At 45.6% G+C, this 115,343-nt stretch carries 99 protein-coding genes, 1 tRNA gene and 1 pseudogene (2 of these 101 cut by a window edge); 73 read left to right on the top strand and 28 right to left on the bottom strand.

What is annotated here, in order from left to right:
* The 3 genes from CS948_RS16820 to CS948_RS16810 all read right to left on the bottom strand — a co-directional run.
* Positions 1–240, bottom strand: the start of a protein-coding gene (locus CS948_RS16820) for a YIP1 family protein (protein ID WP_099292936.1). It extends 357 nt beyond the left edge of the window; the window shows 240 of its 597 coding nt (coding positions 1–240); its start codon is at positions 238–240; the stop codon falls past the left edge of the window.
* A 2-nt stretch (positions 241–242) separates the two neighbouring features.
* Positions 243–521, bottom strand: coding sequence for a DUF2089 family protein (locus tag CS948_RS16815; protein ID WP_099292934.1), 279 nt, complete (start codon positions 519–521; stop codon positions 243–245).
* A gap of 184 nt (positions 522–705) precedes the next feature.
* Positions 706–2,550: a biotin/lipoyl-containing protein gene (locus tag CS948_RS16810; protein WP_099292932.1), complete on the bottom strand. Its 1,845-nt coding sequence runs from the start codon at positions 2,548–2,550 to the stop codon at positions 706–708.
* A gap of 205 nt (positions 2,551–2,755) precedes the next feature.
* Here CS948_RS16810 and coaD point away from each other — a divergent pair, with 205 nt between their 5' ends.
* Positions 2,756–3,229 carry a pantetheine-phosphate adenylyltransferase gene (gene coaD, locus CS948_RS16805; protein ID WP_099292930.1) on the top strand — a complete coding sequence of 158 codons (474 nt, stop codon included), beginning with the start codon at positions 2,756–2,758 and terminating at the stop codon, positions 3,227–3,229.
* 406 nt (positions 3,230–3,635) lie between these two features.
* Here coaD and CS948_RS16800 read toward each other — a convergent pair whose 3' ends face one another.
* Complete coding sequence (locus tag CS948_RS16800; RefSeq protein WP_099292928.1) at positions 3,636–4,226, bottom strand: DUF4251 domain-containing protein; 591 nt, start codon at positions 4,224–4,226, stop codon at positions 3,636–3,638.
* Between the two features lie 657 nt (positions 4,227–4,883).
* Between CS948_RS16800 and CS948_RS16790 the strand changes: the two genes are divergently transcribed.
* The 23 genes from CS948_RS16790 (at position 4,884) to CS948_RS16680 (ending at position 32,968) form a co-directional block, all read left to right on the top strand.
* A complete protein-coding gene (locus CS948_RS16790; protein ID WP_099292924.1) occupies positions 4,884–5,420 on the top strand; it encodes an RNA polymerase sigma-70 factor in 537 nt (178 codons plus the stop codon).
* A 74-nt stretch (positions 5,421–5,494) separates the two neighbouring features.
* On the top strand, positions 5,495–6,658 hold the full coding sequence (locus tag CS948_RS16785; RefSeq protein WP_099292922.1) for a FecR family protein: 1,164 nt from the start codon (positions 5,495–5,497) through the stop codon (positions 6,656–6,658).
* Between the two features lie 114 nt (positions 6,659–6,772).
* Positions 6,773–10,249: a SusC/RagA family TonB-linked outer membrane protein gene (locus CS948_RS16780; RefSeq protein WP_255302054.1), complete on the top strand. Its 3,477-nt coding sequence runs from the start codon at positions 6,773–6,775 to the stop codon at positions 10,247–10,249.
* 5 nt (positions 10,250–10,254) lie between these two features.
* A complete protein-coding gene (locus CS948_RS16775) occupies positions 10,255–11,835 on the top strand; it encodes a RagB/SusD family nutrient uptake outer membrane protein (protein ID WP_099292920.1) in 1,581 nt (526 codons plus the stop codon).
* A 4-nt stretch (positions 11,836–11,839) separates the two neighbouring features.
* On the top strand, positions 11,840–12,523 hold the full coding sequence (locus tag CS948_RS16770) for a hypothetical protein (protein WP_099294632.1): 684 nt from the start codon (positions 11,840–11,842) through the stop codon (positions 12,521–12,523).
* A gap of 17 nt (positions 12,524–12,540) precedes the next feature.
* Entirely contained in the window at positions 12,541–12,966 is a 426-nt protein-coding gene (locus CS948_RS16765) for a hypothetical protein (protein WP_099292918.1), read from the top strand.
* A gap of 7 nt (positions 12,967–12,973) precedes the next feature.
* Positions 12,974–14,680, top strand: a complete 1,707-nt coding sequence (locus tag CS948_RS16760; protein ID WP_099292916.1) for a metallopeptidase TldD-related protein — start codon at positions 12,974–12,976, stop codon at positions 14,678–14,680.
* Positions 14,681–14,706: 26 nt separating this feature from the next.
* The gene (locus CS948_RS16755) at positions 14,707–16,356 is read left to right on the top strand and encodes a metallopeptidase TldD-related protein (protein ID WP_176555095.1); all 1,650 of its coding nucleotides are present in this window, start codon (positions 14,707–14,709) and stop codon (positions 16,354–16,356) included.
* 243 nt (positions 16,357–16,599) lie between these two features.
* Positions 16,600–17,154, top strand: coding sequence for an RNA polymerase sigma-70 factor (locus tag CS948_RS16750; protein ID WP_099292912.1), 555 nt, complete (start codon positions 16,600–16,602; stop codon positions 17,152–17,154).
* A gap of 69 nt (positions 17,155–17,223) precedes the next feature.
* The gene (locus tag CS948_RS16745) at positions 17,224–18,393 is read left to right on the top strand and encodes a FecR family protein (protein WP_099292910.1); all 1,170 of its coding nucleotides are present in this window, start codon (positions 17,224–17,226) and stop codon (positions 18,391–18,393) included.
* 95 nt (positions 18,394–18,488) lie between these two features.
* Complete coding sequence (locus CS948_RS16740) at positions 18,489–21,974, top strand: SusC/RagA family TonB-linked outer membrane protein (RefSeq protein ID WP_099292908.1); 3,486 nt, start codon at positions 18,489–18,491, stop codon at positions 21,972–21,974.
* Positions 21,975–21,986: 12 nt separating this feature from the next.
* Positions 21,987–23,504 carry a RagB/SusD family nutrient uptake outer membrane protein gene (locus CS948_RS16735; protein WP_099292906.1) on the top strand — a complete coding sequence of 506 codons (1,518 nt, stop codon included), beginning with the start codon at positions 21,987–21,989 and terminating at the stop codon, positions 23,502–23,504.
* Positions 23,505–23,507: 3 nt separating this feature from the next.
* A complete protein-coding gene (locus CS948_RS16730) occupies positions 23,508–24,200 on the top strand; it encodes a hypothetical protein (protein ID WP_099292904.1) in 693 nt (230 codons plus the stop codon).
* A gap of 13 nt (positions 24,201–24,213) precedes the next feature.
* The gene (locus tag CS948_RS16725) at positions 24,214–24,630 is read left to right on the top strand and encodes a hypothetical protein (RefSeq protein WP_255302053.1); all 417 of its coding nucleotides are present in this window, start codon (positions 24,214–24,216) and stop codon (positions 24,628–24,630) included.
* 14 nt (positions 24,631–24,644) lie between these two features.
* A complete protein-coding gene (locus tag CS948_RS16720; RefSeq protein ID WP_099292900.1) occupies positions 24,645–25,919 on the top strand; it encodes a thioredoxin family protein in 1,275 nt (424 codons plus the stop codon).
* A 92-nt stretch (positions 25,920–26,011) separates the two neighbouring features.
* Entirely contained in the window at positions 26,012–27,244 is a 1,233-nt protein-coding gene (locus CS948_RS16715; protein WP_099292898.1) for an IPT/TIG domain-containing protein, read from the top strand.
* A 366-nt stretch (positions 27,245–27,610) separates the two neighbouring features.
* A complete protein-coding gene (locus CS948_RS16710) occupies positions 27,611–28,039 on the top strand; it encodes a hypothetical protein (protein WP_099292896.1) in 429 nt (142 codons plus the stop codon).
* Positions 28,036–28,872, top strand: coding sequence for an IS3 family transposase (locus CS948_RS16705; RefSeq protein ID WP_099292250.1), 837 nt, complete (start codon positions 28,036–28,038; stop codon positions 28,870–28,872). The genes CS948_RS16710 and CS948_RS16705 overlap by 4 nt, the downstream gene beginning before the upstream one ends.
* Before the next feature lie 275 nt (positions 28,873–29,147).
* Positions 29,148–29,723 (top strand): flavin reductase family protein, encoded by a 576-nt coding sequence (locus tag CS948_RS16700; protein WP_099292894.1) that lies wholly within the window; start codon positions 29,148–29,150, stop codon positions 29,721–29,723.
* Between the two features lie 38 nt (positions 29,724–29,761).
* A complete protein-coding gene (locus tag CS948_RS16695; RefSeq protein ID WP_099292892.1) occupies positions 29,762–30,343 on the top strand; it encodes a uracil-DNA glycosylase family protein in 582 nt (193 codons plus the stop codon).
* Positions 30,344–30,347: 4 nt separating this feature from the next.
* Positions 30,348–31,136: an isochorismatase family protein gene (locus tag CS948_RS16690; RefSeq protein WP_099292890.1), complete on the top strand. Its 789-nt coding sequence runs from the start codon at positions 30,348–30,350 to the stop codon at positions 31,134–31,136.
* Between the two features lies 1 nt (position 31,137).
* The gene (gene pncB / locus CS948_RS16685; RefSeq protein WP_099292888.1) at positions 31,138–32,298 is read left to right on the top strand and encodes a nicotinate phosphoribosyltransferase; all 1,161 of its coding nucleotides are present in this window, start codon (positions 31,138–31,140) and stop codon (positions 32,296–32,298) included.
* A gap of 7 nt (positions 32,299–32,305) precedes the next feature.
* Positions 32,306–32,968 (top strand): HD domain-containing protein, encoded by a 663-nt coding sequence (locus CS948_RS16680; RefSeq protein WP_099292887.1) that lies wholly within the window; start codon positions 32,306–32,308, stop codon positions 32,966–32,968.
* A 188-nt stretch (positions 32,969–33,156) separates the two neighbouring features.
* Here CS948_RS16680 and CS948_RS16675 read toward each other — a convergent pair whose 3' ends face one another.
* The 6 genes from CS948_RS16675 to CS948_RS16650 all read right to left on the bottom strand — a co-directional run bounded on the left by CS948_RS16675 (position 33,157) and on the right by CS948_RS16650 (position 38,247).
* The gene (locus tag CS948_RS16675; protein WP_099294630.1) at positions 33,157–33,924 is read right to left on the bottom strand and encodes an exodeoxyribonuclease III; all 768 of its coding nucleotides are present in this window, start codon (positions 33,922–33,924) and stop codon (positions 33,157–33,159) included.
* A gap of 244 nt (positions 33,925–34,168) precedes the next feature.
* Positions 34,169–34,858: a 2,3-diphosphoglycerate-dependent phosphoglycerate mutase gene (gene gpmA, locus CS948_RS16670; protein WP_099292886.1), complete on the bottom strand. Its 690-nt coding sequence runs from the start codon at positions 34,856–34,858 to the stop codon at positions 34,169–34,171.
* A gap of 188 nt (positions 34,859–35,046) precedes the next feature.
* Positions 35,047–35,943: a phospholipase A gene (locus CS948_RS16665; protein ID WP_255302052.1), complete on the bottom strand. Its 897-nt coding sequence runs from the start codon at positions 35,941–35,943 to the stop codon at positions 35,047–35,049.
* Positions 35,940–36,194, bottom strand: a complete 255-nt coding sequence (locus CS948_RS16660; protein ID WP_099292885.1) for a GlsB/YeaQ/YmgE family stress response membrane protein — start codon at positions 36,192–36,194, stop codon at positions 35,940–35,942. Before CS948_RS16660 ends, CS948_RS16665 begins: the two co-directional genes overlap by 4 nt.
* Positions 36,195–36,547: 353 nt before the next feature.
* A complete protein-coding gene (locus CS948_RS16655) occupies positions 36,548–37,660 on the bottom strand; it encodes a DUF3868 domain-containing protein (protein ID WP_099292884.1) in 1,113 nt (370 codons plus the stop codon).
* A 5-nt stretch (positions 37,661–37,665) separates the two neighbouring features.
* The gene (locus tag CS948_RS16650; RefSeq protein ID WP_176555172.1) at positions 37,666–38,247 is read right to left on the bottom strand and encodes a DUF3575 domain-containing protein; all 582 of its coding nucleotides are present in this window, start codon (positions 38,245–38,247) and stop codon (positions 37,666–37,668) included.
* 239 nt (positions 38,248–38,486) lie between these two features.
* Here CS948_RS16650 and CS948_RS16645 point away from each other — a divergent pair, with 239 nt between their 5' ends.
* The 3 genes from CS948_RS16645 to CS948_RS16635 all read left to right on the top strand — a co-directional run bounded on the left by CS948_RS16645 (position 38,487) and on the right by CS948_RS16635 (position 41,195).
* Positions 38,487–39,455, top strand: coding sequence for a hypothetical protein (locus tag CS948_RS16645; RefSeq protein ID WP_099292882.1), 969 nt, complete (start codon positions 38,487–38,489; stop codon positions 39,453–39,455).
* A gap of 457 nt (positions 39,456–39,912) precedes the next feature.
* Positions 39,913–40,221 carry an HU family DNA-binding protein gene (locus tag CS948_RS16640; RefSeq protein WP_255302109.1) on the top strand — a complete coding sequence of 103 codons (309 nt, stop codon included), beginning with the start codon at positions 39,913–39,915 and terminating at the stop codon, positions 40,219–40,221.
* A gap of 14 nt (positions 40,222–40,235) precedes the next feature.
* A complete protein-coding gene (locus tag CS948_RS16635; protein ID WP_176555094.1) occupies positions 40,236–41,195 on the top strand; it encodes a helix-turn-helix domain-containing protein in 960 nt (319 codons plus the stop codon).
* A 90-nt stretch (positions 41,196–41,285) separates the two neighbouring features.
* Here CS948_RS16635 and CS948_RS16630 read toward each other — a convergent pair whose 3' ends face one another.
* Positions 41,286–41,966: a hypothetical protein gene (locus CS948_RS16630; protein WP_141560974.1), complete on the bottom strand. Its 681-nt coding sequence runs from the start codon at positions 41,964–41,966 to the stop codon at positions 41,286–41,288.
* A gap of 365 nt (positions 41,967–42,331) precedes the next feature.
* On the opposite strand from CS948_RS16630, the gene CS948_RS16625 reads away from it, so the two are divergent.
* The 9 genes from CS948_RS16625 (at position 42,332) to CS948_RS16590 (ending at position 55,507) form a co-directional block, all read left to right on the top strand.
* Complete coding sequence (locus CS948_RS16625; RefSeq protein WP_099292879.1) at positions 42,332–43,021, top strand: DUF6266 family protein; 690 nt, start codon at positions 42,332–42,334, stop codon at positions 43,019–43,021.
* A gap of 213 nt (positions 43,022–43,234) precedes the next feature.
* A complete protein-coding gene (locus tag CS948_RS16620) occupies positions 43,235–44,176 on the top strand; it encodes a DUF5106 domain-containing protein (RefSeq protein WP_099294624.1) in 942 nt (313 codons plus the stop codon).
* Positions 44,177–44,289: 113 nt separating this feature from the next.
* Positions 44,290–44,823 (top strand): RNA polymerase sigma factor, encoded by a 534-nt coding sequence (locus CS948_RS16615; protein ID WP_099292878.1) that lies wholly within the window; start codon positions 44,290–44,292, stop codon positions 44,821–44,823.
* A 63-nt stretch (positions 44,824–44,886) separates the two neighbouring features.
* Entirely contained in the window at positions 44,887–46,071 is a 1,185-nt protein-coding gene (locus CS948_RS16610; protein WP_099292877.1) for a FecR domain-containing protein, read from the top strand.
* A 201-nt stretch (positions 46,072–46,272) separates the two neighbouring features.
* On the top strand, positions 46,273–49,920 hold the full coding sequence (locus tag CS948_RS16605) for a SusC/RagA family TonB-linked outer membrane protein (protein ID WP_099292875.1): 3,648 nt from the start codon (positions 46,273–46,275) through the stop codon (positions 49,918–49,920).
* A gap of 22 nt (positions 49,921–49,942) precedes the next feature.
* Complete coding sequence (locus tag CS948_RS16600; RefSeq protein ID WP_099294622.1) at positions 49,943–51,316, top strand: RagB/SusD family nutrient uptake outer membrane protein; 1,374 nt, start codon at positions 49,943–49,945, stop codon at positions 51,314–51,316.
* A gap of 54 nt (positions 51,317–51,370) precedes the next feature.
* Complete coding sequence (locus CS948_RS21730) at positions 51,371–51,538, top strand: hypothetical protein (RefSeq protein WP_176555093.1); 168 nt, start codon at positions 51,371–51,373, stop codon at positions 51,536–51,538.
* A gap of 25 nt (positions 51,539–51,563) precedes the next feature.
* Positions 51,564–52,832, top strand: coding sequence for a Calx-beta domain-containing protein (locus CS948_RS16595; RefSeq protein ID WP_099292873.1), 1,269 nt, complete (start codon positions 51,564–51,566; stop codon positions 52,830–52,832).
* Between the two features lie 41 nt (positions 52,833–52,873).
* The gene (locus CS948_RS16590) at positions 52,874–55,507 is read left to right on the top strand and encodes a zinc-dependent metalloprotease (RefSeq protein ID WP_099294620.1); all 2,634 of its coding nucleotides are present in this window, start codon (positions 52,874–52,876) and stop codon (positions 55,505–55,507) included.
* 71 nt (positions 55,508–55,578) lie between these two features.
* On the opposite strand, the gene CS948_RS16585 is transcribed toward CS948_RS16590, so the two are convergent.
* From CS948_RS16585 to rsfS, 7 genes are all read right to left on the bottom strand, one after another.
* On the bottom strand, positions 55,579–56,265 hold the full coding sequence (locus CS948_RS16585; protein ID WP_099294618.1) for an RluA family pseudouridine synthase: 687 nt from the start codon (positions 56,263–56,265) through the stop codon (positions 55,579–55,581).
* Between the two features lie 99 nt (positions 56,266–56,364).
* Positions 56,365–57,180, bottom strand: coding sequence for a 3-methyl-2-oxobutanoate hydroxymethyltransferase (gene panB / locus CS948_RS16580; protein ID WP_099292871.1), 816 nt, complete (start codon positions 57,178–57,180; stop codon positions 56,365–56,367).
* 31 nt (positions 57,181–57,211) lie between these two features.
* The gene (locus tag CS948_RS16575; protein ID WP_099292869.1) at positions 57,212–57,883 is read right to left on the bottom strand and encodes a phosphatidylserine decarboxylase family protein; all 672 of its coding nucleotides are present in this window, start codon (positions 57,881–57,883) and stop codon (positions 57,212–57,214) included.
* A gap of 36 nt (positions 57,884–57,919) precedes the next feature.
* Positions 57,920–58,738: a phosphatidate cytidylyltransferase gene (locus CS948_RS16570; protein ID WP_099292867.1), complete on the bottom strand. Its 819-nt coding sequence runs from the start codon at positions 58,736–58,738 to the stop codon at positions 57,920–57,922.
* Positions 58,725–58,934, bottom strand: a complete 210-nt coding sequence (locus CS948_RS16565) for a putative signal transducing protein (RefSeq protein ID WP_099292865.1) — start codon at positions 58,932–58,934, stop codon at positions 58,725–58,727. The genes CS948_RS16570 and CS948_RS16565 overlap by 14 nt, the downstream gene beginning before the upstream one ends.
* Before the next feature lie 56 nt (positions 58,935–58,990).
* Complete coding sequence (gene ftsH / locus CS948_RS16560; protein WP_099292864.1) at positions 58,991–60,964, bottom strand: ATP-dependent zinc metalloprotease FtsH; 1,974 nt, start codon at positions 60,962–60,964, stop codon at positions 58,991–58,993.
* A gap of 8 nt (positions 60,965–60,972) precedes the next feature.
* Complete coding sequence (gene rsfS / locus CS948_RS16555; protein WP_099292863.1) at positions 60,973–61,329, bottom strand: ribosome silencing factor; 357 nt, start codon at positions 61,327–61,329, stop codon at positions 60,973–60,975.
* 268 nt (positions 61,330–61,597) lie between these two features.
* Between rsfS and CS948_RS16550 the strand changes: the two genes are divergently transcribed.
* Positions 61,598–64,912 carry a hypothetical protein gene (locus tag CS948_RS16550; protein WP_099292862.1) on the top strand — a complete coding sequence of 1,105 codons (3,315 nt, stop codon included), beginning with the start codon at positions 61,598–61,600 and terminating at the stop codon, positions 64,910–64,912.
* 108 nt (positions 64,913–65,020) lie between these two features.
* Here the strand turns inward: CS948_RS16550 and CS948_RS16545 are convergent, their stop codons facing one another.
* Positions 65,021–65,473, bottom strand: coding sequence for a hypothetical protein (locus CS948_RS16545; protein WP_099292861.1), 453 nt, complete (start codon positions 65,471–65,473; stop codon positions 65,021–65,023).
* Positions 65,474–65,741: 268 nt separating this feature from the next.
* Between CS948_RS16545 and CS948_RS16540 the strand changes: the two genes are divergently transcribed.
* The 5 genes from CS948_RS16540 (at position 65,742) to miaA (ending at position 69,123) form a co-directional block, all read left to right on the top strand.
* The gene (locus CS948_RS16540) at positions 65,742–66,833 is read left to right on the top strand and encodes an alanine--glyoxylate aminotransferase family protein (RefSeq protein ID WP_099292855.1); all 1,092 of its coding nucleotides are present in this window, start codon (positions 65,742–65,744) and stop codon (positions 66,831–66,833) included.
* 14 nt (positions 66,834–66,847) lie between these two features.
* On the top strand, positions 66,848–67,159 hold the full coding sequence (locus tag CS948_RS16535) for a DUF2752 domain-containing protein (protein WP_099292853.1): 312 nt from the start codon (positions 66,848–66,850) through the stop codon (positions 67,157–67,159).
* A 10-nt stretch (positions 67,160–67,169) separates the two neighbouring features.
* On the top strand, positions 67,170–67,496 hold the full coding sequence (locus CS948_RS16530; protein ID WP_099292851.1) for a CCC motif membrane protein: 327 nt from the start codon (positions 67,170–67,172) through the stop codon (positions 67,494–67,496).
* Between the two features lie 13 nt (positions 67,497–67,509).
* Entirely contained in the window at positions 67,510–68,115 is a 606-nt protein-coding gene (locus CS948_RS16525) for a hypothetical protein (protein ID WP_099292849.1), read from the top strand.
* Positions 68,116–68,220: 105 nt separating this feature from the next.
* Positions 68,221–69,123 carry a tRNA (adenosine(37)-N6)-dimethylallyltransferase MiaA gene (gene miaA / locus CS948_RS16520; RefSeq protein WP_099292847.1) on the top strand — a complete coding sequence of 301 codons (903 nt, stop codon included), beginning with the start codon at positions 68,221–68,223 and terminating at the stop codon, positions 69,121–69,123.
* Positions 69,124–69,189: 66 nt separating this feature from the next.
* Here the strand turns inward: miaA and CS948_RS16515 are convergent, their stop codons facing one another.
* Entirely contained in the window at positions 69,190–70,182 is a 993-nt protein-coding gene (locus tag CS948_RS16515) for a DMT family transporter (RefSeq protein WP_099292845.1), read from the bottom strand.
* Between the two features lie 105 nt (positions 70,183–70,287).
* Between CS948_RS16515 and CS948_RS16510 the strand changes: the two genes are divergently transcribed.
* On the top strand, positions 70,288–71,661 hold the full coding sequence (locus CS948_RS16510; RefSeq protein ID WP_099292843.1) for an aldehyde dehydrogenase family protein: 1,374 nt from the start codon (positions 70,288–70,290) through the stop codon (positions 71,659–71,661).
* 49 nt (positions 71,662–71,710) lie between these two features.
* Complete coding sequence (gene rd, locus CS948_RS16505; RefSeq protein ID WP_099292841.1) at positions 71,711–71,875, top strand: rubredoxin; 165 nt, start codon at positions 71,711–71,713, stop codon at positions 71,873–71,875.
* 221 nt (positions 71,876–72,096) lie between these two features.
* Here the strand turns inward: rd and CS948_RS16500 are convergent, their stop codons facing one another.
* Positions 72,097–73,707: a fumarate hydratase gene (locus tag CS948_RS16500; RefSeq protein WP_099292839.1), complete on the bottom strand. Its 1,611-nt coding sequence runs from the start codon at positions 73,705–73,707 to the stop codon at positions 72,097–72,099.
* A gap of 364 nt (positions 73,708–74,071) precedes the next feature.
* Between CS948_RS16500 and CS948_RS16495 the strand changes: the two genes are divergently transcribed.
* Both CS948_RS16495 and CS948_RS16490 read left to right on the top strand, forming a co-directional pair.
* Positions 74,072–75,337 (top strand): M48 family metallopeptidase, encoded by a 1,266-nt coding sequence (locus CS948_RS16495; RefSeq protein ID WP_369689227.1) that lies wholly within the window; start codon positions 74,072–74,074, stop codon positions 75,335–75,337.
* A gap of 12 nt (positions 75,338–75,349) precedes the next feature.
* Positions 75,350–76,588, top strand: coding sequence for a competence/damage-inducible protein A (locus CS948_RS16490; protein WP_099292835.1), 1,239 nt, complete (start codon positions 75,350–75,352; stop codon positions 76,586–76,588).
* Between the two features lie 5 nt (positions 76,589–76,593).
* Here CS948_RS16490 and CS948_RS16485 read toward each other — a convergent pair whose 3' ends face one another.
* On the bottom strand, positions 76,594–77,676 hold the full coding sequence (locus CS948_RS16485; RefSeq protein ID WP_099292831.1) for a hypothetical protein: 1,083 nt from the start codon (positions 77,674–77,676) through the stop codon (positions 76,594–76,596).
* 3 nt (positions 77,677–77,679) lie between these two features.
* Entirely contained in the window at positions 77,680–78,795 is a 1,116-nt protein-coding gene (locus CS948_RS16480) for an SPFH domain-containing protein (RefSeq protein WP_099292828.1), read from the bottom strand.
* 361 nt (positions 78,796–79,156) lie between these two features.
* Here CS948_RS16480 and CS948_RS16475 point away from each other — a divergent pair, with 361 nt between their 5' ends.
* The 6 genes from CS948_RS16475 to CS948_RS16450 all read left to right on the top strand — a co-directional run bounded on the left by CS948_RS16475 (position 79,157) and on the right by CS948_RS16450 (position 88,308).
* Complete coding sequence (locus CS948_RS16475) at positions 79,157–79,738, top strand: RNA polymerase sigma factor (RefSeq protein ID WP_176555091.1); 582 nt, start codon at positions 79,157–79,159, stop codon at positions 79,736–79,738.
* Positions 79,739–79,799: 61 nt separating this feature from the next.
* A complete protein-coding gene (locus tag CS948_RS16470; protein ID WP_255302051.1) occupies positions 79,800–80,912 on the top strand; it encodes a FecR family protein in 1,113 nt (370 codons plus the stop codon).
* A 170-nt stretch (positions 80,913–81,082) separates the two neighbouring features.
* Positions 81,083–84,475: a SusC/RagA family TonB-linked outer membrane protein gene (locus CS948_RS16465; protein WP_099292824.1), complete on the top strand. Its 3,393-nt coding sequence runs from the start codon at positions 81,083–81,085 to the stop codon at positions 84,473–84,475.
* 18 nt (positions 84,476–84,493) lie between these two features.
* Complete coding sequence (locus CS948_RS16460) at positions 84,494–85,990, top strand: RagB/SusD family nutrient uptake outer membrane protein (protein WP_255302050.1); 1,497 nt, start codon at positions 84,494–84,496, stop codon at positions 85,988–85,990.
* A 16-nt stretch (positions 85,991–86,006) separates the two neighbouring features.
* Positions 86,007–86,702: a DUF4843 domain-containing protein gene (locus CS948_RS16455; RefSeq protein ID WP_176555090.1), complete on the top strand. Its 696-nt coding sequence runs from the start codon at positions 86,007–86,009 to the stop codon at positions 86,700–86,702.
* A 16-nt stretch (positions 86,703–86,718) separates the two neighbouring features.
* Positions 86,719–88,308: a PKD-like family lipoprotein gene (locus CS948_RS16450; protein ID WP_176555089.1), complete on the top strand. Its 1,590-nt coding sequence runs from the start codon at positions 86,719–86,721 to the stop codon at positions 88,306–88,308.
* Between the two features lie 29 nt (positions 88,309–88,337).
* On the opposite strand, the gene CS948_RS16445 is transcribed toward CS948_RS16450, so the two are convergent.
* Positions 88,338–88,895, bottom strand: coding sequence for an RNA polymerase sigma-70 factor (locus CS948_RS16445; protein WP_099292818.1), 558 nt, complete (start codon positions 88,893–88,895; stop codon positions 88,338–88,340).
* Positions 88,896–89,240: 345 nt separating this feature from the next.
* On the opposite strand from CS948_RS16445, the gene CS948_RS16440 reads away from it, so the two are divergent.
* The 8 genes and pseudogenes from CS948_RS16440 (at position 89,241) to CS948_RS16405 (ending at position 100,938) form a co-directional block, all read left to right on the top strand.
* Positions 89,241–90,398, top strand: a complete 1,158-nt coding sequence (locus tag CS948_RS16440; RefSeq protein WP_099292816.1) for a FecR family protein — start codon at positions 89,241–89,243, stop codon at positions 90,396–90,398.
* A gap of 78 nt (positions 90,399–90,476) precedes the next feature.
* Positions 90,477–94,136: a SusC/RagA family TonB-linked outer membrane protein gene (locus tag CS948_RS16435; protein ID WP_255302049.1), complete on the top strand. Its 3,660-nt coding sequence runs from the start codon at positions 90,477–90,479 to the stop codon at positions 94,134–94,136.
* A 12-nt stretch (positions 94,137–94,148) separates the two neighbouring features.
* Positions 94,149–95,711: a RagB/SusD family nutrient uptake outer membrane protein gene (locus tag CS948_RS16430; protein ID WP_099292814.1), complete on the top strand. Its 1,563-nt coding sequence runs from the start codon at positions 94,149–94,151 to the stop codon at positions 95,709–95,711.
* Positions 95,712–95,732: 21 nt separating this feature from the next.
* Entirely contained in the window at positions 95,733–96,884 is a 1,152-nt protein-coding gene (locus CS948_RS16425; RefSeq protein ID WP_099292812.1) for a hypothetical protein, read from the top strand.
* A gap of 167 nt (positions 96,885–97,051) precedes the next feature.
* Entirely contained in the window at positions 97,052–98,158 is a 1,107-nt protein-coding gene (locus CS948_RS16420; RefSeq protein WP_099292810.1) for a TlpA disulfide reductase family protein, read from the top strand.
* A gap of 339 nt (positions 98,159–98,497) precedes the next feature.
* Positions 98,498–99,050, top strand: a pseudogene (locus tag CS948_RS16415) (helix-turn-helix domain-containing protein).
* A gap of 94 nt (positions 99,051–99,144) precedes the next feature.
* Positions 99,145–99,561, top strand: coding sequence for a DUF417 family protein (locus tag CS948_RS16410; RefSeq protein ID WP_099292808.1), 417 nt, complete (start codon positions 99,145–99,147; stop codon positions 99,559–99,561).
* A gap of 6 nt (positions 99,562–99,567) precedes the next feature.
* Positions 99,568–100,938 carry an FAD-dependent oxidoreductase gene (locus CS948_RS16405; protein ID WP_099292806.1) on the top strand — a complete coding sequence of 457 codons (1,371 nt, stop codon included), beginning with the start codon at positions 99,568–99,570 and terminating at the stop codon, positions 100,936–100,938.
* 44 nt (positions 100,939–100,982) lie between these two features.
* On the opposite strand, the gene CS948_RS16400 is transcribed toward CS948_RS16405, so the two are convergent.
* Positions 100,983–101,056: transfer RNA gene (locus tag CS948_RS16400), tRNA-Asp, on the bottom strand.
* 357 nt (positions 101,057–101,413) lie between these two features.
* On the opposite strand from CS948_RS16400, the gene CS948_RS16395 reads away from it, so the two are divergent.
* From CS948_RS16395 to CS948_RS16345, 11 genes are all read left to right on the top strand, one after another.
* Complete coding sequence (locus CS948_RS16395) at positions 101,414–102,586, top strand: OmpA family protein (protein WP_227214931.1); 1,173 nt, start codon at positions 101,414–101,416, stop codon at positions 102,584–102,586.
* Between the two features lie 133 nt (positions 102,587–102,719).
* Positions 102,720–103,265: a peptidylprolyl isomerase gene (locus tag CS948_RS16390; RefSeq protein ID WP_099292802.1), complete on the top strand. Its 546-nt coding sequence runs from the start codon at positions 102,720–102,722 to the stop codon at positions 103,263–103,265.
* A gap of 165 nt (positions 103,266–103,430) precedes the next feature.
* Positions 103,431–104,498, top strand: a complete 1,068-nt coding sequence (gene aroC / locus CS948_RS16385; RefSeq protein WP_099292800.1) for a chorismate synthase — start codon at positions 103,431–103,433, stop codon at positions 104,496–104,498.
* 247 nt (positions 104,499–104,745) lie between these two features.
* On the top strand, positions 104,746–105,036 hold the full coding sequence (locus CS948_RS16380; RefSeq protein WP_099292798.1) for a hypothetical protein: 291 nt from the start codon (positions 104,746–104,748) through the stop codon (positions 105,034–105,036).
* A gap of 66 nt (positions 105,037–105,102) precedes the next feature.
* Entirely contained in the window at positions 105,103–105,816 is a 714-nt protein-coding gene (locus CS948_RS16375) for a M48 family metallopeptidase (protein WP_255302048.1), read from the top strand.
* Positions 105,817–105,828: 12 nt separating this feature from the next.
* Positions 105,829–106,365: an NUDIX hydrolase gene (locus CS948_RS16370; RefSeq protein WP_099292796.1), complete on the top strand. Its 537-nt coding sequence runs from the start codon at positions 105,829–105,831 to the stop codon at positions 106,363–106,365.
* Between the two features lie 4 nt (positions 106,366–106,369).
* Positions 106,370–106,885, top strand: a complete 516-nt coding sequence (locus CS948_RS16365; RefSeq protein ID WP_099292794.1) for an O-acetyl-ADP-ribose deacetylase — start codon at positions 106,370–106,372, stop codon at positions 106,883–106,885.
* 26 nt (positions 106,886–106,911) lie between these two features.
* Positions 106,912–107,994: an Mrp/NBP35 family ATP-binding protein gene (locus CS948_RS16360; protein WP_099292792.1), complete on the top strand. Its 1,083-nt coding sequence runs from the start codon at positions 106,912–106,914 to the stop codon at positions 107,992–107,994.
* Positions 107,995–108,099: 105 nt separating this feature from the next.
* Positions 108,100–109,122 carry a hypothetical protein gene (locus tag CS948_RS16355; RefSeq protein ID WP_099292790.1) on the top strand — a complete coding sequence of 341 codons (1,023 nt, stop codon included), beginning with the start codon at positions 108,100–108,102 and terminating at the stop codon, positions 109,120–109,122.
* Between the two features lie 409 nt (positions 109,123–109,531).
* The gene (locus CS948_RS16350) at positions 109,532–110,173 is read left to right on the top strand and encodes a DUF6266 family protein (protein ID WP_099292788.1); all 642 of its coding nucleotides are present in this window, start codon (positions 109,532–109,534) and stop codon (positions 110,171–110,173) included.
* A gap of 12 nt (positions 110,174–110,185) precedes the next feature.
* Positions 110,186–110,812 (top strand): DUF6266 family protein, encoded by a 627-nt coding sequence (locus CS948_RS16345; RefSeq protein WP_099292786.1) that lies wholly within the window; start codon positions 110,186–110,188, stop codon positions 110,810–110,812.
* A 116-nt stretch (positions 110,813–110,928) separates the two neighbouring features.
* Here the strand turns inward: CS948_RS16345 and tpiA are convergent, their stop codons facing one another.
* From tpiA to CS948_RS16330, 3 genes are read right to left on the bottom strand one after another with little or no spacing between them, the layout of a single operon-like run.
* Positions 110,929–111,699 carry a triose-phosphate isomerase gene (gene tpiA / locus CS948_RS16340; protein ID WP_099292784.1) on the bottom strand — a complete coding sequence of 257 codons (771 nt, stop codon included), beginning with the start codon at positions 111,697–111,699 and terminating at the stop codon, positions 110,929–110,931.
* 29 nt (positions 111,700–111,728) lie between these two features.
* Positions 111,729–112,976, bottom strand: a complete 1,248-nt coding sequence (locus tag CS948_RS16335) for a BT_3928 family protein (RefSeq protein WP_255302047.1) — start codon at positions 112,974–112,976, stop codon at positions 111,729–111,731.
* Between the two features lie 24 nt (positions 112,977–113,000).
* Positions 113,001–113,537 carry a DUF1599 domain-containing protein gene (locus CS948_RS16330; protein ID WP_099292782.1) on the bottom strand — a complete coding sequence of 179 codons (537 nt, stop codon included), beginning with the start codon at positions 113,535–113,537 and terminating at the stop codon, positions 113,001–113,003.
* A gap of 102 nt (positions 113,538–113,639) precedes the next feature.
* Between CS948_RS16330 and CS948_RS21900 the strand changes: the two genes are divergently transcribed.
* Together CS948_RS21900 and CS948_RS16325 are read left to right on the top strand one after the other, a co-directional pair.
* The gene (locus CS948_RS21900) at positions 113,640–113,771 is read left to right on the top strand and encodes a hypothetical protein (protein ID WP_255302046.1); all 132 of its coding nucleotides are present in this window, start codon (positions 113,640–113,642) and stop codon (positions 113,769–113,771) included.
* Positions 113,772–114,017: 246 nt separating this feature from the next.
* A protein-coding gene (locus CS948_RS16325) for a hypothetical protein (RefSeq protein ID WP_099292780.1) crosses the window boundary here: on the top strand, positions 114,018–115,343 show its 5' portion. Its footprint extends 63 nt past the window's final position; the window shows 1,326 of its 1,389 coding nt (coding positions 1–1,326); the start codon lies at positions 114,018–114,020; the stop codon falls past the right edge of the window.

The raw sequence follows: 115,343 nt of genomic DNA, 5'->3' as shown, positions 1-115,343 counted from the left end.
TAATCCCTCGAGGTAAAACAGAATGGCAGGAATAAGCCATATCACCAGATGTTCGACGGCGAAACACCACCATGCCGGATTGGGTGCCCAACCAAAGTGTAATAGCCCGTGATAATGTAATCCGGTGGAATAGGAGAGTAAGGTGGCAAGCACAATACCGAGGAAACCCCATCCTAATGCCGAGTAGCCGGCTATTCGTGCGAAAGGATTGAACAATAAATTGAGTCGTTGTTTTTTCATAGCTATTCCATTTTATTTAGTTTGTCAATCAGATCATCCAGTACGTTGCGCACCGTGGGGTAACTGACTCCCATGTTTTTTGCCATGTCTTTCAAGCTGCCGCTGGACTTTATGAAAGCAATGGCAAATTGTTGTTCGTTTTCCGTCAGTCTGGCTAATACCGGTAGCTCGAATGAACCGCACACTTCCGTGTCACATTCTTCACAAAAGAGTCGTCCGACCTTTAGCGTGGAGTCGCATGCCGGACATCTTAGGGGTAATCGTTTCTTTGATGTATTCATAATACGGATTATTATTTGCAACAAAGGTAATTAAATAATCAATATTATGAATGTATAAATGAATAAAATTAATATCTTGTTTTATTTTATTTATTTGAAGTGAGATGAACGTTCTTCAAGGGGGGAGGGTATTAAACAAAAAAAGGAGCTATTGCAGCTCCTTTTCCAGTATTTGAATCTTTAATCAAATTTCGATTTCGATCAATTTAGCTCCGGCGCTAACCGATTTACCTTCTTGGGTAAGAATACGTTTTACTCTACCGTTATAATCGGATGTTATGTTGTTTTCCATCTTCATGGCTTCGAGTACAAGTACGTTCTGACCTTTGGATACGGTATCTCCGGGTTTTACCAGAATCTTGAAAATATTTCCCGGCATAGGTGCTTCTACTACTTTTCCGGTAATAGGCTCGTCTTTTTGAACATCTTCTTTTTGTTGTGCTTGTCCTTCTTTATGGGTTGCTTGGTAGCGGGCTTCTTTCTGTTTCGTCAAGAAGGTTTTAGCTACAGCGGGGAAAAGTTCCAACAAAAGAACTTCTTTCTCGTTCTCGGCAAGTTTTACGCCACCAAATTCTGTCAACACGGGATTTTCCTGCATTTGATATTTGGAAGTGTCATACGGGATTTCCTCGCGAGTTCCGGCAATTTTCAGACGGAATTCCGGATCTACCGGAACGGGAGTTTTTCCGTATTCCCCTTTCACTAACGCGACGAATTGATTAGACGTGTTGGAATACATCGGTTTTCCGTTCTTCACGTCCAAAGCACAGTTCACGGCTTGAGCACCCACGATCTGGCTGGTCGGGGTTACCAGAGGAGGAAGACCTGCTGCTAAACGAACAGTCGGTATCAACTTCATGGCATCCTCGAGGATATCCATAGAATTCAATTGTTTCAATTGGGCTACCATGTTGGTGTACATACCACCGGGAACCTCGGCTTTTTTCACGAGCTCGTTCGGTTTCGGGAAGTTGAAGTATGCCTCGATAGCGTGGCAAGCTTGTAACAATGCTTCTTCGTTGTTGTTCTTGGCAGCGGCGATAGCGTCGTCGAATAGCTTGTCTATGTTAGCAGGAAGCGTGTCCGTGAGCGGGTTGAACGGATTCGGGAATTGTTTAACGGCGTCGAACGCTTCCAACTCTTTCCGGATGTTGTACAACTCTTTATTGATTTTGGCAACGGCTTCCATGTTTACATCCATTTCTATGCCTAATTTCTGGCAGAAGATATAAATCAACTCGATAGCCGGAGCGGCAGGACCACCCGCGAAGTTCCAGATATTGGTATCCACGATATCTACCCCGTGCACGATAGCGGAAAGTACGGCTCCAAGTCCGTAGCCGGGAGTACAGTGGGTATGGAAGTCTACCGGGATTTTCAGGTTTTTCTTGAAAAGCGGAAGTAATTCGGCGATACGTGCCGGGTTAATCAGACCACTCATATCCTTGATCGTGATCATGTCAGCCCCGAGAGCTTCCATTTCTTTTGCTTTATTCAAGAAGTACTCGTCCGTGAACACGGGTTCCGGGTTCTTTTTACCTTTCAACTTATCCATCAGGCTAAGTTTCGGGTATTTCGGGTCAATCGTGTAACAAACCGCGCAATCAGCCATACCACCGTATTTCTTCACGTATTTGATGGTCGATTTCACGTTGTTCACGTCGTTCAAAGCATCGAAAATACGCATGATTCCTAAACCGGACTCGATGGCGTTTTTACAGAAGCCTTCGATAATTTCGTCGGTATAGGGAGCGTAACCGAACAGGTTACGACCTCTTGACAAGGCGGTCAGTTTAGAAACATCACCTACAACGGCTTTGATTTTTTCCAGACGATCCCACGGGTTCTCGTTCAAATAACGCATCACGGAGTCGGGTACTGCACCACCCCATACTTCCATCGCATAGAATTTTGCGTCTTTGTAGAAAGGTAACACGCGGTCTACTTGGTTTTGATTCATTCTAGTCGCGAATGAAGATTGTTGACCGTCTCTCAATGTCAAATCTCTAATGAGTAATTTTCGTGCCATGTTTTATAAGAATTTAATTGTTATGTGTTTATTCTATTTTAATGCTTCAAATCTATTCAAAAAAAAAGAGTTTTCCTAATAATACTCATGAAAAATCAAAGAAAAACTAACAAATTTTTGGATAATTGACAAAGATGATTTTAATTTGTAACTTGAGATCGGATGTTTTACTTCTAAACATCGGAAGAATTATAAATAATACGTCATGGAAAAAATTGCTGTGTTTCCGGGATCCTTTGATCCGTTTACGGTTGGTCACGAGGAGATCGTGAGAAGAGGGTTGAAAATTTTCGATAAAATCATTGTTGCTGTCGGTATTAACGCTGTAAAGCAGGAGTTCTTGGATGTCGATACACGTATCGCTATTATTGAGAAAGTCTTCAAAGACGTGAAAGAAGTAAGCGTGATGAGTTATTCCGGGTTGACTGTTGATTTTTGCGAGCAGCAAAATGCCGGTTTTATCATCCGGGGACTGCGCACGGCTGCCGACTTCGAGTACGAGCGTGCCGTGGGACAGATTAACAAGGCGATGGATTCCAATGTGGAGACCGTATTCTTGCTGACGTCGCCCGAACATACTTTTATCAGTTCCACGATCGTTCGGGATATATTCATGAATGGCGGAGACGCGACTAAATTCCTGCCTTCAAATATTACCACCGAAGATTTACGGCAATAAGGAGGTTGCGGATTTTGGATTTAATGATTTTGGATTTTAGATTGAGTTTCGGGGAGAACTCGATCCGGGGTGTGTTTGGCTGTTGTCGGTTACATATGTTTTAAATTATACATATTGCTAACCTGATTATAGGGTAATGCTCTATCTTCTTCGTGGCTTTGTCAGAGCTCAAACGTAGCAACTATATTCCCCTGTATGGTTGTTATGTTTGTGTTCTGTTTGCGCTCTGGCGGAGGGGTAGTATTACCATTGATTTACCATGGGATTTTGCACGAAAGACTCCGTTACTTTATAAACTTTATGAACCTTACAAACTTTATAAACCAAAGAGGGCGTTCGAAAAACGCCCTCTTCACGTGTGAAATTGAGTAATTGAATATTAAACGAGAGTATTTTATATAGTTGTTTAGAAACTAAATCCGCTCTGGAATATATTCGATTGGCTGTACGGAACCAAGTTACCGGAGAAGGTCAGTTCACGACCGTTCGTGTTCGAGGTTACGGTTGCGGTAGCGTAGTTACTTCCATAACTCATGCGTACGGTTACTTGCGCGAATAAAGCGGCTCCCATGACGTTGAACGTGTAGGTGATGTTACCGTTTTTGTCCACTCTTTGGTTGATGCTGGAAGGCCAGCCGGTCAGCGTGATTCCGCCCAATCCGTTCGGTCCGGGATTAAACCCGTTGAATGCCAACTGTACGGATACCTGATTGTTGTCCATGGCCACGAAGTTCGTGTTGTTGGTAACAGGTATTGCTGCCCCGAAGTTGTTGAATAGGGTATTGGCTTGTAATACCCAACTGTTGTTCTTGAGGGCTTTTACTGCGTCCTGATAAGCGATCATATTTTGTTGTTCGCGTACTATTTTCCGGTGCATACGCATACATGCCCTGTGTGCTTTTCTCTTTTCCCTTATTTCTTTTTTGGTTTGTGCCTGCATGGCAAAGTCACTGAAAAGGAATGTAGTCATTGCCAATAAAAAAATAACTTTTTTCATAGCGTCTCTTTTTTATTTTGTTTAATTAGTTTAGTTTGTGAATTTCTCGTATTCCCAACCCCCTCTTTTCCGCTAGTCTGATGAAAGAATGAGTGATAGAGTATCAAAATTCTATGGCATATACGGCAATAAGAGCGAGAGGGTTCAATTTCTCGCTTTAAAAAAAGTTTAATAATTTATGGATTCTGTGATTTTATGGTTGTCCGTGAACGATATTTCACGTGTGGACGGGGGATATAGATATCGTAAGATAGTAAAAAAAGGTGTGGCAAAAATCTATTCGCCACACCTTTTTTTATGATTCACGCACCTATTTGCTTTTTCTGTTTTTCAGCGGTGTTTCGTGCGTGGCTTCTTCTGCCACGTAAGATGGTACATGTTTTTTGTCTTTGCTTTTTTTCGGTTTTTTGTTACCTGCGGCACCCATAATAAATCCTCCTGATAATTTAATAATTAAAACAATAAATTTATAATGAGTAGAAATCGGTTATTTGAAAATAGCTGTTCTATTCACGGGCAAAGACAGACAAAAGATATGCCAAACAAGGAAGTGGTGTCAAGTTGGTGAATTTATGATGTCAATTTGACAGTGATAAAGAAAAAAGTTTTTTCAGTTTATTTTATATTTATATATTTGTGTCGTATATGTGAGAATGCATGATAAGATCGGTTGATTATAAAGGGATTTTCGAACAGTTATTTCGGGAGAATTATATTCGCCTGTGTTATCATGCCTATAGTTTTTTGAATGATGAGGAGGCTGCAAAAGATGCTGTTAATGATGTGTTTGAAAAAGTGTGGGTTAATTTCGAGAAGATAGAACGTACCCAATCTGTTCTTCCGTTACTATATACATTGGTACGTAATCATTGCGTGAGTTTGCTCCGGCATAAGAAAGTGAGGGAGCGTTTTAATCAAGAGTTGCGATTGAAGGATGAAGCGACGGATGAGGGATATATGGAATATGAACTTCTGATCGAGCGTTTGCGGCAGTCTGTGGAGAAACTACCCGGTCAAACGAAGGTCGTGTTCAGAATGTGTTTCCTTGACGGGAAAAAGTATCAGGAGACAGCAGATGCGTTAGCGATTTCTATTAATACGGTCAAAACACATATAAACAAAGCTTTACGGATTCTTCGAGAAGAGTATTCCGATTATTCTTTGCTGCTGGTTATACTTTCTTCCAAAAAATAAATAAAAAAAGTAGTCATTGACATCACCCGTTTTTAGTCGTTGAGCGTGTTAGTATAAAATAATACACTAGAAGTATGCAGGACGGCTTTAAAGATAAAGATATAGAATTTGCGTTGCACGTGTTACAGCATGTAGAATGTCATGATGATAGGGAGGTAAAAGCTTGGTTGGAGGAGAAAGATCACCGTGAGCTATTAGAAGAATTACGACGTTTTCGGGAAGCGGGTATGCGGGAAGCGGAAAGTCTGAACGTGGACGAGAATTACCAATGGCGGTTGTTGGAGCGGAGAATGGTGGCACGGAAAAGAAAGAATCATATCCGGCATATAGTAACGGGAGTTGCTGCCGCAATAACTATATTGATAGTTGCGAGTGTAATCATTTATTATCAACAAAAGGAAAATACTTCCGGGGAAATACCTCAATTGGCTCTAAGAGCGGGAACAGATGTGGTGAAACTGATTACCGGCAAAGGGGAAGAATATATTTTGGCTTCTTCGACGCTGAACGATAGCGATACTTTGGGGTCCCAAGGTATTGTTATTGATTCCGTGGGAGGATTGAAATACATGAGGATATTACACGATACTATCCGTCCGGAGGAGTTTCACACGATACAGGTTCCCCGCGGCGGAGAGTATATATTGGTACTGGATGACGGTACCCGGGTGTGGATCAATTCCGAATCGGAATTACGGTACCCGGTGGCGTTTCGTGATTCAGTAAGGAAAGTTTATTTGAAGGGAGAGGCTTATTTCGAGGTGAAACGCGATGAAAAACATCCTTTCGTGGTAGAAACAAGCGAGTTGTGTACTCGTGTGTTGGGAACGGAGTTTAACGTGCAGTCTTACGAGAGGCGGGAGGTGAATATTACTTTAGTTGAAGGTCGTGTTGCGGTGAATAAAAACGGGAATGGCGCGGGAGTGATCTTGAAACCGGGTGAAAACGCTTCATACAACGGGGACAGCCTTTACGTGGAAAGCGTGGATGTGTTGAAATACGTGTCGTGGAAAGAGGGTTTTTTCTATTATAATAATGTGCGGTTGGAAGATATTTTGAGTGAGTTGGGACGGTGGTTTGATTTTACCGTTTTCTATCAGAATCCCGAAGTGAAGGATTACCGGTTTAAATTTTGGGCTAATCGGAAAGATACGGTGGAACAGGTACTGGAGCGTCTGAATGAAACGGGGAAATTGCAAATTGAAGTAAGAGGGAAAACGGTAACCGTTTCCTTGTAATAGATAAATAGACGAGGACTGATTCTAATATAAAAGGGATAGTCGTAACCTATCCCCTTTGTAATAATTCAGTTCATCGGAAAGATGAACATGTTTAATTTTAACTACAAATGTATGGAAAAAAAATCGATTTCACCTCATACCAGAGGGCGAAAAACGAGTAATCGGGTGAAACACATGATGTATGTCCACTTGGTTCTTTTTTTAAGTTTGTTTTGCATGACGTCAGTCGTGTTCGGTCAGCAAAAGAAATTGAGTTTTAAATGGAAAGACGTGCCTTTGTCAGATGTATTCAATGCGCTGGAAAAGGCGGATGTCTACAAGTTCGTGTTTAACTACGAGGACACAAAACTTTACAAGGTGACTCTGGACGTGGAAGGGAAGAACGTGTTGGAGATACTGGATTCGGTGTTAAAGGAGAAACCTTTTTCTTACAAGACGGAAGGTATTTATATTATGATCCGGTACAAGGAACCGGAGGGTAAACGATTTATCGTGGAAGGGAGAGTGATTGATGGGAAAGCGAATCCGTTACCCGGGGTTACCGTGTTGCAGGAAGGAACGACGATCGGTACGGCTACCGATTCAGACGGGAAGTTTAAAATTCTTCTGACGAAGGAGAAAGGGACGCTGTTGTTGTCATTCATCGGGTACAAAAACCAGAAAGTGGCTTACGAAGCGGGAAAACCTGTTGTCGTGAAAATGGAAGAAGAGGTGACGGATTTGGACGAGGTGGTGATCCGTGCTTACGGAACCCAGAACAAGAAAGAGGTGGTGAGTTCAATTACTTCTATCAAGGCGGACGAGATGAAGGAACTTCCCTCGCATAGTATATTGAGTATGTTGCAAGGGCGTATGGCAGGTGTGGATATCGTGAACCAGTCGGGAGCTCCGGGTGCGGGAGGTAACCGGGTAGCCGTGCGGGGATATAATTCCCTGATGCAAGAAGGTGCCACGGACGGGCAACCCTTGTACGTGGTGGACGGAGTTCCGATGTTTTCGTTTAATTCCCCGACTACAGGTACAAATACATTATCGGATTTGGATCCCTCGATGATTGCTTCCGTGGAAGTGTTGAAAGATGCGGCAGCAGCGGCAATTTACGGTTCGCGTGCCGGGAACGGGGTGATTTTGATTACGACGAAAAAAGGACAAGCCGGAAAGGCAAAGTTTTCTGTTAACCTTTCTTATACCGCCTCTTTTTTGCCGGTTACGCCCGAGCAGACAGGAGGACGTTTGGAGAGAATGACCAAGATATATAATTTACGGCATAGCCTAGATGCGATATACGATGATTACACGCAGTTGAACAGATATCCCACTTCTTATGAAGATGCTTACAGACAGGGAGATGGCGGATATGATGCTTGGTGGGGAAACGGTTATTCCGGATCGGCAATGGATCATACTATTCTTCAAGATAGCTTGAATCCATTTTATAATAACCAGACGAATTGGTACAAGTATAGTTTCCAGACGGGCAAGGTTCTTAATGCCAATATTCAGGCTTCCGGAGGATCCGATAAGATACAATACATGATAGGAGCAGGGTATTATAATGAAAAAGGTATCATGTTGAGCAGCGATTATTCCCGGGCGAATTTGATGGTGAATTTAAGTGCCAAGCCGGCACCGATTATGACGGCTGCGGCACAAGTTTACATGGCATATATGGATAAAAGCCGGAATTTGAATAGTGGAGGGGGACGGCGTAATATTGAGGGAATGACGGTAGATCCCGCTTCACAGACTACTTTATTTCCCGGGCACGGTAAGATCAACGACGAATTTCTGGCAAAGATCAACCATACGGTGTCCCGCAATGATAATTATCGTTTAATCAGTAGTTTGAACTTGGAATTTCAACTGTGGAAAGGGTTAACACTCTCGGGTGTCGGTGCGATAGATTACGCGCAGTTCAATGTAAATGAATTTAGACCGAGTATTTTGGATGGAGCGCTTCATCGTAATTCTTCGGCGGGACAAATTTCCCGGAGTATTTCATTAATGAATGAAGAATTGTTGAAATATAGGGTAGAGATTGCGCGGAAACACACGGTGGAGGCTTTGTTAGGTTTTAATATTTCTAAAGAACAGAGCTTTGATAACAAAGGCATCGGCTACGAGGGTCCGAATGATAATGTCTATTGGTACTCTGGTCCTGGGGGTGTCGCGAATTATCAGCCTGAGGGCTACGAACCGCGCTGGGAATCCAGAACGGATTATTCTTCCGATTTCCAAGAAAAGACGATGTTGAGTTATTTCGGTCGTTTGAGTTATAATTTCAAGAAGTTGTATATCGCGGAGTTCGCTTTCCGTCGGGACGGGTCGTCTACGTTCGGGGCAAATGTACGTTGGGCAAACTTCCCTTCAATAGCCTTCGGTTGGAATTTCGCGGATGAGGCTTTTTTAAAGGATGTATCATGGTTGAATAGCGGAAAATTACGTTTGAGTTGGGGAAAGTCCGGTCAAATATTTAAAGAAGCCTATATGGCGTACGGGTTGATGTATAAAAACGGATTATTCCAGGGTAAACCGGGAATGACATCGCTACAGGCTATTGCTCCCGATCTTACTTGGGAGAAAACGAAACAATATAATGCCGGTTTGGATCTGGAATTGTTCGAGTATCGGTTGAATGTTAAATTTGATTACTATAACAAATTGACCTACTCGTTGATTTCAGATGTTCCCCCCTTTGGGGATATGAATGTGCTGGATAGTTTCAAGAGAAATTCCGGGGAGATTTCCAACCAAGGAGTAGAATTGGATTTGAAGGCGGATATTTTCCGGCAAAGTGAAGTGAGGTGGAGAACCCGATTGAATATTTCCCGGAACTGGAATAAATTGGTCGACACGTACAACGGTAAGGATATGGTTGATAACGTGTTGAAACGAGGGTTGTTTGGGGTATATGTTTTCAATGATAACGGGTATTTCCAGAATGAAAAAGAAGTCCCGGTTTACTATAATAACGAAGGTTATCCTATTTATTTGAATCGGGTTCAAGGTGAAATCAGTGGTATGGTAGGTGAGAGGAAGATTCAGGATGTAAATGGTGACGGCGTGATAAATGATAATGATATGTTTTATATCGGTAGTGCCTTGCCTAAAGCGTACGGCGGATGGGCAAATGAAATTTCGTGGAAGAATTTTGATTTGAATATTCTTTTCAATTATTCTTTGGGACGGAAGATGATCAACGCGGTAAGTTATTCGTCACCTTTTAGTATTGACGGTCCGATATTTCGTGATTTGCCCAAGACTACGTTTTGGGAAAAGGAGGGTGACGTGACGGATTTGCCGCGTTTGGGAGCCTCTATAACTTACCCGGAGTTGCGTTCCAACGTGGAACGAGTGAATATGCTTCGATTAAAGCAACTTACTTTAGGGTATAATTTACCGGAGAAATGGGCTAAGAGATTCTATTTTAGTGGAATCCGCTTATTTGTTACGGGTGAAAATATTTGGACTTGGTCAAATTATTCCGGCACAGATCCCGAGGTTGTGGATATGGATTACGGGATAGATGGTGGAAAAGCGTATCCTTTACCGGAAAAATGGACGTTTGGGTTAACTCTTAATTTTTAATAATTATGAAACAGTATCTTATATATATTGTTGTGGGATTTCTAGCCATGTCATGTAGTGGCTATCTGGACGTAAGACCGGAAAATTCAACGACTTTTAATAATTATTTCCGTTCCGGGCAAGATGCAGAAGCTCTGCTCAATTCGATGATGAATAACGTGCGTATTGCCGAAAATTCGGATATGTTGCATATTGCTGCCGGTTTGAAGGTGGATAATGTAGTAAGTGATTACCGGGGGACGCCAATCTATCGGGCACGTCAATTAGCACCGGTAAGTTATTTCAAATCAAGTTGGAGGAATTATTACGCTGCCATTAATGATGCGGACGTGATGTTGGACAATGCTTACCGTTTTCCCATGTCGGAGGAGATTGTTGATATTTATCGTTTACAGGCTTATTTCGTGAAAGGATTATGTTATTTCTGGCTTGCCCGGGCGTGGGGGGAGGTGCCTATTGTTCCCGATAGCGAGTCTATTGAGATTAAATTAGCGAAAAACAGCGTGACGGAGGTATTGGAAGAAGCGACAAAATGGGCGTTGAAAGCGATGGATTTGCCGAAGTATGAAGACTTGAAAGATTACGCGGGCAACAAGAGAACCACGAAACAATACGGGAGTAAAGGAGCTGCCGCTGCCTTGTTAGCTAATATTTATGCTTGGCGGGCAGGTCTTGAGAACAAAAAAGAGTATTGGGAAGAAGCCGAGAAATATTGCACGATGATTATTGAAAACAAGGTCGGCGCGTATGGTTTGGGAACCGACCCGGAGGACGTGTGTAACCGGGTATTCAAGGGTGGAAGCGAGGAAAGTATATTGGAAATATACAGGACTTTCACTGCTGCCGGGGAATTCACTGAATTGGCTTATGTCGGGGAGCAATTTGCGGGTTGGCCGGTAAGGACAGACATGGAAGTGAGTTTCTCGTACCCCGATGTATTGGAATTTAACAAAACCACGATTAACGAACTTTATCCCGGTGATGATTTGAGAAGGAAAAGTTATTTCTACGGGATAGATTCCACAGAATTCCATGTAAAGGTTAAGGTATTTAATCCAGAAACGTGGGAAATGGAAGACGTGATAAAAGTTTTCGATAACACGAAAATAGAGAAGGCGTATATAAATGTATTTCGTTTCCCTAGTTACACGTACACGGGTAATGATAAAGAGAAAGTTTTCTTGGGAATGGAGATGTATAAAATAGTCTGGCGTCTGGCGGATATTATGTTGTTGAGGGCTGAATGTCGTTGTCGTGCCGGGTTGCCTGACGCGATGGAGGACGTGATAGCTATTCGGGAGCGTGCCGGGTTGACGGGAGCGGATTTGACGGATGATTTTGGCGGGGATGTACAGTTGGCGATATTCAGGGAACGGGAGCGGGAGTTGTTGTTCGAGGATACCCGGTATTACGACGTGATCCGAAATGGCGTGGAATACGTGCGGCGGGAGCTTTCTGAAACTTTCAGCCGTTTGTCCGACAAGGATATCCAGAATGGGGCATTATATTATCCGGTGGGCTCGTCTGCCATGAATAATAATGATTTGATTTTGCAAAATGTATATTGGAATACAAAAGTACAATAGGGCTATGAAACATATATTGATATTAGGCTTTGTATGTCTGGTTTTAGGCATGGGAGGCTGTGTACAGGATAATTTTATTAAATCCGGGTTGCATAGCGGTCGTTTTGACGGTAGCTTGTTGGAGTATTTAAAAGCCCCGGGGCATTCTTACGACTGGGATTCCACGGCTAGATTGGTGGAACAAGCTGGTCCCGATGTGGTTCGTCTGTTCGAGGGAAAAGACACGGAACATCCGGAGATTACTTTTCTTGGACCGACGAATCACTCTATTCGCAGGTATATGTTGGAAAATGACATAGAGCGAATCTCGGATATGGAGCCGGATGTTTGCAAGGATTTGTTATTACAATGCATCATCGATGGCAAGTTATACCGGGATGATGTTCCGAGAGGAAAATATGATGAAGATGAAGCTATGCCGGGAGAGGGCGGTAAGTATTATCCTACATTGAGTGGAAGTACCGTTTGGTTGTACACGCACCAGCAGACGTTACAGGGAATCCCGGACGTGGGAGCTGTTTCCTTGGGCGTGTATTCACAAAGTGCGTTCCGTGATTTTTCTATCGCCTCTTCCAATATAGAACCGGATCATTGCGTGGTGCATTCCTTGTCATATAACTTCACGTTAGGGGATTTCGGGGAAATGGAAGATTGGGAAGATCCGGAAGATTGGGAAGATTTTGAGTAATAATAAAAGAGAAAGTTATGAAACGGATATTATTTATATTGAGTGTTATATACTGCGGGCTTGTGTCATGTGACGAGAAAGAGGGTTATTTGATAACGGAGAATGCTGTTTACGACCCGGATACGATGATCGTGCGTCTTACGCCGGACCCGGAATTGGATGCGGTACGGATAGAGTATGAATCTCCGTGGCAATCTTTGAAAATGCAAGGATACGAGGGAACCGAACGAATTGATTTTTCCGTGGAGTCTGTCTCTTCAACAGTTGGAGAAGAGGCTGCCGCTACTTTCATGCAGGAACTGACCATATTGGCAGGCGGGGGTGTGATGCGTTATCCGTATAAGGGCAAGTCGCCCGCGGGACGGTATACCGTGTCGGTTCGGTTGACGGGACCCGGGTATAGTCAGGTGGTAAAGGATGCTTTTACATTTATCTTAAAATGAAAGACAGATGAAAGGAATAAAGTTTATTTGTATTTGTTGCATTCTCGGGATGACGGGTATTCATGGTGTGTCTGCGCAATCGGGGGACAATTTGTTGAATATCCTTTCCGGGGAGTTGAATAAACATTACCGGGAATTGCAGGGGGAGAAACTTCCCCCCTATTACATGAATTACAGGATTATCGACACGAGGAGCACGACGATCATTACTTCGTTCGGGACGTTGAGGGATAACCAGAGCCGGCATACCCGCGTCATGATTCCCCATATCCGGTTGGGTGACACGACGTTGGATAATTACAAGTATTACCCGATGGGATCGGAAGTGACCGAGTCGGGTATTTCATCCGCCGTCCTGCCGATTGATGACGGGAACAACGAGGATGCTATCCGTCAGGAAATCTGGATGGAGGCTTCTTCCCGTTACGCTTTTGCCGTGGATATTTACGAGCGTACAAAGGCGCAAACCAAGGTGAATGTCAAGAATGAAGATAAAGCCCCTTATTTTTCTGCCGCGCCGGTGGAATCCTATTACGAGGCTCCTTTTCCAGCCGATCGGTTGAAAGTGGACGCAGAGGCATGGATTGCCCGGTTGAAGAAGATTTCCGCTCTTTTTAACGAGAATATGAATATCATGCAGGGCGATGCCACCTTGACGTATGATGTCGAACGCCGTTATTTCGTGGACACGGAGGGACGGAGTGTCGTGCAGAACCTGCCTTATGCCCGCGTCATGATCCAAGGAAACGTGATGGCTTTGGACGGGATGCGGCTTCCCTTGTACCTGTCCTATTTCGCATATGATCCGGCTGATTTGCCCTCGGACGAGCAGATGATGGCGGATACGCGGGAGATGATCAAGACCTTGGCGGCTTTGCGGGAGGCTCCCGTGGCTGACCCGTATACCGGTCCCGCCTTGTTGTCGGGTGCCGCGAGCGGTGTGTTTTTTCACGAGATATTCGGGCATCGTCTGGAAGGGCAGAGGATGAAGACGGACGAGGACGGACAGACTTTCAAACAGATGGTGGGAGAAAATGTATTGGCTCCTGATTTTCAAGTTTCCGACGATCCGACGTTGACGAGTTACGCGGGAAAGGAGTTGAACGGTCATTACAAGTTTGACGATCAAGGTATTCGTGCCGAACGGGTAAACGTCGTGGTGGACGGTAAGTTACGGGATTTCCTGATGACCCGCGTGCCGATAGACGGCTTCCCGAAGACGAACGGTCATGCCCGGGCAAGCGACGGGTTCGATCCCGTGTCCCGGCAATCCAACCTGTGTATCGAGACGAAAGCTCCCAAAACACAACAGGAGTTGCGGGCGATGTTGATCGAGGAGGCGAAAAAGCAGAACAAGGAATACGGTTATTTCTTTAAAGAAGTGACAAGCGGCTTAACGTACACGGGGACAAGCAGCACGAATTCGTTCAACGTGACCCCACTGGTGGTTTACCGTGTCTACACGGACGGCAGACCGGATGAATTGGTACGGGGAGTTATCCTGATCGGGACTCCGTTGTCTATGTTCTCGAACATCGTGTGCGCGGGGGACGACCCGAGTGTCTTCGTCGGTATTTGTGGGGCGGAATCCGGGGGAGTGCAGGTTACTGCTATTTCGCCGACGATTCTGGTGAACAAGGTGGAAACCCAGCGTACGGCGAAGTCCAGCGTGTTGCCGCCTGTTCTCCCGAGGGTGTATGTACCGCAAAAATGAAGTTATGAATATTAAATAGGAAAATGATGAGATACACGATATTGTTATTTTTAATATTTCTGGTCAGCCTGTCGCGTGCTCAGACGCGAGAGGACGTGACTATTTTCACGGCGATGGGGGACGAACAGGCGAGAACGAAGGAGCAGCTGGCTCTTCCTATGATGAGTAAGCCTTTTTATGTCTCTTACGCTCTTCTACTTTCCCGGCAGTTTTCCGTGGAGGCAACCTTGGGGTCTGTGTTGAATTCGGTTAATCTGCCCCTTCATTTGATGGGTACCTCGCAAGTCTTGATCGGCGACTACAATCGCACGAGCGATCTGCGTCATGTGGGGCAATTCCTGCGGGTGGATGTAGGAGGTGAGATTGATTATAACGCTATTCGCCTTGGCTTCTGGCTGGCTTCTGATCAGGGATACAAGGTGGCTTTGCAGGAGTACTCTGCAAAAAAGGTATACTTGGAGGCAAACCCGTATGAACTTCCCGATAATCTTCCGGATTTGTTACCGACCCCTTCCGTGGAGAAGCTGATACAGGGAAAACAACCTTATATTTCTGGTATTTCCGGGGTAGAGGCGAAGGCACGGGAGTTGTCCGCCGTGTTTAAAGATTACAAGGAGATCATCGGTTCCAAAGTATCATTGCAGGGAAGCGAGATGACGTTTTACAAATTGACCACGGAACAGGTGGCGCTGAAACAGCCGTTGAATTTCGTGGAGTTGTACGTCGAGGGGACGGTAGTCACGAAAGACGGGGAATATATTCGGGATTCGTATATATTGTTAGCCCCTTCGCTGGAGGCATTGCCTTCACAGGAGCATTTGAAACAAGTGGTGGCGGGCTTTGCCCGGCGGCTGATTGACCTGAAAAACGCGGAAGTATTTTCCGAGGAGTATAACGGACCGGTTCTTTTCGAGAACGAGGCGGTGCGTCAAGTGCTCACGGATAATTTGTTGGGGAATAACGGCGGACTGTGTACTTACCGGATGCCGCTTGGCGTGAAGGAAACGACCACTTCCTTTGAGGATAAGATCGGGAAGAAATTACTTGATCCCCGCCTGTCCGTGGTGAATTATAGTTCCATGACGGAATACATGAATATCCCTTTGCTGGGAAGTTACGAGGTGGATGCCGAAGGCGTGGTTCCGGAAAAAGAGTTGGTGCTGGTGGAGAAAGGGGTTCTGAAAAAGGTATTGAACGGGCAGGTTCCCACGAATAAGGTGCGTTACTCGACCGGGAGTTCCCGTTTTATTCCCACCCGTAATGACGTGATTTACGTGACGGCTCCCGGCACGCTTCATGTCAAGGCTGACGGCGGATTAAAGCCGGAGGCGATGAAAAAAGCCTTGTTGAAAGCGGCAAAAGAAGCGAAGTCGGATTACGCTTATATCGTTCGCCGTTTGGCGGGCAACGCTTCACTCCTGTACAAGGTAGACGTGAAGACGGGCGAAGAAACGCAAGTCCGTTTTGGAAAAGTTGCCCCCGTGAATATGTCCAAGTTGAAGAATATACGGGAAATCTGTAATCAGGAAAAGGTACACAATCTTCTACTGGACAAGGGTGCTTTGGTATCCATGATTTATCCTTCATCTATTTTGTTGAATAACATGGATATATCTGTTATGGATGTACCGAAGAGAAAACTGCCGGCATTGAAGAATCCTTTGCAGGAGAGATAGAATTTAGTGATTTTAAATTGAAAAATGTCTGTTATCCCCGGAATGATTGAGGAATGACAGGCATTTTCAGCTCTCTCTCGATAAACAGAGGAGGAGTTGAAATACAGTCCGAAATGCGAGTGAAATAACTTGCCGAAGGCAAATGTAACCTGCAACTTGTAACTCGCCGTAGGCGACTAAAAACACATCCCGTTTGTCATTTTTGTTTTTTAACTCTATATTTGTGGCACTAATGGGGAGCGTATGTTTACATTATTGGAAAAAAAACGCTATTTTGAACAATTGTTCCGGGAGAGTTATTCCCGGCTATATTACTACGCTTTAAGTTTTTTGAATGATGACGAGCGGGCGAAAGATGTGGTGAGTGATGTTTTCGAGATCGTGTGGAAGGGGCGGGACCGCCTTGAATTTTCAACTTCATTAGTTCCTTTTTTATATAAACTTGTCCGTAATGCCTGTCTGGATGAATTGCGGCATGAAAAGACAGCGCAACGTTTTGCTGCGTATATGCGGGAAGAACCCGAGGCGGTGGACGAAAGCAAGCATTTGGAATACGAGTTGTTGATCGACCGGATACACCGTGCCGTGGAGCAGTTGCCGACTCAAACGAGGAACGTGTTCAAAAGATGTTTTCTGGAAGGGAAAAAATATCAGGACGCGGGGGCGGAGTTCGGTATCACGGTGAACACGGTAAAAGCCCATGTTATGAAAGCGTTACGGATACTGCGGGAACAATTCTCCGGGGAAGAGTTTATACTGCTTTTCTTGTGTTTCGGGAAGTCTACCGAAAAAAAATAAAAAAAAGTCGTTTTTGGCATTACCCATTTTGCAGGGGTCTACGTGTATGGGGTAGATGAATATGACAAAATGGATAAAAAGTATAATTATCGGGATATAGAATTTGGCATGGACGTGCTCAATCATCTGGTGAAGGACGATGAATTGGTGCGAGAATGGTTGCGGGACGAGGAGCACGGGCAATTGCTGGAAGAATTGCGCCGTATCCGGGAAGGGAGTTTGGCGGCTGTCGATAAAAAGAAGCCGGATGTCGATGGGGAATGGAAGAAGTTGAACCGGAAGATTTTGCGGAAAAGGATGCTTTGGACTTACAGGGTAGCGTCGGCTGTCGCTTGCATCGGTATCGTGATTTCAATCAGTTGGTTGTGGAGGAGTCCGATGCCCGCGGAGCGAACGCCTTTCGTGATGGTGATGCCTGAGAATGACGATTTTACCCCCCAAGGGGTTACACTTGTATTGAATAACGGGGAGGAGATCGATTTGAACCGGGAGAACCGGAAGGTTTTGGTGCAGCGTTTGCCCCAAGTGATCCGGTCTATCACGGCGGATTCTTTAAAGGGGTTGGTTTATTCTCCCGGGCAACCGCTCCCCGAATTGGAAGGGAATCACACGTTAAAGGTGCCCCGGGGTGGAGAGTATTTCGTGATTTTGGATGACGGGACGAAAGTGTGGTTGAATGCGGAGACGGAATTTCGTTATCCGGTCGTGTTCGGGGAAAAGGAACGCGTGGTGGAGTTGTCGGGAGAGGCTTATTTTCAAGTGCGGCGGGACGAGACGCGACCTTTTATAGTGAAGACGGCAGGGGTTCGTACCCGTGTGTTGGGAACGGAATTTAACGTTCAGGCGTATTCAAGGGAGAAAGAAAATATCACGCTCGTGAATGGAAGTGTAGCGGTCAAGGCTACCGGGAGGAGGAAAGAAGTGGTGTTGAAACCTCACGAAAATGTCCTGTATAGCGAGGGAAAACTGAAAGTGACGAAGGTGGATATACTGAAGTATACCTCGTGGAAAGAAGGGTATTTCTATTATGACGACGAGCGGTTGGAAGATATATTGACGGAACTGGGACGTTGGTATAATTTCAGCGTGGTATACGAGGAACCGGAATTGAAGGAGTTGCGTTTTAAGATTTGGGCAGATCGGAAGGCGACTTTCAGCAAGGTCGTGGAATATTTGAATGAAATGGGAAAATTAAAAATAGAGGTTCGGGATAATTGTATTATAGTTTTTAAGAAGTAGAAATGATGTATTGGAAATCAAGTATTTGAAAGGCGTGAGCCTCTCGAAAAGGGGATTGTTGTGTCTTGAATTTTAGAATGTTAAATAAATGAATTATGGAAAAAAAGCGAAGATCGGTTTATTTAAGGCGGGAACAAGGATGGAGGAAAATGACATTGTGGATGTTTTTTATGCTATGGGGGTTCCTTGGTTTCTCTCAGGAAAATAAGGTTTCTTTTAAATTTGTAGATCAGGAATTATCCTCCGTGTTGAAGGAGCTGGAAAAGGCGGACGTGTATAAATTCATGTTCAATTATGACGACGTGAAGGGGAAAAAGGTCACGTTGGAGGTGAAAGACAAGAAGGTGTTGGAGATATTGGATCTCGTGTTGAAGGATTTGCCGTTCACGTACCGAACGGACGGGGTGATGGTGATTATAAGACCGAAGGTTGCCGACGTGTCCGCCAAAAAGCATATACTCAAAGGTAAAGTTGTGGATACGAAAGGGGAACCGATGGTAGGTGTTACCGTGCGTCTGGATAGTACGACGGTCGGGACGGCAAGTGCCGCGGACGGGACGTTCACGTTGGCGATCGATAAGCCGGTGGGGAATCTGATATTCTCTTTTATCGGTTTTAGTGCGAAGAAGGTGGCGGTGACTTCCGGCAAGGAGGTGGTCGTGAAGATGGAAGAGGAAGTTTCCGACTTGGATCAGGTGACGGTGATCGCCTACGGGTCGAGAAAGAAACGGGAGTTGATCACTTCCGTAGCATCGATCAAGGCGGATGATATAAAAGAGATTCCCGCTGCCAGTCTGGAAACCTTGTTGCAGGGGCGTATGGCGGGTGTTGGGGTGAATATCCAGTCGGGTTCTCCCGGTGGCGGGGGAACGAACGTGGCGGTACGCGGGTACAATTCCTTGTGGCTGGATGAAGCGGGAGGGGGCGACGGTTCGCCGCTGTACGTGATCGACGGGGTGCCCGTGCATTCGTTTACTTCCCCGGTGACGGGAACGAACACGATAGCGGAGATTGATCCCTCGACGATAGAGTCGGTGGAGGTGTTGAAGGATGCCGCCTCTGCCGCTATTTACGGTTCACGTGCTGCGAACGGGGTGATATTGATTACCACGAAAAAGGGACGTGCGGGCGAGGGGAAGTTCTCCGTGAACCTGTCCTATTCGGCTTCCGTGTTGCCGAAAGCCCCGACACAGTTGGGCGGACGGGAGGAACGCCTGTACCATATGGCGGTCATGCGGGCGCAAAGAAATGCCTACGAGGTGAAGGGGAAGGGATATTACAAGTACCCGACTTCATACGAGGAGGCTGCTAATAACGAGGCTATATATGATGCTTTTTGGAATAGTGGTTTAGGGGTGGGAACAAAGAGTATTAGAATGGTTCAGGATTCCTTGAACCCTTTTTTCAACAATTCCACGAACTGGTACAAGTATATCTTTCGGACGGGAAAGATACTGAATGCTAATATCCAGACAAGCGGCGGTACGGAAAAGATGACTTACATGGTTGGTGCGGGGTATTACAAGGAAACGGGGATTATGCCGGGAAGTGACTTTTCCCGTGTGAATTTGTTGACGAATCTTTCCTTCAATCCCGTGAAGAAGTTGACCGTGGACAGCCGTTTTTATCTGGCGTACACGGACAGAAGCCGGGGTGCGACATCGGGGGATGCTTTCAAGTACGAGAGCTTCACGGTCGATCCCAATTATACCTCTTCGTTACTTTTGAAGGGTGGGGCGGTAGAAGAAAAAATGTTGCAGATGCTGAACGGGCAAGTGGAAAATAACACTTCTTACCGTTTAAGGGCTAACTTGCAGTTGAGGTACGAGATATTGAAGGGATTGTCTGTTTCGACTTCTTTGGCGTTGGATTATACCCAAGCGAACCAGAACCAGTTTACTCCCAGTTATCTGGATCCTAACAATAATAATGAAAGTAAATCTTCGGGAGAGATTGCCCGGGATATGTTGTTGTCGAACGAGAATTTGTTGAGTTACGTGTTCACGCTCGACGAGGTGCACAATTTTGATTTGTTGTTCGGGTTGGCGTATGACGGTAGCAAGAAATGGAGTAACAGCGGTCACGGGTTGCGGGGACCGAGTGACCGGATCGAGTATGTCGGGAGTGGTTTTCAGGATTTGATATACGATCCGAGAGTGGACGATTATCGTGCTTTAAAAGATTATGGTTCCGATTTTTCGGAAACAGCGATGGTGAGTTATTTCGGGCGTCTGGCTTACAATTATGACAAAAAATACTTGTTGGAAGCCACGGTGAGGCGGGACGGGTCTTCCGTGTTCGGTGCGGATGTGCGTTGGGCTACGTTCCCGTCCCTGGCGGTCGGGGGGGCTTTTTCTACCGAGCGGTTCATGAAATGGGCGTGGTGGTTGAATTACGGGAAGATACGGGCTAGCTGGGGACGCTCTGGCAGCCAGTTCGCGATCCCGTATCTGGCACAAGGCTTGATGTCCCCGGGGACGATCTTTGACGGGGTACAGGGGATGCAGCCCGAGGGCGTGATAAACCGGAAACTGAAATGGGAAGAATCGGATCAATATGATTTCGGGTTGGATATGGACTTTTTTAATTATCGCTTGAACCTGACCATAGATTATTACTATAAATACACACGTGCCTTGATAAACAAAGAGTCGCTGCCCGGCGATATGTACGGGTTCAACGGGGTACAATGGCGGAACACGATGGCTATTTCCAACGAGGGGTTGGAGTTGGACGCCAAAATCGACATTCTGAGGGACACGGAAGTGAAATGGCGTACGCGTTTCAATATATCCCGGAACTGGAATCGTTTCCGGAAGAGTTACTCGGGGAGAGATTTCTATGACAAGGTGATTGGCAAACCGTTGAGCGGGATTTATCTTTTCAAGGATTTGGGGATGATCGAGAGTGATGCCGATGTCCCGTATATATTCGATCAGTCCGGTAAAAAACAGATGTTGTCACCGGAAGGGGACGAGGAATATTTTTTCACGAAGGGAATGCGCCGTATCGCGGATATTGACGGCGACGGGCAGATCACGGAAGATGATTTGGTTTATTCCGGGACCACTTTGCCACAGGCTTACGGCGGGCTTGTGAACGAGATTAAATGGAAGAATTTTGACGTGAATATTTTGTTGACTTACACGCTCGGGCGTAAGATGGTGAATCAGTTCAAGTATAGTACCCTTCAGGGAAGATTGGGAGTTTATCCCGTTTTCGCGGATGTGTCATTGTCCGATTTTTGGCAGTATGCCGGTGACGGGAGTAAGTACCAGACTCTCGGTTTGTATGGCAATTCCACGTTGATTAATATAACCGGACAAACAACAGCTTCACTGGAAAACGTGCATTATTGCAGGTTAAAACAACTGACGATAGGGTACAATCTTCCGAAGCGTATCATGAAGAAGTTGTGGTTGGACGGTATCCGGATTTTCGTGACGGGAGAAGACCTATTCCTGTTGTCAAATTATTCGGGGCTTGACCCGGAAGTGGCGAATATCGGGACAGGGTTCGACGACGGTCGTACTTATCCCTTGGCGCGGAAATGGACTTTTGGTTTGACTGTAAATTTTTAAACGAGGTAGATTATGAAAAGATTTTTATATAGTGTACTGGTCGTGTTGCTGTGTGCTTCTTGTGATTCGCTTCTTGATTTGGAACCGAAGAACGGGGTGACGTTTGAACACTATTTCACGACGGAACAGGATTTGGAAGCGGTAGTAATACAAATGCACGGGAATTTGAGAACAGCTTTGACCGGGGTGACTCAACATGAATTTATGGGGCTTCGGGTGGATGTCGTGAGGCAGGGATCTGATATAAATAAAATACGCGGGTTGAATACCGACTATTTGTTGAATCATTCTAATCAACAGCAATGGAAAACTTACTACAATACGCTTGCTATCGTGGATTTGTTTTTCGATAATTACAAAAAAGCCAAGGATGTGGCTCCCGAACGGGTACGTTTTTATTGTGGTCAGGGAGAATTCGTGAAAGCCATGTGCTATTTTTACTTGGTACGGATGTGGGGTGATGCTGTTATCACGAAAGGAAGCAATTACATTGATAAATACGCCAAAAGCCCGGCATCCGTCGTTTTGGACACGGCTATTCATGCCGCCTTACGGGCGTATGACATGTTGCCCAAGTTCAGCGGTCTGAAAAACTCGAATAACAAAGCGTTGACCTCGAAGCAATACGGGTGTAAGGGAAGTGTTGCAGCCCTGTTGGCTCACCTGTACGCGTGGAAGGCTCACGTGGTCGGTGGTCAGGAGGATTTGAAGAAGGCGGAGAAATGGGCGAGTAAGTTGATCGAGGAAAAGTATCGCGACGAAGTGGGTGTCTATACTCTTGCGGAGAACCCGGAAGAGGTTTGTGCCGAGGTGATGCACAGGAAAAGTGCGGAGAGTATTTTCGAGTTGGAAATTAATTATCAGGATGCCAGTACTTACTCCGCTTTTTTACCCGCTTATTCCATGATTGGCGCCCCGATCGTGAAGACCGAGGAAAAGATGGATATTAAAGATAAGGATTTTGGAATAACGATAGCAGAAGTAAATTCTTTGTTCCCGGCAGGGGATGCACGTCGGGAGGCTTATTTCTACCATCTGGATGATCCGGAATGGCAGGAAGCGGGATTGGCTTATCTCTATAAGTGGCGGTATGCCCGTTACGGGGCATCGGTTGCCGGGGAAGTCTGGCTTAAAGGGATGGATGTGAACCGGGTTATTTTCCGGTTGGCGGATATGTACCTGTTGCGCGCGGAGTGCCGGGTAAAGATGAATGACCCGGCGGGAGCGAAAGCCGATCTGAACGTAATCCGCGATCGGGCGGAAGCGAAGTTATGGCCTGCCGAAGGTGATAGCGGGGATTTGCAATACGATATTTTCAAGGAGCGGGAGAAGGAGTTGTTGTACGAGGGACACCGTTATTACGACGTGGTTCGTAACGGGTATTGGAAAACGGAGTTGCAGGGAGGTTTTAACGATTTGTCGGTTGAGGACGTGAAAGACGGGGCTCTTTACCTGCCTGTTCCCCAAACTGCATTTTCACAAAATGATTTAATGATCCAGAACACGTTTTGGGCGTCAAAAATGAAATAAGCTATGAAAAAGATACTGTTTATACTGGTCGTGGCGGGTGTATTTACGGCTTGCGGTACAAAATACGACTATATCGATACGGGAGTTTGCGAGGAGGAATTCCGGGGTAATATGTATGAATACTTGCAGAGTAATCACTACGATTGGGATTCTATCGTGAAGATTATTGATCGCGCGGGATTACGAGAGATGTTCGAAAAGGAGGATTTCACTTTTTTGGGACCCACGAATATCACCATTCGCAAGTGGTTTTTCTGGGATAAGATAGGTGGCGTGGGAAACACGGACAAGGAATACGTGATTCACGGTTACAAGAGTATCCAACGGGTACCTGTCGAAATATGCCGGAAAATCGTGTTGAGCCACGTGGTAGAGGGGATTATCGCCCGCGATGATATCGCGAGGGCTACCTATAACGAGGAACAAAAAATGGACGGCGGGGGCAATATTTTTACCACTCGTTGGGGTAACCGGGTGTGGTTGTGGACGATACAGGAACCTTACATGAATATTCCCGAGATGGGACCGGTTATCGTGGAAATGGCATCGGTTGACGGCGAGGGCAAGAAAATCAAGGACATCGGTATGGCTACAATCGGCGTGAAACCGACGAACGGGATGGTACATTCGTTGCCGTACAGTTATAATTTGGGAGAGATGTACACGGATAGATATTGGGCAATAGTTAATCATTAATAGCATGGGAGAGATGAAAAAATATTTGGTTTTGATAGGGGTGATATTAGTTTGGTGGGGATGTCACAACCCCACGCCGGGGTACCTTGAAACGGGTAACGCACAATACGTACCCGACACGATGATTATTCGCAAGGAGTTGGATCCGCTGAAAGATGCTTACCGGAAGATGAACAATGCTCCTTGGGTATCCCCGAAATGTCAGGGAGTTGACGGTACGGCTCCCGTTCTGTTCGAGATCGTAGACGTGACTTCCGAGGACGGCGATGCCGCCATGTTCAAAAGTTTCCTGAATATCCGGGGAGGCGGAAGAATGGAGTTTCCCTTGAAAGTAAGCGTGCCCGTGGGGCATTACGTGGTTTCCGTCAGGGTGTCGAACGAGGGATATTCCGAGGTAATCCCTGACGTGTTTACTTTTATAGTGGAATAATAAAATGAAAGGTTATGAGAAAGAGCGTGTTATTATTAATGATATGTATTTTCGCTGCCGGGGCAAGAGGGGAAGGTATCCGTTTTTTCAAGGGTTCCTTCCAAGATGCCTTGAAGCAGGCGAAAGCAGAGAACAAGAAGGTGTTTGTCGATTTCTACACCACGTGGTGCGGACCTTGTCAACTGATGTCCAAAAATGTATTCCCGGACGACGAGGTCGGGGAGTATTTCAACGAACATTTTATCAATTATCAGATTAATGCCGAGGACAAGGCGTACCTGCCGGAAGTGAAGCGATACGGCGTCACGGCGTACCCGAATATGTTGATTCTGGACACGGAGGGCAACGTGCTGGGGCGGCAACTGGGGGCTACCGACAAGAACGGTTTTCTCCGTTTTGCCCGGTTGGCATTGAAGGAAGTGTTGCCCGTGGACCAGCTTTACGAGAAACTGAAGAAGGACAGGAAGAATCAAACACTGATGCAGGAGATTCTGTTGGAAGCCCCGGGGTATATCGCCCGCTTGTCCGGTCAGGATCATGACAAATGGGAATACCGGATCGAGAAGTTATACGCCGATTACCGGAAGCAAAGACCGTTGGAAGATTGTATCACGGCGAATGACTTGAAGATTTTCTCTATATACCACACGGGGATGGGGAAGAAAGACGAGGTGTTTGAATTTGTGTTGTTGCACTTTGATGATTACGCGCGAGTGATTGATCGGAACGAGGTTTCCAATTTCCTGTTCATGTTGAGTTATCCTTGGATGGAAGAGTTGGCGAAAAAAGGTGATATGAGCTACCGGGAGGAGTTGGAGCGCGTGCGGGGAGATTTGAAGGTCGTGTATGATTCTATCATGAATTTCGGGGGGATGGACACGTATTCCGGTTTAAAGCTACTGTTTGATGCGGAGTATTACCTGTACAACAAGAAGGATGTCGAAAAGTACCGTTCGTACATGGAGAAATATTTCGCGGGCTTGGGTAAAGGTATTCGTCCTCAGGATTATATCGGGGCGTTGGAGTCGCTGTATGAAGTACTGGGGGAAAAGATCACGCCGGAAGTGGCACGTCAGGGAATCAGTTGGTTGAACGAAGCTCTGAAAAGCAAGTTGCAGCCGGAGATGCAGATGCGTTGTTTGCTGATGCTGGGCGATTGTTACAAGGCTTCGGGAAGCAAGGAGGATGCGAAGAAGTGTTATGATCAGGCTTACGTGATTTCCCTGCAATTCAATAATCCCGGTTTGTCGGCGGCGGTACAGGAATATGTAAAGAAATTAGAAGAATAATTACAGGAAGAGGTTTATTCATACCCTACCTCTTCGTCCATATTAACACTAACAGAACCTTTTGGGGTACAAGGTGAAAAAAAAGAAAGACCATGAAAAGATTAATGTTATTATTTTGCTTGTTGGCAAGTTTTATTGCCTGTTCCGATGATAAGGATAATCTGGAGGAACCCAAAATGCCTATTACTGATTTGCAACTGCCGACGGTAAATCCCGTTGTCGGGGACAATGTAACGATTGCGGGTAAGGGATTCGCACAGGATTGCAAGATACAAGTAAAACCGGAAGGGGCTGCCGAGGCTATCGATGCCGCGATTGTCGAAGTTACCGATGCCGGAATAACCTTTAAGGCTCCGGCAGAAGTGACCGGTAAATGTAAAGTGATTTTGCTACAAGGCGGGAAATCATACGAGTTGGGTGATCTGACTTTTGAAGAGGCTCCGGATATTGAAGCTACTTTGTATGGCGTGTTTGCCGATGAAACGACAAATTCCGTGTGTCCGATCGACGTTGCCACCCAAAGGAGAGGCAAGGCGTTGTTTACACTGGATAGTGACATCGAGGGTATTGTTGCGGACAATCATGGCGTGGTGTATTATAAAGCCATCACATTCGTGGATAACAAGAGTACTTATGAATTGCGTTATTACGATATCAAAGCGGGTAAAGGCGGAAAGATCGATTGGGCAGATGCCGGTCGTTGTTTCTCTATCAGCACGGATGGTGAAAAATTATACGCTTTGACTTATGATACTGATAGCTATGATATTTGCTTGTATTCTGTTGAATGCGATGGAAATGTCACTCTTTTACAAACTTACACCGATCAATTGGAAGCGCCTTACAGACGTCTTTATTCCACGGGTGGTACATTCTTATATGGAGAAAGCTATATATTTGCCGGTTTGCGTCTTGATATGGGGGATGTTGCGTATCATATATCCATCGTTGCAGATTTGACTGATGATTATTATGATTATCCTGCAGCAGAGGATATGATGAAATCTTTCCGTTTTGTGAAAACAGGTGATAATCATTATGTATTCAAGAACAATGAAGGAGAGGACGCTACAGCTAAAACAACCGTACATGAATTTGGTGAAGAATACGAGTGGTATGGCGATGACTATAACAATCCGGTTATTGCAACCATTGATAATTATTTTGTCGATCAGGTGTACGACCCGACGACCGGGCTGATATACGGAATGTTTGGGGATGAGAGCGATGGTATTCTGCCTTTCGATCCGAAAACGAATAAGGCTCTTGATCCTTGGATAGGAAGTGGTTGCGTGGCATTAGTATATATCAAAGATGTCGAGTGATAACAAAAAACGTGTATTGGAGTTGTGATATCGTTCATGACTAAGTTGTGTTGTAAAGATCGGGTTTGAATAGAACCCGGTCTTTTTTCATACAATATCCATGTATTTCCCGTGATGCCGATAGAACTCGGTAGTCCTATTTTTGTCGGAGTGTTGATGAAGAGAACCCCATGAAATAACGGAGAGATAAGGGAGTAATAAGGGAACAAAGACGTTTCACCTTCGATACAAAGACGTTTCAAAGACGTTCACGGACGTTTTTGAATTGAAAGTGATTTGAGAATAAAATGGAACTATGTCTTGTCCTCTACCTCTTCTCTCCCTGTATTACCCTGAAAAAAGTTTACTGTAAACCATAGTAAACCAATGTCAGAATTAGCAAAAATTATCAAACATCGTCATTTCCCCGTTCGGGTAAAATTGTCGGCAGTTCGTGATCGTTTGATCGAGGAACTAGATTACGCGGAGGTTTTAAGCAAGTATGATGTCAGTTCTTCTACCTTCCATGGATGGTTGACTAAATATAAACCCCGAGTGATGTCGGAAGCAAGTTATAAACGCTTATCTTTACCAGTGCATGATCCTAAAACTTTATTATCAATGACAGACAAGGAAGTTCAAGAACTGGAACACTTACGCGAGGAGTTAGAGAAACAAAAGGTACTTGTAGAAGCTTACGAGCTGATGCTTGAGTTAGCTAAAGACCGTCTTCACGTGGATGTAAAAAAAAACCACGAGGAGATGTTATTAGCGGGATTAGTGACCGCCAAAAAGCTCGGGAGGGCAAAGCGATGACAGCATACCTGTGCAACTCGCTAGGTTACAGCAAGCAGGCTTATTACAAGAGCCTTCGCTCGAGTAACGACGAGGAAGAACGTGAACGTTACGTTCTTTCCATTGTTGAAGAGATCCGTCGTGATTTGCCTCGTTTGGGGGTTCTGAAGTTGTGGCGGATGCTAACGGGTAACGGTTTGATGGTTGGTCGTGATTGGCTTTCCCGTTTGCTTCACCGGCATGACTTGATGGTAAAAATGAAGAAGTATCGCGTCATTACCACGGATTCCCGCGCGTGGCGTCACCAGTACCCGAACCTGGTGAAAGGCTCTCGAGTCGAGCGCTCTAACCAAGTATGGGTTAGCGATATCACTTACCTGTCGACGGGCAAAGGTTTTGTTTACCTTTCCCTGGTGACGGACGCTTACTCGAGGCGGATCATGGGCTGGGATGTACACCCGACTCTGGATTCGTCTGGTCCGGTCAAAGCCTTGTACCATGCCCTAGAGACCGGAGAACACGGCTCTTTCAAGGACTTGATCCATCATTCTGACAGGGGCGGTCAATATTGTTCGGCCTTGTACACGGGGATATTGAAATTGCACGGGATACGTGTCAGCGTCACCCAGGACGGCTCTCCATACGATAACGCTATCGCCGAGAGGGTGAACGGGATTTTAAAGAGAGAATGGTTGAACGATATCCCGTTGAAGGATATTCATGACGCCAGGAAACACGTCAAGAGGGTGATTGAAATATACAACAAGAAAAGACCACACCTGGCCGTTTGTTGTCAAGTGCCGGAGCAAGCCTACAAGGACAAAATGAAAAAATTTGCCAGGGTAATGTTTTGAGCCGGGCGATTTTTCCTTCTCCCGGGGAATTCCCCGGGAGAAGGAAAAGAAAGTAAACCTTTGATAGGAAGTATCATTTATTTAAAGTAAACTTGTAACAGTAGATTACAACAATACTACATTTTTTAATTTATTGAATATCAAATCGAGTAAACCAATTTCAGGAAACTACACCCTTATTTCTGTTTCACTTCTTCCTGTCGGGGAAATAAACGGATGTCGGGTAGTTTGACCGTTTCGTGTTTTAGCTTATCTTTGGCGATAAAATAACTGGAATGAAACACAATTGGAAACCGGGAAACATGATTTATCCCTTGCCGGCGGTGCTGGTGACTTGCGGGAGCGAACCGGAGGAATACGCAGTCTTGACCGTGGCATGGACGGGAACGATATGTACCAACCCGCCGATGTGCTATATCTCCGTGCGACCGGAACGAAATTCTTACCCGATCATCAAAAAAAACATGGAGTTCGTGATTAACCTCACGACGAAAGATATGGCGTATGCTATCGATTGGTGCGGGGTGCGTTCCGGCAGGGAGTACAATAAATTCGAGGAGATGAAACTCACGCCCGTGCCGGGAGAGGTCGTGAAGGCTCCTATCATAGAGGAATCGCCCGTGTCTATCGAGTGTCGGGTGAAAGAAATTGTGCCGCTGGGGTCACATCATATGTTTATCGCCGATGTCGTGAACGTGCAAGCGGATGACCGTTACTTGAGCGGGGAAACGGGCAAATTCGAGTTGGCGGACGCCGAACCTCTGGTGTATTTACACGGCGGATATTTTGAATTGGGCAAGAAAATCGGTAAATTTGGTTGGTCTGTGGAGAAGAAAAAGAGAAGACGATAGTATAACTAAAGATTTGAAGTAAACGATATAATAGTAATATGAATGATCTGATAGAAAAGCATCCGTTGCAACCATTCCTGCCGGGTAATGCCCGGTTGCTCATGCTGGGGAGTTTTCCCCCGCCGCGGGCACGTTGGTCGATGGATTTTTACTACCCCAATTTGCAGAACGATATGTGGCGGCTTTACGGGGTATTATTCTTCGGTGATAAGGACTATTTTTTAGAGAAGGGAAAGAAAAGTTTTGATAAGAAGCGGATTATCGCCTTCCTCAACGAGAAGGGAATAGCGTTATTCGATACCGCCATGGAGATCATCCGGCACAAGGGAAACGCATCTGACCAGTTTCTGGAAGTGGTTACCCCGGTCAATTTGAAACGGGTCTTGGCGCGGATTCCCGCGTGTCGCGCTATCGTGACCACGGGACAGAAGGCGACCGATACCTTGTTGGAACAAATCGATGCCGCGTCCCCCCGGGTAGGCGGGTATAGCGAGTTTGTGCACGAGGGACGCCCAATGCGGCTTTACCGTATGCCGTCGTCATCAAGGGCTTATCCGAAACCGTTGGAGGAAAAAGCGGCTGATTACCGCGTAATGTTTCATGATTTAGATATGTTGTAGGGATATGAAGACACTGTTGTTTATTGTGGATATGCAGAACGACTTTTGTTCGCCCCGCGGTTCTCTATATGTACCGGGAGCGGAAAAAGACGCCGAGCGGTTGGGGAGATTGATAGATCGGAAGAAGGAAGAGATAGACAAAATTATCCTTACGCTCGATCAACATCACGTGATGGACATCGCGCATCCTTTCTATTGGCGGAATGCCAAGGGCGAAAACCCGAAACCTTTCACCACCATATCTTGGTGGGAAGTCGTGTCCGGGGAGTGGATACCGTTCGGCGACAAAGCGGAAGTCGTCGAGTACCTGCGTCAACTCAAGGAGACGGGGGAGTACCAGCACGTGATCTGGCCGGAGCACTGTATCAAGGGAAGCGAGGGGGCTGCCATTATTCCGGTCTTGTTCGATGCTGTTATCCGCTGGGCACGTCAGGGGCGTTATTGCGGGATTGTCGAGAAAGGACTACATCCCGGCACGGAGTTTTTCGGGGCTTTCCGGGCAAACGTGCCTATCGCTTCGGCTCCCGAAACAGCCTTTAACGTGAAGTTGAAAGAAGAGTTTGAACAATACGATACGATATGGTTGGCGGGAGAGGCTAGAACCCATTGCGTGGCAAACACGTTAAAACAGTTATTCGACTTCCCGGAGATTGTCCGCAAGCTCGTGATCATCGAGGATTGTATGAGCGATATACCGGGATGCGAGGGATTGGCTGTATCGATCTACGACAAGGCGGCACGCCTTGGGGCGCGTTTCGTCAAATCCGATTCAATATTGTTGGATAAAGATTAAGATGATAATACATGATTTTTTAGATAACGACCTCTACAAGTTCACGACGATGAACGCTATCCAGAAAAAGTTTCCGGATGCCGAGGTTGTCTATCGCTTCGTGAACAGGGGAAACACTCTCTTTCCCCCCGGTTTTGCCGAGGCGGTAAGGAAGGAAGTGGACGAGATGGCAACCTTGGTGCTATCGCCCGAGAACGAACGCTTTTTGCGTGCCCGGTGTTATTACTTCGACTCTGTTTTCTTTGACTTGTTAAAGGGATTCCGTTTCAATCCCGACGAGGTCAAGGTGAGTCAAGCGGGAGGCCGGTTGGATGTCGAGGTGCGGGGATTATGGTACCGGACGGTATTGTGGGAAGTGCCTTTGCTGGCAATTATTTCGGAATTGTATTTCCGGATGACGGGGCAGGAGGCACGCGACACGGAAGAAAGGGCTATGGCCAAGGCGAAGGCTTTCGCGGAAATGCACGCGGAGATTTCCGAGTTCGGCACTCGTCGCCGCTTCTCGTTCGAGGTGCAGGATCGGGTGATCGGCATATTGCGGGAAAACATGAAGGGATTGCTCAACGGCACGAGTAACGTTTACTTTGCCATGAAATATAACCTCACGCCCATGGGGACGCATCCTCACGAGTGGTTCATGTATCACGGTGCGCATTTCGGCTATCGCTCGGCAAATGCCATGGCGCTGGCAAACTGGGTGGATGTCTACGACGGTTATTTGGGGATAGCCTTGTCGGATACCTATACTTCGGATAATTTCTTCAATAGTTTTGACACGAAGTATGCCAAGCTCTTTGATGGCTTGCGGTGGGATAGCGGCGATCCTTTCGAGTTCACGGAGAAAGCCTTGCGTCATTACCGTCGGCATCGGGTTGACCCGGCGAGCAAGACGATCGTGTACAGCGATGCTCTTGACCTCGACGGGGTAAAGAGAATCAAAGAGTACGTTGCCGGGCGCCTGCACGATGTTTACGGTATCGGCACGTATATCACGAACGACGTCGGCGTGACACCGCTGAACATCGTGATTAAACTTTTCGAGTGCCGTCCCAAGGGAAGTGATATATTTCTCCCTACTGTCAAATTGTCTGACGTGGCGGGCAAGCACACGGGGGATCCCGAAGAAATTGATTTATGTTTGAGAATGTTGAGAATAAAATAAAGAAAAGATGTTAGTTACATACGAGGATATCCGAAACGACGAGAGTATAAAAACGTATATTAACGAGGCGGATAAGGTGCTGCTTGCTTTGGGGTACACGGAACACTCGTTCCCCCACGTGGTAAAAACGGCGAAAATGGCAGAAATGATTCTGTTGACGTTGAATTACCCGAAACGCACGGCGGAGTTGGCCAAGATCGCGGGATACATGCACGATATCGGGAATATCGTCAACCGTATCGACCACGCTCAAAGCGGAGCCGTCATGGCGTTCCGTCTGCTCGACCGCATGGGAATGGACCCGGATGAGATAGCCCAAGTCATCAGTGCCATCGGCAACCATGACGAGGGGACAGCCGCGGCAGTCAACCCGATCGCCGCAGCCTTGATTCTCGCGGATAAAACCGATGTACGTCGTTCCCGCGTACGCAATCAAGATTTCTCTAACTTTGACATACATGACCGTGTAAACTATGCTGTCGAAGAATCCCGTATCTACTTCAACGAGGACAACACGGCTATTATTCTTGACTTGAAAATCGACACGTCAATCTCCGCTGTCATGGATTACTTTGAAATTTTCCTCGGTCGTATGCTTCTGAGCCGCAAAGCTGCAGAGTACTTGGATATTCATTTCGAACTGATCGTCAACGGACAAAGACTGCTGTAACAATTGAAAGTTGAAAATTGAAAATTGAAAATGAAAAGAACTCCCTCCCCCCTTCGGGGTACTCCCTCTATAAACAGAGGGAGAGCTGGATTACTCACTATCTTTGGTAAAAGTCACCAGCTCCTCCTCTGTTTATAGAGGAGGTGGCTGCGAAGCAGACGGAGGAATTCATTTTCAATTTTCAACTTTCAATTTTCAATTATTAAAACGTTCGGGCAATGGTCTGAATGATAGACTTCCGGTTCGATATACGCGTCTTTCAGGCGGGGTTTCAAGTTTTCGGTTGCCATGCAGTAGTCGATGCGCCAACCTTTGTTGTTGGCTCTGGCGTTGAAGCGATAGCTCCACCACGTGTATTTTTCTGCCTCTTCCGGGTGGAAGTAACGGAAGGTATCTATAAAGCCGGAGTCGATAAACCCACCAATCCATTCCCGTTCCTCGGGCAGGAAACCGCTGTTCTTGGCATTGCGTACCGGATCGTGAATATCTATCGGGCGGTGACAAATATTATAGTCCCCGCAAAGGATCAGGTTCGGGCGGGTTTTCTTCAGTTCTTCCACGTAATTCTGGAAGTCTTCCAACCATTTCATCTTGAATGCCTGCCGTTCATCTCCTGTCGTTCCGGAAGGATGATATACACTTACGATAGACAAGTCGCCGTAGTCGGCACGAATGAAACGTCCCTCGTCGTCGTACGCGGGGAGCCCCATCCCGTATTCCACGTGATCCGGCTCCGTTTTCGAGAGTATCGCAACCCCGCTATATCCTTTTTTCTTGGCTGAAAAGAAGTAAGAACGGTAGCCTAAAGCCTCGAATTCCAGTGTCGGTATCTGGTCCGGTTGTGCTTTTGTTTCTTGCAGGCATACGACATCAGGCTGTTCGTCTTCCAACCATTTCGTGAAATCTTTCGATAAGGCAGCCCGTAGGCCATTGACATTATAAGTAACTATTTTCATGGTTCGTTTTTTTGCATTATGCCTCAAACTTACAAAAAAAGTTTTACTAATGTCGAGCCGAAGGTTCTTAAGGTTCATAAAGTTTATAAAGTTCATAAGGTTTATAAGGTTCTTAGACCCCTGCGGGGCGCTTTGTCTACGGCAGCTCTAGCTGCCGTTAAACACAGTCCGAAGGACACCCGTCACTTTATAAACTTTATGAACTTTATAAACCTTATAAACTTTACTGCTTTGCCCCGGTGGCTTATTTCAAATAATACCGTTTCTTCGGGCGCAATTGTGCATCCAATTCATATACCTGCGGTACTCCTGTCGGGATTTCCAAACCGACAATATCTTCGTCACTGATCCCGTCCAAGTATTTAATCAATGCCCGCAGGCTATTGCCGTGTGCCACGACCAGCACCGTGTTTCCCGAGATCAGGCAGGGCGCAATATAATCCTGCCAGAAAGGAATGACCCTCGTGATCGTCAGTGCCAGCGACTCGCCCAAGGGAAGCACGGCGGGGTCCATGTTCTTGTACTTGTCCTCGTAGACGGCTCCGCGAGGATCGTCAGGCTCCAGTAAAGGAGGTGTAACATCAAAACTCCTTCGCCAGATATGTACCTGCTCTTCCCCGTACTTCTTTGCCGTTTCCGCTTTGTTCAATCCCTGTAATGCCCCGTAATGCCGCTCGTTCAAACGCCAGTTATGAATTTCCGGTACCCACATCCGGTCTGCCGATTCTTCCAGTAAATGCAACGTGCGGATAGCCCGTTTCAGCACGGAAGAAAAAGCTACATCAAATAACAAATCGTGTTTCCGAATTAACTCACCGGCACGGCGAGCTTCCTGTTCCCCCTTTTCACTCAAATCGACATCCGTCCATCCGGTGAACCTGTTTTCCTTGTTCCAGACACTCTCCCCGTGCCGGACTAATATTAATTTACACATAATACCTTGTTTAATTATAGGGGGTATACGTGTAAGGGTTTATAAAGTTTATAAGGTTCATAAAGTTTATAAAGTGACGGGAGTCCTTCGGACAGTTGTTTAACGGCAGCTCAAGCTGCCGTGGACAAAGCGCCCTGCAGGGGTCTAAGAACCTTATAAACCTTATGAACTTTATAAACTTTACAAACCTAATAGTAATTGCGTAAAGCCGGTTTGATGCAGATCCCGAATCTCACCATGGACACGTAGCGGTCGTATTCCAGCAAGTTCTCCGCGTAACCGTTGTAATACTGTATAAACAAATATTCGTTTGCTTTCAAGCTGGGTTTGAAGTTTATCTCCAACGTGGTATTCATGTTGATAAACTGTCGGCGGGGATTGATGACGGCAGAGCACCACAGTCGTTCGTTAGCACTTTGGTAGTTGAAAGCGACAAAGCCGTATCCTTTGTATTTCAGTAAATCCGGGTTTCCTTCTTTGTCCACCCAGCCGCCCCATACTTTCATCTGCACGGAGAAGCGGTAATCGATAAACCATGAGCCGGACAACGAGATATAGTTCCAACTCCGGGAAGCCAGAGAATCACGCCCGTTTGACTCGTGCTCGAATGAAAGTACCGCCATTCCCATCAATTGATCGCGATAGATCAATGCTTTGCTCAGGCTTATTCCCGGGTTGAAATTATTATCCAGAAAAGGGCTCGATTTGGCGTAAATATCCCAGAAAGACTTTTGCGTGTAGGTCAGGTACAGGAAGGTTTTGAACGGGAGAATACTTTTTGTCAGGCGTTGGCGTATACTGATCTGGAATTTGGCATCCGCCGTGTGCTTGTCGATCTTGTGGTTGGTGGGAATGCCCGAGACGAAGTAATTATCCCGGAATATGCCGAAACTGGGAGTGTTGTCGAACAACTCCAACGCGCTCTTCTCGCTGACAACTACCGTACCCCCGGTTTTATTCTTGGCAAGTTCCTCCCGTTCCCGCAATATCTTTTTTTCCTCGTCCGTTTGCGCTTGCAGCACTGCCGGGCAAAGCAAGCAAAAGAAGAAGACCGGAACAATAATACGCCGCCGCCTTTTCATCATCTTTTGCTTTTTTTATTGCTGAACAATGATACCACTGCCAGCAACACGATAGCTCCCACGGTTGCCGTTATCAGGCTTCCGATGATACCCGTCGTCCAGATGCCCATCACCCCGAAGAGCCAGCCGCCCAGCACTCCGCCGATAATCCCGACGATCAGGTTTAAAAACAATCCCAGTCCACCTCCGCGGACGAGTTTCCCGGCGATAAATCCTGCCGCGATACCGATTAAAATATACCAAATAAACATCATAACTTATAAGATTTAGATTCATTTGTATATTTAAACTTAAACAGCCATGAAAAAGTTCCAATTTCTGGACACTTTATTAGTGTCAAAGAAAGTGACAAAGAGTCATTCGGCATGACAAAAAGTAACAGGACACTGTCATGACAAAAGAAAAGAGCCGATCAGAAATCGGCTCTTGGAAAAGAATGCCCCCGGTCAAGAAGGTGTATGTGAGGATCGGCGTTTGTTACAACCGGGAGGCATTCGAGGATAGCTCTTGATAATGTTTTTGAAGAATGCCCCCGGTAAGAGGTGTATGTGGGGATCGGCGTTTGTTATACCGGGGGGCATTCAGGAATATCTTATTCTCTAGTGCTTTATTTGATTACTCGATACGTGATTTTGTAATCAACTCGTCGTAATCGGGGGAAAAATTCTTTCAACATGTACCTGTAAGGCACTCCTTGATCCAGATCCATGAGTTGTTTTTCTCTTCCCTCGAAAATATCGACGTTATTAATAATGTAAAGAACTCTATCTTTATCGGGCATCCCGAATTGTGTTATCAATTTTTTCAGTCCTGTCCAGTCTTCCGCCACCCAATCCGCGTGGTAGAGGTTTCTTGGCATCGGGTACCTGTCAAGCAGGTAGTCGCGCAATTCCAGCGTGCGTTCCCGTGACAGTTGCTCGTTTCGCGCGTACGTTCCCTCCGGGGAAGCGTATCCCGTGAGATAAATTCCCGTTATCTCGTGATCCGGGTTGCTCGTGATCTCGTCAATCATAGCCTTGATCTTGGCAAGCTCCTCGCGATTATCCTTGTAATCCGGGATAATATTTGTCCGGTTCCTCGGGTAATCAAGATAGGCGGAGCCTTCAACAACCCTCGCTGGCGACGCGGTATTCTCTTTCACGACCGGGGTCGTTCGCGTTACCGGTTCGGGCGCAAGGGGAGTGGGAGCGACAATCTGCACCTTCCCTTTCAGGGCAGCGTCCGGCTTGAGTGCCTTCGCCAACAAGTTTACCGATATCAAGCGTTGATCTATTCCATCATAAAAACTCTCGTGCAAATTTAATGCCGCGTCCTGCATCCACGCTTGATAAAGAACACTTATTTTATAATTTACTTTCTCCCGCGTGCGCTTGTTAGCCGCCACTACCGAGTACGTGGGGAAAGGTTTCGCCCCGCGATTGAAGTAGAGTGACCGTTGATACGCCTTAGACCTACGCTTCCCGTTCACGATTACCGATGGTAATTCTTCTACTTCAGTCCCTTTCTCGATCACGGGGGTTAGCGTGAAGGCTTCGTTGTTGCCCACGGGTAACCCGTTCATGTCGATTGTCATTTCGATGAAAACACTGTCACCCCGCTGTTCGAAACGATTCTGCGTGACGCGTATCTCGCCCACGTAGACGTTGCTCTGTGCCTCCACTCTCGTTGAAAACAGACCCGCGGTCAGTAAAATTATACTATATATGATCGTTTTTCTCATCACTCTTATTTTATAATGTACACCAGACTAATTCCAGCTTTCGTCGGGCCTATATAATCTTTTTCACCCTTTTTTATAAATTTGCCCCCGGTCTGGTACTCGTGTTTGTCGTACTCGAATCTCGCGTACCCGATCCCGAGCGTGGCTTCCAAGTTCAGGCGTTTCCCGAGTATCCATTGATAACCGTATGAAATCCCTCCACCGTGAAACGAGCCCTCGTAACGGTATTTGTCCAATCCCAACATCTTGATTCCTCCCGCGTTGAACTTGCCGTAGAGCCCGTGAACCCCGAAGAAGTGCCCGTTAAAACGTTCGCCTCCCCAGTACCGGAACTCCGGTTGTACCAGCCAGTGTTTAATCTTTTTGTTATCACCAAAACTCCACGGGTTATACGTACCGGACAGGTCCAAAGTTGTCTTTTTCCCCAGCGCGACTTCCAATCCCATGTTGGGCGTGGTTGTCAACCAGTACAAGGCATTCGTTTTCACGCTGAAAAGCGGGGCGTTGTAGAAATCTCTCTCTTGTCCGCTAACCTTGCTTGTCGAAACAAGCGCGATCATACCCAGCACGAAAATCATTTTCCTCATCATAACCCTTTCACTTTGTTTTTGATATTACAAAAGTATCTCGCTCGCGTCAAGAATTAGTGACCTTTAACGTGTATTTGTTATTTAACGCGTTTCTATTGAAGCACTCTTGTTCATTTTTTGATTTGTATTCCGATATTTTTATTAAATTGCCGGGCAAATAATTTCACTTTTCGGAACTATTGAAACGACAGACTCGTATAACGAGTAATATAGTTGTATTAATAAATACTCAAATCATGACAACTTTTGATTACAATGAAGAATTAATTAAAGCCATGAAAGAAAAACTCCCGCGTGGGGTTAATCTGGCAAATACATTAATAGATAAATTATACCTCGGTAAAGAAGCCGTTTACCGCAGGTTGCGGGGTGAAGTCCCCTTCACCTTGTCAGAGGCTGCTATCATATCCCGCGAGATGGGCGTGTCGTTGGACAAGCTGGTCGGTTCCAAGAAAGGAATGAGCGCGATATTCGACTTGAACGTCATACATTATACCGATCCGTTGGAAACTTATTATTCCATCGTGGACAATTACGTGAAGGTTTTTCAAGAGATAAAGCATGACCCGACCTCGGTGCTTTGCACCGCGTCGAATATTATCCCGCAGACGTTCTACTTGAAATACGAGTTGCTGTCGAAATTCCGCATGTTCAAATGGTTGTACCAGTTCGAGAAGATTGATATCGAACATCATTTCGAGGAACTGAAGCTGGTGGACAAACTGCTCGACCGCCAGCGCGATTTCGTGAGAGAGTCGCAGGAGTTCAATCATACCGAGTATATATGGGATTGCAAAATCTTTTTCTACCTCGTGAACGATATCAAGTATTTCGCCCGCGCGAACTTGATTTCACCGGAGTACGTGCGGAAATTGAAAAAAGAGTTGCTCGAGTTGCTCGACGAGCTGGAAGAGATAGCCGTTCGAGGGGCGTTCAAGAGCGGGAAAGAGGTATCTATATATATAGCCAACATTAACTTCGAGGCGACATATAGTTATATAGCGACTTCCTCCTACAAGTTGAGCCTCATCCGGCTGTTCGCCATCAACTCCATCACTTCACACGACGAGAACGTGTTCCGTAACGTGAAAGAGTGGGTTGATTCCTTGCGGAAATACTCTGTGCTGATCTCTCAAAGCGGGGAAATCCAACGGAGTAAATTCTTTAAAGACCAGCGGGAAATCGTCAATGGGTTGTGCGAATAGAGTTTATAAAGTTCGTAAAGTTTATAAGGTTTATAAAGTTATGGCCTCCAGTGGGGTACTATATTAACGGCAGCGTAAGCTGCCGTTTTGATTTTGTCCGAAGGACGTTTTATACACCTTATGAACTTTATGAACCTTAAAAACTTTATAAACCCAACGCGGGAATCTTCCCGTGTTGTAGTTACGAATAACGGAATGTTTAACAATAAATAGAGAATCTGTTTCATTATTCAAGTCTGTTTTTGATAATCCATACAGAAATAGAAAAAACGCATATGGCTGATACACTGTAATAAGCACTGATTGTTGAATAAAATCTTTCATCTTTGTACTGCTAAGTGGGCAGAACGTCATCTTGGCAAAATTCATTTAAAAGCGTGTGTATCGATGAAACAGAATTATAGATAATACCCGGAATCGTGCTTGACGCCCCGCGCGTCGGGTGCGGTTTCGTGTAATACACGCCGGTAAACTCTATTTATTAATATTAAAACTATTGACAATGAACAAACGTGAATTAATCGAGAAGGTCGCGGAGAAAAACGGGACAAGCAAAGTGGAAGCCGCTAAGGCTGTAAACGCGGTAATCGGGACAATGGCGGAATCTTTGAAGAACGGGGAGAAGATTTCCTTGTTGGAACTGGGTTCTTTCTCTATCAGGGAACGCAAAGCCCGTAACGGTTACAACCCGAACAGCAAGCAAAACATGACCATTCCCGCGAAAAAAGTGGTTAAATTCTCCATCGGTAAATACTTTTTTGACTAAGGAGCGGCACCCCGATGAAAAATGCCGTGGTAGATGAACTGATCAGCACGATGCGCGAGATTACCCCGAAAGAGAATAATCTCGCCAACATCCTCATGGAGGTATTGTGCATGAGTAAGGAGGCAATTTACCGGAGATTAAGGGGGGAGGTTGCTTTCACGTTCAGCGAAGTGGCGATCATCGCCAGCCAGATGGGCATATCGTTAGACAAGATTGTCGGTAACAGTATGTCCAGTGGGGCGATGTTCGACCTGAACGTGTTGCACTCCGTGGAGCCGATGGAAAATTATCACGAGATACTTGCCCGTTACCATAAATTATTCAGGTACGTCAAGGCGGATCCAACGACAGAGGTGATAACCGCGTCGAATACCATTCCTTATACATTTTACGCCCCTTACGAGAATTTGTCCAAATTCCGGATTAGCAGGTGGCTGTACCAGAACGAGAAACTGAGAACGCCCGCCTCGCTGTCCGACGTGGTGATTTCGGAGAAATTGGCGAAAACGCGGAAAGAACTCATGGAAAGTTTAAGACAGGTGCACAAGACTTGTTTTATCCTCGACGAGAGTGTATTCAATTCCTTCGTGAAGGAAATAAAGTATTTCGCCGAGCTGAATCTCGTGTCTGCGACCGATGTCGCGAACATGAAGAAAGAGTTGCATCAACTTCTGCGCGAGCTGGAATTATTGTCGGAAAAAGGAGCCTTCCATAACGGTAACCTTCTGTCAATTTACCTCTCGAACGTTGATTTTGAAGCCACGTACAGTTACGTCGAGAAAACCGGTTTCCAGATTTGTTTCCTGCGAGTGTATTCCATCAACTCGATGGACTCGCGCGACGGGAAGGTATGTAATTACCAGAAAAAATGGATTCATTCGTTGAAAAGACATTCGACTCTCGTTTCACAAAGCGGTGAGATACAGCGAATGAATTTCTTTAACGACCAAAGGAAAATTATAGATACATTATAAGTGCGCGTGTGATTTCTTAAAGGTTGAGGCCGTTCCGGGAAGACGCGGGGCGGCCTCTTTTATTCACGATATCCCTCGCGGGGAACGGCACTAGCATCTCATGTAATAACTGCCCGCGTACGCGCTCTTGTCCGCCCGCCCGAAGAAGGGGTAGAGATGGAGCACGCCGCCGTCGGGCTGGTCGAGGGGCGGGATGTCGAACTCCGCGCGTTGCTTGCCGCGGGTGGCGCCTGTCACCGGGACGAGAAGCGGGGAGCGGGGATATCCCTCGTGGAAATATCCCACGAACAGTAGGTCCCCGGCGGCAGCGGCGGGTTGGTTGCGGTCGTCCTCCCACTCGAGGGTAATGTGCCAGCCTTCACGCCGGACGGTGAAATTATCCGGAAGCTCGAGAATCCCGTGGCTGAAACGGTAAGAGTTGAAATAGCGCACGCCCTCGTCGGGGACGTACGCCGCCTTGTTCAGGTGGCGGTGTAGCCCCCATGACGATTGCCCGGGTTTCGTCTTCGGTGCCACCACCCAGATTTGCAAGTGCCCGTGCGCGAGGAAATAAGCCTTCGTCATCGAGAAAGATTCCGAGAATACCTCGCTTGACTTTTCTTGGGCGGGACTGCGGAGGGGCAGTTCTTCGCCGTTCTCGTCCTTCCGGGGAGTTCGTTTCTCGTTCTTCGACGTGCGGCAGATAAGTTGCCCGTTGCGCCAGTAGTAAGTTATCCCGTTCACGCGCCAGCATTTACGGGAACCGTCCATTGGTGGAAAATTCAAGTCCATAACCTTCGATTTTAATTCAACTACATTCTGATTCGGTTGTAAGCGTCTACCAATCTTCGTGTAAAACTACTAATTTTTTTTTAATTAAACAATAGTTCTCCTGCAGTTATTCTAACCTCGTTAGAATAACTGCAGGAGAACTTCAGGAGAAGTTCAGAATAACTCCGCCGTTTCCTCGCCGACTGCTCCCCGTTTCCCGTGGGCTTGTTGCCCTGTTCGCGTATCCCTCGTGCTGTATTGTTAAAATAAATTAAAATAAAATTCGTTTTTTCTTGATTTTCTTTTTCTTATACCGTAACTTTGTTGACGATAATGATACCGTGTGGCGGCATCTTGAAACATTAACCTTTAAAAACGTACAAACTATGGCAGACGCTAAAATGAATCTATGCAAGAGTATTTCCGGGCAAGTGGGACCCAACCTGTTCTCGAAGAAACCTAACGGCGGCGTGACCGTGAAATCGATGCCCGCGTGGAACGGGTCGTTAAAAGAAGACGTGATGAAGCAGGACGCGTGTTTCGGCGCGCTGGGGCGCTTGGCATCACCGCTGAAACGGGTGTTGCGCGTGAGTTGCCCGCCGGACAACAAGGGAGTGAAGTGCAACGCGAAATTCTTGAAAATCAACAAGTCGGATGTCGTGACGGCGACGCGGAGGTATCCCGAACGGGATTTCAACCCGAAGGCGAAACCCGAGGAGATGTTCGAAACGGTGGTCGATTTCTCCCGCCTGCTCGTGTCCAAAGGCAGGCTGTTGAAGGGAAAGGTGAGGGTAACGCTCGTCAGGGAGTCGCGGAAATTGCAATTCTTCCAAACGGCAAACGTGGTTGACGGGGCGGATTGTTACGCGGACGACAAGGGGTACGCGGTCGTCTTCGACAAGACGAACGAGCATTGCCTGCTCGTGACGCTACGCTCGCGTAACGAGAACAGTAGCACCTCGGCGGGACTGGACGAGGAGTACGACCTCGACAATCTCGCCATTTACACCTTCATGACCACCCGTTCCGGGAAACAAACCTCAACGTCACAGTACTTGACCCCGGGTGAGGAGTGAGAGAGGAGGGGCGCATGCGCGCCCCCCTAGTTCATAAAGTTTGTAAAGTTCATAAAGTTTATAAGGTTTACAAGGCGTCCTTCGGACAGTGTCTAACGGCAGCCCGGGCTGCCGTGGATAAAGTTCCTCGCGTCCGTGCAACTTTATAAACTTTATGAACCTTATGAACTTTATAAACTAAATCGTATCTTCGCGTATCAATCGATCGAAACCATGAAAAGTTATACACGGAATATTGTCATCGGGTTATGCGTCGCCTTGGCGGCGTGTTCTTTTTCACGCGGGAAAAAAGCGGAACAAGGTGCGGCGCGTGTGCAGGCATTCCGGCTGCCGGAGATACCTTCTATATACACGGACGAGAGGGAACAGGTGAAATACCTCGTTGCACGTTACTGGGAGCATTTCGATTTCGCCGACACCTCGTTGATCCGTCGTCCGGAAATAACGGAACAGGCGTTCGCCAATTACTTGCAACTCTTCCCCCGGGTGCCTTACGCGGACGTGGAACGGGCGATAACGTCGATGCTCGACCGGGCGATGGATGCCGATTCGGTGATGTTCGCTCATTTCACTTCCCTGTACGAGAAATACTTGTATGACCCCAATTCGCCCATGTTGAGCGAGGAATTTTATATTCCCGTGTTGCGGTATATCGTCGCGTCGCCGCGGGTGGGGGAGGTTGACAAGCTGCGACCGGCGTTCCGGCTTGAAATGGCGTTGAAGAACCGACCGGGAACCGCGGCTACCGATTTCGTTTACACCTTGCCGTCGGGCAAGAGAGAAAAGTTGTCGGACGTCCGAGCCGATTACACGATTCTATTCTTCAACAATCCCGATTGCGACGCTTGCCGGGCGATCAAAGCGGAGTTCGAGGCCGCCGATTTCGTGAATTTCCTGTTGAGAGAGAAACGGGGGGAATCGCGGCGGCTGGTATTTCTTTCCGTGTACCCCGACCCCGACGTTGAAGCGTGGCGTCGGCACCTGAAAGAGCAACCGGAGTCATGGGTGTGCGCTTACGACGACGGGCAGGTGATCAAGGAACAACGCTTGTACGACCTGCGGGCAATCCCGACATTCTACCTGCTGGACAGGGATAAAAAGATTATTTTTAAAGATGTCCCGTTCCGGGTAATCGCGTCCTTTCTGGAACAGTGATTCGCCTTCGGCGAGTTGCAGGTTATTTTTCCCGCGTATTATTTATGGTTTTTTGTAGAAAAACTTGTAACTTGCCGAAGGCAAACGCGACCTGTAACTTGTAACTGTAACTTATGGCGATAGTATCACATAAAGAGTTTAAAGCATTTTTCGAAACATTCTTTCTACCGGTATATACCTTGATGCAGCGATACACGGGGGAAACGGAATTATCCCGCGATTTCACGCAGGAGGCGTTCACGCGGGTGTTCGAGCACCGGGAGGAATTCGCGACGGATGAAAACGCCAAGGCTTTCGTGTACACGGTTGCCCGCCGTATCTACCTCGATCATTGCAAGCACCGGAAGATCGAGGAACAATACTCCGCCCGCCTGAACGAGAACGAGGCGGAGGATTATGATTTCCTGAAAGAGGTTACCCGGCAGGAAACGTACCGGGTATTGTACGAGGCGATAGACAAGTTGCCGGCACAATCCCGCGCGGTGATCTTGTTGAACTTGAAAGGGAATAATAACACGGAAGTCGCGGCGGAGTTGCGTGTATCCGTGAACACGGTGAAGTCATTGAAAAAGAGTGCTTACGTGAAGTTGCGTGAATTACTTTCCAAGGATATTTTAATGATTCTTTTCATCCTGCTCGAAAAATAGTCATCTCCACTCACCCACTTTTTTCTCTCGATCGTCTTCTATATAAACCGTAAACCTGAATAGATGACAGATTTATTGAAAAAACGTTTTGATGTAGCCCGTTGGATAGCCAAGGAGATCGCCGGGACGCTGGAAGGGGAGGAACGTGCTTCGCTGGAACGATGGCGGGGAGAATCACCCTTGCACGAGAGCGAGTACGGGGAAATGAGGGCGTATCTCTTGTCACGGGAAGCGCCGACGCGGGCGGAACGGCAAATGGTGAAAGACGAGTGGCGGAAGTTTGAACGGGCACGTCACGGGAAGCGTTTTATCTGGCGCGCGGTGGCGAGATACGCGGCGTTGTTCATGTTGCCCTTGTGCGTGGCGGGGTACTTGTGGTACGCCGCACCCGGGAGAAACGGGCTTCCGGTGGCGGACGGCACGGGGATCGTCCCGGGTGGGGGAAAAGCCGTGCTGATACTTGCCAACGGGCAAGCCGTGGAGTTGAAAGATGAAAAAGGGCTTCTGGTAGACACAACGGGGCGCGTGGTGGTACCCGCCGGGGAGCGGGGCGTGTACCGGCAAATCGCCGCGCGCGCGGATTCCTTGGCGGAAGAGAAGTACAACACGCTGGTCGTTCCCCGCGGCGGGGAGTTTTTCATGGAATTGCCGGACGGTACGCGGGTTTGGCTGAACTCGGAATCCAAATTATATTTCCCTTTACGTTTCAAGGGCACGCGGCGGGACGTGAGGCTCGAGGGGGAGGGCTATTTCGAGGTCATGCCCGACTCGACAGCCCCGTTCCACGTGTTCGCCAACGGCGCGGACTTGCGCGTGCTGGGAACGAGTTTCAACGTGACCGCTTACCGGGGACGGACGATAGCCACACTGGTGGAAGGACGGGTGTGCCTGACCCACGGCGGGGAATCCGTGTTGATGCTGCCCGGCGTGCAGGCGGAAGTGCTCCCGGGAAGCGGCGGGATACGGACACGGGAAGTGAACGTGAAGGAGTTCGTCCTGTGGAAAGACGGTATATTCTATTTCGAGGGGGCGGATCTGGCGACAATCATGGAACGTTTGGCGCGGTGGTATGACGTGAACGTGAACTTTGACGACGAAGAACTCGGGAAATTACGGTTCTCGGTCGAGATGAAACGGTATGAACATATTCAGGATTTATTGACGAAAATTGAAAAGACACGGAAAGTAAGGTTCCGGATCGAGGGACGAGAAATTCGCGTGGGGGAGTACCGGGAACCGGGTAGCTGAAACACGTGATTCCAGCAAGGTAATTTCACTATAAATGGTGATTTGCGCGTATCGGGAGAGAGAGTACTTTTGCCGGAAACATGAAAGTGAAAAAATAGTAAATCAAGTTAGCTTATTGAAAAAGTAAGCAGGCAATGTTTGCCCCATTGCCCGCTCGCTAAGCTCATCATTGAATTTAATGTGAAACCTAAAAACAAAAGTATGAAAAAAAATGACACGCGAAGCAGTTCCAGTAGGGAAAAGCTGTGGAGGAAGTTATTACTTGTTAAGTTTTTATGCCTGTGTATGCTGGTGCAGAACCTCGCGTTCTCGGCGGTGTACTCGCAGGAGGTGAAACTGACATTGAAGGCCGAGAACAAGAATCTCACGGATATCTTGACGGAGATTCGGGAGAATAGCCGCTACACGTTCGTGTACAACTTGGATGATTTGCAGGGTGTCCGCGTGAAATCGCTGGACGTGAAAGACGCCACGCTCGAGGAGGTACTGGACAAATGCTTGAAAGGCACCGGGTTCTCCTACGAGATAGAAGACGACGTCGTGATCATACGTCCCGAACGTCCTGCGCGGGACGAGGTGAGAAAAGTGGTATTGAAAGGGGTGGTGATGACGACGGATTCCGTGCCTATCCCCGGTGCTACCGTGATTTTGCGGGGGACTTACGCGGGTGTGATATCAGACGTCAACGGGAAGTTCGAGATGGCGATCCCGGTGCAGAAAGATATCGTGCTGCTCGTTTCCTTCGTGGGTATGGAAACGCGGGAGGTGAAAGTGTCCGACGTGACGAAGACGCTCACGGTCGTGATGAAAGAAAAGGTCGACCAGCTGGACGAAGTCGTGGTCACGGGTTACGGGCAGACGACGAAACGCAATTCCCCGGGTTCTTTCGGTACGGTAGCCGCCGAAGTTTTCGAGAATAAAGCCATTCCCACGGTGGATATGCTTTTGCAGGGGCAGATAGCCGGGGTGAGTGTTGTCGCTGTTTCCGGAAGACCGGGTGAAGCGGCGAAAATACGGATCCGGGGAACGAACACGATCAGCGGGGACGCCGAGCCCTTGTGGGTCGTGGACGGTGTGCCTCTTCAGCAGGATATCCCGGAAATATCGACGGGGCAGATCAAGTCGGGGAATCTGAACGAGATTTTCGTGACGGGGGTAGCGGGGATTAACCCGAACGATATAGAGAGCGTGACGATATTGAAAGATGCTTCCGCCGCCGCCATTTACGGGTCGAGAGCCGCGGGCGGTGTTATAGTGGTCACGACTAAAAAAGGGAAGGCGGGAAAAATGAAAGTGAATTATAGTGCCACGTTTTCCGTGGGGTTGAAACCGCAACGTGATCCGAAGTTGATGAATTCACGGGAGAAACTGGCGTGGGAGCAGGAGTTGTGGGACGAGTTTTCGGCCGCTCCTTTCGAGCATAATAAGACGGAAAAGCCGTTGAAGCATTACCCGGTAGTGGGAATTGTCGGTATGCTCCGGGCGGAAAAACTCGGGCGGGATGATAAGTTGTGGCTGGAAGACGGGTTCGAACCCATGAGTACCGCGGAACAGGATGCCTATATCGAGGAATTGGGCAAACGCACCACGAATTGGTTTGACGTGATATTCCGAAATTCCTTCTCGATGAATCATAATCTCTCTTTTTCAGGGGGATCGGACCGGAACACGTATTACGTGTCACTGGGTGTCGCTGACCAGAACGGGTTGGTGAAGGAAACGGATTACGAGAGGTATAACGTTAATGCCAAGATTAACACGAACGCGACGGAACGCTTGAACATGATGTTCGGGATTGATCTCTCGAAACAGAAGTCAAAGAGTTACTCGACCGTTATAAACCCGTTCGAGTACGCTTATTTCGCGAATCCTTACGAGAAGGTGTATAACGAGGACGGGAGTTATCGTCCCGACCGCACGTATTTCAACTTGCAATCGATTAACGAGGGAAATGCCAATATCGTGATATTGCCTACCAACGGTTTCAATATCATGCGGGAGCTGAAAGAAACATCAAGTACGGCGGATAATGCGAACGCGCGGGTGCAGATGAACCTGACTTACGATTTGTTGAGTTATTTGAGGTTTTCCGGGTTGGCTTCCTATACCTATTTTCACAATAAAGTGGAGGACACGAGGGGGCGGGACACGTACGCGGCATTTTTAGACCGCTTGTATTTTGATGAATATAATAACGAGTGGACGCCTTACGGGACAATCACGCAGACATCCACGAACGGTTCCAGCTATAACGTGCGGGGACAGTTGGAATACAAGAATACGTTTGCCTTGGAGCATTATTTGAGTCTGGTAGGGGGAGCGGAATTGCGGGGGGATAAAAATCAACGGACTTACTTTAAGCGTTTCGGGTATGACGAGGTGACAGGTTACTCGGCGATGCCGCTTCCACCCGAGCCATCCGTCACGGACGTGGGGAAGTACGCCGACTTGTTTGACCAGTTGGCGGGGGAAACCACGACTGAAAACAGGTTCGCTTCATTTTACGCCTCGCTGGATTATAATTATTTACAACGTTATTTGTTCAGTTTTACATTCCGGACGGACGGTTCCAACAATTTTGGTAGCGACGAGCAATTTAACCCCACGTGGTCGTTAGGTTTGGGGTGGCATCTGGATCAGGAACGCTTCATGAGTTCGTTGTTGCCGGTCGTGAACCGGTTGAGCCTGCGGGCTTCCATGGGGTACACCGGGAATATCGTGAAATCGGTGAACAAGGAGCTGGTGTTGAGATATACCACGACTTACTGGAACGGGTTGCGGACGGGGTCGGTGAGTTCGGCTCCTAACCCGAACGTGCGTTGGGAGAAAACGAAAGACATGAAAGTCGCGTTGGATTTCGGTTTGTTCGACGAGCGGGTAAGCGGGTTGGTCGAAGCGTATTACCGCGTGAGTTCGGATGTGGTGTCAACGGTGGACGTGTTGTCGAGCACGGGGTTTTCCGGGCAGCCCTATAATACTTCCGAGATAAAGAATAAAGGCGTGGAGGGAACCTTGAACGTGAAGGTTTTGAACGGTAAGGATTTTAAACTTGACGTGGGGGGAAATATCGCTTGGAACCGGAACATATTGTCGAAATACAGCCGGAAACGGGTGATTAGTAACGGTAGGTACGAGGGATTCCCGCTGGAATCCGTTTTCGCGGGACGTTATATAAAGATAGACGAGAGGGACGGGGTTTATACCTTCGAGTTAAGACCTGACGCGCAAATTTACACGGGTACGGATTTGCAGTCGAAGGATAATTATCGTTTCTATCTCGGGACCTCGGTGGCGCCTGTCACCGGTGGATTCAACGTGAATTTCTCGTATCGCGGTTTGAGATTGAACGTGGGAGGGGTGGTTTCTTCCGGCGCGAAGATATTGAACACGGTTACTTCGCCCGCCGGTTACAGGAGCGTGACTTCTTTAGCCACGGGCGAGAAACCGCAGACCGCGTACAGCGATTTGTATCGCAATCACTTGAACGTGGAGAAGTCCGTGACCAACCGCTGGACGGAAGAGAGGCGCACCGGCGTGAAGTATCCCAGAATTATTGATTATCTGGCGGAGGAGCGGTTGTTGTTGGACCAGTATAATGTGCACGACACGGAAATCACGCAAGGGGCGTACCTTGAAAACGTGTCTTTCCTGCGGGTAAAGAATATATCGTTGTATTATAATTTGCCGGAGCGGTTGTTGCATCCGCTTGGGTTGAAATCGATAGTCTTTTCCTTCACGATGAATAATTTTATCACGTTCACGAATTATTCGGGTATTGACCCGGAAACGCCGGGAACAACTTACCCCTTGACGCGTTCGGTTACCTTCGGGCTGAATGTAGGATTCTAGTAATGTATTAAATTGAATGAATATGAGAAGATTTGGTTTATATATCATGGTTTTGCTCTTGATTGGACAAACGTCCTGCTCGCGTTATCTGGACGTGAAAGACAAGAGTGAAGTAGTACCGAAAACTGCCGAGGAGTTTTCCGCTATATTGCACACGCGTTTGAATAATATCGAGCAGGCGAGCGAGTATGCTTTCTTCGGGGCGTACCTGAACACGTTGCCTTTCGAGTTCTACACGGATAATATGGACGCGAACCTGACGATTTCGGAGAGGGATATTCCCGAGTACGTGGGAAGTGACATCAATAGTCTTTCCGGTAAGTTCGGCTCGTTGTACGAGGTGATAAAGGATTGTAATATCGTGCTGCACGAGTTGAAAGAACGGGACACGGAGTTCGGGAAAAAACTTTTGGCCACGGCTTACACGATGCGTGCCGTTTGTTATTATAACCTGATGCGTAATTTCTGTGAACCGTATGATAAAACAAGGGCAGGGGAGCAATTGGGGGTGCCTCTGGTGGAGAAATTTGACATGGAGGGGAAGCCTGACCGTGCAAGTTTGAAAGCGACAGCGGATTTTATTATTCATGATTTGAAAGAAGCCTTGAAACTCAACCAGACGGACAAACAGTATCTTTTCTACGCCGATGTCACTAACGCGTATCTGGCGAGGACGTATTTTTGGACGCAGGAGTGGGACTTGGCGGCAAGCACGGCAAAAGAGGTGTTGGATGCCTACCCGCTGATTCGCGGGGATGCTTATAGAGAGATGCTCCAGAGTGAAGTGGAACGGAAAGGGAATGAATTGATCCGTAGCGGAACAAAACAGAGTGAAGCGTACACCCGTTTGTACATGCAACGGTCGAAACAACGTCCGGTTTCGTTGGACTTGGTGAAGTTGTTCACGGAGAAAGAGCGGGATATTCGTTATACTTTCTTTTTTGACGAGCAATTCTTGAATACCAAGATGTTGAAGACTTCCGTGCGGGCTGCCGAGATGTGTCTGATTATGGCAGAGAGTTACGCGCACGCCGGGGACGAAACGAACGCCTTGCGGTACCTGAATCATTTGCGGGAGAATCGGATCAGTGAGTATGTTCCGTACACGGCACAGAATCTTCCTGAAGTGAATACTGACGCTTTAGTCAAGGTCGATGCCACGGGCAAAGCGTTGACTCCCTTGATGTCCGCGATATTGAACGAACGGCGCAAGGAATTGTACTTGGAATTTGATCGCTGGTACGAGTTGAAGCGTAACGGAAGTCCTGTCATGTGGTGGGGACTTAGTGGGGTGAAGTACGAAACGGCAAAGTTTATGTATTTGTTCCCGATCCCGAAAACCGATATCGCTTTGAACTCGGGATTAATCCAGAATCCCGGGTACGAGGGACTGTAATAATAACATTTAATATAGAATGACATGAAAGCGTTAAAATATATCATAGGAATAATGGTTCTAGTATTATCGGGATGTGACGATGTGGATGATATGCCGCCCCGTCTGGCGGACATTTCCACCACGTTTATTATGCCTGCCTTGCCTCGTTTGACAAACGCGGAAAGGGCTGTTATTCAAGAGAGAAGAGATGCTTATAATGAAGCGTTGGAAGAAAATTGAAGTTCCACGAATAAAGAATAGAGTTATGCGAAAGATTTTATTTGTTTTTTCGTTACTGGTGAGTTTGAGCCTCCTGTGGGCTTGCTCGGATGATGATGATAAGGGACCCACGTTGAGTTTCGGGCGTCCCATATATATACTGAAAGCTGTTGATTCTTTGGCAGTGGAGGTAATGGTATCGGAACCGGTAACGGAAGTGGTGAGAGTTCCTTTCACGGTAGAAGGATCTGCCGTGGAAGGTGAAGATTACACGTTGTCGGCAAGGGAATTTACAATCCAACCGGGTCAGATGATTGATACGATTCACGTGAAACCGAAAGATAACGTGATAGGACGGCGTGAAATTCGCTTGAGTTTACAGGAAGTGCCGGGATATCGCTTGTGGAACAATCGTTGGGCGATGATTCCCGTGGAAACGAAGGATTTGTTCACCGGCTCATTTACCCAGACTTCCATGGATTTGAAGAATGAGATCGTCGTGTCCGCCGGAATGAAAGTGGCAGGGGAAGATTACATGTACAAGCGGGAAGAGTTGCGCGTACCTTTCGAGATAGATCCTGAATCCACGGCAGTGGAAGGAGAGCATTACGAGATCGTGGGCGGCGGACGTGAGTTGTACATGGGAGTAATGAAGGCCACGGCTGACGTGACCGTGCGTTTCCTCAAGAAAGAGGAGGGGAAAGATAAAGTGATCCTTCGGTTAGTGGAAGAAGGTCGTTTCGAGGCGGGTACGAACGGTTTCGTGGTCATAAACGTGAACGGACCGACGCGTTACGAGGAATTTGTAGGGACATGGATTTCTCCTAATTTGATAAGTGTTGACTTTATCAAGAGTATGGTTTGGGGACACCCGAACGATTGCGATAATCTGCCATTGAATAATCCCGCCACGGACAAGATCGTGTTTGGTGCGGCGAATACCTTAAACGTGGATGGCGTGTATGGTGATTTGGCAAAATACTTGCGGAATTGTGACGTAATCTATAAGGGGGAAGAGCCCGAGCAGCTATGGGATCAGGATGCTTACGGGATAAAACGGGATGTCGTGACGCTGGAGTTAAGTAAAGTGAACGTGAACTATTCCGCCGCTAACGTGACGGAACGCCCGGCGATTATTTTGGTGCGTTTGTTGAGCAAAGGGAAAGTCTTGGAATTTCGGGTTGTGGATTACGAACCGACTGATTTCTTGACGGGAACTTATAAAGACCAGATGAACCCGGGATGGGGCGATCCGCCACAGTACCCGATGAGGGAATTGTACCCGCTGGTATTCCGTTTCACGAAGGTGGAATAAAAGAGAAGATTTTTCAATGTCTTACTATAAAAATGAAAAGTATGAAAAAATGGATGTTAGTATTGCTGGTAGGGCTTCTGGTGTTACCATGCACGCGGGAAACGTACGCTTCCGGTCGTAAGAAAAAAGGTAAAACGACGGAGGTCAAAGCACCGGAGAAAAAGAGTGCTTATGACAAATTGTTTAAAAAGAAGTCGTGTGAAACCGTGAAGAGTAATTTTATCACGCTTCACAAGGTGGACGGCAAATTGTATTTCGAGATTCCGACGAAGTATCTCGGGCGGGAAATGTTGCTGGCTTCCACGTTGACATCGACGTCCAGTAACGATTTCTGTGACGTGGGATACAAACAGAATGATCCGCTGCATATCAAGTTCACGAAGATCGACAGCACGATCTACCTCAACGAGGTGAATGCTTACGTGACGTCGAACCCGAATGAGCCGTCTTTGCGCAAGGCGATAGATAAGAATTTCATGGATGCAATTCTCTATTCTTACAAGATAGCAGCCTATAATGGTGACAGTACGGCAGTCGTGATTGACGTGACCCCGATGTTTACCACGGATATGAAGGAGTTTGCTTTCCTGCCGACTTCTATCATGGGATTGATTCAAGTGGTGACCAGTTTCAATAAAGACGGGTCAGCCTTGGGAGAAATCAAGGCGTTTGATGATAACCTGACGGTGAAGTCCATGCTGTCCTATAAAATGTCGTTGAAGTTCATGGCTTTCTCGATATTGGACAATATGCCATTGACGGCAACCGTAACCCGTTCGTTACTTTTATTGCCGGAGGAGAAAATGCGTCCTCGTATTTCTGACTCCCGCGTGGGGATATTCGTGACGAGTAAACAACACGTTTCCACGGAGAAAGACGGTATACAAAACTACACGCTTGCCAATCGTTGGCGTTTGGAACCGAAAGATGTTGCCGCTTACAGAAGGGGGGAACTGGTGGAACCGGTGAAACCTATCGTGTTCTATATTGATGATGCTTTCCCGGAATTGTGGAAACAGCCGATCAAGGAAGGTACTTTGCGTTGGAATGCTGCTTTCGAGAAGATCGGTTTCAAGAATGCCGTGCAGGTACGTGATTTCCCGGCTGATGATCCGGAGTTCGATCCGGATAACCTGAAGTACTCCTGTATCCGCTATTTGCCTTCCTCGACCGCTAACGCGATGGGTCCCTCTTGGGTAGACCCGACAACCGGGGAGATTATCAACGCTTCCGTGTTGGTTTACAATGACGTGATTCGTCTGATTAATAACTGGCGTTTCGTGCAGACGGCACAAATCGACCCTTCGGTACGGGCAAAGAAGATGCCGGATAATATCGTGAAGGAGTCTATCGCTTACGTGGTGGCTCACGAGGTGGGACACTGTCTGGGGTTCATGCACAATATGGCGGCATCGGCTTCTTACGCGGTGGATTCTTTGCGTTCCGCTTCTTTCACGAATACTTACGGGACTACGCCTTGTATTATGGATTACGCCCGTTTCAATTACGTGGCGCAACCGGGTGACAAGGGAGTGCGTCTGACTCCGCCCGACTTGGGAATTTACGATTATTTCCTCGTGAAGTGGAGTTATCAGCCTTTATTGGATGCCGGGAACGAGTGGGACGAGCAAGAAATCTTGGAAGGTTGGGTGGACGAGAAAGCAGGAGATCCCCGTTATCGTTACGGTAGGCAGCAGATCTATTCCCGCTATGACCCGAGTGCCATTGAGGAAGATTTGGGTGACGACCCGATGAAAGCCGGAGAATACGGTATCAAGAACTTGAAATATATTCTTGCCAACATGAATGATTGGGTAACCGACGATACCGATTTCACTCATCGCGAACAATTGTACAAGCAAATCGCGAATCAATATTACCGTTATCTTATGAACGTGATGTACAACGTGGGAGGGATTTACTTGACGGAAGTGAAAGACGGTACGCGAGGACAACGTCACGTGTCCGTGCCGAAGAACGTGCAAAAGGCTTCGCTGGCATGGATATTGAAGGAGTTCAAATCTGCCGATTGGCTAAATAACAAGGAGTTGACGAAGAATTTCAGCATGGCTGTCGATATGACGCCCGTGTTGCAAAAGAGGCTTCTGGATCAGTTGGAACGCCTGACCGGAAATATACTTTTGTCCGCTCATTTGTCATCGAATCCTTACACGGTGCAGGAATACTTGACAGATTTGTATAACGAGGCTTTCGACAGCACGATCAAGGGACGGAAATTGACGGAAGGTGACAAGATGTTGCAACGTTTTATCGTGGATGTATCCAGCAGTGCGTTTAAAGATGCCGGAGGCGGTGCATTACGGATGTTGACGGATGCGGCTTATGTGCCTTCGGTGGAGGAGATTGCCGCTTACGGGTTGGATGAAAGCGGGTTTATTCACAAGTATATAGATCAATTCCGTCAGTTGGAAGAAGAACACGGGGTTGGCTACGTGGCACGGCAAATGACTCTGAACGAGTTCGGCTACGGTTATGGTTTCCAAAGGCGGGTTACGGTCGGTGAGATTGATAATTCACAGACCTACATACAGGATATGGCGTTGAAAGCACAGCGTTTGTTGTCTTCTAAAGTTGCCGGGGCAACGGGCGACACGAAAGTGCATTATCAATCCATGTTGATGAAGTTGAATAAAGCATTGAAGGATAGTAAATAACCCTAAGTTTGTACTACTGGATGATGGAGCGAGGCTGTCTGGAATTACCCGGCAGCCTTGTCTTTTTTTAATTACTTCAAGTTCTCGTAAAAGAAGCGCCACAACGTGTCGTTCAATGGCGGGGGAGCGGTGACGGTCACCATCTCCTGCTTCACCGGGTGCATGAACGTGATGGAACGGGCATGAAGGCTGATACCTCCTCCCTCGTTGGAACGGGGGAAACCGTATTTCAAGTCGCCTTTGATGGGGCATCCGATCTTTGCCAATTGGCAACGGATCTGGTGATGACGTCCCGTGCACAGCTTCACTTCCAACAGGTAATAACGTTGTCCGGCTCCCAGCAGGGTATATTCCAGAATAGCTTCTTTCGCTCCACTCTTGGGTTTGTTGTAAGCGTATGATTTATTCTTCTCGGGATCACGCGTCAGGTAGTGAGTCAATCGGGCATGGTCTTCGTCGGGAAGATTCCCCACGATAGCCCAATAGATTTTGGTGATTTCCTGATCGTGTTCTTGAAACATCTTGTTCAGACGAACCAATGCTTTGCTGGTTTTGGCGAATAATACGACACCGCTCACCGGGCGATCCACGCGGTGGGGAATACCCAAGTACACATCACCGGGCTTGTTGTATTTCTCCTTGATGTAGGCTTTTACCCGTTCGCTTAGCGGCTCATCACCCGTTTTATCTTCCTGCACGATATCCGATACCCGCTTGTTCACGGCTATGATGTGATTGTCTTCGTATAAAATCTCCAAATCCCTCATGTTTATTTATGATTTACGATTTATGATTTATGATTCACGGTTTGTGATTGATGATTTCAATCTAAAATCGTCAATCATAAATCTAAAATTCTAATATTGTTCTCTCTCGTTCGGGAAGTTGCGGCTCTTCACGTCGTTGATGTAGTTGCTGACAGCTCCCGTCATTTCCGCGTACAAGTTGTGATAGCGGCGCAGGAACCGGGGTGAAAATTCCTGATTGATTCCCAGCATGTCGTGAATCACGAGTACCTGACCGTCCACGCCGCCGCCGGCACCGATACCGATAATGGGTATGCTTACTTCTTGTGCCACTTGTGCGGCTAGTTTTGCCGGAATCTTCTCCAGAACGATGCCGAAGCAACCGGCTTCTTCCAAAGCGTGGGCGTCTTCGATTAGTTTCTTGGCTTCTTCCTCTTCCTGTGCTCGTACAACGTAAGTACCGAATTTATGGATACTCTGCGGGGTAAGCCCGAGGTGTCCCATGACAGGGATTCCGGCAGAGAGAATGCGTGAAACCGATTCGAGGATTTCTTTTCCACCTTCCAGTTTCACGGCGTCGGCGCTTGTTTCTTTCATGATGCGGATAGCCGAGCAAAGGGCTTCCTTGCTGTTCCCTTGGTAACTGCCGAAAGGCAAATCCACGACAACCAAGGCGCGTTCCACGCCCCGAACCACGGAAGCACCGTGATATATCATCTGGTCGAGCGTGATCGGCAGGGTGGTTTCGTGTCCTGCCATAACGTTGGACGCGGAGTCACCCACGAGTATAACATCTATTCCGGCATTGTCGATAATCTTTGCCATGGAATAGTCATAAGCGGTAAGCATACTTATTTTTTCACCCTTTAGTTTCATTTCCGACAACACGTGGGTGGTTACTCTTTTTACTTTCTTTTGAACAGACATAGTACTGATTTTTTACGAGCCGGTGAACGGATCACTTGGACTCAGGTTCTTTAAATGTTCCGATAAGTGTTTGTGAACCGGTCACTTTTTGTCCCAGCTTCACGTCTATTTTAGTCCCTAGCGGCAAGTATAGGTCAACACGGGAACCGAATTTGATGAATCCGGCGTGTTCGTCTTGACGTGCTTCTCCGCCCACGGGAGCGTAAGATACGATACGTTTTGCCATAGCCCCGGCGATTTGGCGCATGACGATGTCCCGCCCGTCACGGGCTTCTATGGCGATAGTGGTTCTTTCATTCTCCGTGGAGGACTTGGGCAGGTAGGCTGCCATGTATCTTCCTTGATGGTATTTGAAATATTTGATGATTCCGTTGATAGGGAACCAATTGATGTGTACGTTAAAGATATTCATGAATATGGATACCTGTATACATTGTTTTTTCAAGTACTCCGGTTCGTATGTTTCCTCTATAACCACGATTTTCCCGTCAGCAGGGGCGAGGATAGTGATATCGTCCGGCGCGATGTGCCTGTTCGGGAAACGGAAAAAGTTTACCATCAGGAGGTAGCAGATAGCACTGACAACGAGCACAGCCCTGAAAACAATGATACCGGGAGAGAAAACGTAGACAAGTACGTTGATAATGGCGATAATTACAAATGCTTTAATTAACAGTGAATGACCTGCTTTATGTATCTTCATATTCTTTTCGTTACGTTATTAAAACAGCGGGCAAAGTTAATACATGAATTCCATATATACAAAAATAGCGGGGATTGTAAATATGACAGCGTCGAATCTGTCGAGGATTCCCCCGTGCCCGGGCAGAATATTGCCGGAGTCCTTGATTTCAATACTACGTTTGAACATGGATTCCAGTAAGTCGCCGTAAATGGCGAATACCACCACGATGCAGGAGATGACTGCCGTGTCGAAAACGCGGTATCCCTCGATATACGGAGCCACGCACAGCCCGACAATAATGGTCATCAGCCCGCCGCCGATGGCTCCTTCCCAAGATTTCTTCGGGGATATCCGGGGAAAAAGTTTATGCTTGCCGAGTAAAGAACCGGAAAGGTAGGCAAACGTGTCGTTTACCCACACGAGCAGGAAGGGGAAAAAGATGATTTCCGGCATCCATTGTCCCGAGTTTGACATGTAAGGCAAGTATATCAATAAGGTAAAAGGCAGGCTGATGTACAGGAGGGCATAATAGGAGAACGCGATGTTCTGGAATCCGTTTCCCTTTTTGCGATAGAGCTCGCGGATAGCCATAATAAATGTCAGTATGAAGAAATAGAGGTAACCGTCTTTGTAACCGATGTAGTTATGCAGGAATCCCGCGGTGAATAGCACGCTTCCGCACACGATACAGAAAAAGAGGTTGACGTGGATGTTCATGTGTCGTGCCATACGGCCGAACTCAAGAAGTCCCAGAATGTTGATGATAAAGAACAGTACGTAAAAACAAATGGGGTGTATGAAAATACACCCTGTTAGTACCACGACAAACAGCAATCCGCTGATTGCCCTTTTTAAGAAATTACTCACGATCATTGTATGCTTTTATAACTTGCTCGGCTTTTTCCCGGTCTTCTTTGTTTACCATGACGTTGATATCGCCGAATGTTTTGTAAGAAGAATCCCGTTGATTCAGAACTACGGCAGGGATTCCCGAGTCGGTTAACACTTCCTTGATTCGTTCAGCGACGAATTCTTCGGTTGTCGAGAAAACAGATACCCAATTTTCCATAACTTTCGTTTTTTAGTTTATACTGTTTTTATCCTGTCGGGAATAGCCCTTCGTTCTTATAATTCTTCGGGTTGAATGGTTTCCCCGTCTTCTGTCCAAGGACGTTTCCCGAGTATTCTTTCCAGATCATCGCTGAAGATTACCTCTCTCTCGATCAAGAGTTCGGCAACTTGGCGGTGCTGGTCTCTATGTTCACTCAATAGTTGTTTTGCCCGTTCGTATGCGGCTGAAACCATCGCTTTCACTTCTTCGTCGATAATCTCCGCCGTTTTTTCCGAGTAAGGTTTCGTGAAGTTGAAATCACTTTGTCCGGTGGAATCGTAATAACTCAACATTCCCACTTTATCGCTCATACCGTAGATGGATACCATGGCATAGGCCTGTTTCGTGGCACGTTCCAAGTCGTTCTGCGCACCCGTGGATATTTCGCCGAAGACAATTTCTTCCGCGGCACGTCCGCCCAACACGGAAACCATTTGGTCGAGTAATTGGTCTTTCGTGGTGATCTGGCGTTCTTGCGGCAGATACCACGCCGCACCCAAGGCTTTGCCTCGCGGTACGATAGTCACTTTCAACAGCGGGTGAGCGTGTCGGAGCAACCACGATACGGTAGCGTGTCCCGCCTCGTGATAAGCGATGGTTTTTCTCTCGCCCGGTTTGATTACCTTGCTCCGGTTCTCGAGTCCTCCCACGATACGGTCGATGGCATCGAGAAAGTCTTGTTTTTCCACTGCCGATTTGTTTTTACGGGCGGCGATCAGTGCTGCCTCGTTCGCCACGTTGGCAATATCCGCACCCGAGAACCCGGGTGTTTGTTTCGCGAGGAAGCTGTAATCGATATCCTCTGCAAGTTTCAACGGTTTCAAGTGTACCTTGAAAATATCTTCCCGGTCTTTCAATTCGGGGAGATCCACGTATATCTGACGGTCGAAACGTCCGGCACGCAATAACGCGCTGTCCAGAATATCCGCCCGGTTGGTGGCAGCCAGAATGATAACGCCCGAATTGGTTTCGAAGCCGTCCATTTCAGTCAACAACTGGTTCAACGTGTTCTCGCGTTCGTCGTTGGAACCCATGTTCGGGTTTTTGCCCCGGGCGCGACCGATGGCGTCGATCTCGTCGATGAATATGATACACGGGGCTTTCGATTTCGCTTGCTTGAACAAGTCGCGTACGCGGGATGCCCCGACCCCGACGAACATTTCCACGAAGTCCGATCCCGACATGGAGAAGAACGGTACGTTGGCTTCTCCCGCCATCGCCTTTGCCATTAAGGTTTTTCCCGTTCCCGGGGGACCCACGAGTAAGGCTCCCTTGGGTATTTTACCTCCCAGCTTCGTGTATTTATCCGGTGATTTGAGGAATGACACGATTTCTTCCACCTCTTGTTTCGCCTCGGCTAATCCTGCCACGTCTTTGAACGTGATCTTGATATTGGATTCCTTGTCAAACAGTTTGGCGTTGGATTTTCCCACGTTGAAGATACCGCCGCCACCGCCGCCGCCGGCGTTTTTACTCATCCGGCGCATGAAGAATACCCAAATACCTACAAATAGAGCCAAGGGCAGGATGATGGATATGATGTCTGCCCACCAGTTGTACTCGTCGCCGTAATCGACATGTATGTCTGCGGTTTCCGGGTATTCCTTTTGTGCTTCTTCCAGATTCTTTTCGAATTGCTCCAATGTCCCGAAAGGTACGTAGTATTGTGGTCCCGTACTTTTTTGATTAAATCCCTTGGAAACTAATTTATCGTGAGTTTCTATCTTCTCCGGTTTCAGGAAGATATTTGCCTTTCCCCCGTTGCGGACGATAAGAATTTCTTTCACCTCGTCCTTGGCGAGAATATTGGTTTTAAATTCCTGCCACGAGATACGTTCCGGGTTTGTCGGCATACTGAAAAATTGGTAGCCTATAAGAATGGCGGCAATAATAATATAGGTCCAGTAGCCGCCGAATCTCTGGTTCCTGTTGTTCTTCCTCCCGACCGGGGGAAAATCAAAGTTATCGTGTTTGTTGTTTTCTGCCATATCGTGTATTAATTTTCTTCTATTCTGGTTATTTCTGCATCCACCCAAAAGTCTTCGAGTTGATAATAATCTCTTTGTTCTTTTTGAAATATATGTACGACCACGTTTCCATAGTCCAGAACTACCCATTGTGCTTGTTGCTCCCCTTCCACGTGTAACGGTTTTTCCCCCGTGTATTCGTTGACTTCATCGTGAACGTAATCCGACAAGCTCGCCACGTGCGTGTTGGAAGTTCCGTGACATATTACGAAAAAACTACAGAAACAGTTTTCGATTCTTCTTAAATCAATCTTTACTATATCGACACCCTTGTTCTTATTTAATGTTTCAATTACTTGTTCAACTATTTTCTCTGCTCCACTCATTCTCTATAACTAATTTCTAATTTAAAGTACAAATATACATTTAATATTTAATCCCTTTACAAAAAGCGTACCTATTTTCCCGTTGTTTGTTATTATGACGAATTGTCAGTGGAATAGGTTTGGATTTTTAGAGACAATTCTTACAAATTCGATAATTGTTGATTTTTTTATTTTTCAAGCTATATTATTTTAAGAGAAATTTTTGAATATGAATTATTTGTTTAAATTTGCAAAAGAGGTTTTATCGTTTATTTAAATATCAATGACCATGAACTTCCAGAATATAAGAATCATTACTTCTCATACTTTTAAGATTTTGATGAGAAATCGGTTGTTGCAATTTCTTTTCCTTTTTATATGGATTTGCATCGTGTATGTACAGGTTTTGAATCAAAGTATGGATACTTATAACGCGAGGTATCTAGATTCTTTTTATCCTTATATGAATGCTTTCCTGTTCACGCTTTTTCAAACTTTGCCACTTGTTGTGGTTGCAAGTGTTTTTTTGAATAGAAAACAGAGAATTGATACGATAGAGACCACGTATTATCATTCGGAAAGCAACGCGGAATACGTGTGGAGTTCTTTTTTGGGCTTCCTGTCCTTTTTTGGATTGGCTGCAGTAATATCTTTATTGCTAGGAGTACTCGTCCGTACTTCCAGTAGTCATTTTTTCTTTAGTTTGTTGCTGAACTGCTTTTATTTGTTGACATTGGTCGTACCTTCTGCTGTTTTTATGATAGGTTTTTCTTTTTTTATTAGTAGTTGGGTGAAAAATCAATTATTATGCAAATCAATACTTCTAGGTTACGTGTGTCTGACGTTTTATGTCGGGGACGTGTATAAAGGAATTTTTGATTTCTGGGGGGTGACTTTACCGGGTGCTTTCTCTGATTTTGTAGGGCATCCGGATCCGGGAAGATATTTATTGCAACGAGCAGGATGGTTGTGCTTGGGATTAGCTTTCGTGCAGTTAGCGGTGTTCCGTTTTGAACGTATCCCGAATAACCCCAAGAGGTTTAGAGCGAGAAATATCGCGTGTGTTTTTTTTATATTAGGAGTGATATTCATGCTTTCTTTTTTGAGAGCTAATTATATTGACCATGTTTCCCGGCAGAAATATATTGAAACCTATGGCAGGTACGCGGCTTCTCTTAAAGGAACTCTCGTGTCACAAATTATCCGGTACGCTCAACAGGGCGGTAAAATGAGCGTGAATAGTGAATTTCTGGTACGCAATCAATCCGATTCGGACATTCCGGAGTTGCTTCTTTATTTGAATCCGGGGTTACATGTGACTTCATTGACAAGTGGTAATGAAGTATTATCGTTTGAACGAGAAAACCAAGTGGTTCGGGTAAAACATTCTTTGCTTCAAGGAGATTCGTTGCGGGTTTATATGACGTATGAGGGGCAAATAGACGAGAATGTGTGTTATCCGGATATTTCTTTTCATGAAATTACCGAAACGGGCAAAAAGGCTCATTTAGCCTGTCGTTACGGTAAACGATATGCTTTTTTAGAGAAAGATTTTACTTTGTTAATTCCGGAAGTCTTATGGTATCCTGTGACTGTTCCTTCTGTAAATCCTCACTCGCGATTTGAGGTTTCTAAGAATTTCTCGCGTTATACTTTGCGGGTCGAGAATCCGGGGGAAAAGACAGTGATCTCGCAAGGAGAAAGAAGTGGCGTGGGAAAAGATATTATTTTTAAAAACGAGATCCCTTTACCGGGAATTTCTTTATGCATGGGAAATTACATGACTAAACGAGTGGAGATTGATTCAACGGTCTATGAATTAAATATTTTGCAGTCACATAAATCGTTGCTTTACTCTCTATGGAATCGTAAAAAGGTTTCACCTTTTGATATGATCTCTTGGGTGAGAAACAAGGCAGAACTTACCATGGGGAAAAGTTACCCGTACTTGCGTTTCATGCTGGTGGAAACACCTATCAGTTTTACTTCCTATTTCCGGAACGAACGGGGAGGAAGTGGTTTCGTTCAGCCGGAATTATTGTTTTTCCCGGAAAATGGGATCGGGCGAAACGGGTCGTTGGAATCAATGTTTGATATGAAGGGCTTTTTTAATTCTCTTTTTTTCAAGGAAGAGGATTACGTGGCATTGTTTTCTTGGAATCAATTATTCGGGTTGGATCGTTTGAGGGGGGGGCTTCGTGAGCTTCCGATGGAAGATGTATCTAATAATTATTATATCGGATCCTTGTTTTATAACCAGTTGGGTTCGATAATCTCGTCTGATTATGCCTGTATGGATGCAGTGATAAATTTGATTTTGCAAGATAATAGTCCAACAAGGAAGGACGGATGGAAAAAATTCAATTCTAAAGTAGAAGAAGAGGCTATTTATTACTTGAAGGAGCATAGCCTGAAAGATGCGTTCGAGGATGAATCTTTACGTTTTGAGGCGTTGAACGTGTTGATGGCACTAAAGGGACGGGAACTTATAGGATTACTTGATGCCAGGGGGGCTGTCGTGGATAGTGTTGTTGCTTTTCTCGTGGGTTTTCAAGATAAGTATAAATTTAAAGAGGTCGATTTTAACGTGCTGGAGCATGAGTTTAAGGAGCGATTTGGGGTGAGCTGGAACAGTTTATTGAAACCGTGGTACGAGAAAAAAGGGGTACCCAGATATTACATAAGAAGTTGGGAAAGTTTGCGTGTAGAAACTTCCGATGGGGATAAATGGCGGAGAAAGTTTGCAATCTTTAATGATAGTGATGTCGATGGTGTCGTGTATGTAAAGACTTTACGGTCGGTAATTGGAAATGCTGCTTTTTTTGGACCAGTAGATGATAGGTCTGGAGCGAAAGATAAAATCACGTATAAATCTTATGAGGTGAAGGCAAATTCTGGCATTGAAGTCGTGGCGCATGAAGAGGATAATATAAATCTTAAGATACTCTTGCTTGTGAACATTGCTTCTAATTTACCAAGAGAAGTTTCTTTGGGTGTTTATAACGTTTACTGTGCAGATACTTTGCAATATGTTTATGCTATCGGGAAAGATTATTTCATGCCGGATTCCAATGAAATAATTGTGGATAACGAGGATGCTGGTTTCAAGATCGTGCAGTCTGCTTCTCGGGTACGATTAGGGGATTATCTTCACGAGAAGTCGTTGAAACCATGGGAAAAGTATGCGAATTTCGAGGGCTTTTTTGGGATAAATGTTACAGATAAGTGGAAATCGTTTTTTACGTATAACGGTTATGGTGATGTTGTTAAAAGTTATTTATTTAAACGTGCGGGAGGAGGGAAGAGTTGTTTGGAATGGAGTGTTAGACTCCATAAGGAAGGAAAATATGAGATATTTGTTTATATAACTCCTGATGTTATTCGTGATTTGAGTGAACCTCAGAATCAATATTATACGTTGGTAAATGAAGAGAATGAATATTCATTACAACTAATAAATATGCGAAGGAATGGTGGATGGTATTCTTTGGGAGTTTTTCATTTAGAGTCAGGAATAAGTAAAGTAATCCTTTCAGACAAAGGAATTAAGGAACAAACAATTGTTGGGGATGCCGTGAAATGGGTTTTTAAAGGGGAAAAATGAAAGATTAAGCTTTCGGGGAAAGAAGGTATGAAAAAGTCGCTCTGGAAATATAAAAAAGAAACTGAATTATTCCAGTTTCTTTTTTATGTTGAAAGGTATAAATCTAAATTATTCATAGATGTTAAATGAGCAACTACCTCCTGCTATATACGTATAATTTTCATTCATAAATTTAACTGTAAATGTACCAGAGATAAAGGGAGCTGAAGGTAAAATTTCAATAGGTAATTGTACATAAAGGACATCTCCTGATTCAAGGGGTAGTTCACAGTTGTGCAAGTAATATTTTCCCTCATAAGGGAGTGGAACTTCTACTGTAACTCCCATAATGGTTGTTTCAATTATTATTTTAAATGTTGAAATGTTACACGGTGCTGTTGCACAAAAATACATAAGTGTTGTTTCGCCTTTGGTGAAGTTGATCGGTTGTGTTTCATTTCCCTCTACAACCCATGAAACAAACGGGGGATAATCAAATATGGAATTAAAATTGATTGCGAACGAAATACTGCACGTCATAATAATAATAACAGCCACGATTAATTGTTTTACTCTTTTCATGATGATTTTGTTTTAAGTTAGTTATACCTTGTAAAGGTATGAATAAAATTGATAAGTGTTATTTATGTCTTTGTTTATCTAGTTATTTTATATTGATGTCTGTAAGAAGAATGATAAGTTGTTAATTTTTTTATTCACGGGTAGTGTTTTTAACAATTCTTATTTGTAGTTTTGCAAACCAGTGCGCCGATTTTGTCGTTTACCGAACCATGAAATAAGGGGGCGGGATTGGATTGTAACGTGAAACATTATAAACTTGTAGAAAAGAATGGAAAAGTATCTGATACCGTTAGTTCCGGGGCCTGTAGCTGTCCCGCAAGAGATTTTGAAAGTTGCTGCCCGGAACTTCGGGTCCGCGGATTGTGAGCCGGAATACGCGGCTTTATACCGGGAAACGGAGGGTTTGTTGCAGAAGATGATGAAAACCCGCGAACGGGTAGTGATTCAGACGGGCGAGGGGATGTTGGTTTTGTGGACGGCTTTGAAAAGTACGTTAAAGCCGGGAGATAGGGTGTTGGTGCTTTCTACCGGATTGTTTGGCGAAGGGTTCGGTGATATGGCAAAAGCGATCGGGTGCGAGGTAATGACGTTGGATTTCGGGTATGACCGGACCTTCCATGATTTTGATGCTATAGAAAAGGCTATCGTGGAGTTCAAGCCGAAAATGATCACGATGGTACAGAATGAAACCCCGAGCGGGACGACAAATCCCGTTCAGGAGATTGGGGATTTGAAAGTGAAACACGGGGTACCGTTGTTATGCGTGGATATTGTTTCCGGCTTGGGTGGTACTCCTGTCGATGTAGATGCTTGGCACGTGGATCTGGCTTTGGGCGGTTCGCAGAAATGTTTGTCTGCCCCGGCAAATATGTCTTTCCTTTCCGTGAGCGAGGATGCGTGGAACATCGTGAAAGAGGTGAATTACGCGGGTTACGAGGCTTTGTTGCCTTTCCTGACTGCCCCGGAAACGGGATATTTCCCTTACACTCCTTACTGGCAGGGGACGGCTCAGTTGCATAAGGCTTGTGAATTGATATTCGAGGAGGGCTTGGATAGTTGCATTGCCCGTCACGAGAAAGTCGCCGCTTATTGCCGGGAACGGATTAAGGATATGGGGTTAAAGCTGTATCCTGCCGAAGATGCCGTGTGTTCCCCGACCGTGACGGCTGTTTACGTGCCCGAACACATGACTTGGGAACGTTTGGATTCCGAGTTGAGAGTACAAGGTATGGTTGTCGGCGGAAATTACGGTAAATTGGCGGGGAAGGTATTCCGTATCGGTCACATGGGATCGCAGGCGAATATCAACCTGATCAAGGAAGCGATGGATATTTTGGAAACCGTGGTTCACGATATTTAATTCCGGCGGGATGAATGGTGATATTCACGCGAGAGCTCATTAATTGGCTGGAAGCGCACCAGTTGCCTTGTCTGGTGAAGGAATCTATCGGTATCGAATGTCCCGGTTGCGGGTTTCAGACAGCGGTTTTTATGTTGTTAAGGGGAGAGATTGTCAATTCCGTGAAAACTTACCCGGGATTAATCCCCTTGATCGTGTTTCTGGTCCTTGTGGCAGGGCGTATCGCGGGAATAAAAAAAATATCGCCCGGCATATTAAAAATTACGGGTTTTGTTTGTTTGATAATAATTTTAATTTCATATTTGCTTAAATTAATAACCCACTAAAACGACAACGATGGAGATTATTGAAACGAAGAAAAAAGACCTCCCGAATGCAACGGCAGTGTTGGTATTGGGAATATTGTCACTGGTATTTTGCTGGTGCTACGGTTTCGTTGGATTGGTGTTGGGGATTCTCGCCGTGGCGATGGCTTCGTCGCCTCGCAAGGCTTATTTGGAGAACCCGGACGAGTACACGGAGGCATCTTATAAAAACGTGAGTGCCGGGCGTGTTTGCGGGATCATCGGGATTTGTGTCGCGTTGGCGGTAGTCGCTTTCGTTATCCTCGTTATACTGGGTGTTACGGCACTGGGTGTCGGTTCGGCGTTGATGCTAGGTTAAAATTAAATAACATATGGATTACAGATTTGAAATCAGTTTACCGACTAGTTCGGATTTTAGGTGTGAAATCGCGGTTGGAGGAGAACAGACATTCCAACAGTTTCACGATAAAATTGTTGAGACGTTAAATTACGACAGTTCTCAAATGGCTTCTTTCTTCACGTTAGACCGGATGGGGAACCGGGTGAAAGAAATCGCTTTGATGGATATGGCCGTGGATGACGAGGAGAGTGAAAACCTCGTTATGGACAGCACGAAGATCAGCGATATCATTAAGCCGGGATGCCTCGAACTGGAATACGTGTACGATTTCTTTTCCAACAAGTATTATAAGGTGGAATATGCCGGGGAATATATCCGCGATTCGTCGGACGTGATGCCGGTTTGTATTGCTTGCGAGGGAGATATCCCGGAACAATTCTCGTATGACGAGAGCAATGCTAACTGGGAATTTGACAAGCCCGAGGAAGAATATGACGGCGATTACGACGACAGTTTCATGGAGGAATTCGGGAATGACAGTTATGACGACGACGATCGTCAGGATCGTGACGGTGATGATGATTACTATAGGGATTCCCGTTACGAGAGTTTGGATGATTATATTGATAGACTTTAGTAATTTTAGATTTAAAGATTTTAGATTTAAGATTGATTTTCTAAAATCATAAATTTGAAATTATAATCGTAAATCATAAATCGTAAATCTAAAATCATTAAATGGATGAAGACATTGCTGGTATTGTTAGGACCGACGGGGGTGGGGAAGACAGACTTGAGTATAGAGTTGGCGAGGCATTACCGGACGTCGGTGATTTCTTGTGATTCCCGACAGATTTATAAAGAAATGAATATAGGAACTGCCGTACCGGAGCGAGAGCAACTGGCGGCAGTTCCTCATTTTTTTATTCAGACCGTATCCGTGCGGGATTATTTTAATTGTTGGGAATTTGAGCAGCAGGCTTTACGTAAGATACGGGAGCTTTTCGAGGAGAGGGATGTCGTGGTTATGGCGGGCGGGTCGGTGATGTATATTGATGCGGTGTGCAAAGGGGTTGACGAGATGCCTACTATTGACGACGAGGTGCGGGCGTCGGTGAAAGAGATGTTCGAACGGGACGGGATAGAAGCCTCGCGTCTGTTACTAAAGAAGTTGGACCCGGAGTGGTACGCGCGAGTGGATCTGAAGAACGGTAAACGGGTTATGCACGCGTTGGAAGTTTGCCTGATGACGGGAAAGCCGTATTCTTCTTTTTTGATGCGCACCGTGAAAGAGCGGGAATTTAATATCGTGAAGATCGGACTGAACCGGGAACGGGAAGAATTGTTCGACCGTATCAACCGACGCGTGGATATCATGGTTGAATCGGGTATGGAGGAAGAAGCGCGAGCCCTTTACCCGTTGCGGCATTTGAATGCGTTGAACACCGTGGGATACAAGGAATGGTTTGATTATTTTGACGGGAAGTTTGACCGGGAAGAGGCTATCCGTCTGATAAAGCGTAATACCCGCCGTTACGCCAAAAAGCAACTTACATGGTATCGTAATGACTCGGACATCCATTGGTTCCATCCCTCCCAAAAAGAGGAAATCCGCTCCATTTTAAATTCCTTAATTTTAGATTAAGTGATTGAATTACCCTTTCTTGTAAGGGAATCCATTTTCAATTTTCCATTTTCAATTTTCAATTATTTAGTCCGTCATGTATTGTTTCGGCTCCAGTTGCTTGGTGCGTCGGGGCGGCATGAGTAGGATAAGGAACGAACCTAAAATGATAACGCACCCGAGAATATAATCCTTTATATCCAAATCGGGTTTTAAATTGATAGCGTAAACCGCGACAAGCGATTCGAGCCCGTAGGTCAACATGGGTTGGAATGCCCGGAAAGTCATAAAGGTTTCTGCCGTGGCGGTTTGCAGGGTGGCGTAATACAGGTAGGTTGACAGGGAAGTTAGCATGAATCCCGTGAGGCACGCCGACACGATGGTCGTGGGGTGAAGGATATCTTCAATTCGGGGCAAATAGAACCACGAGGGATGGCTGTCGAAGAATCCCGGGGCGAAAATATGTTCCCCGATGGCGATGACGGTAAGTGCCGACATCACGATAATACCACCCCAGAACATGGTGAACCCGGAAATACCGCATTTCTGGCGGGTGGTTGTGTTGGGACTCGCGATAGTTGTTTTCTCGACCACGATAGCGCGGGTGCAACTGGCTATAATAACCGCGGACATGAGTACGCTGACTCGTAATTGTATGGCTTCCGGTAGCGATTGTATGAATAACACGATGCCCACCATGATGACGATCATACCGAAAATATTACTCGCGTGGGGGCGGCGTTTAAAGAAAATGTAAGCGAAAATCGTGGTCACCACTATTTCCCCGTTTATCAATAAACTCGTTTCCGTGCTGGTGATATACAGGTAAACGGCGGCAAGGAAAAAGTTACGGCATATTTGAAGTATCGTGTACAGCCACGAGTATTTTACACCCGAACGCCAACCTTCACGGGTGACGGGTTTTCGGATGAGCAACAGTGCCACTCCTGCCGAGAATATCTGTAACGTGGCGAACACGAGGATGTTCGCTTCCAAGTACACGATGCAGAAGCGGGTAATAACGCTGATTATTGCCCATGTGATAATAGATAACAACGCGTATAGGGCACCTATTTTCATGCTTGGTTATTTTAATTTGGTTCGGATATAACGATATGTTCGGGTGAAAAGTTTTTTATTAAAATAAAATATATCTTTGTTTTGCTAAATATAACAGAACCGGTAATGACAGAATCGAATACGCGGCACGGGTACGCGGAATCCCTCCAAGTGTTTTACAGGCAGGGAATTACTCGTGATATTTCATGGCGATTGGCGAAATTGAGAGAATTGAAAAAAGCTATTCTTTCACGAGTGGAGAGTATAAACAAGGCTTTGTGGGAGGATCTGAGGAAGTCCGAGGGCGAGGCATACCTGACAGAGATCGGGGTGGTCATCGGCGAGATAGATTATCACGTGAAGCATTTGAGGCGCTGGGCGAGAGGAAAGCGGGTGCCCACCTCGTTACCTTTTTTGCCTTCTCGTAGTCGGATCGTGTACGAACCTTACGGGGTGGTGCTTATTATAGCTCCTTGGAATTACCCGTTCCAGTTAATTATGGCACCTTTGATCGGGGCTATTTCGGCGGGGAATTGTGCCGTGTTGAAGCCTTCTCCTTTTGCCCCGGCGACGACAAAGGTGCTCGGGGAGATTGTTGCTGCGGTGTTTGATCCCGGTCATGTGGCTATGTTCGAGGGGGACGGGGAAATGGTCAATCGCTTGCTGGAGAAGCGGTTCGATTATATCTTTTTCACGGGAGGACCTCGTTTCGGGAGGCAGGTCATGGAGGCGGCTTCCCGGCATCTGACGCCCGTGACGCTGGAATTGGGGGGTAAAAGTCCCTGTATCGTGGATCGGGACGCGAATCTGGAGATCGCGGCTCGGCGTGTTGCTTGGGGGAAGTTCCTGAACGCGGGACAGACTTGCGTGGCTCCGGATTATGTTCTTATTCCGGCAGAGCATGAAGCGGCTTTCGTGGAGGCTGTGAAACGCGCGATACAACTTTTCTACGGGGAGAATCCCGCGGAGAGCCCGAATTACACGAGAATTATTCATCAGGAAGGAACGAAACGTCTGATGAAGTTGATGCATTCCTCCGGGCAAGTGGTTGTGGGGGGAGAGGTCGATGTTGAAGATAAATATATCGCGCCGACCGTGTTGACGGGTGTGGAGCCGGATAGTCCGATCATGCGGGAAGAGATTTTCGGACCGGTTTTGCCGATTTTGAATTACAAGGAGTTGGATGAGGCGATAGATTTCGTGAATAAACGAGAAAAGCCTTTGGCGTTGTATTATTTCGGACCTTCGGCGTCGGCAGAAAAAGTGTTGAAACACACTACTTCTGGCGGAGCTTGTATCAACGATACAATTATTCATGTGGGTAATTTTCATTTACCTTTCGGGGGTGTCGGAACGAGCGGGATGGGCAAGTATCACGGGAAGGCAAGTTTTGAATTGTTCAGTAATTTGAAATCTGTTGTAATTTCTCCCACCTTTATTGATAACCATTTTCGTTATGCCCCGTATAAGCATTTGAAATTGATTAAAAAATTTATGTGATGTCTGATAAGAATTATTATATTTGTTGAAATTTAAAAACAATAGCGCTATGAAAAAGTACATTTGCACAGTTTGCAGTTATATTTATGATCCCGCGGAGGGTGATCCGGACGGGGGTATTGCACCCGGAACCGCTTTTGAAGATATTCCGGAAGATTGGGTTTGCCCGCTTTGCGGCGTCGGTAAAGAAGACTTCGAACCGGTAGAGGAATAAAAATTAAAAAGAAGACCGGCTAACTTTTGAGAAACATCTCATTTCAGTTAGCCGGTCTTTTTTTATGTATGCGCTATCTTTATTTCACCCTTATCCCATCTTAAAAATACTGCTTTTACATACCATTGACATAGCATGGACGCTCGTGTACGTCCATGCTACGTTCATGCTACGTCTATGCTACGTTCATGAGGTAGTGTATAGGTAGCCTAAGGGTAATTTTAATGTGCCCACTCGGCGAAGAAGTCGTTTCCTTTGTCATCGACGATGATGAAGGCGGGGAAGTTTTCAACCCGGATTTTCCGGATAGCTTCCATTCCTAATTCTTCGAAAGCGACGATTTCAACCGATTTGATACTTTCCTTGGCAAGGATCGCGGCAGGTCCGCCGATGGAACCGAGATAGAATCCGCCATGTTTCTTGCAGGCGTCGGTAACGGCTTGTGAACGGTTACCTTTGGCAACCATAATCATGGAGCCGCCGTGGTCTTGGAACAAGTCAACGTACGGGTCCATACGTCCGGCTGTCGTGGGACCGAAGCTCCCGGATGCCATACCTTTGGGTGTCTTGGCGGGACCGGCGTAATAGATCGGGTGTTTCTTGAAATATTCCGGCATGGGTTTGCCCGCGTCGAGCATCGCTTTGATTTGGGCGTGCGCGATATCGCGTGCCACGATCAGGGTTCCCGACAGGTTCAAACGAGTTTTTACCGGGTATTGGCTTAATATCTTCAGTACTTCCTCCATGGGTTGATCCAAATCTATATCCACGGCAGGGGCTAGAGCCGGATTCTCGGCGGGCAGGAAACGCGCGGGATTCTTCTCGAGTTGTTCGAGGAAGATTCCGTCTTCGGTGATCTTCGCCTTGATGTTGCGGTCGGCACTACAACTGACACCGATTCCCACGGGGCAGGATGCGGCATGACGCGGCATACGGATTACCCGTACATCATGTACCCAGTATTTGCCGCCGAATTGTGCCCCGATACCCATATCTTGGCAAATTTTCTGTATTTTGGCTTCCCATTCCAGATCGCGGAATGCCTGACCGCCCTCGTTTCCCTCGGTAGGCAGGTTGTCGTAATATCCCGCGGATGCTTTCTTCACGGTCGCCAAGCAGGTTTCGGCAGAAGTTCCGCCGATGACCACGGCCAGGTGGTAAGGAGGACAAGCGGAAGTACCCAAGTCTTTCACCTTTTCCTTGATGAACTTAGTCAACGCTTCCTCGGTCAGAAGGGCTTTGGTCTGTTGATAGAGGAAAGTCTTGTTGGCAGAACCGCCTCCTTTGGTGATAAACAGGAACTCGTATTTATTGCCTTGTGTGGCGTACAGGTCGATTTGCGCAGGAAGGTTCGTTCCGCTGTTTTTCTCGTTGAACATGGTGTAAGGTACTACCTGTGAGTAACGCAGGTTGCGATCGCGGTAGGTTTCATACACCCCTTTGCTGATTGCCTCGGCGTCGTTGAATCCGGTCCACACGTTTTCACCTTTCTTGCCGATAGCGATGGCGGTACCCGTGTCCTGACAGGTGGGGAGTTCTCCCTCGGCGGACACGACTTGATTCATTAACATGGTGTGGGCGACAAATTTATCGTTGTCACTGGCTTCCGGGTCTTGCAGGATATTGGCTAATTTCTGCAAGTGAGAAGCGCGAAGATAGAAAGATACGTCGGCGTACGCTTCCCGGGCAAGTAATTCAAGCCCCTCTTTTTCAATCTTCAGTATTTTACGTCCTTCGACTTCTATTGTCTTCACGTAATCCTTTGTTAATAAACGATATTCCGTGTCATCTTTCTGTATCGGAAATGGTTCTTGATACTTGAATTCTGCCATAATCTGTATTGTTTTTGTGTTTATATTCTATTGTTCCATAACGGAAAAATTTCTTTAATTTGTCGCAACGAAATTAGAATTAATAAATGAGAAACGCAAATTATATTTACACGGGGCAAAAGCGTCAAAACGCTTTTGCCCGGTTCATAAAGTTGAGCTTTCAGCTCCTAAAGTTTATAAAGTTCATAAAGTAACGGGCGTCCTTCGGACAAGGTTTACCGGCAGCTATGCTGCCGTGGACAAAGCGCCCGCTAGGGTCCATAAACCTTATAAACTTTATAAACTTTTGACTAAAAGGGCAAGTTGCAGGTTATGAAATTTGTTGTATCTTTGTTCAAGAATTTAAACTTGTAACTTGCCGCTTGTGGCAAATGTAACCTGTAACTTTACCGGAGGTAAAATGATATTTATTGTTATTGTTGTTTTCCTGTGTCTGGATTTTATCCTTGAACGGGTGCTGGAACATTTGAATTTTAAGCATATGTCGCCCGTGTTACCCGAGAGTCTGAAGGGTATCTATGACGAGAGGGAATACGGGCGTTTCCAGTCGTACAAGCGGGAAAACGGACGGTTGGACAGTTGGAGTTCCGGGTTCGGCTTTGCCGTGATGATGATTTTTCTTCTGGCGGGCGGTTTCGGGTGGTACAATGATTGGGTGGTGTCCGTGACCGATAGTGCCGTGTGGCAGACGCTTCTTTTCGTGGTCGGGTTGTCTTTGGCTTCATCCGTGCTGGATATCCCTTTCGACTATTACGCTACCTTTCATATTGAAGAAAAATACGGGTTCAATAAAACCACGAGGAAGATTTTCTGGCTCGATGCCGTGAAGGAATTACTGGTTTCTCTTGTCATGGGAGGCGTGTTGCTGGCGCTTGTCGTGTGGTTCTACACGTGGGCGGGCGCTTCTTTCTGGTTGTACGCGTGGGGAGTCGTGATCGTGTTTTCGCTTTTCATGGGGATGTTTTATTCCCAGTTGATAGTGCCTCTGTTTAATAAACAGACTCCTTTGCCAGAGGGGTGTTTGCGGGATAAGATTCAGGCGTTTGCCGGGAAGGTGGGATTCAAGTTGGATAATATATACGTGATCGACGGCTCGAAACGTTCGACAAAGGCTAACGCTTATTTCACGGGACTGGGACCCAAGAAACGGGTGGTGTTGTACGACACGTTGATTGACGATTTGACGGAAGAGGAGATCGTTGCCGTGCTGGCGCACGAGATCGGGCATTACAAGAAACGGCACACGTTACAGTCCATGGGACTTTCGATAGTGCAAACGGGTATTATACTCTGGCTGTTTTCCCTGTGTGTCAACAATGCGGCATTGTCCGGGGCGTTAGGAGGCGATAAGGCATATTTCCAGTTGGGATTGATGGCTTTCGCTATACTTTATTCTCCGGTTAACTTGATTTTGAGTATCGGCATGAACGTGTGGTCACGGAAGAACGAGTACGAGGCGGATGCTTTCGCCGGGACTCATTACGAGGGGGAGTATCTCGTGTCGGGATTGAAGAAAATATCGGTGAAGTCTTTGAGCAATCTGACGCCTCACCCGCTGTACGAGTATATTCATTATTCTCATCCTTCTTTATTGAAACGGATTAAGGCAATTAAACGTATTCACGAATAAAAATGTAAATCCATGAAAGCGATCATTATTACAATCGGTGATGAAATCCTGTTAGGACAGATACTGGATACCAATTCACAATATATTTCGAAACAATTGACTCGCCTCGGGGCGGAAGTGATTGATATTTTATCTATTGCCGACGATCGGGAGGAGATATGCCATTGGGTGGATTACGCCATGAAGCGGGCGGAGCTGGTTATCGTGACCGGTGGGCTCGGACCGACGAAAGATGACGTGACGAAGAAGGTGTTGGCGGATTATTTCAATACCCGCTTGGTGATGAACGAGGAGGTGTTGAAGTGGATCGAGAAGTTGTTGGAGAACGGGGGAATGAGTATGAATGAGGCGAATCGCGGTCAGGCTCTTCAACCCGAATCGGCAAAGATTCTGTTCAATCGCAAGGGGACGGCTTCCGGCATGTGGTTCGAACGGGACGGGAAAGTATTGGTTTCTTTGCCGGGCGTGCCTTTCGAGATGGAGGATTTGATGATGCAAAGTGTGGTTCCGGGATTGCAACACTTGTTCCCGCACCTGCAACTGGATTACAGGATGCTGAAGGTGTACGATATCCCGGAGTCGGAATTGGCTATCCGATTGAGTCAATGGGAAGAAACGCTTCCCGAGGGATTCAGTCTGGCTTATCTGCCTTCCCCGGGATTTGTTATGTTGCGATTGACGGCGAAAGGAAAGCAGGTGTATAATTTGGATACCCGTTTCGACGGGTTGAAAGAAACACTGGAGGGATTGCATTACACGGAAGGAGAGAACGGGGGGACGGAGCGGGAATTGGGAGAGTTACTGTTGATGAAAGGAAGGACGATCGCTACCGCCGAGAGTTGCACGGGTGGGAATATTGCCGCCCAATTGACTTCCATTGCCGGGGCTTCGGCTTATTTCAGGGGAAGCGTGGTCGCTTATGCTAATGACGTGAAGGAACGGGTGCTTGGTGTGAGCCGGGAGGATCTGGAACAATTCGGTGCCGTTAGCGAACCCGTGGTGCGACAAATGGCAGAAGGTGTACGCCGCCTGATTGGAACCGACTACGGGGTGTCCACGTCCGGCATTGCGGGACCCACGGGTGGTACGCCGGAGAAACCGATCGGTACGGTCTGGATCGGTGTTGCCGGACCGGGAAGGACGGTCGCCCGTAAGTTCACCTTTTCTTTTACGCGGGAAAGGAATATCGGCAAAGCTACCGTGAAAGCGATAGAGTTGGTTATTGAAGAAATTCGCGGTGGAAATAGATAATTTGCTTACCGGTTGTAGTATATTATTCCCCCGATTAGCAAAAGTCCCAAGAGGATTGTGAACACGATTTTCAGGGTACTGTAGGGGCGATCCCCCGTGACTTCTCCCGTTCTTCCGTTCACGAAGAAGTGGTATACTTTTTTGCCATACAAGTAAGACGACATGTAAACAGGCAGTAATATCAATTTGAATTTGATGTTGTCGTACCGTGTGTTTTTTGATAAAATCCGCTGTTTGTCGCCACCGATGTCCCGTCGGATGGCAGAGTCTATTTGTGTTGCCATTTTGCCTTGGGCAATCTCGAATCCTTGGGTGAGGTTGATGATGTATTTTTCCGTGATGAACCCGCTTAGGAAACGGTTGTCCATTTCCACGAGGTTTTCCGTGTCCCAGTCTTCGATTTTTGCCACGGTTCCCGAGGCGATTAATTTGGACGCCGGAACCATTACATCGTCGAAAAAGAGGGATATGTTTCCGTCGCGGTAACTCCACGCCGTGCGGATTACCGTGCGTCGGTTTTTGCCTGTTCCTACCGAGGTCGTGTAGGTAACACCCCGTTGTCCCGTGTATTGGGTTTCCGTTTGCGCGTCGTATGTCCAACAAGGGATATACACGCCTTGCATTTTTTCGGAGCAACGGGCTTGTTGTTTCAAGTTACCGGGTGCGAACCATAATTTCCGTAACCATTTGTGGAGGCAGTCGTCAATTTCTTTACCGGAGATTTGGAATGGTAGCAGGTAGGATGGTTTGAACAGTCGTTCATAATGTGCGTCGGCTTCAATCAAGGGAGTACCGCAGTAGGGGCACTCCATGGATTTCATGTTTTCGTCGAATGTCGATTCGGCGCCACATTTCCGGCATTTGATGATGTTTGTGTTGTGCGTGTTGAGTTCTTCAACGTGTCGGATGTGTTGCATGTAGTCCAGTTCGTTGATATTGACCACCACTTTCGTTTGGATTGGGGTGTCCGACCCGCAATATTCACAATGCAGGAATGTTGTTCCCGGTTTGTATTTTAGCACGGCTCCGCAACATTCACACGGGAATGTGTCACCGATCGTCCGGTTGTCCTCGGTTTCTTCCGTCATACTTTATTTCTGTTTTGGAAGCGGCGGGGGTGTTGTTGTCCATAAACTTTGTAAGTCAGCTTGCTCTCCGGCCGGAACCCACTCCGGTAATCCGTTTTTCCATACCAGAGAATCCCGGTTCAGAACTTGTTGCTTTACCAGTTCGAGTAATTGCGCGAGGTTATAGGGACCGGACTGTTGACCGTTGATGGCGACGTAGTACAGTGTTTCTCCCGGTAATGGCGGGGGAGTGGCAGGGGTATTCTGCCCGTTTTGTCTGTCCGACGGGTTCATCATGTTTTGAGTCATCTGTTGAGCCATTGCTATACCCGCTCCCAGACCGACGCCCATTCCGGCTGTGCCCGACGGATTCTCCGCGGCAGCTTCCATGGCTTTGGCGGCTTTTAGTTTAGTCAATTTATCCAAGTCGATTTTTTCCAGACGGCTGAGTTCGAATATCTCTTTTTTCACATCTTCGGGCATGGAGATGTTTTCAATCAGGAATTTTGTTACTTCCATGCCGTAGGCGGCAAAGTCACTTTGCATGTAACCGAAGATGGCTTCCGATAATTCGTTCAAGTTGGAAGCGTAATTCTCGATCGGTAAATTTGACTCTCCCGTGGCATCGGAGAAACGGGTGACGATGATACTCTTCAATTGTTCGCTGATATGCCGGGTGGTAAACGATTGGTTTGTGCCCACGATCTCCCGGATAAAAACGGGAGCATCGGTAATCTTGAACGAGTATATTCCGAATGCCCGTATTTCAACCATCCCGAATCGATTATCGCTTAGGATAATGGCGTTTTTTGTTCCCCATTTCTGGTCCAAGAAGTTTTTCGTGCTCACGAAGTAAACTTCAGCCTTGAACGGACTGTTGAAACCGTATTTCCAGCCCTTCAACGTGCTTAATATCGGGAGGTTCTCGGTGTTAAGGGTATAAGTTCCCGGGGTGAATATATCCGCTACTTGTCCCTCGTTGACAAAAACAGCCGTTTGTCCTTCCCGGACGATAAGTTTAGCGTTGTTTTTTATCTCGTTGCCATGTCTTTCGAAACGGTACACGATGGTGTCTTGGGTGTTGTCCAAGAATTCGATGATGTCAATAAACTCGCCTCTAAGTTTACTAAATAGCCCCATGTGTTTTATCTTTAGTGTTATTTTAATTTCACGTCAAAAGTATATTTTTTTGTGCAATGTTGTCGATTTGCTTTCTGTAAATTTATCTTTTTTCACGGAAATTCTCTCGTTATCCTAAGGTAATACTACCTCAACTTGCTTATCAGCCGGATGTAAGGCGGTTATCGCGTCCTTTGCCAACGGGGAGATAAGAGGGGTAGAAGTATTTTGTGACGGAGTAGGGGTTGTATTACGGTAGGATTACCTTGGAAATTCAACAGGTAGATTTATTGAATGTAGACAAGAATTTTCTGTTTAACAGATGTTGGTTATTGATATTTAAAATTTAATTTTATCTTTGCTTTTCCAAAGGATGTTGGATATGACAGATGAACAAAATACGGTGCAGCGACTGATTGCCGGGGATGTGAAGGCTTTTGAAAAAGTGTTTCGTGATTATTCCCGGGAGTTGTATTTTGTCGCGTTGGGATTAAGTCGTGATCAAGCGGTGGCGGAAGATGCCGTGCAGGAGAGTTTTGTTTATTTGTGGAGTCACCGGGAACAGATAAACGTGAAACATTCGCTCGTGAATTACTTGCGGAAAATGGTTAGGAATTACGTGTTGAATTATATGCGTCACCAGAAGGTGCGGGCGGAAAAGGAAGCGGATATTATTCGGGAACAAGTGTTCCTGAACGAAGAGGAGGAGGATATAACGCCAAAGATCGAGGCTATTCGCTCGGTGGTTGATTCTTTGCCGGAGGGATGCCGCAAGATATTCGTGATGGCGGTAATCGAGGGAGTGAGTTATGCCGAAACGGCGGAATCCATGGGAGTTGCCGTGAATACAGTGAAATCTCAGGTCAGGATAGCCTATAAGAAAATAAAGGAGTCGGTGCAGAATAATCCCGACAATATGGCGCTTACTATGTTATTTTTACTTTCCTTGAAAAAAATGTTATAATCTTTTCACCCTTTCGGGCAGTTCGAGTGCATTTATTATGCAACGAAAAATGAATGTATTCATGAAAACAAAGGATGAATTGTTCGAGAGATTATGGAATGTATTGTATCCCAATGAGTATTCCCCGGAAAAGAAGATAGATCCGGATGTGCGGGAGGCGATAGAGAAGCTGTATGACTTGACGTCTATGCCGGAACCCGATTATGACGGGATATGGAATCGGGTAGTGAAAGACCCGGTTATCGTGCGGCGTCACAAGATACGGCGGGTATTAAGGTATGCTGCCGTGATTATTTTGCCGTTTATATTACTTTTAAGCGGGGTGTTCCTGTTAAATCGGGATAAGCCGTCCGGTGAAATGCCCGTGTCGTTTGAGCGTCCCAAGAATGCTATTCTTCTGACATTGTCCGACGGTTCGGAGTTGAATCTGAGGGAAATGCAACAGAAGTATCTGACGAGAGAGAGTATGGTGGAGATACGGCAGGATAGTACGAAGGGATTGGTTTATGAAACAAAAGCCGAGGATGACACGGTTCGGCGATATCATACTCTTGAAATTCCGGTAGCTGCCGATTTCCGTTTGCAGCTTTCCGACGGGAGCGTGGTGTATTTGAATTCCGGTAGTAAGTTGAGGTACCCGGTAACTTTCGGGGGAGCGGAACGGAAAGTGTACTTGGAGGGAGAAGGTTACTTTGAAGTGGTCAGAGATGAGGAGCATCCTTTTAAGGTGGAAGTCCGGAATATGGAAGTGGAGGTGTTGGGGACGAGTTTCAATATAAATGCTTACCCGGAAAAACCGGATATACAAACCACGTTGGCGAGCGGTAAGGTACAAGTGACGAGCGGGACGAAACGGGTGGTATTGTCGCCCGGGGAACAGGCCGCGTGCGTGAATGGTGATATTCACGTGAGGGAAGTCGACGTGCGGGAGTATACCAGTTGGAAAGACGGTATGTTTATTTTCAACAAAATGTCACTACGGGATATTATGATTCAAATGGAGCGTTGGTATGGTTTAAAGGTTACTTTTTTCGGTAGTGGAATCGAGGAGTACACTTTTACGGGGATGATTGATAAGAATCTGCCGGCAGCGGAAACGTTCAAGGTGATCGAAAAGGTGGTAGATGTCCGTTTTTCTCTGAAAGACAGGAATGTAGTCGTCACCAGACTGTAATATAAAAAATTACCGATAGTTGTTGGTAGCGTCTATCGGTAAGTTTCATGTTCCGGTAATTTGTTGGTAGCAAACCCGGATATTGTCTAACTTTAAAGTTCAAATTTATGAAAAAAAAGCAATTACACGTTGCTAGGTCAAGTTTTTTATTAAAAAAAATGCTTCGTGTTATGAAATTAACATTTTTTATTCTGTGCGTGTGTTTTATACACGTGAGTGCGGCAACTTACTCTCAACAGCAGAAAGTGTCGCTAAAATGCGAGAACGAGGTACTTTCGAAAGTACTGAAAGAATTGGAGAAGCAGACGAGTTTGTATTTCTTTTTCAATGACAAGGCGTTGGACGTGGAACGTAAGGTTTCGCTTTCCGTGGAGGACAAGGAGTTGGGAGAAGTTTTGGGAAAGTTACTGGGAAAAGATTACCGGTGGGAGATCATGAATAATTTGATCGTGGTGACTTTCAAACCGATAACGGACGAGAAGAAGGAGATAAGGATCGTGGGGAAGGTGACCGACGAGAAGAAACTGCCACTGGCGGGCGTGACCGTTTTGGTGAAAGGATTAACCGTGGGTACCGCCACGGATATGGATGGTAAATACGCTTTGACGTTACCCCGGATGGAGGGTTTTTCTTTACTTTTCTCGTTTTTGGGTATGGAGACTCAAGAGGTGAAATACTCGGGAAAAGACACGATCAACGTGGTGATGCGGGAGGATGTGAAAAGCGTGGAAGAGGTGGTCGTGACGGGATATGCCAATATCAAGAAATCCAGTTTCACGGGTTCTGCCACGCAAGTGAGCCGGGAGGAGATATTGAAAGTGTCCTCTTTTAATTTGATAAGTGCCTTGGCGGTATTCGATCCTTCGTTGCGGTTGGTCAAAAATAACGAGATGGGTTCCGACCCGAATACCTTGCCGGAGTTTTACGTGCGGGGGCGTTCGGGAATAGCCAGCGTGAAGGAGTTGGATGAGATGGGAAGTTCTTCCAGTGTTGCGAAATTCGCTTTGACGAGCAATCCGAATATTCCTATTTTTATTTTGGATGGTTTCGAGGTGAGTGTTGAGAAGGTGTATGATTTTGATATTAACAGGATTGCCAATATTACGATTCTGAAAGATGCGGCGGCAACAGCCATGTATGGTTCCCGGGCTTCTAACGGGGTGATCGTGATTGAATCGGTGGCTCCTGCCCCGGGAGAGTTACGGATTAGTTATAGCGGGAATTTGAGTATTACCGCCCCGGATTTGTCGTCTTACAATATGATGAATGCCAAGGAAGCCTTGGAAACCGAGGTGGCAGCCGGGTTGTTTGATTATGATCCGGGAGATGCTTCTCAGACACCGATAGCGCAGATAAGAATTAAGAATCAATATTATATAGAGAAACTCAATAAGGTTTCCAAGGGGGTGGATAATTATTGGTTGTCGCAACCTTTGCGGACGGAGGTTAATGCTAACCATAGTGTTTATGTGGAGGGTGGAAGCGAGAGCGTGCGTTTTGGTATAGATTTGCGTTATAATAATCAAAACGGTGTGATGAAGGATTCCTACCGGAATCGGTTGGGTGCCGGGTTCGCGTTGGATTACCGGTATAAGGGATTGCAGGTGAGGAATCAAACGACTTTCGATATCACGCGTACGAAGGATTCTCCTTATGGTACTTTTGCCGATTATACCCGGCGTCATCCCTATGACGAGTGGGTGGATAAGGACGGGAATTATGTACAAACGTTGCCTAGCTATGGTTTGACCGGAACGATAGAGAAAAATCCTTTGTACGAGGCAAGGTTGGGAAATTATTCCAAGGCAGGGTATAAGGATTGGACGAATAATTTGACGATAAACTGGTATATCAATAATTATTGGCAGATTAAGGGGCAGTTGGCTTTGAATTATAATATTTCGGATACGGATAAGTTCACGGATCCGGCTTCTTCCTCTTATAGCGTGACGGCTTCCGCTTTTACCAAGGGAGAGCGGAATCTGACCGAAACGAAGAGTTTTGGATGGAACGTGAATTTATTTACATCGTACAACCGAAGTTTGGGAAAGCACAATGTCAATCTGTCGGTGGGTATCAACGTGAAGGAGGATCAGAGAGAATTCGAGGAGTCCGCGTACAAAGGTTTTCCCAATGCCAAACGTCACGCGATTTCTTATGCCTACGAGATCGTGAAGAAACCCACGGTAACGGATAATAAAACCCGTTTGTTTGGTTTCTTTACCACGTTGAATTATAGTTATGATGATATTTATTTGTTTGATTTTTCTTTCCGGGGTGACGGTTCGTCCGAATTCGGGAGCGATAAGAAATGGGGACCTTTCTGGTCTTCCGGTGCCGGGGTGAATATCCACAAGTATGCGTTCGCCGAACAATGGAGTTTCTTGGATCAATTGAAGGTAAAAGCTACTTACGGGCAGACGGGTAAGTTGAACTTCCCGCCTTATGCCGCCCGACATTCTTTCGAAACCAAGCTGGATCAATGGTATCCTACCGGAATCGGGGCAACTTTGATTGCCATGGGAAATGATAAGTTGACGTGGGAGAAAACGCTTTCTTGGGATCTGGGGATGGAAGTCGGTGTTTTTCATGGAATTTTGTTCGGTCGGTTTAACTGGTATAACCGGAAGACGATTGACGGTATCACGGATGTTTCTTTACCGGCTTCCGCAGGTTTTTCCAGTTACAAGAGTAATGCCGGAGAGATCCAGAACAGGGGTATGGAGTTCTATCTGAACGTGAAACCTTATACTTCCAAGAAGTTGGATATCGTGATATACGGTTCTCTGTCACATAATGAAAATAAGATTCTAAAGTTGTCTAAGGCTCTGGAGGAATATAATGACCGGGTAGACGAGCATTTTAAGAAATATGCCAATGCCGATGCCAATTCCCCGTTGACTTCTATTCTGTGGACAGCGGATGATAACCGGGTGTACTCGAAGCCGGTGATGAAGTATGAGGCGGGTAATTCAACGACGTCGATTTACGGGATGAAGTCAAAAGGGATAAATCCGGCTGACGGGCAGGAAATCTATCTCAAGCGTGACGGAACTATCAGTTACGAGTGGTCAACTTATGAACAACAGAAGATAGGGGATACCGAACCTTGGGGAAATGGTTCGCTGGGTATTAATGTACGGTTTATGAACTTTACTTTCTATACCACATTTATGTTTGAATTCGGGGGTGACAAGTATAACCAGACGTTGGTGGATAACGTGGAAAATGTCAATTTGTGGCGGAATAACGCAGATCGCCGGGTGCTTTCCCAACGTTGGCAGAAGCCGGGGGACGTGACTTCTTTGAAGTCTTTGAAGGATCGTTATTATATTACCCGTCCGACTTCCCGGTTCGTGCAAAAAGACCGTACTTTGACGTTCAATTCGTTGAACGTGGGATATGATTTCAATCGTGGTTTAATTCAACGTATCGGTCTGGATATGTTAAGGCTTCAGTTTAGCATGAATGATATAGCCACGGTTTCTTCTATCAAGCGGGAGATGGGGTTAAGTTATCCTTTTGCCAGAACCTTTACTTTTACTTTAAATGCAAGTTTCTAATCTAAAAAATAGAGTGAAATGAAAATGAAGAGATTGATGCAGTGGTTGTTGGCGGCGATGGTGTTGACATCGTGCAATGATTGGCTGGATATAAAGTCCGACAGTGTGTTACTGGAAGAGGAGATTTTCGGCGATTATACCGGGGTGCAAATGGCAGTGAACGGTGTGTACCGGGAAATTAGTGTCACGAATTTGTACGGGAAGAACTTGAGCTGGGGATTTACCAGTGCTTTAGCCCGGAATTACCTTACTTCGGGGTTGCCCACGGAGTTGGTGGAGGCTTCTAATTATAATTGGAAAAATTCGAGTGTACAGGAGGTGACGGAAAGTACATGGGCGAAAGCCTATAATGTGATAGCCAGTTGTAATAATATCATACAGCAGGTGGAGAAGAAGGATAGTTCTTTTTTTAATAACAAGGATATAGAGAAACAGTTGATTCTTGCCGAGATGCGCGGCTTGCGGGCGTTGTTGCATTTTGATATGTTACGCTTGTTTTGCCCGGTGCCCTCGGGAACGAATCAAGGCAGTCCGGCAATTCCTTACGTGACGAGGTATCCGGAGCATCAGCCGGAGCGAATGACCATGGAGCAAGTGCTTGAGAATATTGTTTCGGATATGGAGTTCGCGCAGGAGAAGTTGGGACCTTTGGATACCTTGAAATTCGTGGCATGGACGAAAGGAAGGCAACATCGTTTTACGTCGGGAGCTCATGCAACCCCGTTAGGAGGAGATGATTTCTTGAATTACCGGGGATTGCGAATGAATTATTGGGGGGCTACCGCTTTGTTGGCACGGATATACATGTGGATGGGTAACGAGGAGATGGCTTATAAAAATGCGGAGGCTATCAAACGATTCGTGGATACGGGATGGTTTAAGTGGACACCTGCCAATAATCACGGGAATTATGATGCGTATCCGGAAATGTCCGATCCCAAACGCTGGGAAGAGCTTCTGTTGGGATTCTATAATAAAGATAATCTGGAGAATTTCGAGAAGGCAGCTTCGTATGATCATTATTTTAGAATGAATGAAATGGAGAAACTTTTCGGGTTGGAAACGGATGATTATCGTTATAAATTTTATAACCGGTATAATGATAATCACCGCTATCTGGTGTGGGAACGTCCTATCGCATCTATAACTAATATGAGTGGTACCGTAACCACGAATATTACCCATCAGTGTCCGCTTATTCCCGTGGTCCGTTTTCCGGAGATGTACCACATCATGATCGAGTGTCTGATTAACAAGGGACAGATCGTGGAGGCGAAAGCGTTGTTCTCCACGTTGAGAATCCAGCGGGGCGTGAAGGAGTATGCTTTGCCGGATGATCCGGATGACTTGAAGGAAAAGTTGGTGTACGATATGATTCGCGAAGGGTTGACAGAGGGGCAAACGTTTTTCATGTACAAGCGATTGAATCATGATATTTTTAACGGGGATAGGGATATTCCGATGACAGCGGATAAGTTTATTGCCGAATATCCTAATAATGAAACGTCTTATTAATTTAATGGAAGAATTTATGAAACGAATACTATTGATATTAGGAATGTTGTATCTCTTCTCGGGTTGCGAGCGGGAACATATCATGACTTATGGTAATGATGCCTACATTCAGTTCACGGGTAAGATGGCGGATTCTTTAGAGTTTTCTTTTACTTTTTACCCGAACCGGGATACGATAGATTACGGTTTAGGCGTGAAACTGGTCGGGCTTCCGGAGGACAGGGAGAGAGAGTACAAGGTTGTTGTCGTGGATGATTACACGACTGCCGCCTCGGGAAATTATATACTGCCGGAACGTTGTGTGCTGGGAAAAAACGAGGAACAATGCGAGTTGGTTGTGAAACTTGTTAAAACTCCGGATTTACAAACGACACCGGTAAGACTGACCGTGCGTCTGGAACCGACTCGGGATTTTATGCTTGGGGAAACATCCCATATCGCTCGCATTATCTGGATAAATGATAAGATTTCTAAACCGGATTGGTGGAATAGTGTAATCGTGAATAGTTATTTGGGTACCTATTCAGATGAAAAGTATCGTTTGTTTATTGAAATTACCGGGGTCGGGTATTTGAATCCGGAGGATGCCGTGGACTGCCGTTTCAACGCGTTGCTTTTGAAAAAACATTTGAATGAAAAAGAGGCAAACGATGAAACCGTGTACGAGAAGGACGGGCACACGAAAATGACTGTTACAGTAATTGGAAGTTGATTAAATGGAATATATGATGAGAATAGCGATTATATTTTGGGGAATAGTGTTTTCGTGGTTATTAAGCGGATGCTACGAGGACAAGGGAAACTATGATTACGCGGAAGTTAACGAAGTGATTGTTAATTTGAAACCGGCGAACACGTACACGATTTACGGTTATCTTGGTGAAGAGCTTGTGATTGTTCCTGAATTGACATTCCAAAACCCGTCGGATACGTTAGAGTTTGATTACACTTGGAAAATCGATACGATGGTTATTTCGCGTGAGCGTGTGTTGAGATACACGCATCAAGGGAAATGTGAAATTTATTCACTAAATCTGTTCGTGACAGACCGGAAGTCCGGGCAGGTGTATTATGATCGTAACGGGGTGGCCTTGCAGATAGACTCCCCGTATAAGTATGGCTTTGTTCTTTTGGCGGAAAAGAGCGACGGGGCGACTGAGCTTCATTATTTGCGATTGGAAAAGCCCACGGATGAGCCTTTTTACTATCTTCCTTTTTATAATCTTTACAGTTCCTTGCATCCGGGCGATCCTTTAGGACGGAAACCGTATTATATCACGGAGAATTTTACAACTCCTAATAATGGAGGGGACGAGTTGACGATACTTCAAGAGGGAGGTGGATGTGTTTCTTTGAACGGTACGTTGTGGAATAAAGAGGTTGCTTTGGAAGAGGAATTTTATGGAGGTTATCCGGAGGGTGTGTATCCGAAACTTTTGTTATTCGGTAATGTTGTCGATTTAATGATAGGTGATAACGGGAAGGCTTATTCCCGGTATATTTATCCACAATCAAGTCAGCCGACAGGTTTTCATCTGACTCGTTTTATGAATATTCCTTTTGATTTCGATAAGCCCAATACTTATATTGACAGGATAATACCCGCTACTTATTTTTGGGTGGGTTTGCAGTTGATGCACGATAAAGCGAATAACAGATTCGTGGCTATCGCTGCCAATGGAGATCCGTCTGCGGGGTTACAGGGGGTCATTCGGGATAATTCGACAGATCCTGATGAGTTCGTGAATTTGACGGATTTTGGTGATTATTCCTTGGTTTGGGCGACATGCGAGAGAGGTGATTACGGTACCGGGCATTACCGGTGTATATTCAAAAAAGACGGTGAGTATTATGTCCAAAAGTTCTCGTTGTCCAAGGACTATTATTACGCGACGATGAACGTGTCGAATAGAGGTAAGTGGCTGTTTGCCGGTTCTGATATTGTATCCGATCAAGCGGTGTATGCTATGTTGAGAAGTGGAAATTACATGTACTTCGCGGAAGGGAAGTCGCTGTACTATTGTGAATTTCGTAATGAAGCAGGGGGAATACGACAAATCGTGAAGAAAATTCATGATTTTGATAAGAATATTACACATTTAACCCCGGATTACAATGGCGATCGGTTGTTGATAGCGTTGGAGGGAGGAAAAATCTTTATTTTCTACACGATTGATCAAGTGTTGGGTTCACCGGATCCGTGGGCAGCGGGAAATATGTACGAATCACCCGATAATGTTGATTTGGGAGAGATTAAACAGGTGATATTCAAGTACGGTAATTTTATGAGTAGTAGTGGCGGAAGTGCCCCATGGTAGCAAGGATGAGGGGGGAATACCCCCTCATTTTATAATAATGTTTCCAGATATAGTATCACGGCTATGGATGATAGGTTCCCCAGTTCATCTTGTAAACGTTTTAAGGCTATCGTTTTTTGTTTTTTCACGGTGTCCACGGCAAGGTCTAATTCTTGGGCGATTTCGGAAGTTTTTTTCCCATCGAGTGTCATGAGGCAGATTTTTTTGCATTGCGGGGGGAGATGGTCAATTGAATTTAATAGCTGACGATATACTTCTTCGCGAATGAGAACGTGTAACACGGAAGGATTTTCTTGCTCTTCTATTTCATCGGATATTTTTTTCTCGTGTTGTTGTTGTATCTTTTGCTTTCGGATGTGGTTTATACATTTGTGTTGTACGGAGCGATATAAATAGGTACGGAGAACTAATTCATTTGTGAATTTGAGTTCCTTTTCCCAAAGTTGCACGAATAAATCTTGAACTATATCCTTTGCAGCCTCGTTGTCGTTGATTATTTGAAAGGCGAATTGCACTAAAGGGGTATAAAATTCTTTAAATAGAATTTCATATTCGGACTCGTCGTATATGTTGCGGAAGTTTTTCATTATCAGTTTAATCCACCTCTGAAGTGTAATATGAATAAATGTTCATTTAATAATACTCTTTTCGTGCTTGAAAATCATTAGTTGAATTTTGATATCAAGTAAATGAAAGACTTTGATTATGAAATAGATCGAAAATACATTCATACTCTTGTTTAGAAATAAAAAAACACTAATTTTGAATTTTATTAAATGAACGTTTTTATATATTATCTGTATGGTTTCTAGCTTATTTTATTAGAAATCCGATCTATTGGAGTGATGTATCGCTATAATCTATGAATTTTTTGAGTTTCTTTTACCACTTTTTATCTCTTGATGTGTTTGTATTATAAACAGAGATAAGAAATGGATAAGAATTTTGAGATTGCAGATATAATAGTTGCTTTTATCAAGAATGAGGCGACTCCTCGACAGATAAGCGTGTTAGATGATTGGATAAATGAATCGGAGGCTAATAAACGCTTGTTTATTTCATTATTGGATGAGGTGGCATTTGAACAAAGATTGGATAGATCGAGAGTGTTGGAATTGGAAGATGCGTTTGGAAAGGTGCGTGCAAGAGTAAGAAAATCCAAACGCGGCTATTGGCGATATGTTGCTGTAGCGGCTTCTGTTGCAGTGGTTGTTGCTATCGGTGGCATCATGGCATATTGGGTAGGAATACCGGAGAAACAGGGTATTGTCACTCGGCAACAATCTATATCCGTGGGGAAGAGTCGGGCATTTTTAACTTTGGGTACGGGTGAAAAAGTGGCTTTGGAAAGTCAGGATACATTGTTGAGGGGAAAAGCAATGAATATCCGGATACAGGAAAACGGGGAAGTCTTTTACGAGATGGCGGATTCCATTGCACCCGCGGAGGTTGAATACAATATAATGGAAACACCGCGGGGGGCGGAATTTCAATTGGTGTTGTCCGACGGGACAAAAGTGTGGTTAAATGCCGGGACAAAATTACGTTATCCCGTGAAATTCATTGGAAAAGAGCGAAGAGTGGAGTTGACGGGAGAGGCTTATTTTGACGTGACTCGTGACGAGGATGTGCCTTTTGTCGTGGAGACTTCCCGCTCTGCTGTGACTGTTTTGGGGACGGAGTTCTGCGTAAGGGATTACGCGGGTGAGGCAAATCTGACTACTTTGGTGCAAGGGAGCGTTTCTGTCGAAGATCAGCGGGGCAATGCTTATCTGATACGTCCGGGGCAACAAGTGAATATCGGCAAGGAGGATTCCCGGGTATTGGACGTGGAAACTATTTATTTTACTTCATGGAAAGACGGGTATTTTATATTTAACGAGGCGACATTGAGCGAAATTATGAGCGAGTTGTCTAAATGGTATGATTTCGATTGTTTCTTCCTCAACCCGGATGCCGGTAATGAAAGACTAACTGCAAGACTGAAAAAATATGATGATATAAGCGTTATTCTGGATATTTTATCTCGGACAGGTAATATACAATTTACCCAAAAGGGAAGAGCTATTACGGTAAGAAGCGCTTGCTAAGAAAAACTTCGGGGAACAGGCACCACCCAAATTCCCCGTAAGTAATTATTAATTAACGTACAATTAATACGCAAATTTATGAAAAAAACGGAGAATGCGGGTAAATGCCCGCGAGAAAAATTGAAACATCTGATGAGGCTCTTGAATGTCTTGTTGCTGATGACTTTATTATGTATGCCTTCGCGAGGATTCTCGCAAGAAAAAAGGTTCACGTTTGAATTTAAACATGTGCCGGTGAGTACGGTTTATCTTCACATCGAGAAGAATAGTGATTATTCGTTCGTGTATAATACACAGGAAATTCAACGAATTGGTCTGAAGGATTATAAGTTTCAGAATGCGACGATTCAGGAAATTCTAGATTATTGTTTGAAGGGAACCGGGTTGAAGTATGAAATTCGGGATAAACACGTGATAATCCGTCGTGTTCAAGAGATTCGAAGTCAACAGGATATGCGACAAATCCGTGGACTGGTTGTCGGGGTGGATAGTATTGAGTTGCCCGGGGTAACCGTTCTTTTGAAAGGAACTTCTATGGGGGTCACCACAGATGCAAAGGGATATTATTCTGTTTGGATCCCGAAGCAGGAGGATGCCGTGTTAATATTTTCTTTCGTGGGAATGAAAACTCAGGAAATCCCGTGTAAAGAGAAAAGCGTGATAAATCTCGTGATGGAAGAAGATGTGACTGCCGTGGAGGAAGTAGTCGTGACCGGGTATCAAACGATGCGAAAAAGTGATGTCGTGGGATCCGTTACTACCGTGAAAGCTTCTGATATAATGATGCCTTCCTATACTTCGATCGATCAGATGTTACAAGGACGTGTGGCGGGAATGATGGTGACGAACACGAGTTCCCGCGTAGGGACATCGCCTAAGATTCGTGTTCGCGGCACGTCCACATTATTGGGTAACCAAGATCCCTTGTGGGTAGTAGACGGAATTATTCAACCGGACCCGATTTCGATTAATACCAGTGATGCGATGGTAGACGATTTGAAAAATATTCTGGGAAATCAGATTTCGTGGTTGAATCCTGCCGATATTGAAACTATTACCGTGCTGAAAGATGCTGCTGCTACGGCTATTTATGGTTCTAAAGCTGCCAATGGGGTAATTGTGATCACGACCAAAAAGGGAGAGAAAGGGCGTTTGACCGTGAACTACGGTTGTACGTTCACTTTTAGGGCTCAACCTAATTACGCGCAATTTAATCTGATGAATTCGGAGGAACGAATACAGTTTAGTAAAGAAGCTTTTGATCAAGGAGCTCTTTATACGCAAGTACCACCTGCTTCTATAAATACTTATGAAGGTATTATGCGAATGCTCTATGATAAACAAATTACGACGGTAGATGCGGAGGTCGCGGTAAAGAAGTTGGCATCCCTGAACACGAATTGGTTTGAAATATTAACCCGAAATTCATTTAGTCACAACCATAACCTAAGTATGTCGGGAGGAACGGAAAAGGTTACTTACAATGTTTCTTTAGGATACAATGACCAAGCGGGGGTGGAAGTAAAGAATGATGTGAAAAATCTTTCCGGACGGATGAATCTGGGAGTTCAGCTACATCCGAAGTTACGTGTTGACGTGATACTCTCCGGGGTAATAAACAAGAATCTCGGTTACGCGGCAGAGGTGAATCCGATAGGTTACGCGCAATCAACGAGTCGGGCTGTGCCTGCTTATGATGATAATGGCGATTTGTATTATCAAGATAAGGGGGCAAGCTATAAATTGAATAATAGAGATGCTCTTTATTTGAAATATAATATATTGAATGAGATAGACCACAGTTATTCCAAAAATAGGACATCTTCAATAAACGGTTCTTTGAATTTTTCTTGGGATATTTTCCCTTGGTTGAAATACGAATTTGTGGGAGGTATTAATAATTCAAACAAGAATGCGGAATCATATGCGGGAGCTCAAACCTATTATATCGCTAAAGAATATAGGGGATATGACTATGGAACGGAAGAATACGGTTCGGAGAAATACAATGCTGCCATGTTGCCGTATGGGGGAGAGTTGTATAACAAGAATGATGAAATCACTGGGTGGAATATTCAAAATAAAGTGACTGTTCAAAAAACTTTTGCAGAGAAGCATCGAATAAATATTTTGTTAGGAACGGAATCTTCTTCATCGTTAACAAAAAACAGGTCATACAAGACATTCGGTTACTCTGCAGAGCGAGGTGAATCCGTGACTCAACCGACTCCTATTGAAAAATTGGAAGCTATCGGGTATAATCCTACAAGGGATTGGGGTATTTTGAATGTATTATACAATGGCAGAGGATGGGGACGTGTATCTCAAATGAGCAATCAATTTTCTGTGTTTGCTACATTGGCTTATTCTTTTATGAATCGTTACGTGTTCAATTTCAGCATGCGTAATGATGCATCCAATCGTTTCGGTCAAGACCAGAATAAACGTTTTGATCCGACTTATTCATTTGGTTTGTCTTGGAATGTTGCTCGGGAATCGTGGTTGGAGAGTATTTCTTCTGTGTTGAATCAGTTTTTGTTGCGTGTTTCTTATGGTATACAAGGAAATGCAGTAAATTCTGTAAGTCCTGAACTGATTCTGAAGATGGGAGAGACGAAAGAGTATTATGGTAGTTTTACGTCAACGGTTTCTCGGTTGCCTAATCCGGATTTGAGTTGGGAACGCACGAAAACATGGAATCTGGGGGTAGACGTCCAGTTGTTGCAATGGATTACGATGACGTTGGAGTATTATCGGAAAAGGTCGAATAATATCGTGAGCCAGGATATTGCACTGGAATACGGTAGATCGTCAATGGAGATAAATGGCGGGAGAATGACGAATTCGGGAGTTGAGTATACTTTAAATGTTACGCCTGTACGTACGAAAGATTGGGCATGGACAATCGGGTTAAATTCTTCGAAGAATTGGAATAAGGCCAAGACACAATCTATAGATGTATTTAGTTATCATGATTATTTGCAAGGAAGTAGTACGAAGGTATTGAAAAAAGGATATGCGCTATCGAGTATCTGGTCCTTCTCGTACAAAGGATTGAATCATGACACGGGAATGCCGGAATTTAACTTGATTTACGAACAAGATGGGAACGGGGAATATATAAAAGATGATGATGGTAATCTTATTTTAAGAACGGTTTCTGAAATAACGGATTTTCTTGTGTATTCAGGAAAAACTGAACCAGATTTCACTGGAGGGTTAACTACTCGTTTGAGATGGAAAGGCTTGACATTCGGGGCAAATTTCTCTCTAATTTTAGGTGCGAAAAAACGTTTGCCTAATCCCTTCCCGGCAGGACAACGCATTCCGACTTCTGACGTGAACTTGGACAAAGAGTTACTGAAACGCTGGAAACATCCGGGAGATGAGTTAACGACCAGTATACCGAGTGTATACACGGGTAAGACAGAAGAATACATAACATTACCGGATAAGGGAAGTGCGGGATTCGGGACTCCGGTAGATCCTTATAGTATGTGGCAAAATTCGGATTTACGGGTTGTTCGTGCAGATTTTTTGCGTTGCCAACAAATGTCTTTGTCATGGAATATAGATGGAACGTGGTGTGCCCGCTGGGGAATAAAAAGTATGTCATTGAACGCCACGATGAATAATCTGTTCGTGCTTGCAAGTAAAAAATTCCATGGTTTCGACCCTGAATTGGGGAATAGTATTCAACCCAAGACTTATTCTTTGGGTGTAAATATCGGTTTTTAAATTTAATGCTCTATGAATAGAAAAATGAAATATAGTCTGTTGGTATCGGTGGTGTTATTCTTGGGTTGCAAGGATTTTTTGGAACCGAAATCACAAAGCGAATATGTGCCCAGGGTGGTTCAGTCATTGGATGAATTGTTGTTGGGAGATGCTTACCATAGTCCTGTACAGATTACATCCAATATGTTATACAGTACATTAGGATTATTTGACGATGACGTTGCAGCCCGTCCGGATATGACTATTGTGGACGAGAGTGAGAATGATTTTAATAAAGCACTATTGGCTTTCTCGTGGTCGAAAGATATGTTCACGAAACTATCGGGTTTTGGGAATGCATATGCGAGTTCATATCGTTTGATAATGGGATGTAACGCCGTGTTGGATTATCTTGATGATGTTGCAGGCACAATAGAAGAAAAAAATGATGTGAAGGCTCAAGCTTTAGCTTTACGTTCTTTCTATTATTTCCATTTGGTTAATTTGTACGGGAAGCCTTATTCTGTTGATAAAAAAGCACCGGGAGTTCCTTTGAAATTGACATCGAGATTATCCACGGATGCGATGCCGCGCAGTACAGTGGAAAGAATATATGACCAGATCACGGGAGATTTGCGGGAAGCGGAAAGACTGATAAAAACTTTACCGGATGAAAAGCAGCTACGTAAAAACAAACGGGTTAATTTGCCTTTTATCCAATTGCTTTTGTCCCGGGTATATTTGTATATGGAAAATTGGGAAGATGCGATGCGATATGCGGAAACCGTGATTAATAACTACGATTACATGATAAAGGATTTGAACACGGTAAAAGAACCGGATCGGAATAGTAATCTTTCTTACCCGAATTATTATGATTGGAATAATTCGGAGGTCATTTTTATGCTTGGTGATCTGAATGATATTATCAGTTTGGCGATAACTTCGGTAACAGTAGTTGTTACGGAGGGAACTGAAACTTTTAAGAAATCGACAGTTGTGTGTGTGGCTTCGGATGATTTGATTAATAGTTATGATCCGAACGATTTAAGAAAGACTCGTTATCTGGTATGGGAATCTATTACTTCCAAACAGAGTGGACCGAAATACAGAATTCCCGTGAGCAAACTAAAAGTAGGGACGGATTATAATTTCAACACCGGATGGGGAAATGATTGGGGAATAGCCTTCAAAATAACGGAAGCATACCTGAATGCGGCGGAAGCGGCGGCAATGGTATATAAGACGGAAGGTGATGCAGTTTGTCAGACAAAAGCATTGCAATGGTTGGATAAATTGCGGGAGAAAAGGTATCCCACGGGTACATACATAGAGTTGACGGTAGCAAAGGTAGGGGATTTGGTGGAATTTGTGCGGGCGGAACGTCGTCGGGAACTTTGTTTCGAGCATCATCGTTGGTTTGATTTACGGCGTTACGGAATGGAAAAATTGAAACATGTTTGGTACGATCGTAACCACAATCCAATCGAGTATGTTCTTGAGAAGAATGATCCCGGTTTTACTTTAATGCTTCCGGCGTCAGCTTTCGAGAATAATCCGGCTTTGGAGCAAAATGATATTCAGGGAGAATTGTAAATAATTTAATAGAAACAGAATATGATTAAAAATCAGATATATTGGATTATGTTATTTCTGCTAGGGTGTATATCTTGTGCAGATGATGATAACGTGGGAAATATTGATTCGTTTGGTATGTTACGTTTTGAATTTCCACAAGGGAGTAACTCGTGGGATAAAGAAATAGAGCAGATTGCCAAAGACTGGGGAATGTATATTATTTATAAAGATGTCGATAGTACAGATTTGAATCGTACATGGACTGAAAGTTTCGGAACAACGAATCCCAGATATGTGTGTAATGAACCCAGTAATGAAGATATTCAAGTTTATCTTGGTTTGGTAAAAGAATGGTTATTGGGGTCTTTGGACAAAACGAATAAAGAGCATTTGAAACAATTGCCGCTTTATTTGTATCTGGTAAATGATTATAGAGATAATAATCCGGTTTCTCCTACATATAAGAAGCATGTACAATTGAATACGGCCGGTTTTGATTACTGGAGTTTAAGTTTTACTAGCGAAGAGTTGGAAGCAGAATTAACGCCTAAAATGATTCATTCGCTGGCTTGTACATTTAGTTATCCCGGAATAAAAACCGGTTTCACGAGTGGGGAATATAAAGTAGCACCGGGGTTTGAAGATATGTCGAATTATGAAGATAAAATAGGCATACGGTATGTTTCGTTAGAAGAGTTTTGGGCACAGTATCCTTATTGGAATGAAGTCACAGCAAGAGAGAATTATGACATGGGATTAAGGCCGGGAAGTATGACTCCTGAAAAAGATCCTGAAAATGCTTTTTTGCGCAGAGGGTTTGCTCCACAAGTTTCTGAAAGTTTTACTTTGGTTACAACTAATTATGGGACTCCGACATGGATGCCGTGGATTGTTAAAGAAATTCGTTTCCCCGGGAGTCCGGTAATAACACAAGAAATGAATCCAGATTATGCTTCTATTCCGGAGAGAATAAGCGAAAGGGTTTTATTGGATTTTTTGAATATGATTCGTTTGGCCATGCTTTACTCGAAAGAGAAGATTCGAGAAATGTTTCCTTTGGATGCGGAGGAGTCTTTAGAGCGGAAGGGGTATCAGATTATAAATGACAAGTATGATTTGGTTGTGGAATATATGAAAATGACTTATGATATAGATGTGACTAGGTATGCTGCGATTTTGGATAGTAAATAAAAGTGACATAGGTCGGGATCAAAAGTTTGTTTTACAGCTTATGTTTTATTGAACGGAATGAAGGATCTCCTAAAAGTCTCGCTTGGCAGGAGAGCCTTCACGATACACAGAAAGGCAAACGAGATTTTTGAGATATATTTATTGTATAATGGTTTGGAAACTGAAATATGAAAATAAAAGGAATTATTTATTGTTGTTGTTTACTCGGATTTGTGTTGATTGCTTGTAGTTTACAGGCTCAATATACAATTAACGGGAGTGTGGAGGGTATGAGTACAGGCAGAGCGTTGTTGGTCGGGGATATTTATGAGGGAAGGGATACCTTAACTAAAGTGGAAATAAAGGATGGAAAGTTTACTATGAACGGGCGTGTAGACGAAGTCTCCTGCGCATTTTTAGTTGTTGAAGGGAGGATGGGGGTACGCCTCTTTTTAGAGAATAATGAGGTTTTTGACGTGAGATTCAAGCTGAAGGAAGCACCGGAGGTTCGTGGTGGAGGACGGAATCAACAGTTGAATCGGGAATTCATGCAAATAGAAGAAAAAAAGATGCTTAAATTACATGATACGGGACGGGAATTTGCAGAAGCGTCAAAGAATCGTGATACCGTGGCAATTCGAGAAATTCGGGAAAAACAAGCAAGGATATTGGAAGAGTTGGAACAAGAGAAGAGTATTTTCTTGAAAAGGCATGGAAATACATTTTTTGTTTTACACGATTTGGCTCGTAGGGCTTTGGGGATGAGTGCAGGTGACGTACAAGAGGCATTTGATCTTTGTTGTGATGAATTGAAAACAACACTTCCCGGAAAGTATATAACGGCATTATTGCCTAAACTGGCAAAAATTGCTGTCGGGGCTACAGTTCCGGATTTCGTTTCGATTACCCCCGAAGGAAAAGAGGTATCGTTATATGGAATCCGCTCAAGAATTAAATTAATAGACTTTTGGTCTTCTAATTGCGGACGTTGTCGAGAGGAAAATCGTGCGACTAGACCTATTTATGAACGATACCATGCCCGAGGATTTGAGGTGATCAGCTATTCGTTAGATACAAAAAGAGAATTATGGTTAAAAGCAATAGCTGATGATAAACTTCCGTGGATACAGGTTTCCGATCTTGGAGGACAAAAAATGAAGATCATGATTGAGAATTATGGCATTTGGTCGTTACCGGCTAATCTGATGGTAGATGAAAATAATAGAGTCATTGCCCGAAATATCACGAGTGAAGAATTAGAAAAAGTATTACCAAAATTTCTAGGTATAGAATAATGTATATTTTCAATTATTTTGATAATAGGAATAATCGTAGTATTTTTGCAAAACGGCTGTGATAGCCTTTTTTGAGTGTTTTGAAAGCAGTTGGTTTCGTTTATCAGTGCACACATTTTATTCCATAGACATACACCTCGCCAACTGCTTTCTTTCTTTTCTTTGAAAATGTAGTTCATATCCATGTAATTCTCGTGGGAGTATTCGTGTCGGTTGTATCTAGTATCGCGTGGTAATTCTTGATTTACGCTTTTTCTCCGGTTGATTTCCCCGGAATGTGGTGGGGGGGGTACAAATAAATGATTTTATTCTGTATTTTTGTTTCAAAATAGGATCGGGATGGAATATTGTCTTAATACACGATTGAACGGAAATGTCGCTATGACTTCCAATTTTCACGAGAATGAATCTTTAAAGCGAAATAAGAGCCTGTACAAGTTGATATGGGTGCAGAAAGGGTCGTTGGTGATAGAAATAGATCATGTTGCGGTGCGAATCGACGAGAATGAACTCATATCGCTGACGCCTTTGCATCATATCGAGGTGAAGGAGGTGGACGGGGAATACTTGAGCTTACTCTTTAACAGTAATTTTTATTGCATATTCGGGCATGATAGTGAAGTGTCATGTAACGGGTTCTTGTTTAACGGTTCGTCCAATGTCTTGAAATTGAAGTTGACACCGAAGCAAGTTATCATGCTGAAGGATATTTCGGGTAATCCATGAACGTGTGGAGGCGGAGGCAAAACGGCTATTGCTATACACGAGTAAAAGTGCGAAAGAAATCGGTAATATTCTGGGATTTGAAGATTTGGCTGCTTTCAGTCGCTTTTTCAAGAAAATGACTCAAGAAAGCATATCCGAGTACCGGAATAGGGAAAAACAGGAATAATCGCCAACTAATACGGAAAAATCGCCATTTTTTGAAAGGGAAAAACGAACGAATTTTGTGTCATACGTATAACCCTTAAATTTAGATTAAAATAATGGCGAAATTATCTTCTTTGTTTGTTACGTTTTCGCGTGTTGCTGCTTCAAGTCAGAAATTAGGTATTAACCTGATACGGGTAGCTATTCTTGTGATTTTCGTGTGGATTGGCGGACTGAAATTCTGGAATTACGAGGCGGAGGGAATAGTGCCTTTCGTGGCTAATAGTCCTTTTATGAGTTTCTTTTACACGAAGAGCGCCCCGGAATATAAAGATTATAAGTTGAAAGAGGGAGAGTACAAGTTTCTCGTGACCACTCCCGAAGTATGGGTTCCCGATTGGGGAAGTGGTGAACACGGTTTCCCGTTGTTGACGGGGGCGGGACGACTGGTTATAAAAGATACGGCTATTTTGGCGGGAGCGCTTGTCGTGCTCTCTGATAGCGCGAAAAGAGTTTTGAATCAATTAAAATAGAAGGTTATGAAAGAATTTGACGCGATTATTATCGGCTTCGGCAAAGGCGGAAAGACGCTTGCCGCTGATCTGGCAAAACGAGGATGGACTGTTGCCATGATTGAACGTTCGGATAAAATGTATGGAGGTACATGTATCAATATCGGATGCATTCCCACGAAGGCATTGGTATATCAAGCGAAATTCGCTACCCGGTTAAAGGACTCGTCTTTCGAGGAAAAAGCAGAATTTTATCGACAAGCAATCTCGATAAAAGAAGATGTTACCGGTACTCTTAGAGATAAAAATTTCCATAACTTGGCGGATGATCCGAATATCACCGTGTATACCGGAACGGGATCATTTGTATCACCCGAGATTGTTGTCGTGCAGATGAAAGAGGAAAGAGTGGAATTGAAATCAAAGCATATATTTATCAATACCGGGGCGGAAACAGTTATTCCGGCGATAGAAGGAATCGAGAACAACCCGTTCGTGTATACCAGTACCTCGATAATGGAAGTTACCGGGCTTCCCCGCGAGTTGGTTATCGTCGGTGGCGGGTACGTCGGGTTGGAATTTGCATCGATCTATGCGTCTTTCGGTTCACGGGTGACTGTGCTGGAAGGCTTTCCCGAACTTATACCTCGTGAAGACAGGGATATCGCGGAAGAAGTGAAAAAAGCCTTGGAGAAGAAAGGGATTGTATTCCGCGTGGGTGCGAAGGTGCAGTCTATCGTGAACACGGGGAATAAAGCATCTGTTAAATTCATGGATATGCAAGCGAATGTGGCGTTTAGTCTGGAGGCTGATGCGGTATTATTGGCCACGGGACGCAGACCTTACACGACAGGGCTTAATTTAGAGGCAGCCGGGGTAAAGATTGATGATCGGGGCGCTATTATTGTAGATGAACATTTACGGACTACACAACCTGCCATTCGTGCCATTGGTGACGTGAAAGGCGGATTACAATTCACGTATATATCATTGGATGACTATCGAATTATCCGTGAGGATCTATTCGGTAACAAGGAGCGTGACCAAAATGACCGTTTACCCGTGAGCTATTCCGTGTTCATTGATCCACCTTTGGCTCGTATCGGGATAAATGAAGACGATGCCCGTAAACAAAACCTTGACATTATCATTAAGAAATTACCCGTGGCAGCTATCCCGAGAGTGAAAATATTAGGAGAAACCAACGGTTTATTCAAAGTCATTATTGACAAGAAAACCAATAAAATTCTTGGGTGTACTTTATTCGGTCCGGAAGCAAGCGAAGTGATTAATCTGGTCGCTTTGGCGATGAAAGCGGATTTGGATTACACGTTTTTGCGGGATTTCATTTACACTCACCCCAGTATGAGCGAGTCGATGAATCAGTTACTTTCGTGAAAAGGCATAAAAAAACTTCGGAATTAATTTCCGAAGTTTTTTTGCGGTCTGGACGGGACTCGAACCCGCGACCCCATGCGTGACAGGCATGTATTCTAACCAGCTGAACTACCAGACCTAATTTTGAACGCATGAAAACAACCTCTGTTATTTTCTTTTGCGGTTGCAAATATAATGCATGTTTTTGAATTCTGCAATGGTGAGTAGCAAAAAAATGAAGATCGTGTGACTCGTGAAGTTTTCGGAAATAGAGAGGAAATATCAAGTGTTATTATATGATTAATAAGTTGTTGGATTGTTTATTTTTGTTTTTGGCTTTAGGAGGTAAAGGGCATGAATATGTTAAAATATACTTTAACACAATTTTTGTTTGTGTTTTGTGTAACGTTTTTACAGGAGTTACCGTATTTTGAGGTATGATAAACAAGCTATATATTAGCAAATAATCGACAAAATTATAAATAATGTAGAGAGTATGAAAAAGACATTTTTTATGCTGCTGGTAGTGGTTTTGCCTTTAATCGCTTCAGCACAACAAGTGAAAGAGACTGTTATAGTAGAAGAAGAAGCCGGTTCATGGCGAGGATTCGTTACTAATCGCTTCTGGGATAATTGGTTTATTTCGGCAGGTGCCGGGGGACAGGTTTACTTTGGGGAACGTGATCACCATAGCCGTTTTGGAAGACGTATCACTCCGGCGTTTAATATAGCCGTGGGGAAATGGTTCATGCCAACTTTCGGTGTGAGATTGCAAGCCGGGGGATTTACTTTAAAGGGATTAACGGATGATCCCAATAATATTTATGCCAAAGGTGCGCCGGATAATCGCGGGTTGTACAAACAGGAATGGGATCAATTTAACATACATGTTGACGGTATGGTGAATTTAGCCAACTGGATAGGCGGTTATCGTACGGATCGTTTTTATGAAACTGTATTTTTGGCCGGTTTTGGTATGGCGCACGCTTACACGGGAGGCGGTAGTACCAAATTTATGTTCGTGAGTGGCATTAATAATAAATTCCGTATTTCGGATGCTTTCGATTTTAACTTGGATATCAACGGGCATCTGGTGCCGCAGGAGTTTGATGGTCAGGTGGATAATCATCGGGCTGAGGGATTCGTGAGTGTGACCGTCGGGTTTACTTATAAATTCAAGGATCGTTTCTTCAGAAAAGAAAGAAAGGAAATCGTTAACACGGGTGTTTCTCCCGCGATGTTGACCGCGGCTGAATCTCGTTTGGCTGATGCTATCAGTAGAATAGGACAATTGGAGGATGAATTGGCACAAGCTCGCCGGAAAGAACAGACCCCCGTGGTAAAACAAGAGGTGGAAGCCCCCGCTTTGTATGTATTCTTTGCTATCAATAAAGCAAATATCGACAAACGTCAAATGGAGAATTTGAAATCTTACGCCGAGATCATCAAGAAATCTCCGGACAAGAAATACAAAGTATTCGGTTACGCGGATAAAGCCACGGGTTCGGCTGCATTCAATCAGGCATTGAGTGAAAAACGGGCTCGTAACGTTGCCGATATTCTCGTCAAGAAATTTGGAGTGAATGCAAACCAACTTCAGGTTGTCGGCAAAGGCGGAGTCAGCGATTTCTCGGACAAAGCAATGAACCGAGTTGTAATAGTGGATTAGTAGGGTATCGGGTAAAAACGGGCAAAAATATCGGGGTGTCTTGACATCCCGATATTTTTTTACCTGTTTTTTAACTTTCCGCTTTCGGCTTTTAATTGTATCTTTGCAACTTGAATAATTAAATAACTGAGAAATGATAACAAAAAATAAGCATGTGACCGTGAGCTATGAGTTGAGAACGGCAGCGGATGCAGAACCAATCGAGATCGCGGATGCAAGTACTCCGTTGGAATTTATTTGCGGACAAGGACAGACTCTCGAATATTTCGAGATGAACCTGTTGAACTTGAATACCGGAAATTCTTTTGATTTCAAGATTCCGGCGGCTAACGGGTACGGGGAGGTAAACGAGGACATGATTGTAGAATTGCCTAAAGATATATTTGCCGAGGTAGAGGCTGACGAATTGCAACCCGGTAACACGTTACCGATGCAGGATAGTCTGGGACGTCACTTGAACGGTACGATTGCCGAGGTGGGCGATGATTTCGTGAAAATGGACTTCAACCACCCGATGGCAGGTAAAGATTTATATTTCAAGGGTAAAGTATTAGCGGTAAGAGATGCGACCGACGAGGAACTGGAAGCCTTGCATTCACACAAATGCGGCGGGTGTCACGGTTGTGGCTCTGACGACGGCGGATGCGGTTCAGGTTGCAGTGACGGTTGCTGCCACTGATGCAATTGAAAATGGAAAATTGAAAATGGAAAATTAAGATTCACGTGATCTTGATTTTCCATTTTTTTTCATACATTTGATTCCCTTATTAACCCTTGGAGATTGTATTATTGACAGTGATTCGTTCATTTTCAATTTTCAATTTTCAATTTTCAATTGCATTCAATGAACACGATCGGGAAGTTATACACGCTGACATCATTCGGGGAATCGCACGGGGAGGCGATGGGAGGTATCGTTGACGGTTGTCCGGCAGGGTATATCCTGTCGCCGGAGGAAGTGCAGCGAGAACTGGACAGGCGCAGACCCGGACAATCGGATTTGACAACGGCACGGGCGGAGCAGGACCGTGTAGAGTTTCTCTCCGGCATATTCGAGGGCAAGAGCACGGGGATGCCGATAGGGTTTATCGTGCGCAATCAAGACCAAAGAAGCCGGGATTACGAGGCGCTGAAAGAGGTGTATCGCCCTTCTCACGCGGACTATACCGTGGAGGCAAAATACGGGATTCGGGATTACCGGGGAGGAGGACGTTCTTCTGCCCGTGAACACGTGGCTCGTGTCGTGGCTGGTGCCATAGCGAAACAGGTACTGCGGACTCGCGGTATTTCGATTCAGGCTTACACCTCTCGAATCGGTAGCGTGGAAGTGAATAAACCGTACACGGAATTGGAACTGAACCGGATAGACGAGAGCGTGGTACGTTGCCCCGACGAGCGGATTGCCCGGGAGATGGAAACTTTAATACGGGAAGTGAAGGCGGACGGGGATAGCGTCGGGGGCGTGGTGAGTTGCGTGATCCGGGGACTTCCGGCGGGAGTCGGTGAACCCGTGTTTGATCGTTTTCAAGCTCGTCTGGGGTATTACATGATGGGAATAAATGCCGCTAAAGGATTCGAGTACGGGGAAGGTTTTCATGCCGCCGCGATGCGGGGAAGCGAGCATAATGACGTGTTCGTGACCGAGAACGGGCAGATTAAACCGCTGACCAATCATGCCGGGGGAATATTAGGCGGTATCACCAGCGGGGCGGACGTCTATTTCCGGGTAGCTTTCAAACCAGTAGCGACGATCGGGAAGGAACAGCAAACCGTGAACCGTTCGGGCGAGGAAATCCGGTTTTCCGCTCACGGGCGGCATGATCCTTGCGTTGTGCCTCGTGCGGTTCCGGTGGTCGAATCCATGGCGGCTATGGTGGTACTGGATATGTTGCTGGAGGCGGGGCGGTTTTAGTCAGTTCATAAGGTTCATAAAGTTTATAAAGTTCATAAGGTTTATAGACCCTGCGGGCGCTTGGTCTACGGCAGCAAAGCTGCCGATAAATATTGTCCGAAGGACACCCGTTACTTTATAAACTTTATGAACTTTATAAACCGTGGCAAAAGCATTTTGACGCTTTTGCCACGTAATTTTTAGTCGTCCGTTTGTTTGATTTGGATATAATCTTTATTACTTTTGTAGAAATTAAATATCATTTGTTATGGCAAGTATAAGAAGATTGAAGAAAGATGTTGATTACTTGACTTTCGCGGTAATCGCTGATTGTATGAACTACAATTCTACCACGGAGAAGAATGACCCTGAGGTTGTCAATATCGTGAAGGACATGGTTGAATATAGAAATGAAGTGAGAAGCAAGATTTCCGGTCGTAAGTCTTTTAACGACAAGAAAGAAGCGAAAGCATACTATAAAGGGATTTCTATCGATTTGTTGAAAACGATAGATGGTGAATTTACTCGTTTGAGCGAGCTTATCAAGAAGAATGCTTAACTAATCGGGAAGACCTTATAGACTTTAAGGACTGAAAAGAGGCTTTTAAACGGCCTCTTTTTTTAAATGATGCAGGACGAGATTATTTTACCGGGAATAGCGAAAGTGAAAGTGAGGCGGGGTATGAATATCCGTTTCCTCTCGGTGCGTATGGCACCAGGCAGAGGCGTGTGGGTGAATGTTCCTTACGGGGTGAGCGGGCGGAAAGTGGAAGAATTTGTCTTTTCGCAACAGGAATGGATCAAGACCAATCTCGCGAAGATCAAAACTTACGAGAAAGACACGGGGGTGGGACTGGGAATGGATTCCGAGGTGAAGACTAAATTCCACGTTTTGAAGGTACTCGCTTGTGACGAGCCGCGTCCCCGCTACAAGATAGAAGGCACGGAAATTCGGTTGTATATTCCCCGCGATACCGATTACGCGAAAATAGCCCCTTACGTGGAGAGTTTCCTCGTGGAGGTATACCGCATGGAAAGCAAACGATATTTGCCGGGCAGGGTGAAGGAATTGGCGGAGCGCTTCGGTTTCCGGTACAGGGATTTATCTTTCCGGAACAATATATCGAACTGGGGAAGCTGTTCTGCCGAGGATAACATCAGTCTGAACGTGAAACTCATGAAGTTACCCGACGAGATTATCGATTATGTCATTCTGCACGAGCTTTGCCACACGGTGGAGAAGAATCATTCCGCCGACTTTTGGGCGTTAATGAAGAAAGTTTGTCCCGATTGCATGAAACTTCGCGGGCGGTTGAGGGAGTATAATACACGGGTATAAATGAATTTGATTATGGAAGAAAAATATTGTTATCAATATCCTCGTCCGGCGGTGACCACCGATTGCGTTATTTTCGGTTTTGACGGGCAAAAGTTGCAGGTGTTGCTTATCGAACGGGGAGGCGAACCGTTCAAGGGAAGGTGGGCTTTCCCGGGAGGCTTCCTGAACATGGACGAAACGGTTGAAGAGTGTGCTGCCCGCGAACTGAAAGAGGAAACTGGGATGAAAGATGTTTTCGCGGATCAGTTCCATGCTTTTTCGGCGATAGACAGGGATCCCCGGGGAAGAACGATCACGGTCGCTTTTTACGCTTTGGTGGATCCCCGCGGTATGAAAGTTTCGGGACAGGATGACGCGGCGGATGCCCGCTGGTATGATATCCTCGAGATGCCTTCTTTGGCTTTTGATCACGAGGATATGTTCCGGAAAGCGCTGCAACAATTGAAAGTGAAAGTTTATTTGCAATTAAGTGGTTTTGAACAACCGGACAAGCGTTTCGCCGCGTTCGATTTGAAACGGGTACAAACGTTGATTCCTGATAAAATATAATCCTATGGAGAGATTGAAAATTATAGAAGCGGATATTACCGTGTTAGACACGGACGCTATCGTGAACGCTGCCAATTCTTCGTTGTTAGGCGGTGGAGGTGTCGATGGAGCCATTCATCGGGCGGCGGGAAAAGAGTTGCTGGCTGAATGCCGGACTTTAGGCGGGTGCAAGACCGGGGAGGCGAAAATCACGAAAGGGTATAATTTGAAAGCCCGGCACGTGATTCATACCGTGGGACCGGTTTATTCGGACGGGCAACACGGGGAACCGCAACTTCTGGCTGCTTGTTATCGCAACAGTCTTGAGTTGGCGGCGAAGAACGGGTTGAAAACGATAGCATTCCCCTTGATTAGCACGGGTGTTTACGGTTACCCGATGGAGGATGCCGCCCGGATAGCACTTCGGGAAATAATGACTTTCCTGATAGCACATCCCGATTTTGAACAGGTCGTCGTGGCTTGTTACAATCATCGGGCACGTGAAATCGTGGAAAGCGCGAAAATGAACATGCAAATTTAAAATCTTACAATAACATACTGGATATTATGCAAGAACTTGTAAAAGAGATACGTGACGTGTTGGCGGAGGTGAAATACCCCGGAACGTCGAAAAGTATCGTGGCACTGGATATGGTGCAGAATATTAAGGTAGAAGACGGGCAAGTGAGCTTCCGTCTGGTATTCCAGAAAGCGAACGACCCGTTCGTGGGTGCGGTAAGCAAGAAATGCGAGGCTTTGCTGAAGGAAAAATTGAATTACACGGGGGTACGGGTTGAAACGGTTTTCGTGCATGACTTGGAGAAACCTTTAGCGTTGGAAAAAGTGAAACATATCTTGGCCGTTTCTTCCGGCAAAGGGGGAGTCGGTAAATCTACCGTCGCTTCCAATCTGGCGGTTGCTCTGGCTAAATTGGGTTATAAAGTGGGACTGGTGGACGCGGATATCTTCGGTCCTTCCATCCCGAAGATGTTCGATTGTGAAGATGCCAGTCCTTATATGGTTGAAGTCGGCGGGAAAGAGTTGATTGATCCCGTGGTTAAATACGGGGTGAAATTACTTTCTATCGGTTTCTTCGTTGACCCTAATTCCGCTACCGTGTGGAGAGGTCCGATGGCTTCCAATGCCTTGAAACAGATGGTTGAGGGTGGTTTCTGGGATGAATTGGACTTCATGTTGATAGACCTTCCCCCGGGAACGAGCGATATTCACTTGACGCTGGTACAGACGGTAGCCTTGAGCGGGGCGATCGTGGTGAGTACCCCGCAGCAAGTGGCACTGGCGGATGCCGTAAAAGGTATTAATATGTTCGAATCCCCCGGGATACAAGTTCCCGTGTTGGGAGTGGTTGAAAATATGTCGTGGTTTACTCCTGCCGAATTGCCGGATAATAAATACTATATTTTCGGTAAAGAGGGCGCGAAGAAACTGGCTGACGAGAAAGGATTGCGTCTGTTGGGACAAATTCCTATCGTGCAGAGTATCATGGAAGGGGGAGAGGCAGGTACACCCGTCGCCTTGGACGAGAACACGGTTACCGGCGAGGCATTCCGGGATTTAGCCCGCAATGTCGTGGCGGCGGTAGAGGAAACCGGGGAAACCGCTCACCGGGTTAGAGTAACTAAAGGATAAAGAATAAGAGGAGTAAGGTTTATAAAGTCCCGATACCTGTATTCAGGATGTTTGGTAACTTTATAAACCTTATAAACTTTATGAACTTTATAAACTATTTCATTCATGGTAATTAGAAGTGCTGCCGGAAAACCTTTGTTTGGAGATGTTATACAGCGTAAGCGTTATTTTTATGCTATGTTGATGATATTGCTGATGATCGGTGTGGCAGAATGGTTGGGAGAGAAGGAAATTATATTTCCGGAAATGGCGGCACTGACAATCGGTATGTGGATCGTGGATAAGCGGGTATGGCAGGTGCGTCGTTTGCTTGTTGTCGTGTTAATGACGCTTGGTGCCGCGGCCGGAGTTTGTATCGTGCGTTATTCGCCGTTGCCGTTGATCGGAAACCTTGCTTTAGCGTTTTCTTGCGCGGCAATCGGGTTGACTTTGACCCGTTCCACGCTTGTCCCTTTGGTGTCTGCCTGTATGTTGCCCGTGTTGTTGGGAACGGAGAGTTGGGTGTATCCATTGGCGGTACTCGTGATGTCTTTGATCGTGATTTGCGGGCAATGGTGGATGGAAAGAAAAGAATTGAGGACAATGGTAGAGTTTGTTCCCGCGGAGAGGGGGCGGGGGGAGCGGTTGCAACGTTGGTCGCTTTTGCTTGTCAGCATGCTCGCCGTTGCTTGGTTAGCGATTTACACGACGAATCTTTACTTTATTCTTCCACCGTTGATTGTTGCCTACGTGGAATTTGCCAATTCTAAAGCGGGATTTCGTGACAGACCGGTGCAAGTGTTATTAGTTCTGTTTGTGGCGGCAATACTCGGCGTGACATTCCAGTTTATCGGGCATTATTATTTCGGTATCCCGGAATTTATAGTTGCTTTTATGATATTTGTTTGCCTGTTCACGCTTTTCGAGTTCCTTGGAAAGTTCTTTGCTCCCGCCGGAGCGGTGGCTCTGATTCCGATGATCATTCCCCGGGAGGGGCTGTTGTGGTTGCCTTTGCAGGTACTTGTAGGGGCTGCAATGTTTATCGGGTTGGCGATGATATGTTTCCAAAGATGTCTGGCTTGGCCTAGGGCACAGTTGATAGTCTGTCTGATTCCCCCGTTTATTCGGGATCTTCGGAAAAGAATATGATGATTTTATAGGTTTTATGGACTTTTGTACCGGAGAGTTTCATTGCAAACACGGGTGATATCTTTGTTTTCCCGTGCAAATTTTTAAGATGCAAAACTTTTTTTTGAAACACAACAAAGAGAAATTTCACGCTCGATTCCTAAATAGTTTCTGTTAAAATAAGCTATATGATATAAATTATATATTATTCATATTTATAGTTTCTTTATAGCATCTCCCATTCAACTCCCATTCAACTCCTATTCAACTCCTATTACAATTATAAAAATATAGTATTTTATTAGGAATTGAATAAAATTTGTTATATATTTGTTACCTGTTATTTTAAACTAGGATAATAGTATAATTGCCGTGTATCGCAGGAATACTTGAGGTGTACGGCAGCATGTTTAACGAAATAAAAGAAAGAATGGCGACATTGGACGGCTCTATTTTAGATGGTGCTTCAGGTAAACTTGATGGTTACGTGATTTACAAGGTCGGGAAGAAAACGCACGCGCGCAAGGCACCCAAGACCATAGCGAATCCCCGGACAGAGGGGCAGACAGCGCAACGCTCCAAGTTACCGGGAGCGCAGACGATGCACCGGGCGACGAAGGGAAGCGTGCTGGAACGGGTGTACACGATCGTGGCACGGGAAGAGGAACGGCGTTCGGGCTACCATTGGTTTCTGCACGCGAACATGAAAGTGTTCGGGGTGAATGATTACGTCGATTACCCCCGTCTGGTTCTGGCGGACGGTAGTTTACAATTGCCGTTCGGGATGCGAATGGTGAAAGGGGATGCGGGGAAGGTGGAGATGGAGTGGCTGGATAATACCTCGACTGTCACGGCACAATCGACAGACCGGTTGATGGTGGTAGCTATTTTTGACAACGAGCCGTACCAACCGGTGGTGCTGGAGGACGTGACGGGATGTCGCGCTGACGGGCGGGGTGTTGCGAGTATCCCGGGAGGGGAATGGAACGAGGTTCACCTGTACTGTTTCTTCGGGGCGGCTGACGGACGGCGTTATTCCCCGTGCATGTATTTCTCTGTTTGTAAATCTTAAATCATCACGGTTATGGCTACATTCAATCCTACTATATTTCAAGATATCTCGGGTTCCGTGGGGAACGTGACGACGTACAAGTTGGGCGACAAGCACGTGGCGCGGGCAAAGGCGTTCGAGGTGAAGGATGCGAAGACGCCGGCGCAGTTGAAACAGCGTACTCGGGTGAGCGTGATCACGAAACTGCGGCGTAGTTTTAACGCCGCTTTGGAGACAGGGTATTGTTCTTCCTCGAAGAAGGTTTGCCTGAATTGTTTCATGAAGGATAATGTCGGGAAAGTCAAGGTGGACGATGATATGAACGTGACCTTGGATTTGTTATCGCTTTCCCTGTCGGGTGGAGAACTCGACATTCCCCGGGTCGGGGCAGAAATAGAAGCGAACGAACGGCAAGTGCTGTTCCGGTGGGAACGGCAACCGTTGATGCCTCGTGCCGCGAAAGACGATCGTTTGTTCGGCGTGGTGTACGAGCGGGTGTTGCAACGAAGTCGGCTCGTGGAGTTGGGAACGAGGGGAGAGAGTGGCGAATTGGCATGGATGCTGCCCGAGGAGTGGGACGCAGGGCAACTGGTCGTTTACGGGTTTGCCGCCAGCGCCAACGGGCGAAAGGCATCGGGGACGCTGGGAATATTGGGGTAATATATAAATAAGGCTTTATCAGTTGAATTTCAGTGATAAAGCCTTATTTTGGGATATCCTTATCAGGGGTTGTCAATTACTTTTTTGACAACCCCTGATTGTTTATTTAGAGGTTATTAGTGTCTTGCCCGTGCTTTGATGATTTCGAAGAAATCGGCTGCTTTCAGTGAAGCACCCCCGATTAATCCGCCGTCCACGTCAGGGTTGGAGAATATCGCATCGGCGTTTCCGGCATTGCAGCTCCCCCCGTAAAGGATAGAGGTATCGTCGGCAACGGTTTGCCCGTATTTCTCGGCTACCACGGAACGGATGAAAGCGTGCATTTCTTGTGCTTGGTCGGGAGTGGCGGTTTTGCCGGTTCCGATAGCCCAAACAGGTTCATAAGCGATAACCACGTGAGCGAATTGCTCCGGGGTTAAGTTGAAAAGACCGTCAACGAGTTGTTGTTTTACCACTTCAAAATGTTTACCCGCTTCTCTCTCTTCCAGTACTTCACCCACGCAGAAGATGATTTCCAGTTTGCTGTCCAATGCTTGTGCTACTTTCTTCACGAGAACAGGGCTTGTTTCCCCGTAATAACTTCTTCTCTCGGAGTGTCCTAGAATCACGCATTTTGCCCCGGTGGAAGCAACCATTTCGGCTGATACTTCACCCGTGTAAGCCCCGGATTTTTCGGTTGCGCAATTTTGCGAGGAAACCATGATCGAGGGTTCCGTGATATTGTGAGCCACCTTTGCCAAATGGATGAAAGGGGTTCCAAGAACAACCAACACGCCTTCTGCACCTTCCTTGTATCTCACGTAGTCGTTCACTTCTCTTGCCAATTCGACACCTTCAGCGAAGGTTTTGTTCATTTTCCAGTTACCTGCTACAATCTTTTTTCTCATGTCTATAGATTTAAATCGTTGTGTTTTATTTAGTTTCTTCTTTTCTTTATACGGGGAAAAAGTAAATATGCTACAAAGAAAAGAAGGATAAAGGAGTAAACCAAATAATTCCGTTGCATTTCTTGTTGACTCTGCAAGCAATAGGCTGCCAAGTCCGTGTCTTTTAAATCTTTGATATCCGGGATATCTTTCCCCGCGCGTTTGTCCAGAATGGTTCCCTGCCGTAAAATAATCACGCCGGGATTGGAACGGAGCATGGTTTTCAACTGTATCTCGTCTGCCGCGCAGAACTCGTACGGCACGTGATGGCGGGTTCGGTAGGCTTGGATATCCTTTCGCGAGGAAGAAGTTAAACCGTAGAACCTGTATCCTTTTTCCCGCGCCAGATTTGCCAATCGGTTCAAAGTGGGTTGTGCATCGGCGTCGCTTTTGTTGATATTATAGGCAACTGCAAGTATCGTGTAATTGTCATCTTCAAGTATTTCTTCCGTGATGTTGCCCAATTCCGGGTGTTCGATCACGAGATCGTGTATCGGGGTGATGTATCCTTTCTTTACCAAGCGTTCCGAACTACTCTCGTATTCCCAGTTCACGGTATCCTGCCAAGGGTAGTTCTCCTCGGTGAATGATTGTATTTCTCCGGTCTGCCTGTTCTTGTATTTTAGAGTCACCTCGTACTGGTCGGGTTCGGCTCCCTCCGGTAGCCGCATACCCTCGGCAATATTTTTACCGATCGCGTAGGGGCGGAAGTCTATCACGGGTAAATGACGGTAACAATAGACGGACAGACACAACATTCCGGCTCCCGCGAGCACGAGCATCGAGAATTGCCCCAGCGGGGTAAGTTGGGGTTTGTACTTTTCGCGATAAACAAAGACCACGATGGCAAATAATAACAAGACGATATTCTTCCAGAACGTTTGCCAATTGGTCAGTACGAGGGCATCCCCGAAGCACCCGCAATCACTGACAGGATTCGTCAAGGCGAGCGCTAATGTCAACGGCGTGAAAAATGCCATGAATAGTAAAGCTCCCCAAGCGAGGCGGGATACCCACAGGTTGAACAGTAACGCTATCCCGATCAGGAATTCTGCCAACGAGAGGGCAAAGGAGAAAAATAGTGTCGTGGCATTCATCCAACTCATGCCGAACGCGTTGAAGTAGTCGGTGAATTTATAATCCGACCCTAGCGGATCTATCCCTTTCACGAAGCCGGAGTAGATAAATACGATACCGACGACGATCCTGCAAAGATTTTGAATGAATTTGCTTATCATGTTTACTTTTCTAGTTTTCAGTCTTTAATTCTCCACGACTAGGCGAATTAACCCGAACACGGCGTAATTCACCATGTCGAAGTAGTTCGCATCAATACCTTCCGATATGATTGTCGCTCCTTGATGATCTTCGATCTGTTTGGTCCGGTTGATTTTCATCAGGATTAAGTCCGTGTACGAGCTGACGCGCATTTCCCGCCACGCCTCGTCGTAATCGTGGTTTTTGGCGAGCATGAGTTCTTTCGCTTGCAGGAAATAGTTCTGGTAGAGATGCAATATTTCCTCTCGCGGGGTGTCGTTGCCCGGACCGAGTTGCAATTGAATCAATCCCATGATGGAGTAGTTGATGATGCCGATAAATTCGGGAACGATACCTTCTCCTACTTTCGTGACTCCTTTCTCTTCGATACTCCGGATTCGGTTCGCTTTGATATATATCTGGTCAGTGATCGACGTCGGGCGGAGTATTCTCCACGCTGTCCCGTAATCCTGCATTTTTTTCACGAAAATATCCTGACATATATCTATCACTTTATCATATTCTTGCGCTGTGTTTGGCATAATTCTATCGTTTTTTAGTAACAGAATTTGAAAAATAAGTTGTTTCTTTGAAGTGTAAAATTAGTCAAATAATTCAAAACCGGAAATTGAAATTGGAAAATTATGATGGAGATCGTTTTAAAATTACTGTCTGGGTCCGGTTATCGAGAATGTATTTCTGGGGGAACGATGGATGCGTTGGATGTTCGGAACGATTACCGAGATGGGAATACTTTGTATTTTGAAGCATATTAATATATTTGAGTTCGGCACAATTCTTTCTTTTTGAACTTTAGAAAATATGGTGGAATAGAATATTTTCTAAAAAATTGTAGGGCATTTTCCGTTTTTTTTGTTTTAATTTTATTAACTTGCAAGAATTAGATTGATTTTGGAATAATAGAAATTGATGATTATGGAATATCTATCATTTCGTTTTGACCATATTGTGGTTACGTGATATGTTGTGTTGTATGTAATATTATTATAAATCAGTGGTTTATGAGGATGCGATTGATTTTTATTTGTTCAATTTTATGTATTGTGTGTGTATTGAGTTCTTGTTATAAAGATACAGGTACGAACGTTATTTCAGGGAATTCTTCAAAATTAGTGTGGAATGAGGAACTTTGGCATATATTGCAGAATGATTCAAACTTTATAAAAATCGGAGAACTTATACTGAAAGATCGTATTGCATTTAATAAAATAAAGGGGCAGGCTGATTCGGAAATTGAAGTACGGAAACAAATGGATTCTTATATAGTAGCAAATTCTACTATAAATAAAGCTATTAGTAAACAATTGGTTATATTGCACGATAGATATTCTGAGTTTTCAAATAAATACTATTATTATTTTTTAGATTCTATTAATATAAATCTATCTACGCTATCTAGCCGTTCGCAGGAATGGGAGGTAATTGGTGATTGTACTAATATGAGAATGTACTGTGGTATTATAGCCCAAAACATGACAGAATTATATGAAGCTTATTGTTCTTTATGTAGTACTTGCCAATATAATGCTTTCACACCTGAGCATGCAGTATCTGTTGCGATTCAAAGAATTAATTTTTTTACGAATAATGAGCATAGAATTTTATTAAATAATTATTATTCCCTTGTTTTTATCGTTGGGCGTAATAGTCCTTCATGTGAATACGCTGGTCAACTAGCCTCACAATTTTATGAAATGGGTTCTTCAATTAGGTTTGTTGCTGAAAAAATGAATCAGTTAAAGTATTATAGACAGTATCCTGATGTTCTGTTTGGACTACCTTCTTGTAAAAAGTGTGGTGATTATATTATAGGAGGAGGGGATTCTTCAAGTGGCGGAGATGCCGGTGTTATGCCGGGAACCGTCGTGACTGAAGTACAATGGTGGCCGTCAACACATGAAAGAATTATTTATGATGCGCTTGAAAATGAATGTTTAACACAGGAACAGCTTGATTCAATTAATCTGGGAAGTTTATTAGCAGATAAAGAGGTTGGGGCACAAGATACGGCAAATGCACATAAACATGCGATGCGACAACTGAATGAAAGTATCGAAGATTGTATAGTTAAGATGCGTGATTATTTTGTGGACGAGATGTTGATTTTTTTTAATGATGGCAATTATATAGCTTTAGGTAAAGGTTTGCATCTAATCTCAGATGCGTATAGTCCGGCTCACCGTTTAAAAGTTTGGAGAGGTAATTTCTGGGCATATTTACCGCATATTGCGGAAATAGGTGCTGCAAACCAAAGTGGAGTAGATAAGTCTATCGTCGCTGTAAAATGGATTTATAATGAAGTTGTTAATAACGGTAGAAATCCTGTG

The organism is Butyricimonas sp. Marseille-P3923 (genome assembly GCF_900184685.1).
GTDB classification, from domain to species: domain Bacteria; phylum Bacteroidota; class Bacteroidia; order Bacteroidales; family Marinifilaceae; genus Butyricimonas; species Butyricimonas muris.
The sequence above is the reverse complement of the archived record's forward strand: the minus strand, read 5'-3'. Positions and strand labels throughout refer to the sequence as shown.

Bases quoted from the DNA above. Each gene is read 5' to 3' on its own strand.
- CS948_RS16815 (WP_099292934.1), bottom strand. From the start codon at position 521: ATGAATACATCAAAGAAACGATTACCCCTAAGATGTCCGGCATGCGAC.
- CS948_RS16810 (WP_099292932.1), bottom strand. From the start codon at position 2,550: ATGGCACGAAAATTACTCATTAGAGATTTGACATTGAGAGACGGTCAA.
- coaD (WP_099292930.1), top strand. From the start codon at position 2,756: ATGGAAAAAATTGCTGTGTTTCCGGGATCCTTTGATCCGTTTACGGTT.
- CS948_RS16800 (WP_099292928.1), bottom strand. From the start codon at position 4,226: ATGAAAAAAGTTATTTTTTTATTGGCAATGACTACATTCCTTTTCAGT.
- CS948_RS16790 (WP_099292924.1), top strand. From the start codon at position 4,884: ATGATAAGATCGGTTGATTATAAAGGGATTTTCGAACAGTTATTTCGG.
- CS948_RS16785 (WP_099292922.1), top strand. From the start codon at position 5,495: ATGCAGGACGGCTTTAAAGATAAAGATATAGAATTTGCGTTGCACGTG.
- CS948_RS16780 (WP_255302054.1), top strand. From the start codon at position 6,773: ATGGAAAAAAAATCGATTTCACCTCATACCAGAGGGCGAAAAACGAGT.
- CS948_RS16775 (WP_099292920.1), top strand. From the start codon at position 10,255: ATGAAACAGTATCTTATATATATTGTTGTGGGATTTCTAGCCATGTCA.
- CS948_RS16770 (WP_099294632.1), top strand. From the start codon at position 11,840: ATGAAACATATATTGATATTAGGCTTTGTATGTCTGGTTTTAGGCATG.
- CS948_RS16765 (WP_099292918.1), top strand. From the start codon at position 12,541: ATGAAACGGATATTATTTATATTGAGTGTTATATACTGCGGGCTTGTG.
- CS948_RS16760 (WP_099292916.1), top strand. From the start codon at position 12,974: ATGAAAGGAATAAAGTTTATTTGTATTTGTTGCATTCTCGGGATGACG.
- CS948_RS16755 (WP_176555095.1), top strand. From the start codon at position 14,707: ATGAGATACACGATATTGTTATTTTTAATATTTCTGGTCAGCCTGTCG.
- CS948_RS16750 (WP_099292912.1), top strand. From the start codon at position 16,600: ATGTTTACATTATTGGAAAAAAAACGCTATTTTGAACAATTGTTCCGG.
- CS948_RS16745 (WP_099292910.1), top strand. From the start codon at position 17,224: ATGGATAAAAAGTATAATTATCGGGATATAGAATTTGGCATGGACGTG.
- CS948_RS16740 (WP_099292908.1), top strand. From the start codon at position 18,489: ATGGAAAAAAAGCGAAGATCGGTTTATTTAAGGCGGGAACAAGGATGG.
- CS948_RS16735 (WP_099292906.1), top strand. From the start codon at position 21,987: ATGAAAAGATTTTTATATAGTGTACTGGTCGTGTTGCTGTGTGCTTCT.
- CS948_RS16730 (WP_099292904.1), top strand. From the start codon at position 23,508: ATGAAAAAGATACTGTTTATACTGGTCGTGGCGGGTGTATTTACGGCT.
- CS948_RS16725 (WP_255302053.1), top strand. From the start codon at position 24,214: ATGAAAAAATATTTGGTTTTGATAGGGGTGATATTAGTTTGGTGGGGA.
- CS948_RS16720 (WP_099292900.1), top strand. From the start codon at position 24,645: ATGAGAAAGAGCGTGTTATTATTAATGATATGTATTTTCGCTGCCGGG.
- CS948_RS16715 (WP_099292898.1), top strand. From the start codon at position 26,012: ATGAAAAGATTAATGTTATTATTTTGCTTGTTGGCAAGTTTTATTGCC.
- CS948_RS16710 (WP_099292896.1), top strand. From the start codon at position 27,611: ATGTCAGAATTAGCAAAAATTATCAAACATCGTCATTTCCCCGTTCGG.
- CS948_RS16705 (WP_099292250.1), top strand. From the start codon at position 28,036: ATGACAGCATACCTGTGCAACTCGCTAGGTTACAGCAAGCAGGCTTAT.
- CS948_RS16700 (WP_099292894.1), top strand. From the start codon at position 29,148: ATGAAACACAATTGGAAACCGGGAAACATGATTTATCCCTTGCCGGCG.
- CS948_RS16695 (WP_099292892.1), top strand. From the start codon at position 29,762: ATGAATGATCTGATAGAAAAGCATCCGTTGCAACCATTCCTGCCGGGT.
- CS948_RS16690 (WP_099292890.1), top strand. From the start codon at position 30,348: ATGAAGACACTGTTGTTTATTGTGGATATGCAGAACGACTTTTGTTCG.
- pncB (WP_099292888.1), top strand. From the start codon at position 31,138: ATGATAATACATGATTTTTTAGATAACGACCTCTACAAGTTCACGACG.
- CS948_RS16680 (WP_099292887.1), top strand. From the start codon at position 32,306: ATGTTAGTTACATACGAGGATATCCGAAACGACGAGAGTATAAAAACG.
- CS948_RS16675 (WP_099294630.1), bottom strand. From the start codon at position 33,924: ATGAAAATAGTTACTTATAATGTCAATGGCCTACGGGCTGCCTTATCG.
- gpmA (WP_099292886.1), bottom strand. From the start codon at position 34,858: ATGTGTAAATTAATATTAGTCCGGCACGGGGAGAGTGTCTGGAACAAG.
- CS948_RS16665 (WP_255302052.1), bottom strand. From the start codon at position 35,943: ATGATGAAAAGGCGGCGGCGTATTATTGTTCCGGTCTTCTTCTTTTGC.
- CS948_RS16660 (WP_099292885.1), bottom strand. From the start codon at position 36,194: ATGATGTTTATTTGGTATATTTTAATCGGTATCGCGGCAGGATTTATC.
- CS948_RS16655 (WP_099292884.1), bottom strand. From the start codon at position 37,660: ATGAGAAAAACGATCATATATAGTATAATTTTACTGACCGCGGGTCTG.
- CS948_RS16650 (WP_176555172.1), bottom strand. From the start codon at position 38,247: ATGAGGAAAATGATTTTCGTGCTGGGTATGATCGCGCTTGTTTCGACA.
- CS948_RS16645 (WP_099292882.1), top strand. From the start codon at position 38,487: ATGACAACTTTTGATTACAATGAAGAATTAATTAAAGCCATGAAAGAA.
- CS948_RS16635 (WP_176555094.1), top strand. From the start codon at position 40,236: ATGAAAAATGCCGTGGTAGATGAACTGATCAGCACGATGCGCGAGATT.
- CS948_RS16630 (WP_141560974.1), bottom strand. From the start codon at position 41,966: ATGGACTTGAATTTTCCACCAATGGACGGTTCCCGTAAATGCTGGCGC.
- CS948_RS16625 (WP_099292879.1), top strand. From the start codon at position 42,332: ATGGCAGACGCTAAAATGAATCTATGCAAGAGTATTTCCGGGCAAGTG.
- CS948_RS16620 (WP_099294624.1), top strand. From the start codon at position 43,235: ATGAAAAGTTATACACGGAATATTGTCATCGGGTTATGCGTCGCCTTG.
- CS948_RS16615 (WP_099292878.1), top strand. From the start codon at position 44,290: ATGGCGATAGTATCACATAAAGAGTTTAAAGCATTTTTCGAAACATTC.
- CS948_RS16610 (WP_099292877.1), top strand. From the start codon at position 44,887: ATGACAGATTTATTGAAAAAACGTTTTGATGTAGCCCGTTGGATAGCC.
- CS948_RS16605 (WP_099292875.1), top strand. From the start codon at position 46,273: ATGAAAAAAAATGACACGCGAAGCAGTTCCAGTAGGGAAAAGCTGTGG.
- CS948_RS16600 (WP_099294622.1), top strand. From the start codon at position 49,943: ATGAGAAGATTTGGTTTATATATCATGGTTTTGCTCTTGATTGGACAA.
- CS948_RS21730 (WP_176555093.1), top strand. From the start codon at position 51,371: ATGGTTCTAGTATTATCGGGATGTGACGATGTGGATGATATGCCGCCC.
- CS948_RS16595 (WP_099292873.1), top strand. From the start codon at position 51,564: ATGCGAAAGATTTTATTTGTTTTTTCGTTACTGGTGAGTTTGAGCCTC.
- CS948_RS16590 (WP_099294620.1), top strand. From the start codon at position 52,874: ATGAAAAAATGGATGTTAGTATTGCTGGTAGGGCTTCTGGTGTTACCA.
- panB (WP_099292871.1), bottom strand. From the start codon at position 57,180: ATGTCTGTTCAAAAGAAAGTAAAAAGAGTAACCACCCACGTGTTGTCG.
- CS948_RS16575 (WP_099292869.1), bottom strand. From the start codon at position 57,883: ATGAAGATACATAAAGCAGGTCATTCACTGTTAATTAAAGCATTTGTA.
- CS948_RS16570 (WP_099292867.1), bottom strand. From the start codon at position 58,738: ATGATCGTGAGTAATTTCTTAAAAAGGGCAATCAGCGGATTGCTGTTT.
- CS948_RS16565 (WP_099292865.1), bottom strand. From the start codon at position 58,934: ATGGAAAATTGGGTATCTGTTTTCTCGACAACCGAAGAATTCGTCGCT.
- ftsH (WP_099292864.1), bottom strand. From the start codon at position 60,964: ATGGCAGAAAACAACAAACACGATAACTTTGATTTTCCCCCGGTCGGG.
- rsfS (WP_099292863.1), bottom strand. From the start codon at position 61,329: ATGAGTGGAGCAGAGAAAATAGTTGAACAAGTAATTGAAACATTAAAT.
- CS948_RS16550 (WP_099292862.1), top strand. From the start codon at position 61,598: ATGAACTTCCAGAATATAAGAATCATTACTTCTCATACTTTTAAGATT.
- CS948_RS16545 (WP_099292861.1), bottom strand. From the start codon at position 65,473: ATGAAAAGAGTAAAACAATTAATCGTGGCTGTTATTATTATTATGACG.
- CS948_RS16540 (WP_099292855.1), top strand. From the start codon at position 65,742: ATGGAAAAGTATCTGATACCGTTAGTTCCGGGGCCTGTAGCTGTCCCG.
- CS948_RS16535 (WP_099292853.1), top strand. From the start codon at position 66,848: ATGGTGATATTCACGCGAGAGCTCATTAATTGGCTGGAAGCGCACCAG.
- CS948_RS16530 (WP_099292851.1), top strand. From the start codon at position 67,170: ATGGAGATTATTGAAACGAAGAAAAAAGACCTCCCGAATGCAACGGCA.
- CS948_RS16525 (WP_099292849.1), top strand. From the start codon at position 67,510: ATGGATTACAGATTTGAAATCAGTTTACCGACTAGTTCGGATTTTAGG.
- miaA (WP_099292847.1), top strand. From the start codon at position 68,221: ATGAAGACATTGCTGGTATTGTTAGGACCGACGGGGGTGGGGAAGACA.
- CS948_RS16515 (WP_099292845.1), bottom strand. From the start codon at position 70,182: ATGAAAATAGGTGCCCTATACGCGTTGTTATCTATTATCACATGGGCA.
- CS948_RS16510 (WP_099292843.1), top strand. From the start codon at position 70,288: ATGACAGAATCGAATACGCGGCACGGGTACGCGGAATCCCTCCAAGTG.
- rd (WP_099292841.1), top strand. From the start codon at position 71,711: ATGAAAAAGTACATTTGCACAGTTTGCAGTTATATTTATGATCCCGCG.
- CS948_RS16500 (WP_099292839.1), bottom strand. From the start codon at position 73,707: ATGGCAGAATTCAAGTATCAAGAACCATTTCCGATACAGAAAGATGAC.
- CS948_RS16490 (WP_099292835.1), top strand. From the start codon at position 75,350: ATGAAAGCGATCATTATTACAATCGGTGATGAAATCCTGTTAGGACAG.
- CS948_RS16485 (WP_099292831.1), bottom strand. From the start codon at position 77,676: ATGACGGAAGAAACCGAGGACAACCGGACGATCGGTGACACATTCCCG.
- CS948_RS16480 (WP_099292828.1), bottom strand. From the start codon at position 78,795: ATGGGGCTATTTAGTAAACTTAGAGGCGAGTTTATTGACATCATCGAA.
- CS948_RS16475 (WP_176555091.1), top strand. From the start codon at position 79,157: ATGACAGATGAACAAAATACGGTGCAGCGACTGATTGCCGGGGATGTG.
- CS948_RS16470 (WP_255302051.1), top strand. From the start codon at position 79,800: ATGAAAACAAAGGATGAATTGTTCGAGAGATTATGGAATGTATTGTAT.
- CS948_RS16465 (WP_099292824.1), top strand. From the start codon at position 81,083: ATGAAATTAACATTTTTTATTCTGTGCGTGTGTTTTATACACGTGAGT.
- CS948_RS16460 (WP_255302050.1), top strand. From the start codon at position 84,494: ATGAAAATGAAGAGATTGATGCAGTGGTTGTTGGCGGCGATGGTGTTG.
- CS948_RS16455 (WP_176555090.1), top strand. From the start codon at position 86,007: ATGAAACGAATACTATTGATATTAGGAATGTTGTATCTCTTCTCGGGT.
- CS948_RS16450 (WP_176555089.1), top strand. From the start codon at position 86,719: ATGAGAATAGCGATTATATTTTGGGGAATAGTGTTTTCGTGGTTATTA.
- CS948_RS16445 (WP_099292818.1), bottom strand. From the start codon at position 88,895: ATGAAAAACTTCCGCAACATATACGACGAGTCCGAATATGAAATTCTA.
- CS948_RS16440 (WP_099292816.1), top strand. From the start codon at position 89,241: ATGGATAAGAATTTTGAGATTGCAGATATAATAGTTGCTTTTATCAAG.
- CS948_RS16435 (WP_255302049.1), top strand. From the start codon at position 90,477: ATGAAAAAAACGGAGAATGCGGGTAAATGCCCGCGAGAAAAATTGAAA.
- CS948_RS16430 (WP_099292814.1), top strand. From the start codon at position 94,149: ATGAATAGAAAAATGAAATATAGTCTGTTGGTATCGGTGGTGTTATTC.
- CS948_RS16425 (WP_099292812.1), top strand. From the start codon at position 95,733: ATGATTAAAAATCAGATATATTGGATTATGTTATTTCTGCTAGGGTGT.
- CS948_RS16420 (WP_099292810.1), top strand. From the start codon at position 97,052: ATGAAAATAAAAGGAATTATTTATTGTTGTTGTTTACTCGGATTTGTG.
- CS948_RS16410 (WP_099292808.1), top strand. From the start codon at position 99,145: ATGGCGAAATTATCTTCTTTGTTTGTTACGTTTTCGCGTGTTGCTGCT.
- CS948_RS16405 (WP_099292806.1), top strand. From the start codon at position 99,568: ATGAAAGAATTTGACGCGATTATTATCGGCTTCGGCAAAGGCGGAAAG.
- CS948_RS16395 (WP_227214931.1), top strand. From the start codon at position 101,414: ATGAAAAAGACATTTTTTATGCTGCTGGTAGTGGTTTTGCCTTTAATC.
- CS948_RS16390 (WP_099292802.1), top strand. From the start codon at position 102,720: ATGATAACAAAAAATAAGCATGTGACCGTGAGCTATGAGTTGAGAACG.
- aroC (WP_099292800.1), top strand. From the start codon at position 103,431: ATGAACACGATCGGGAAGTTATACACGCTGACATCATTCGGGGAATCG.
- CS948_RS16380 (WP_099292798.1), top strand. From the start codon at position 104,746: ATGGCAAGTATAAGAAGATTGAAGAAAGATGTTGATTACTTGACTTTC.
- CS948_RS16375 (WP_255302048.1), top strand. From the start codon at position 105,103: ATGATGCAGGACGAGATTATTTTACCGGGAATAGCGAAAGTGAAAGTG.
- CS948_RS16370 (WP_099292796.1), top strand. From the start codon at position 105,829: ATGGAAGAAAAATATTGTTATCAATATCCTCGTCCGGCGGTGACCACC.
- CS948_RS16365 (WP_099292794.1), top strand. From the start codon at position 106,370: ATGGAGAGATTGAAAATTATAGAAGCGGATATTACCGTGTTAGACACG.
- CS948_RS16360 (WP_099292792.1), top strand. From the start codon at position 106,912: ATGCAAGAACTTGTAAAAGAGATACGTGACGTGTTGGCGGAGGTGAAA.
- CS948_RS16355 (WP_099292790.1), top strand. From the start codon at position 108,100: ATGGTAATTAGAAGTGCTGCCGGAAAACCTTTGTTTGGAGATGTTATA.
- CS948_RS16350 (WP_099292788.1), top strand. From the start codon at position 109,532: ATGGCGACATTGGACGGCTCTATTTTAGATGGTGCTTCAGGTAAACTT.
- CS948_RS16345 (WP_099292786.1), top strand. From the start codon at position 110,186: ATGGCTACATTCAATCCTACTATATTTCAAGATATCTCGGGTTCCGTG.
- tpiA (WP_099292784.1), bottom strand. From the start codon at position 111,699: ATGAGAAAAAAGATTGTAGCAGGTAACTGGAAAATGAACAAAACCTTC.
- CS948_RS16335 (WP_255302047.1), bottom strand. From the start codon at position 112,976: ATGATAAGCAAATTCATTCAAAATCTTTGCAGGATCGTCGTCGGTATC.
- CS948_RS16330 (WP_099292782.1), bottom strand. From the start codon at position 113,537: ATGCCAAACACAGCGCAAGAATATGATAAAGTGATAGATATATGTCAG.
- CS948_RS21900 (WP_255302046.1), top strand. From the start codon at position 113,640: ATGATGGAGATCGTTTTAAAATTACTGTCTGGGTCCGGTTATCGAGAA.